General features: G+C 56.5%; 101 protein-coding genes, 5 tRNA genes, 1 rRNA gene, 1 other RNA gene, 2 pseudogenes and 1 other annotated feature (1 of these 111 running past the window's edge). Of the genes and pseudogenes, 56 read left to right on the top strand and 54 right to left on the bottom strand.

From position 1 onward, the window contains the following. From ACOTWU_RS07345 to rluD, 4 genes are all read right to left on the bottom strand, one after another. Nucleotides 1-93: ribosomal RNA gene (locus ACOTWU_RS07345) — 16S ribosomal RNA — on the bottom strand; the annotation flags it as partial. 426 nt (nucleotides 94-519) lie between these two features. Then, a complete protein-coding gene (gene clpB / locus ACOTWU_RS07340) occupies nucleotides 520-3,093 on the bottom strand; it encodes an ATP-dependent chaperone ClpB (protein ID WP_017692862.1) in 2,574 nt (857 codons plus the stop codon). Nucleotides 3,094-3,222: 129 nt separating this feature from the next. After that, a complete protein-coding gene (gene yfiH / locus ACOTWU_RS07335) occupies nucleotides 3,223-3,954 on the bottom strand; it encodes a purine nucleoside phosphorylase YfiH (RefSeq protein ID WP_126498831.1) in 732 nt (243 codons plus the stop codon). Further along, nucleotides 3,951-4,931, bottom strand: coding sequence for a 23S rRNA pseudouridine(1911/1915/1917) synthase RluD (gene rluD, locus ACOTWU_RS07330; protein ID WP_017383977.1), 981 nt, complete (start codon nucleotides 4,929-4,931; stop codon nucleotides 3,951-3,953). The genes yfiH and rluD overlap by 4 nt, the downstream gene beginning before the upstream one ends. A gap of 131 nt (nucleotides 4,932-5,062) precedes the next feature. Between rluD and bamD the strand changes: the two genes are divergently transcribed. The 4 genes from bamD to pheA all read left to right on the top strand — a co-directional run bounded on the left by bamD (nucleotide 5,063) and on the right by pheA (nucleotide 7,830). Next, nucleotides 5,063-5,800 (top strand): outer membrane protein assembly factor BamD, encoded by a 738-nt coding sequence (gene bamD, locus ACOTWU_RS07325; protein WP_003863164.1) that lies wholly within the window; start codon nucleotides 5,063-5,065, stop codon nucleotides 5,798-5,800. Nucleotides 5,801-6,067: 267 nt separating this feature from the next. After that, nucleotides 6,068-6,409 (top strand): ribosome-associated translation inhibitor RaiA, encoded by a 342-nt coding sequence (gene raiA, locus ACOTWU_RS07320; protein ID WP_003863162.1) that lies wholly within the window; start codon nucleotides 6,068-6,070, stop codon nucleotides 6,407-6,409. A 104-nt stretch (nucleotides 6,410-6,513) separates the two neighbouring features. Next, nucleotides 6,514-6,639, top strand: a sequence feature (Phe leader region). Beyond that, a complete protein-coding gene (gene pheL / locus ACOTWU_RS07315; protein WP_100229775.1) occupies nucleotides 6,515-6,562 on the top strand; it encodes a pheA operon leader peptide PheL in 48 nt (15 codons plus the stop codon). Its footprint overlaps the feature before it by 48 nt. 30 nt (nucleotides 6,640-6,669) lie before the next feature. Further along, complete coding sequence (gene pheA / locus ACOTWU_RS07310; RefSeq protein ID WP_015571567.1) at nucleotides 6,670-7,830, top strand: bifunctional chorismate mutase/prephenate dehydratase; 1,161 nt, start codon at nucleotides 6,670-6,672, stop codon at nucleotides 7,828-7,830. Here pheA and ACOTWU_RS07305 read toward each other — a convergent pair. Genes ACOTWU_RS07305 through aroF form a run of 3 tightly spaced genes read right to left on the bottom strand, consistent with a single transcriptional unit; the run spans nucleotide 7,827 to nucleotide 10,962 of the window. Beyond that, on the bottom strand, nucleotides 7,827-8,699 hold the full coding sequence (locus tag ACOTWU_RS07305) for an SMP-30/gluconolactonase/LRE family protein (protein ID WP_032669370.1): 873 nt from the start codon (nucleotides 8,697-8,699) through the stop codon (nucleotides 7,827-7,829). The two genes, pheA and ACOTWU_RS07305, sit on opposite strands and share 4 nt — an antisense overlap. A 60-nt stretch (nucleotides 8,700-8,759) precedes the next feature. Continuing rightward, on the bottom strand, nucleotides 8,760-9,881 hold the full coding sequence (tyrA, locus tag ACOTWU_RS07300) for a bifunctional chorismate mutase/prephenate dehydrogenase (protein ID WP_006811631.1): 1,122 nt from the start codon (nucleotides 9,879-9,881) through the stop codon (nucleotides 8,760-8,762). Between the two features lie 10 nt (nucleotides 9,882-9,891). Next, a complete protein-coding gene (aroF, locus tag ACOTWU_RS07295; protein ID WP_006811632.1) occupies nucleotides 9,892-10,962 on the bottom strand; it encodes a 3-deoxy-7-phosphoheptulonate synthase AroF in 1,071 nt (356 codons plus the stop codon). A gap of 212 nt (nucleotides 10,963-11,174) precedes the next feature. Between aroF and ACOTWU_RS07290 the strand changes: the two genes are divergently transcribed. The 4 genes from ACOTWU_RS07290 to ACOTWU_RS07275 all read left to right on the top strand — a co-directional run bounded on the left by ACOTWU_RS07290 (nucleotide 11,175) and on the right by ACOTWU_RS07275 (nucleotide 13,950). Further along, a complete protein-coding gene (locus ACOTWU_RS07290; protein WP_015571569.1) occupies nucleotides 11,175-11,549 on the top strand; it encodes a DUF2799 domain-containing protein in 375 nt (124 codons plus the stop codon). A 153-nt stretch (nucleotides 11,550-11,702) separates the two neighbouring features. After that, entirely contained in the window at nucleotides 11,703-12,239 is a 537-nt protein-coding gene (locus tag ACOTWU_RS07285; RefSeq protein ID WP_015571570.1) for a YfiR family protein, read from the top strand. Further along, nucleotides 12,232-13,452: a diguanylate cyclase DgcN gene (dgcN, locus tag ACOTWU_RS07280; protein WP_017692859.1), complete on the top strand. Its 1,221-nt coding sequence runs from the start codon at nucleotides 12,232-12,234 to the stop codon at nucleotides 13,450-13,452. Before ACOTWU_RS07285 ends, dgcN begins: the two co-directional genes overlap by 8 nt. 12 nt (nucleotides 13,453-13,464) lie before the next feature. Beyond that, the gene (locus tag ACOTWU_RS07275) at nucleotides 13,465-13,950 is read left to right on the top strand and encodes an OmpA family protein (RefSeq protein ID WP_252049359.1); all 486 of its coding nucleotides are present in this window, start codon (nucleotides 13,465-13,467) and stop codon (nucleotides 13,948-13,950) included. Nucleotides 13,951-13,952: 2 nt separating this feature from the next. Here the strand turns inward: ACOTWU_RS07275 and ACOTWU_RS07270 are convergent, their stop codons facing one another. The 7 genes from ACOTWU_RS07270 to ffh all read right to left on the bottom strand — a co-directional run bounded on the left by ACOTWU_RS07270 (nucleotide 13,953) and on the right by ffh (nucleotide 19,370). After that, on the bottom strand, nucleotides 13,953-15,323 hold the full coding sequence (locus ACOTWU_RS07270) for a PepSY-associated TM helix domain-containing protein (protein ID WP_126498830.1): 1,371 nt from the start codon (nucleotides 15,321-15,323) through the stop codon (nucleotides 13,953-13,955). A 38-nt stretch (nucleotides 15,324-15,361) separates the two neighbouring features. Next, on the bottom strand, nucleotides 15,362-15,766 hold the full coding sequence (locus tag ACOTWU_RS07265) for a DUF2946 domain-containing protein (protein WP_126498829.1): 405 nt from the start codon (nucleotides 15,764-15,766) through the stop codon (nucleotides 15,362-15,364). A 132-nt stretch (nucleotides 15,767-15,898) separates the two neighbouring features. After that, nucleotides 15,899-16,246 carry a 50S ribosomal protein L19 gene (rplS, locus tag ACOTWU_RS07260; RefSeq protein WP_002914145.1) on the bottom strand — a complete coding sequence of 116 codons (348 nt, stop codon included), beginning with the start codon at nucleotides 16,244-16,246 and terminating at the stop codon, nucleotides 15,899-15,901. A 43-nt stretch (nucleotides 16,247-16,289) separates the two neighbouring features. After that, complete coding sequence (gene trmD, locus ACOTWU_RS07255; protein WP_015571574.1) at nucleotides 16,290-17,057, bottom strand: tRNA (guanosine(37)-N1)-methyltransferase TrmD; 768 nt, start codon at nucleotides 17,055-17,057, stop codon at nucleotides 16,290-16,292. Nucleotides 17,058-17,088: 31 nt separating this feature from the next. Further along, nucleotides 17,089-17,628 carry a ribosome maturation factor RimM gene (gene rimM, locus ACOTWU_RS07250; RefSeq protein WP_032609925.1) on the bottom strand — a complete coding sequence of 180 codons (540 nt, stop codon included), beginning with the start codon at nucleotides 17,626-17,628 and terminating at the stop codon, nucleotides 17,089-17,091. 15 nt (nucleotides 17,629-17,643) lie between these two features. After that, on the bottom strand, nucleotides 17,644-17,892 hold the full coding sequence (gene rpsP, locus ACOTWU_RS07245; protein WP_003863133.1) for a 30S ribosomal protein S16: 249 nt from the start codon (nucleotides 17,890-17,892) through the stop codon (nucleotides 17,644-17,646). A gap of 116 nt (nucleotides 17,893-18,008) precedes the next feature. Further along, nucleotides 18,009-19,370 (bottom strand): signal recognition particle protein, encoded by a 1,362-nt coding sequence (gene ffh / locus ACOTWU_RS07240; protein ID WP_003863132.1) that lies wholly within the window; start codon nucleotides 19,368-19,370, stop codon nucleotides 18,009-18,011. 166 nt (nucleotides 19,371-19,536) lie between these two features. Here ffh and ACOTWU_RS07235 point away from each other — a divergent pair, with 166 nt between their 5' ends. Both ACOTWU_RS07235 and ACOTWU_RS07230 read left to right on the top strand, forming a co-directional pair. Further along, nucleotides 19,537-20,328: a cytochrome C assembly family protein gene (locus ACOTWU_RS07235; RefSeq protein ID WP_014832951.1), complete on the top strand. Its 792-nt coding sequence runs from the start codon at nucleotides 19,537-19,539 to the stop codon at nucleotides 20,326-20,328. Between the two features lie 19 nt (nucleotides 20,329-20,347). After that, complete coding sequence (locus tag ACOTWU_RS07230) at nucleotides 20,348-21,634, top strand: HlyC/CorC family transporter (RefSeq protein WP_026094274.1); 1,287 nt, start codon at nucleotides 20,348-20,350, stop codon at nucleotides 21,632-21,634. Nucleotides 21,635-21,685: 51 nt separating this feature from the next. On the opposite strand, the gene grpE is transcribed toward ACOTWU_RS07230, so the two are convergent. Continuing rightward, nucleotides 21,686-22,279 (bottom strand): nucleotide exchange factor GrpE, encoded by a 594-nt coding sequence (gene grpE / locus ACOTWU_RS07225; protein WP_003863126.1) that lies wholly within the window; start codon nucleotides 22,277-22,279, stop codon nucleotides 21,686-21,688. Nucleotides 22,280-22,401: 122 nt separating this feature from the next. Between grpE and nadK the strand changes: the two genes are divergently transcribed. From nadK to bamE, 3 genes are all read left to right on the top strand, one after another. Continuing rightward, entirely contained in the window at nucleotides 22,402-23,280 is an 879-nt protein-coding gene (nadK, locus tag ACOTWU_RS07220) for an NAD(+) kinase (RefSeq protein WP_017383004.1), read from the top strand. Between the two features lie 85 nt (nucleotides 23,281-23,365). Continuing rightward, nucleotides 23,366-25,027: a DNA repair protein RecN gene (gene recN / locus ACOTWU_RS07215; RefSeq protein ID WP_015571579.1), complete on the top strand. Its 1,662-nt coding sequence runs from the start codon at nucleotides 23,366-23,368 to the stop codon at nucleotides 25,025-25,027. Nucleotides 25,028-25,165: 138 nt separating this feature from the next. Beyond that, nucleotides 25,166-25,504 carry an outer membrane protein assembly factor BamE gene (gene bamE / locus ACOTWU_RS07210; protein ID WP_003863121.1) on the top strand — a complete coding sequence of 113 codons (339 nt, stop codon included), beginning with the start codon at nucleotides 25,166-25,168 and terminating at the stop codon, nucleotides 25,502-25,504. 108 nt (nucleotides 25,505-25,612) lie between these two features. Here bamE and ACOTWU_RS07205 read toward each other — a convergent pair whose 3' ends face one another. Both ACOTWU_RS07205 and ACOTWU_RS07200 read right to left on the bottom strand, forming a co-directional pair. Then, complete coding sequence (locus ACOTWU_RS07205; RefSeq protein ID WP_045340478.1) at nucleotides 25,613-25,900, bottom strand: RnfH family protein; 288 nt, start codon at nucleotides 25,898-25,900, stop codon at nucleotides 25,613-25,615. Next, on the bottom strand, nucleotides 25,890-26,327 hold the full coding sequence (locus tag ACOTWU_RS07200; RefSeq protein WP_201800301.1) for a type II toxin-antitoxin system RatA family toxin: 438 nt from the start codon (nucleotides 26,325-26,327) through the stop codon (nucleotides 25,890-25,892). The genes ACOTWU_RS07205 and ACOTWU_RS07200 overlap by 11 nt, the downstream gene beginning before the upstream one ends. Before the next feature lie 156 nt (nucleotides 26,328-26,483). Here ACOTWU_RS07200 and smpB point away from each other — a divergent pair, with 156 nt between their 5' ends. The 4 genes from smpB (at nucleotide 26,484) to ACOTWU_RS07180 (ending at nucleotide 29,462) form a co-directional block, all read left to right on the top strand. After that, nucleotides 26,484-26,966, top strand: coding sequence for an SsrA-binding protein SmpB (smpB, locus tag ACOTWU_RS07195; protein ID WP_003863115.1), 483 nt, complete (start codon nucleotides 26,484-26,486; stop codon nucleotides 26,964-26,966). An 89-nt stretch (nucleotides 26,967-27,055) separates the two neighbouring features. Further along, nucleotides 27,056-27,419: a transfer-messenger RNA gene (ssrA, locus tag ACOTWU_RS07190) on the top strand. A gap of 125 nt (nucleotides 27,420-27,544) precedes the next feature. Beyond that, complete coding sequence (locus tag ACOTWU_RS07185; protein ID WP_023304279.1) at nucleotides 27,545-28,279, top strand: type II toxin-antitoxin system death-on-curing family toxin; 735 nt, start codon at nucleotides 27,545-27,547, stop codon at nucleotides 28,277-28,279. 148 nt (nucleotides 28,280-28,427) lie between these two features. Further along, a complete protein-coding gene (locus ACOTWU_RS07180; protein WP_126498827.1) occupies nucleotides 28,428-29,462 on the top strand; it encodes a hypothetical protein in 1,035 nt (344 codons plus the stop codon). A 607-nt stretch (nucleotides 29,463-30,069) separates the two neighbouring features. On the opposite strand, the pseudogene ACOTWU_RS07175 reads toward ACOTWU_RS07180, so the two are convergent. Then, nucleotides 30,070-31,566: pseudogene (locus ACOTWU_RS07175) on the bottom strand (hypothetical protein); the annotation flags it as partial. Nucleotide 31,567: 1 nt separating this feature from the next. On the opposite strand from ACOTWU_RS07175, the pseudogene flhA reads away from it, so the two are divergent. Both flhA and ACOTWU_RS07165 read left to right on the top strand, forming a co-directional pair. Continuing rightward, nucleotides 31,568-33,388 (top strand): annotated as a pseudogene (gene flhA / locus ACOTWU_RS07170) (flagellar biosynthesis protein FlhA); the annotation flags it as partial. Continuing rightward, a complete protein-coding gene (locus tag ACOTWU_RS07165; RefSeq protein WP_023304283.1) occupies nucleotides 33,385-33,804 on the top strand; it encodes a flagellar protein FlhE in 420 nt (139 codons plus the stop codon). The pseudogene flhA and the gene ACOTWU_RS07165, both read left to right, overlap by 4 nt. Here ACOTWU_RS07165 and ACOTWU_RS07160 read toward each other — a convergent pair. The 5 genes from ACOTWU_RS07160 to ACOTWU_RS07140 all read right to left on the bottom strand — a co-directional run bounded on the left by ACOTWU_RS07160 (nucleotide 33,801) and on the right by ACOTWU_RS07140 (nucleotide 39,807). Beyond that, nucleotides 33,801-35,171 (bottom strand): amidase, encoded by a 1,371-nt coding sequence (locus ACOTWU_RS07160; RefSeq protein WP_126498826.1) that lies wholly within the window; start codon nucleotides 35,169-35,171, stop codon nucleotides 33,801-33,803. The two genes, ACOTWU_RS07165 and ACOTWU_RS07160, sit on opposite strands and share 4 nt — an antisense overlap. A 53-nt stretch (nucleotides 35,172-35,224) precedes the next feature. Then, on the bottom strand, nucleotides 35,225-36,520 hold the full coding sequence (gene hisD, locus ACOTWU_RS07155; RefSeq protein ID WP_062937990.1) for a histidinol dehydrogenase: 1,296 nt from the start codon (nucleotides 36,518-36,520) through the stop codon (nucleotides 35,225-35,227). Further along, the gene (locus ACOTWU_RS07150; RefSeq protein ID WP_033487538.1) at nucleotides 36,521-37,663 is read right to left on the bottom strand and encodes an ester cyclase; all 1,143 of its coding nucleotides are present in this window, start codon (nucleotides 37,661-37,663) and stop codon (nucleotides 36,521-36,523) included. Nucleotides 37,664-37,768: 105 nt separating this feature from the next. Continuing rightward, the gene (locus ACOTWU_RS07145) at nucleotides 37,769-38,740 is read right to left on the bottom strand and encodes a nuclear transport factor 2 family protein (RefSeq protein ID WP_015571630.1); all 972 of its coding nucleotides are present in this window, start codon (nucleotides 38,738-38,740) and stop codon (nucleotides 37,769-37,771) included. Beyond that, nucleotides 38,737-39,807 (bottom strand): LacI family DNA-binding transcriptional regulator, encoded by a 1,071-nt coding sequence (locus ACOTWU_RS07140; RefSeq protein ID WP_003862277.1) that lies wholly within the window; start codon nucleotides 39,805-39,807, stop codon nucleotides 38,737-38,739. The genes ACOTWU_RS07145 and ACOTWU_RS07140 overlap by 4 nt, the downstream gene beginning before the upstream one ends. Before the next feature lie 308 nt (nucleotides 39,808-40,115). Here ACOTWU_RS07140 and ACOTWU_RS07135 point away from each other — a divergent pair, with 308 nt between their 5' ends. The 12 genes from ACOTWU_RS07135 to ACOTWU_RS07080 all read left to right on the top strand — a co-directional run bounded on the left by ACOTWU_RS07135 (nucleotide 40,116) and on the right by ACOTWU_RS07080 (nucleotide 64,300). Beyond that, nucleotides 40,116-41,354 carry an MFS transporter gene (locus ACOTWU_RS07135; RefSeq protein WP_032669352.1) on the top strand — a complete coding sequence of 413 codons (1,239 nt, stop codon included), beginning with the start codon at nucleotides 40,116-40,118 and terminating at the stop codon, nucleotides 41,352-41,354. Between the two features lie 75 nt (nucleotides 41,355-41,429). Continuing rightward, complete coding sequence (gene hisD, locus ACOTWU_RS07130; protein ID WP_017692807.1) at nucleotides 41,430-42,752, top strand: histidinol dehydrogenase; 1,323 nt, start codon at nucleotides 41,430-41,432, stop codon at nucleotides 42,750-42,752. Between the two features lie 2 nt (nucleotides 42,753-42,754). Next, nucleotides 42,755-43,519 carry an SDR family NAD(P)-dependent oxidoreductase gene (locus tag ACOTWU_RS07125; protein WP_063150970.1) on the top strand — a complete coding sequence of 255 codons (765 nt, stop codon included), beginning with the start codon at nucleotides 42,755-42,757 and terminating at the stop codon, nucleotides 43,517-43,519. An 8-nt stretch (nucleotides 43,520-43,527) separates the two neighbouring features. After that, the gene (locus tag ACOTWU_RS07120; protein WP_032654705.1) at nucleotides 43,528-44,271 is read left to right on the top strand and encodes an alpha/beta fold hydrolase; all 744 of its coding nucleotides are present in this window, start codon (nucleotides 43,528-43,530) and stop codon (nucleotides 44,269-44,271) included. Further along, nucleotides 44,253-45,044, top strand: a complete 792-nt coding sequence (locus tag ACOTWU_RS07115) for an HpcH/HpaI aldolase family protein (protein WP_023295301.1) — start codon at nucleotides 44,253-44,255, stop codon at nucleotides 45,042-45,044. Before ACOTWU_RS07120 ends, ACOTWU_RS07115 begins: the two co-directional genes overlap by 19 nt. Nucleotides 45,045-45,055: 11 nt before the next feature. Further along, the gene (locus ACOTWU_RS07110) at nucleotides 45,056-46,231 is read left to right on the top strand and encodes a hypothetical protein (RefSeq protein ID WP_032654711.1); all 1,176 of its coding nucleotides are present in this window, start codon (nucleotides 45,056-45,058) and stop codon (nucleotides 46,229-46,231) included. 864 nt (nucleotides 46,232-47,095) lie between these two features. Then, nucleotides 47,096-58,519 (top strand): BapA/Bap/LapF family large adhesin, encoded by an 11,424-nt coding sequence (locus tag ACOTWU_RS07105; protein ID WP_252049358.1) that lies wholly within the window; start codon nucleotides 47,096-47,098, stop codon nucleotides 58,517-58,519. A gap of 82 nt (nucleotides 58,520-58,601) precedes the next feature. Then, entirely contained in the window at nucleotides 58,602-60,005 is a 1,404-nt protein-coding gene (locus tag ACOTWU_RS07100; protein ID WP_023295304.1) for a TolC family outer membrane protein, read from the top strand. After that, nucleotides 60,002-62,194, top strand: coding sequence for a type I secretion system permease/ATPase (locus ACOTWU_RS07095; protein WP_045328302.1), 2,193 nt, complete (start codon nucleotides 60,002-60,004; stop codon nucleotides 62,192-62,194). The genes ACOTWU_RS07100 and ACOTWU_RS07095 overlap by 4 nt, the downstream gene beginning before the upstream one ends. After that, complete coding sequence (locus ACOTWU_RS07090; protein ID WP_017382757.1) at nucleotides 62,175-63,374, top strand: HlyD family efflux transporter periplasmic adaptor subunit; 1,200 nt, start codon at nucleotides 62,175-62,177, stop codon at nucleotides 63,372-63,374. Before ACOTWU_RS07095 ends, ACOTWU_RS07090 begins: the two co-directional genes overlap by 20 nt. A 250-nt stretch (nucleotides 63,375-63,624) precedes the next feature. Continuing rightward, nucleotides 63,625-63,924: a type II toxin-antitoxin system RelE/ParE family toxin gene (locus tag ACOTWU_RS07085; RefSeq protein WP_015571638.1), complete on the top strand. Its 300-nt coding sequence runs from the start codon at nucleotides 63,625-63,627 to the stop codon at nucleotides 63,922-63,924. Nucleotides 63,925-63,934: 10 nt separating this feature from the next. Beyond that, nucleotides 63,935-64,300: a HigA family addiction module antitoxin gene (locus ACOTWU_RS07080; protein WP_015571639.1), complete on the top strand. Its 366-nt coding sequence runs from the start codon at nucleotides 63,935-63,937 to the stop codon at nucleotides 64,298-64,300. A 26-nt stretch (nucleotides 64,301-64,326) separates the two neighbouring features. On the opposite strand, the gene ACOTWU_RS07075 is transcribed toward ACOTWU_RS07080, so the two are convergent. Next, complete coding sequence (locus ACOTWU_RS07075) at nucleotides 64,327-65,508, bottom strand: PLP-dependent aminotransferase family protein (RefSeq protein WP_017382758.1); 1,182 nt, start codon at nucleotides 65,506-65,508, stop codon at nucleotides 64,327-64,329. A 20-nt stretch (nucleotides 65,509-65,528) separates the two neighbouring features. After that, nucleotides 65,529-66,416 (bottom strand): LysR family transcriptional regulator, encoded by an 888-nt coding sequence (locus ACOTWU_RS07070; RefSeq protein ID WP_015571641.1) that lies wholly within the window; start codon nucleotides 66,414-66,416, stop codon nucleotides 65,529-65,531. Nucleotides 66,417-66,513: 97 nt separating this feature from the next. On the opposite strand from ACOTWU_RS07070, the gene ACOTWU_RS07065 reads away from it, so the two are divergent. Then, the gene (locus ACOTWU_RS07065) at nucleotides 66,514-67,116 is read left to right on the top strand and encodes a short chain dehydrogenase (protein WP_017382759.1); all 603 of its coding nucleotides are present in this window, start codon (nucleotides 66,514-66,516) and stop codon (nucleotides 67,114-67,116) included. 110 nt (nucleotides 67,117-67,226) lie between these two features. On the opposite strand, the gene ACOTWU_RS07060 is transcribed toward ACOTWU_RS07065, so the two are convergent. The 6 genes from ACOTWU_RS07060 to ACOTWU_RS07035 form a co-directional block, all read right to left on the bottom strand. Next, nucleotides 67,227-68,606: an amidohydrolase family protein gene (locus ACOTWU_RS07060; protein ID WP_126498823.1), complete on the bottom strand. Its 1,380-nt coding sequence runs from the start codon at nucleotides 68,604-68,606 to the stop codon at nucleotides 67,227-67,229. Nucleotide 68,607: 1 nt separating this feature from the next. Continuing rightward, nucleotides 68,608-69,564, bottom strand: coding sequence for a carbamate kinase family protein (locus tag ACOTWU_RS07055; protein WP_045616224.1), 957 nt, complete (start codon nucleotides 69,562-69,564; stop codon nucleotides 68,608-68,610). Further along, complete coding sequence (locus ACOTWU_RS07050) at nucleotides 69,561-71,141, bottom strand: hypothetical protein (RefSeq protein ID WP_023295308.1); 1,581 nt, start codon at nucleotides 71,139-71,141, stop codon at nucleotides 69,561-69,563. Before ACOTWU_RS07050 ends, ACOTWU_RS07055 begins: the two co-directional genes overlap by 4 nt. 11 nt (nucleotides 71,142-71,152) lie before the next feature. Next, a complete protein-coding gene (locus ACOTWU_RS07045) occupies nucleotides 71,153-72,568 on the bottom strand; it encodes a DUF1116 domain-containing protein (protein WP_206513923.1) in 1,416 nt (471 codons plus the stop codon). Then, nucleotides 72,568-74,109 carry an acyl-CoA synthetase FdrA gene (fdrA, locus tag ACOTWU_RS07040; protein ID WP_045347895.1) on the bottom strand — a complete coding sequence of 514 codons (1,542 nt, stop codon included), beginning with the start codon at nucleotides 74,107-74,109 and terminating at the stop codon, nucleotides 72,568-72,570. Before fdrA ends, ACOTWU_RS07045 begins: the two co-directional genes overlap by 1 nt. 108 nt (nucleotides 74,110-74,217) lie before the next feature. Further along, nucleotides 74,218-74,823: an ankyrin repeat domain-containing protein gene (locus tag ACOTWU_RS07035; RefSeq protein WP_015571649.1), complete on the bottom strand. Its 606-nt coding sequence runs from the start codon at nucleotides 74,821-74,823 to the stop codon at nucleotides 74,218-74,220. Between the two features lie 320 nt (nucleotides 74,824-75,143). Here ACOTWU_RS07035 and ACOTWU_RS07030 point away from each other — a divergent pair, with 320 nt between their 5' ends. Beyond that, on the top strand, nucleotides 75,144-76,073 hold the full coding sequence (locus tag ACOTWU_RS07030; RefSeq protein ID WP_015571650.1) for a LysR substrate-binding domain-containing protein: 930 nt from the start codon (nucleotides 75,144-75,146) through the stop codon (nucleotides 76,071-76,073). Here ACOTWU_RS07030 and ACOTWU_RS07025 read toward each other — a convergent pair. Continuing rightward, nucleotides 76,070-76,228 carry a YqaE/Pmp3 family membrane protein gene (locus ACOTWU_RS07025; protein ID WP_003862203.1) on the bottom strand — a complete coding sequence of 53 codons (159 nt, stop codon included), beginning with the start codon at nucleotides 76,226-76,228 and terminating at the stop codon, nucleotides 76,070-76,072. The two genes, ACOTWU_RS07030 and ACOTWU_RS07025, sit on opposite strands and share 4 nt — an antisense overlap. A 342-nt stretch (nucleotides 76,229-76,570) precedes the next feature. Between ACOTWU_RS07025 and ACOTWU_RS07020 the strand changes: the two genes are divergently transcribed. Then, nucleotides 76,571-76,750, top strand: coding sequence for a hypothetical protein (locus tag ACOTWU_RS07020; protein ID WP_006811690.1), 180 nt, complete (start codon nucleotides 76,571-76,573; stop codon nucleotides 76,748-76,750). 37 nt (nucleotides 76,751-76,787) lie between these two features. On the opposite strand, the gene stpA is transcribed toward ACOTWU_RS07020, so the two are convergent. Then, on the bottom strand, nucleotides 76,788-77,192 hold the full coding sequence (gene stpA, locus ACOTWU_RS07015) for a DNA-binding protein StpA (RefSeq protein WP_126498821.1): 405 nt from the start codon (nucleotides 77,190-77,192) through the stop codon (nucleotides 76,788-76,790). Between the two features lie 496 nt (nucleotides 77,193-77,688). On the opposite strand from stpA, the gene alaE reads away from it, so the two are divergent. Next, nucleotides 77,689-78,138: an L-alanine exporter AlaE gene (gene alaE / locus ACOTWU_RS07010; RefSeq protein ID WP_045141881.1), complete on the top strand. Its 450-nt coding sequence runs from the start codon at nucleotides 77,689-77,691 to the stop codon at nucleotides 78,136-78,138. Nucleotides 78,139-78,170: 32 nt separating this feature from the next. On the opposite strand, the gene ACOTWU_RS07005 is transcribed toward alaE, so the two are convergent. Next, nucleotides 78,171-78,515, bottom strand: coding sequence for a DUF2002 family protein (locus ACOTWU_RS07005; RefSeq protein WP_006811693.1), 345 nt, complete (start codon nucleotides 78,513-78,515; stop codon nucleotides 78,171-78,173). Between the two features lie 158 nt (nucleotides 78,516-78,673). Here ACOTWU_RS07005 and ACOTWU_RS07000 point away from each other — a divergent pair, with 158 nt between their 5' ends. The 13 genes from ACOTWU_RS07000 (at nucleotide 78,674) to leuA (ending at nucleotide 93,517) form a co-directional block, all read left to right on the top strand. Further along, entirely contained in the window at nucleotides 78,674-79,000 is a 327-nt protein-coding gene (locus ACOTWU_RS07000; protein ID WP_017382769.1) for a DUF883 domain-containing protein, read from the top strand. Nucleotides 79,001-79,243: 243 nt separating this feature from the next. Beyond that, nucleotides 79,244-79,483: a glutaredoxin-like protein NrdH gene (gene nrdH / locus ACOTWU_RS06995; protein ID WP_017382770.1), complete on the top strand. Its 240-nt coding sequence runs from the start codon at nucleotides 79,244-79,246 to the stop codon at nucleotides 79,481-79,483. Beyond that, nucleotides 79,480-79,890: a class Ib ribonucleoside-diphosphate reductase assembly flavoprotein NrdI gene (gene nrdI / locus ACOTWU_RS06990; protein WP_015571656.1), complete on the top strand. Its 411-nt coding sequence runs from the start codon at nucleotides 79,480-79,482 to the stop codon at nucleotides 79,888-79,890. The genes nrdH and nrdI overlap by 4 nt, the downstream gene beginning before the upstream one ends. Beyond that, nucleotides 79,863-82,007, top strand: a complete 2,145-nt coding sequence (gene nrdE, locus ACOTWU_RS06985; RefSeq protein ID WP_032669334.1) for a class 1b ribonucleoside-diphosphate reductase subunit alpha — start codon at nucleotides 79,863-79,865, stop codon at nucleotides 82,005-82,007. The genes nrdI and nrdE overlap by 28 nt, the downstream gene beginning before the upstream one ends. Nucleotides 82,008-82,016: 9 nt before the next feature. Further along, nucleotides 82,017-82,976: a class 1b ribonucleoside-diphosphate reductase subunit beta gene (gene nrdF / locus ACOTWU_RS06980; RefSeq protein WP_017382773.1), complete on the top strand. Its 960-nt coding sequence runs from the start codon at nucleotides 82,017-82,019 to the stop codon at nucleotides 82,974-82,976. 333 nt (nucleotides 82,977-83,309) lie between these two features. Further along, nucleotides 83,310-84,512: a glycine betaine/L-proline ABC transporter ATP-binding protein ProV gene (proV, locus tag ACOTWU_RS06975; protein ID WP_023295312.1), complete on the top strand. Its 1,203-nt coding sequence runs from the start codon at nucleotides 83,310-83,312 to the stop codon at nucleotides 84,510-84,512. Continuing rightward, nucleotides 84,505-85,569, top strand: coding sequence for a glycine betaine/L-proline ABC transporter permease ProW (proW, locus tag ACOTWU_RS06970; protein ID WP_015571659.1), 1,065 nt, complete (start codon nucleotides 84,505-84,507; stop codon nucleotides 85,567-85,569). Before proV ends, proW begins: the two co-directional genes overlap by 8 nt. 9 nt (nucleotides 85,570-85,578) lie before the next feature. Then, nucleotides 85,579-86,574: a glycine betaine/L-proline ABC transporter substrate-binding protein ProX gene (proX, locus tag ACOTWU_RS06965; protein ID WP_017382774.1), complete on the top strand. Its 996-nt coding sequence runs from the start codon at nucleotides 85,579-85,581 to the stop codon at nucleotides 86,572-86,574. 205 nt (nucleotides 86,575-86,779) lie between these two features. Beyond that, nucleotides 86,780-87,964 carry an MFS transporter gene (locus ACOTWU_RS06960; protein WP_023304299.1) on the top strand — a complete coding sequence of 395 codons (1,185 nt, stop codon included), beginning with the start codon at nucleotides 86,780-86,782 and terminating at the stop codon, nucleotides 87,962-87,964. 314 nt (nucleotides 87,965-88,278) lie between these two features. Further along, nucleotides 88,279-88,809, top strand: coding sequence for a multidrug efflux transporter EmrAB transcriptional repressor EmrR (gene emrR / locus ACOTWU_RS06955; RefSeq protein ID WP_017694792.1), 531 nt, complete (start codon nucleotides 88,279-88,281; stop codon nucleotides 88,807-88,809). Between the two features lie 130 nt (nucleotides 88,810-88,939). After that, nucleotides 88,940-90,112, top strand: a complete 1,173-nt coding sequence (emrA, locus tag ACOTWU_RS06950) for a multidrug efflux MFS transporter periplasmic adaptor subunit EmrA (RefSeq protein ID WP_062938585.1) — start codon at nucleotides 88,940-88,942, stop codon at nucleotides 90,110-90,112. A gap of 16 nt (nucleotides 90,113-90,128) precedes the next feature. Then, nucleotides 90,129-91,676: a multidrug efflux MFS transporter permease subunit EmrB gene (emrB, locus tag ACOTWU_RS06945; RefSeq protein WP_006811709.1), complete on the top strand. Its 1,548-nt coding sequence runs from the start codon at nucleotides 90,129-90,131 to the stop codon at nucleotides 91,674-91,676. Nucleotides 91,677-91,861: 185 nt separating this feature from the next. Then, nucleotides 91,862-93,517, top strand: coding sequence for a 2-isopropylmalate synthase (leuA, locus tag ACOTWU_RS06940; RefSeq protein WP_126498820.1), 1,656 nt, complete (start codon nucleotides 91,862-91,864; stop codon nucleotides 93,515-93,517). Here leuA and ACOTWU_RS06935 read toward each other — a convergent pair. From ACOTWU_RS06935 to mltB, 19 genes are all read right to left on the bottom strand, one after another. After that, nucleotides 93,504-94,268, bottom strand: coding sequence for an AraC family transcriptional regulator (locus ACOTWU_RS06935; protein WP_003862181.1), 765 nt, complete (start codon nucleotides 94,266-94,268; stop codon nucleotides 93,504-93,506). The genes leuA and ACOTWU_RS06935 overlap by 14 nt on opposite strands. A gap of 53 nt (nucleotides 94,269-94,321) precedes the next feature. Then, nucleotides 94,322-94,837 carry an S-ribosylhomocysteine lyase gene (gene luxS / locus ACOTWU_RS06930; protein WP_017382778.1) on the bottom strand — a complete coding sequence of 172 codons (516 nt, stop codon included), beginning with the start codon at nucleotides 94,835-94,837 and terminating at the stop codon, nucleotides 94,322-94,324. Between the two features lie 152 nt (nucleotides 94,838-94,989). Then, nucleotides 94,990-96,534 carry a glutamate--cysteine ligase gene (gshA, locus tag ACOTWU_RS06925; protein WP_421625760.1) on the bottom strand — a complete coding sequence of 515 codons (1,545 nt, stop codon included), beginning with the start codon at nucleotides 96,532-96,534 and terminating at the stop codon, nucleotides 94,990-94,992. An 83-nt stretch (nucleotides 96,535-96,617) separates the two neighbouring features. Further along, nucleotides 96,618-97,046: a YqaA family protein gene (locus ACOTWU_RS06920; RefSeq protein WP_017692791.1), complete on the bottom strand. Its 429-nt coding sequence runs from the start codon at nucleotides 97,044-97,046 to the stop codon at nucleotides 96,618-96,620. Continuing rightward, complete coding sequence (yqaB, locus tag ACOTWU_RS06915) at nucleotides 97,043-97,609, bottom strand: fructose-1-phosphate/6-phosphogluconate phosphatase (RefSeq protein ID WP_015571665.1); 567 nt, start codon at nucleotides 97,607-97,609, stop codon at nucleotides 97,043-97,045. Before yqaB ends, ACOTWU_RS06920 begins: the two co-directional genes overlap by 4 nt. Nucleotides 97,610-97,735: 126 nt before the next feature. Continuing rightward, nucleotides 97,736-97,812: transfer RNA gene (locus ACOTWU_RS06910), tRNA-Arg, on the bottom strand. Nucleotides 97,813-97,841: 29 nt separating this feature from the next. Beyond that, nucleotides 97,842-97,918 (bottom strand) — tRNA-Arg (locus ACOTWU_RS06905). A gap of 64 nt (nucleotides 97,919-97,982) precedes the next feature. Then, nucleotides 97,983-98,059, bottom strand: a tRNA-Arg gene (locus ACOTWU_RS06900). Nucleotides 98,060-98,123: 64 nt separating this feature from the next. Continuing rightward, a tRNA-Arg gene (locus ACOTWU_RS06895) sits at nucleotides 98,124-98,200 on the bottom strand. Between the two features lie 4 nt (nucleotides 98,201-98,204). Next, nucleotides 98,205-98,297: transfer RNA gene (locus ACOTWU_RS06890), tRNA-Ser, on the bottom strand. A gap of 342 nt (nucleotides 98,298-98,639) precedes the next feature. After that, complete coding sequence (gene csrA / locus ACOTWU_RS06885; RefSeq protein ID WP_000906486.1) at nucleotides 98,640-98,825, bottom strand: carbon storage regulator CsrA; 186 nt, start codon at nucleotides 98,823-98,825, stop codon at nucleotides 98,640-98,642. A 241-nt stretch (nucleotides 98,826-99,066) separates the two neighbouring features. Beyond that, nucleotides 99,067-101,694 carry an alanine--tRNA ligase gene (gene alaS / locus ACOTWU_RS06880; protein WP_015571666.1) on the bottom strand — a complete coding sequence of 876 codons (2,628 nt, stop codon included), beginning with the start codon at nucleotides 101,692-101,694 and terminating at the stop codon, nucleotides 99,067-99,069. A 131-nt stretch (nucleotides 101,695-101,825) separates the two neighbouring features. Continuing rightward, on the bottom strand, nucleotides 101,826-102,326 hold the full coding sequence (gene recX, locus ACOTWU_RS06875; protein WP_047738424.1) for a recombination regulator RecX: 501 nt from the start codon (nucleotides 102,324-102,326) through the stop codon (nucleotides 101,826-101,828). Between the two features lie 68 nt (nucleotides 102,327-102,394). Beyond that, nucleotides 102,395-103,453 (bottom strand): recombinase RecA, encoded by a 1,059-nt coding sequence (gene recA / locus ACOTWU_RS06870; protein WP_015571667.1) that lies wholly within the window; start codon nucleotides 103,451-103,453, stop codon nucleotides 102,395-102,397. An 89-nt stretch (nucleotides 103,454-103,542) separates the two neighbouring features. Further along, the gene (gene pncC / locus ACOTWU_RS06865; RefSeq protein ID WP_003862172.1) at nucleotides 103,543-104,040 is read right to left on the bottom strand and encodes a nicotinamide-nucleotide amidase; all 498 of its coding nucleotides are present in this window, start codon (nucleotides 104,038-104,040) and stop codon (nucleotides 103,543-103,545) included. Between the two features lie 130 nt (nucleotides 104,041-104,170). Further along, entirely contained in the window at nucleotides 104,171-105,049 is an 879-nt protein-coding gene (locus tag ACOTWU_RS06860; protein WP_015571668.1) for a metal ABC transporter substrate-binding protein, read from the bottom strand. A gap of 14 nt (nucleotides 105,050-105,063) precedes the next feature. After that, complete coding sequence (locus ACOTWU_RS06855; protein ID WP_015571669.1) at nucleotides 105,064-105,924, bottom strand: metal ABC transporter permease; 861 nt, start codon at nucleotides 105,922-105,924, stop codon at nucleotides 105,064-105,066. Further along, the gene (locus tag ACOTWU_RS06850) at nucleotides 105,921-106,574 is read right to left on the bottom strand and encodes a metal ABC transporter ATP-binding protein (protein WP_017382783.1); all 654 of its coding nucleotides are present in this window, start codon (nucleotides 106,572-106,574) and stop codon (nucleotides 105,921-105,923) included. Before ACOTWU_RS06850 ends, ACOTWU_RS06855 begins: the two co-directional genes overlap by 4 nt. Before the next feature lie 312 nt (nucleotides 106,575-106,886). Next, a complete protein-coding gene (mltB, locus tag ACOTWU_RS06845; protein WP_015571672.1) occupies nucleotides 106,887-107,987 on the bottom strand; it encodes a lytic murein transglycosylase B in 1,101 nt (366 codons plus the stop codon). A 251-nt stretch (nucleotides 107,988-108,238) separates the two neighbouring features. On the opposite strand from mltB, the gene srlA reads away from it, so the two are divergent. The 7 genes from srlA to gutQ all read left to right on the top strand — a co-directional run bounded on the left by srlA (nucleotide 108,239) and on the right by gutQ (nucleotide 113,173). Beyond that, nucleotides 108,239-108,802, top strand: a complete 564-nt coding sequence (gene srlA / locus ACOTWU_RS06840) for a PTS glucitol/sorbitol transporter subunit IIC (protein WP_126498819.1) — start codon at nucleotides 108,239-108,241, stop codon at nucleotides 108,800-108,802. Next, nucleotides 108,799-109,758, top strand: a complete 960-nt coding sequence (srlE, locus tag ACOTWU_RS06835; RefSeq protein WP_045141877.1) for a PTS glucitol/sorbitol transporter subunit IIB — start codon at nucleotides 108,799-108,801, stop codon at nucleotides 109,756-109,758. The genes srlA and srlE overlap by 4 nt, the downstream gene beginning before the upstream one ends. A gap of 12 nt (nucleotides 109,759-109,770) precedes the next feature. Next, on the top strand, nucleotides 109,771-110,133 hold the full coding sequence (srlB, locus tag ACOTWU_RS06830) for a PTS glucitol/sorbitol transporter subunit IIA (protein ID WP_017692786.1): 363 nt from the start codon (nucleotides 109,771-109,773) through the stop codon (nucleotides 110,131-110,133). Nucleotides 110,134-110,147: 14 nt separating this feature from the next. Further along, on the top strand, nucleotides 110,148-110,927 hold the full coding sequence (gene srlD / locus ACOTWU_RS06825; RefSeq protein WP_017382786.1) for a sorbitol-6-phosphate dehydrogenase: 780 nt from the start codon (nucleotides 110,148-110,150) through the stop codon (nucleotides 110,925-110,927). A gap of 91 nt (nucleotides 110,928-111,018) precedes the next feature. Further along, entirely contained in the window at nucleotides 111,019-111,378 is a 360-nt protein-coding gene (gene gutM, locus ACOTWU_RS06820; protein ID WP_017692785.1) for a transcriptional regulator GutM, read from the top strand. A 63-nt stretch (nucleotides 111,379-111,441) separates the two neighbouring features. Then, the gene (gene srlR, locus ACOTWU_RS06815) at nucleotides 111,442-112,215 is read left to right on the top strand and encodes a glucitol operon DNA-binding transcriptional repressor SrlR (protein WP_126498818.1); all 774 of its coding nucleotides are present in this window, start codon (nucleotides 111,442-111,444) and stop codon (nucleotides 112,213-112,215) included. Beyond that, nucleotides 112,208-113,173, top strand: coding sequence for an arabinose-5-phosphate isomerase GutQ (gutQ, locus tag ACOTWU_RS06810; RefSeq protein ID WP_015571677.1), 966 nt, complete (start codon nucleotides 112,208-112,210; stop codon nucleotides 113,171-113,173). Before srlR ends, gutQ begins: the two co-directional genes overlap by 8 nt. On the opposite strand, the gene norR is transcribed toward gutQ, so the two are convergent. Beyond that, nucleotides 113,170-114,684, bottom strand: a complete 1,515-nt coding sequence (gene norR / locus ACOTWU_RS06805; RefSeq protein WP_126498817.1) for a nitric oxide reductase transcriptional regulator NorR — start codon at nucleotides 114,682-114,684, stop codon at nucleotides 113,170-113,172. The genes gutQ and norR overlap by 4 nt on opposite strands. Before the next feature lie 187 nt (nucleotides 114,685-114,871). Here norR and norV point away from each other — a divergent pair, with 187 nt between their 5' ends. Next, nucleotides 114,872-114,993 carry the beginning of an anaerobic nitric oxide reductase flavorubredoxin gene (norV, locus tag ACOTWU_RS06800; RefSeq protein WP_017692783.1) on the top strand. It continues 1,327 nt past the right edge of the window, so 122 of the gene's 1,449 nt are visible here — the first part of the coding sequence; the start codon lies at nucleotides 114,872-114,874; its stop codon lies off the right edge, out of view.

The raw sequence follows: 114,993 nt of genomic DNA, 5'->3' as shown, positions 1-114,993 counted from the left end.
GAAGCAGCAAGCTGCTTCCTGTTACCGTTCGACTTGCATGTGTTAGGCCTGCCGCCAGCGTTCAATCTGAGCCATGATCAAACTCTTCAATTTAAGTTTGATGCTCGTGAATTAAACTTCGTAATGAATTACGTATGTTCACTCAGAGACTTGGTATTCATTTATTGTCCGAAGACATTAAGAATCCATGTCACTTTGAGTGCCCACACAGATTGTCTGATAAATTGTTAAAGAGCAGTGCCGCTTCGTTTTCGCTGCGGCGCGGGGTGTGCATATTACGCTTTCCCGCTTCAGAGTCAAGCGTTTGTTTTGCTTTTCTCTGCTGACCCGGCGGCTTGCGTGCCGTTGTTCCGTGTCAGTGGAGGCGCATTATAGGGAGTAATTCCGAACCTGCAAGGATAAAGTGAAAATTATTTACTGACCGCTCATTTTCCAGGCAAATCACATCCCAGACCTCAATTTTCGCCTGGTTTTTAAACAAAAACGAGCCGCAAGCGGCCCGTTTTTGCGTTTTGTGACTTACTGCACTGCCACAATGCGATCGTCGTTGGCTTCCAGACGAATAACTTTGCCCGGAACCAGCTCCCCAGAGAGGATTTGCTGTGCCAGCGGGTTTTCGATCTGCTGCTGGATAGCACGTTTTAACGGACGCGCACCATAAACAGGATCGTAACCATTCTCGCTCAGCAGTTTCAGCGCATCGTCGGAAATGTGGATTTCATACCCACGCTCTTCCAGACGTTTGTACAGACGCTGCAACTGGATCTGCGCAATCGACGCGATGTGTTTCTCGCCCAGCGGATGGAACACGACCACTTCATCAATACGGTTGATGAACTCCGGACGGAAGTTTTGGCTGACCACACCCAGCACAAGATCTTTCATATGGCTGTAATCCAGCTCACCGAAGCGTTCCTGAATCAAATCGGAACCCAGGTTCGAGGTCATGATCACCACCGTGTTACGGAAGTCGACCGTTCTTCCCTGCCCGTCCGTCAGACGCCCATCATCCAGCACCTGCAACAGAATGTTAAACACGTCAGGATGAGCCTTTTCCACTTCATCCAGCAGGATGACGGAATAAGGACGACGACGAACCGCTTCCGTCAGGTAACCGCCCTCTTCATAACCGACATATCCCGGAGGCGCACCGACCAGACGCGAGACGGAGTGTTTCTCCATAAACTCGGACATATCGATACGCACCATCGCGTCATCGCTGTCGAACATAAAGTTAGCCAGCGCTTTACACAGCTCAGTTTTACCGACACCGGTTGGCCCCAGGAAAAGGAACGAGCCGATTGGACGATTCGGATCGGACAGCCCCGCACGGCTACGACGAATGGCGTTAGATACCGCTTCGACCGCTTCGTTCTGTCCAATGACGCGCTGATGCAGATCCTGCTCCATACGCAGCAGTTTCTCACGTTCGCTTTCCATCATGCGAGCCACAGGAATACCCGTCCAGCGCGCCAGCACTTCGGCAATCTCGGCATCCGTCACTTTATTACGCAACAGACGCATGGTTTTGCCTTCCGACTGCGTGGCGATCTCAAGCTGTTTTTCCAGCTCAGGGATCTTGCCGTACTGTAGCTCGGACATCCGCGCCAGATCTCCTACGCGACGGGCCTGCTCAATGGCAATTTTCGCCTGCTCCAGCTCCGCCTTGATTGTCTGGGTGCCAGAGAGTGAGGCTTTCTCAGCTTTCCACTCTTCTTCCAGCTCAGAATACTGACGCTCTTTCTCGTCCAGTTCTTCGTTAAGCATATCGAGGCGTTTCTTACTCGCTTCGTCAGACTCTTTGTTCAGCGCCTGCTGTTCCAGCTTGAGCTGGATAATGCGGCGATCGAGTCGGTCCAGCTCTTCCGGTTTCGAGTCAATCTGCATACGGATGCTGGACGCCGCTTCATCGATAAGGTCGATGGCTTTATCCGGCAACTGACGGTCGGCAATGTAACGATGCGAAAGCGTCGCCGCCGCAACGATGGCCGGGTCAGTGATCTGCACGTGATGGTGCAGCTCATAACGCTCTTTCAGTCCTCGCAAAATGGCGATGGTATCTTCTACGCTTGGTTCAGCGACAAACACCTTCTGGAAGCGACGCTCCAGCGCGGCATCTTTTTCAATGTACTGACGATACTCGTCCAGCGTAGTGGCGCCGACGCAGTGAAGTTCACCACGCGCCAGCGCAGGTTTCAGCATGTTCCCGGCATCCATTGCGCCGTCAGCTTTACCCGCCCCCACCATGGTGTGCAGTTCGTCGATAAACAGGATGACGTTACCTTCCTGTTTCGCCAGATCGTTCAGCACGCCTTTCAGACGCTCTTCAAATTCACCGCGGTATTTCGCCCCGGCCACCAGCGCGCCCATATCCAGCGCCAGTACGCGACGGCCTTTCAGCCCTTCGGGCACTTCGCCATTAACGATACGCTGCGCCAGCCCTTCAACGATGGCGGTTTTACCGACGCCAGGCTCACCAATCAGCACCGGGTTGTTTTTGGTACGACGTTGCAGTACCTGGATAGTCCGACGAATTTCTTCGTCACGGCCGATTACCGGGTCAAGTTTGCCCTGCTCGGCACGTTCGGTCAGGTCGACCGTAAATTTCTTCAAAGCCTGACGTTGGTCTTCGGCTCCCTGGTCGTTCACGCTTTCACCTCCGCGCATTTTCTCAATCGCCTGGGTCACATTAGCGGTGGTTGCACCGGCGGATTTCAGCAGGTCGGTTAAGGTACCGCGTGATTCAAGCGCCGCCAGAACAAACAGCTCTGACGAAATAAAGTTGTCCCCACGTTTTTGCGCCAGCTTGTCGCAAAGGTTCAGCACGCGCACCAGATCCTGCGACGGCTGCACGTCGCCGCCGGTACCTTCTACCTGCGGTAAACGGCTCAGCGCCTGATCGATGGCGGTGCGTAACTGGCCGGCATTAATGCCAGCGGACGTTAATAAAGGACGTACCGATCCCCCTTCCTGATTCAGCAAGGCGCTCATTAAATGAAGAGGTTCGATAAATTGGTTGTCGTGCCCCAGTGCGAGGGACTGGGCATCGGCGAGAGCAAGCTGGAATTTATTAGTAAGACGATCCAGACGCATAACTCCTCCCATAACAGGTCAAATTTGCTACTGGAGATTAAATGAGGTCATCCCTCAATTATTCAAGGTTAATAACCTGAATTATGTGAAAAGAAAACGGCGCGTACCGGATCGTCTTGATTCTTTAGGTTATATCAGCCAAATGAAACTTGCCATACGACCTGTCGTCTTGTCGCGGCGATAGGAGAAAAAATCACCCTTTTCGGTGAAGGTACAGCGATCTCCGCCGAAGATTTGGGTCACGCCGACGTTATTCAGGCGCTGGCGGGCAAGCTGATAAATATCGGCCAGATATTTATCTCCGGAAGCCACAAACGCTTCGACCGCTTGCGGATCTTTTTCCATAAAGGCATCGCGCACTTCGGGCCCGACCTCAAACGTCTGCGGGCCAATCGCCGGGCCAAGCCAGGCGATGAGATTTGCAGAATCGTCATGGAAGCAGGCAACGGTCTCTTCCAGCACGCCTTCGCACAGGCCTCGCCATCCGGCGTGGGCAGCAGCCACTTCAGTTCCTGCCTTATTGCAGAACAACACCGGCAGGCAATCAGCAGTCATCACCGCGCAAACCGTTCCCGGCGTATTGCTGTACGAAGCATCGGCGCGCTTAGACGCATAGGGCTCCCCCGTCAGCTTCAGCACCGCTTTACCGTGCACCTGCTCAAGCCAGACCGGTTTTGAAGGAAGGTTTCCCGCAGCAAAGAGGCGTTTACGGTTCTCTTCAACGTGCTCCAGGTTATCGCCACAGTGCGCACCGAGGTTCAGAGACTCCCACGCGCCCTGGCTCACGCCACCGATACGGGTTGAACTACAGGCGGCCACGCCTTCAGGAAGTGGCCACGCCGGGACAATCAGTTTGGTCATAACCAGTCCACGTGATCCTTATGTTCTTCGAAATCTGCGCGCATCGCGTCGATAAGTTCCACCATATCCTGTGGGATCGGCGCATGCCATTCCATCTGAATTCCAGTAATTGGGTGATAAAGACGCAGCATCGTCGCATGCAGCGCCTGGCGATCGAATTTACGCAGCACGGAGATGAATTCATCCGATGCGCCCTTTGGTGGACGCGGACGACCGCCGTAAACCGGGTCACCCACCAGCGGATGGGTAATATGCGCCATGTGCACGCGGATCTGATGAGTACGCCCGGTTTCCAGGCGCAGACGCAGGCGCGTATGAATACGGAAATGTTCCATGATGCGGTAGTGGGTTACCGCCGGTTTACCCATCGGGTGTACGGACATATGCGTACGCTTGGTTGGGTGACGGCTGATAGGCTCTTCCACCGTGCCGCCAGAGGTCATATGACCAATCGCCACCGCTTCATACTCACGGGTAATTTCGCGCAATTGCAAAGATTCCACCAGGCGAGTCTGAGCTGGGACCGTCTTCGCCACCACCATCAGACCCGTGGTGTCTTTATCCAGACGGTGAACGATACCGGCACGCGGTACGTCGGCAATCGGCGGATAATAATGAAGGAGAGCGTTAAGTACCGTACCGTCAGGATTGCCCGCGCCCGGATGAACAACAAAGTCGCGCGGCTTGTTGATGACCAGAATATCGTCATCTTCGTAGACGATATCCAGCGGGATATCCTGCGGCTCGAAGCGGACTTCCTCTTCGATTTCAGCATTGATGGCGACAGCTTCCCCACCAAACACTTTCTCTTTTGGTTTGTCCCAGATCTTGCCGTTTACCAGCACGCGCTGGTCAAGGATCCATTCTTTTATGCGTGAACGCGAATAATCAGGGAACAATTCGGCCAAAGCCTGATCTAAGCGTTGACCGAGCTGATTTTCGGAGACTGTTGCGGTGAGTTCTACTCGTTGTGCCATAAACTGCTTCTTCGTTTAACGTTGGGTTTTACGGCTTTGCCGTTTAATATAGTGTGCTATTGTAGCTGGTCTTAATCGGGAGCAGGAACTGAGTTTCTCCCGGACAAACATTTGAGGAAAGTCAAAACGTCATGACGCGCATGAAATATCTGGTGGCAGCGGCCACGTTGAGCCTGGCTTTGGTGGGCTGCTCCGGTTCGAATGAACAGGTCCCTGACAATCCGCCGAATGAAATCTATGCGACTGCACAACAAAAGTTGCAGGACGGTAACTGGAAACAGGCGATAACGCAACTGGAAGCGTTGGATAATCGCTATCCGTTTGGCCCGTATTCGCAGCAGGTACAGTTAGATCTTATCTACGCCTACTACAAAAATGCCGATCTGCCGCTGGCTCAGGCAACGATCGATCGTTTCATGCGTCTGAACCCTACCCATCCTAACATCGATTACGTGATGTACATGCGCGGCCTGACTAACATGGCGCTGGATGACAGTGCATTGCAGGGCTTCTTCGGGGTGGATCGTTCCGACCGTGACCCGCAACATGCGCGTGATGCTTTCAATGACTTCTCCAAGCTGGTGCGTAGCTACCCGAACAGCCAGTACATTACCGATGCCACTAAGCGTCTGGTGTTCCTGAAAGATCGTCTGGCGAAATATGAGTACTCCGTTGCGGAATACTACACCCGCCGTGGCGCATGGGTTGCCGTGGTTAACCGTGTAGAAGGCATGCTGCGTGATTATCCGGATACGCAGGCCACGCGTGATGGCCTGAAGCTGATGGAGAATGCGTATCGCCAGATGCAGATGACGGCTCAGGCTGACAAAGTGGCGAAAATCATCGCCGCGAACAGCAGCAACACCTGATACCGCTACAATGCATAACGGCAGCCCGCGGGCTGCCGTTTTTTTATTCTTTCAGACTTACGCTGAAGCGGTTTAGCTTCAACACATCCATTCAACTATGACCGCAATTGTTGGCTTCGACAAGGTAAATCTCACCTCTTCCTGCCCTGCCTCACAAAAAAGATTCCCTGACAAAAACCGACAAAATAACGTGATCCAAATCACACATTTTGACATTAGGTCGGGTATGCTGGAATCACCAAGACGGAAAGACAAGAGGTAAAATTTATGACAATGAACATTACCAGTAAACAAATGGAAATTACTCCGGCAATCCGCCAGCACGTCGCAGACCGTCTCGCCAAACTGGATAAATGGCAAACACATTTGATTAATCCACATATCATCCTGTCCAAGGAGCCGCAGGGTTTCATCGCTGATGCAACTATCAATACTCCAAACGGCCATCTGGTCGCCAGCGCAAAACACGAGGATATGTACACTGCAATTAACGATTTGATCAACAAGCTGGAACGGCAGCTCAATAAAGTGCAACACAAAGGTGAAGCACGTCGCGCCGCAACCTCGGTGAAAGACGCCAGCTTCGCGGAAGAAGTTGAAGAAGAGTAATCCTCTAAAATTGAGTGTACCGACAACGCGCCTTCGGGCGCGTTTTTTATTGACAGGATCAAAACAGTGCAGGTACTTTAACCCTATCAATTTCAGGATGACCTTATGAAACAGACGCCGTTTTTCTTCGCATTCTTTTTTACCTTCCCCTGACCGGGAGGCGTTTCGTCGTGTGATAAAGAATGCGAAGACGAACAACAAGGCCTCCCACACCGGGAGGCCTTTTTTATTGATAACGATAAAATGAGACAGACAACACTATGACACCGGAAAACCCGCTCCTGGATTTACGCGTAAAAATCAGTGCACTCGACGAAAAATTACTGGCCCTGCTGGCAGAACGCCGGGCGCTCGCCGTTGAAGTGGGCAAAGCCAAGCTCGAGTCCCATCGGCCGGTGCGCGATATCGATCGCGAACGTGATTTACTGGAACGGTTGATTCAACTCGGCAAAGCGCATCATCTGGATGCGCACTACATCACCCGCCTGTTCCAGCTCATCATCGAAGACTCCGTTCTGACGCAACAAGCCCTGCTCCAGCAGCATCTGAACAAAACCAACCCGCACTCTGCTCGTATCGCTTTCCTCGGCCCGAAAGGGTCCTATTCTCACCTGGCAGCTCGCCAGTACGCAGCCCGCCATTTCGAAGAGTTTATTGAGAGCGGCTGCGCGAAATTTGCAGACATCTTCAACCAGGTCGAAACCGGCCAGGCAGATTACGCCGTAGTGCCTATTGAGAACACCAGTTCCGGCGCCATCAACGATGTTTACGATCTGCTCCAGCACACCAGCCTGTCGTTAGTCGGCGAGTTGACTATCCCTATCGATCACTGCGTGCTGGTCTCTGGCTCAACCGATCTGAGTCAGATCGAAACGGTGTACAGCCACCCGCAGCCGTTCCAGCAGTGCAGCCAGTTCCTGAACCGTTATCCGCACTGGAAAATTGAATACACCGAAAGCACCTCGGCGGCGATGGAAAAAGTGGCGCAGGCAAACTCTTCTGCCGTCGCGGCTCTCGGTAGCGAAGCGGGCGGCGCGCTGTATGGCTTACAGGTGCTGGAACGCAATCTGGCCAACCAGACGCAGAATATCACCCGTTTCGTGGTTCTGGCCCGCAAGGCCATCAACGTGTCGGACCAGGTCCCGGCGAAAACCACCCTGCTGATGGCGACCGGCCAGCAGGCGGGTGCGCTGGTTGAAGCGCTGCTGGTGCTGCGTAATCACAACCTGATCATGACGAAGCTGGAATCCCGCCCAATACATGGCAACCCGTGGGAAGAAATGTTTTATCTCGACGTTCAGGCCAACCTGGAGTCTGCGTCCATGCAGAAAGCCCTGCGCGAACTGGGCGAGATCACACGCTCCATGAAAGTGCTGGGCTGCTATCCGAGCGAAAACGTGGTCCCGGTCGATCCGGCTTAACGTTCGATAAAGCGGCTTTTCTTCATCCCTGCCACATTTACAGGCAGGGTGAAGATGGCACCGGAAAGCGGATATTTCGCCAGCTCCTCCGCCTCCATATTTTCCCGCGTGGTGGTGATAAACAGCGTTTTCATATCGTCGCCGCCAAAGCAGACCATTGTCGGGCAGCGTACCGGCAGCCGATACTCTTCCAGCTGTTCGCCTTGCGGTGAAAACCGTGCGATACGCCAGCCGTCAAACAGTGCGCTCCAGTAGCAGCCTTCCTCATCCATTGCCGCTCCATCGGGTATACCTTCTCCCTCGCTAAACCGGCGAAACTCTTCGCGCTTACCGGGTTCCCCCTGCTCATCAAGCGGCGTACGGTAGATCACACCGTTCGGCGTATCAGAAGTAAACATCCATCGTTTGTCAGGACTAAACGCTAAACCGTTATGCCCGTGAATATCGCACTGGATCACTTTCGGCGTCAGGTCGTTGTCGATACGCATCAGCATGGCGCCGTTATAATCTCCCGGCCCCCAGAAGGTGCCCGCATAAAACCGTCCCTGATGATCGGTACCGCCATCGTTAAAGCGTGCAAGCTGCGGGTTGGATGGGTTATCGCAAACTTTACGCTGTAGCAGGCCGTGCTTATCGGTCAGCCAGATGGCGTTTCGCATCGCGACGATAAATCCGCCGCGTTCACGCAGGGCAAAACACCCAACTTCTTCATGGAATGAGAGCACCGAGAGCTCTGCGGTGGGCAGATGGTACCGATGGATCTCCCCTTCCAGGATATCCGCCCAGTAGAGCGCCTTCTCTTCTGCACTCCACGTCGGGCATTCGGGCAGATGCCCGGTATAGTTCAACAGCAGCTGCGGTTCAGCCATGACAGTTCCCCAAAATGAAAAAAGCCAGCAATGCTGGCTTTCAGTATATACATCATCGCATTACTGGCGACTGTCATTTGCCTGGCGCAACAGCGTGCGGCTTTCACTCTGGAATCGCGTGGCGTAATCACCGAACCAGTGCTCCACTTTACGGAAACTGTCGATAAAGGCTTGTTTATCGCCGTGTTCCAGCAAGGTGATCGCTTCGCCAAAACGCTGATAATAGCGCTTGATCAGCGCCAGATTATTTTCAGACGACATAATGATGTCGGCGTAAAGCTGCGGATCCTGGGCAAACAGTCGCCCGACCATCGCCAGCTCCAGACGATAGATTGGCGAGGAAAGCGCCAGCAATTGTTCAAGCTGAACGTTCTCTTCCGCCAGGTGCAGCCCATAGGCGAAGGTTGCAAAGTGGCGCAGCGCCTGAATAAACGCCATGTTCTGGTCATGCTCTACCGCGCTAATGCGGTGCAAACGTGCTCCCCAGACCTGGATCTGTTCCAGGAACCACTGGTAGGCTTCCGGCTGCCGTCCGTCACAGTAAACCACTACCTGCTTCGCCAGGCTTCCGCTGTCCGGGCCAAACATCGGGTGTAACCCAAGCACGGGGCCAGTGTGCGCCGCCAGCATTGCCTGTAGCGGACCATTTTTAACGGAGGCCAGGTCCACCAGTATGCAATCTTCCGGCAGCGGAGGAAGTTTCGCGATTATTTGCTCCGTCACATGGATCGGCACGCTGACGATAACCATTCCGGCGTCTTTCATCAGCTCCGGCGCGTGCGACCAGTCCTCTTTCTCCAGAATACGCACCTGATAGCCAGAAAGCGTCAGCATTTTCTCAAACAGACGCCCCATCTGCCCGCCACCACCGACGATAACCACCGGGCGCAGCGACGGACAGAGGGTTTTGAAGCCCTTGTCGTTTTCGCTGGAATAGGACTCCCGCATCACGCGACGCAGGACGTCCTCAATCAAATCAGGTGATACGCCCAGGGCCTGCGCCTCTTTACGGCGGGAGGCGAGCATAGAGGCCTCACGCTCCGGAACGTAAATCGGCAGTCCGTATTTACTTTTAACCTCGCCGACCTCAGCAACCAGTGCCATGCGGCGCGCCAGAAGATCCAGCAACGCCTTATCCACTTCATCAATTTGATCGCGTAATGCGGTCAATTCAGCAACCATAACTACCCTCTTATGCCAGACGCGTCGCCAGCTGGCCGTTCAAATCTTTGTGGATCTCACGCAGCAGCGCATCGGTGGTTTCCCAGCTAATGCAGGCATCGGTGACCGAGACGCCGGGCTTCATCGCGCTACGCGGCTGTTCCGATGACTGATTGCCTTCATGAATATTACTTTCAATCATCAGGCCGATAATTGAACGGTTGCCATCTTTAATCTGAGCAATCACAGATTCTGCAACCGCAGGCTGGCGACGGTAATCTTTATTCGAATTACCATGACTGCAATCTACCATCAGCGCCGGACGCAGTCCCGCCTGTTCCATCTCTTTTTCACACTGCGCGACATCCGCCGGGCTGTAGTTTGGCGCTTTACCACCGCGCAGGATCACATGCCCGTCCGGGTTGCCCTGCGTTTGCAGCAGGCATACCTGGCCCGCCTGGTTGATCCCGACAAAACGATGGGGCATGGCGGCGGCGCGCATGGCGTTAATCGCCGTGGCCAGGCTGCCGTCGGTACCGTTTTTAAAACCAACCGGCATAGACAGGCCAGACGCCATCTCGCGGTGGGTTTGTGACTCGGTGGTGCGCGCCCCAATCGCAGACCAGCTAAACAGATCGCCGAGGTACTGCGGGCTGTTCGGATCCAGCGCCTCGGTTGCCAGCGGCAGCCCCATGCTGACCAGCTCTACCAGCAGGCGACGCGCAATCTTCAGGCCGGCTTCCACATCAAACGAGCCATCCATGTGCGGATCGTTGATCAACCCTTTCCAGCCAACGGTCGTACGTGGCTTCTCAAAATAGACGCGCATCACCAGATAGAGGCTATCGCTGACCTCCTCCGCTAATGCTTTAAATCGACGAGCGTACTCAATGGCGGTTTCAGGATCGTGAATAGAGCAAGGACCACATACCACCAGCAGGCGCGGATCGCGGCCAGCGATAATGTCAGAAATGGTCTGGCGCGAGTGCTCAATCTGAGCTTCCTGCGCGACGCTCAGCGGGAATTCCGCCTTCAGTTGATCCGGGGTGATTAACACCTGTTCGTCAGTGATATGTACGTTGTTCAGCGCGTCTTTTTGCATGATTGCGATCCTGTCAAACTCGTTTGCGATAGTGGTTTTCCTCGAAGAGGTGACACAACGATATCACATTAAGTAAAGATTTCAATCCAAAATACGTACACATTACTTTACATCAACCCTTTAATTGCAAAAGTCATGGCCTAAAATCGTAAAGTTAAAATTACACACGCACGCCTGTAAGTCAGGCTATGCTCACAAAAAGGAGAATAGCCATGCGTTCAATTATTTTTATGTTGTTGTCGCTGATTTTGTCGGGTTGCCAGATCAATCCTTATACTTTTCAGCCTGACTGGACCAGCCCGGACTGGTTCACGGCCGGTAAAGAAGACGCTATGAATGGTGTTCCGGTTAAAGATAACCAGGCTCTGGCCGATAGTTTTAATGACCCTCAGGTTGATCGAGCGAAATATCTTCGTGGCTACGCTAACGGACAGAAAAAAATATGCGAAGAGGGCTTTATTCACGCCTGGGGATTAGCGGGCAAATCATTTCCTGCCAGCTGCGATGCAACTGAAAATGCAGTAAAACTGCATGAATCCTGGCAACAAGGATTGGATGAAAGTATGCGTTCCAGCAGGCTTAATTGAGCCTGCCTTAATTCCTCTGAATATAGCTCACTGTAAGATTTAGCTTAGGTCAAAACAGGGATATTTCTGACATAATGACGGCTTTGATAAACAATGGTATTCTGCCGACAATTCTTAAGGACATCTATTTCCGGGGCGGTTTGGCGGATTCTGATGAGAAATGCAATCTTGATCGCTTTGCTCCGACTCCCCCTGGTGCTAATACTGTTCATTTTAGTAGCCCCTGCAACGGCAGGCTCGTTCACGGAAACGGATAAATCAGTACGTTCGATTGTTTCTGGCATTGTGAGCTACACCCGATGGCCAGCACTGTCCGGCCAGCCTAAGCTCTGTATTTATGCCTCTTCCCATTACAGACAGGCGCTCAGCAGTGAAGATGAACACAACCCGTTGCCCTATAGTCCTGTCATTGTGCATAGCGATCGGGAAGCACTCGCAGCAAGGTGTGATGCCCTCTATTTCGGGAGCGAGTCGCCGGCAAAACAACAGGAAATAATAAATCAATATCAGGGCCAGGCGTTGCTATTAATGTCAGAACAAAATCCTGAATGCGTTATTGGCAGCGCATTTTGTCTGATAATAGAGCACAACCTCGTCAGGTTTTCCGTAAATCTGGATGCGCTGGCGCGCAGTGGCGTAAGAGTCAATCCGGATGTATTAATGCTCGCACGGAATAAGAAGCATGAATAAGGAAGTCGCACCAACACCGCGTCCGACGTTTAAAAGAACGTTGCGACGAATCAGCATGATAAGCGTCATTATAACGATGACGTTTATATGGTTGCTGCTGTGTTTCGCTTCCGTGGTGACATTAAAGCAATACGCGCAAAAAAACCTCGAACTTACCGGCGCCACCATGAGCCACAGCCTTGAAGCCTCTCTGGTGTTCAACGATGCCGTGGCGGCAAATGAAACGCTGGCGACCCTCGGCAAGCAGGGGCAGTTCGCCGTGGCGGAAGTGCTTAACGCACATCATAAACGGTTTGCCTGGTGGTCATGGAACCCGGCGGATAATACCGACACGCTGGGCGCGCTGGTCAACCGGTGGTTGTTCCCTGTTCCTGTCGCACAGCCCATCATACATAACGGCAATGTGATTGGCGAAATTCGTCTGACCGCGCGAGACAGCCTGATTAGCCACTTTATCTGGCTCTCATTTGCGGTCCTCACCGGCTGCATTCTTTTTGCCTCTGCCGTCGCATTGACCATCACTCGCTCGCTACATCATGGCATGGTTGTTGAAATGCAAAACATCACTGACGTTGTGCATGACGTTCGCACTAACCGCAACTTCTCTCGCCGGGTAACGGAAGGCCGCATTGAAGAGTTCCACCAGTTTGGTGAAGACTTCAACAGCCTGCTGGATGAAATGGAAGAGTGGCAGCTCAAGCTACAGGCGAAAAACGCTCAACTGTTGCGTACCGCCATGCACGATCCGCTCACGGGGCTTGCAAACCGCGCCGCGTTTCGCAACAACATTGCGGCATTAATGAACGACGCTTCAGCAAAAACCAATTCTGCCCTGCTCTTCCTGGACGGTGATAACTTCAAGGTTATCAATGACACCTGGGGTCATGCCGCGGGTGACTGCGTACTGATCGAAGCCGCCAAAAGGATGGTCGAGTTTGGCGAAAAACGTCATCAGTCTTACCGTCTTGGCGGCGATGAATTTGCCATGATCCTTTACGGCGTCCACACCGCACGTGAGGTCGAATTTATTTGCGCTGCGCTGTCGCAGCAATTTATCCGTCCGTTTGATCTGCATAACGGGCACACAGCATCAATGTCCCTCAGCATTGGCTTTGCTCTGGCGTGGGAAAATGCCTCCGTTGAAGCATTACTGGAGCAAGCCGATCGCAATATGTATCTGGTCAAAAACCAGCGTTCGAAAACAATATCCTGAAAGGAAGACGATATGTTAAAGCGATACTTTGCGCCGTTAATACTGGCATCACTGGTAATGTCCGGATGCCAGTCATCCCCTGAAGGAAAATTCACGCCAGAGCAAATTGCGGCCATGAAATCCTACGGCTTTAACGAACTGAATGGCGACTGGTCTCTGGGCCTGTCGGATAAGATCCTGTTTGATAAAAATGACGCCAGGCTGCGCCCGGAAAGTGAAACGCAGATCCAGACTATGGCCTCACGCCTGGCGGCAACCGATCTGAACCACGCCAGGATGGATGGCCATACGGATAACTATGGCGAAGAGAGCTACAACGAAGCGCTTTCGTTAAAACGTGCCAATGTTGTGGCGGATGCCTGGGCGAAGGGCGCGAACATCCCGCGCAGCAATCTCACTACGCGGGGCTTAGGCAAAAAATACCCTGTCAGCAGCAACCGCACTGCGCAGGGGCGCGCTGAAAACCGCCGGGTTGCGGTAGTCATCAGCACGCCTTAAGGCTATTTAACGGCTGTTCCGGCGAGCGACACGCCTGAACCTGCTCGCCAGCGCAGCCAGTCAATCACAATAAAGACCGCCAGACTGACGCCCATTACCGGCAACGCCAGCCCCAGCAGGAGGCTTATCAGGAACGTCATTCCCCTTCCCCACAGCGGCAATGCCAGCCAGCTTTGGCAGAGCGTCTGTACCGGATTCGCGGCTGACGTTGCAGGGCGACGCATCCACCACATCCGGTATCCCCAGATAATTAACACACACAGCGCAACGCCAAACGCGATGAGCAGCAGCTGATTTGCCAGACCAAACAGGATCCCCATATGGAAATCCACGCCCCAGCGGGTGAGTTTAGCCATCAGCGGGAAATCCCCGAAGCGAGTGCTGTCCAGCACCTTCAGTGAGTGGGGATCCACGGCAACGGCATCAACCTGCGTTGGCCAGCGGCGATCGATTTCCGTCACCGTCCAGGCCTGGTCGACCCTGCTTGCCGGACGGATCTCAACGTTGTTCGCATCAATCCCTGACTGGCGGGCGACCTGCAATACGTTGTCAAAAAGCGACAGTTTGACTGGCATTTCAGGCATCGTCATTTCCCCGTGATGACCACGATGTTCGGCGTGTTCATCCCTCATTTCCGGCGCACCGGAAAGGGTGGTGTTTACCTGCGGCGTCAGCCAGTTCATCTCTGCACGCAGCTTATCGACGTTGCCACCGGCCCATTGTGACCAGGTTAACCCGGTGACTGAGAACAGCAGCATTCCCGCCAGTAACGTCCAGCCTAAGATCACATGCAGGCGACGACGATTCTGGAAACGATTGTTAATACGGCGCTTCGGTCGGGTGTAGAACCACAGCGCGATCCCGCCCAGGGCAGCAACCCACATCCACGAGGCGGCTAACTCGCTATAGAGGCGCCCGATGTTGCCCAGCATCAGCGAGGTATGCAGATAATCGATAGTCTGACGCAGCGGTAAAATCCCGCTGGTGCCGTACACGGTCATATCCCCTCGAATCTCAAGGCTGGTGGGATCAATAAAAATAGCCCGATGCTCGGAGGGACCCAGCGCCGGGTCGGCAAACATCACGCGGGTCGTGTCGCCCTCTTCCAGCCCCGGACGAACAGCATGTAAACGCAGCGCTGAACCCACGACCTTTTCCGCCACGGCAATTTGTTCAGCAAGAGGCTGCGCCTCACCCACGGCCTCCGTGTGGAGTGCATGATGGTACAGCGCATGTTCAAGCTGCGGCGTGGCGACGTACAGCGTTCCGGTCAGCGCTGCGAAGAAGATAAACGGACCGACAAACAGCCCGATATAGAAATGGAGGCGACGCAGCAGGTTTCCCCATGCCGCGCGCGGAGTGCAGGTAGTCATACTTTTCCTTTTTAAGGCAAAAAGTGAGTGATTTTGTTTTAAAGGGAGAAAGCAGACCGACGCGGCGGCGCGCGGGTATCGGGGTAAAGCCAGGGGAAAAAGTGCCAGTGGCTGACCGCCTGACGAGGCGGCTTCACGCGCAGCCGCTGCAACACCACGCTGAGCAGAACGATAAGCGCCAGCATCACGCCCGGAACATGCGCTAACAGCACGCAGTAGCCGCACGCCTCCGCATGGTCAACTGGCATAGAATGCGGCATATCACCATGATGCTCGTCCATCAACATCATGCTCATGTCATGGTGCATACCCGGCATGGCGCTCATGGGATCTTTTTGCAGCGAGACGGAGATCAGCGGCGCCACGACGATCAGCAGGATCGCAAACAGCGCGGTCAATGCCGCTGCGCGTTTCCAGTTACGCTGATGCAGTACGTTATCCACTTACCCTCCACCCAAGAGGCGAACATTGTAAATGATTTATGACGGAAGGGTTAACGCGAGAGGTGCGATGGGATAAAAAAAGGGCCAGCCTTTCGGCCAGCCCTTTCTAACAGGATGTCGCTTAAGCGAATCTTAGTTCAGACGCTCTTTAATACGAGCAGACTTACCAGTACGCTCACGCAGGTAGTACAGTTTAGCTTTACGTACAGCACCACGACGTTTAACAGCAATGCTGTCAACTACCGGAGAGTGAGTCTGGAAGACACGCTCAACGCCTTCGCCGTTGGAAATTTTACGAACAGTGAATGCAGAGTGCAGACCGCGGTTACGAATAGCGATAACCACGCCCTCGAATGCCTGCAGACGTTTTTTGGAACCTTCAACAACCCATACTTTCACTTCCACGGTGTCACCTGGACGGAAGGAAGGTACGTCCTGCTTCATCTGCTCTTGTTCAAGTTGCTTAATAATGTTGCTCATAATTTAATCTCTTATCCTGGGTAAACTGATATTCGGGTGCGTATTACGCATTCCCATCATGTTCATGCTGCTGGTGCACGTGTTCAGTTTTGAACTCGGCCAGCAACTTTGCTTGCTCTTCAGTCAGAGCCAGGTTTTCCAGAAGTTCAGGTCTTCTAAGCCAGGTTCGGCCCAGCGACTGCTTCAAACGCCAGCGACGTATCTCGGCATGGTTTCCAGACAGTAATACTGCCGGGACTTCCATCCCTTCTAACACTTCAGGACGAGTATAGTGTGGACAGTCCAGCAATCCATCGGCAAACGAATCTTCTGTCGCCGAAGCTTCATGGCCCAGTACACCCGGAATGAACCGGGCAACGGAGTCAATCAGCGTCATTGCCGGTAACTCACCACCGCTGAGAACGTAATCGCCGATAGACCATTCTTCGTCAATCTCGGTTTGAATTACACGCTCATCTATCCCTTCGTAGCGACCACAGACCAGAATCAGCTTTTGATTCGTCGCCAGTTCGCTCACGCCCGCTTGATCAAGCTTGCGTCCCTGAGGTGACAGATAAATCACCTTCGCGCCTTCACCTGCCGCGGCTTTAGCTGTGTGAATGGCGTCCCGTAAGGGTTGCACCATCATCAACATCCCCGGTCCGCCGCCGTAAGGACGATCGTCCACGGTACGGTGCCGGTCGTGCGTGAAGTCACGAGGACTCCAGCTCTGGATGCTCAGCAGGCCATTCTTTACTGCCCGGCCAGTTACCCCGTAATCGGTAATCGCGCGGAACATTTCAGGAAACAGGCTAATTATGCCAATCCACATAGCGCCGTCTTTTACCGTTTATCCGGAGAATTTAAAAACCAGGATCCCAATCTACTTCAATGGTTTGAGTAGTGAGATCGACTTTCTTGATAACCTGTCCATCGAGGAACGGAACCAACCGCTCCTTGATGCCAAATGCATCTTTCAGGTTTGCCTTAATGACGAGAACGTCATTTGACCCGGTTTCCATCATGTCGATGACTTTCCCCAGGCTGTAGCCTTCAGTGGTCACTACCTGGCAACCCATAAGGTCTTTCCAGTAGTAGTCACCCTCTTCCAGCTGTGGCAACTGCGACGAATCCACGACAATTTCACAATTAGTCAGCGCATTCGCGGCATCACGATCGTCAATGCCTTTCAGCTTGATGATGATGTCCTGATTGTGGTGACGCCAGCTTTCCAGCTCGACCTCTTCCCACTTACCGCCTTTCTGGATAAACCAGGGCTGGTAATTAAAAATGCTATCAGCGTCTTCAGTGGAGGAAAACACTCTGAGCCAACCACGGATACCGTAGCAAGAACCCATTTTTCCCAATACGATCGGTTCAACAGGTGCTTTATTGCTCATCATGACCACCGTGACAGATTAAGCTGCTTTGTTTGCTGCTTTGATCAGCGTAGCAACGCGATCGGAAACAGTAGCGCCCTGGCCAACCCAGTGAGCGATACGATCCAGATCCAGACGGGTTTCTTCTTCTGCGCCAGCGGCCAGTGGGTTGAAGAAACCAACGCGCTCGATGAAGCGACCGTTGCGTGCATTACGGCTGTCAGTCACAACAACCTGGTAGAACGGACGCTTTTTAGCGCCGTGACGAGCTAAACGAATAGTTACCATAACATCCTCTTGTGTGAATAAAACAACCGGGCCCCATCGAGGAACGGAGCCCGGGTGTCATATTAAAAGCCCGAAAATTTTACTCATTTTCGGGCAAAAAGCAATCTCAAAAGCGATTAACGCCCAGGAAAACCGGGAGGCATCATGCCTTTCATGCCGCGCATCATCTTCGCCATGCCGCCTTTCTTCATTTTCTTCATCATGCGCTGCATGTCGTCGAACTGTTTCAGAAGGCGGTTAACGTCCTGCACCTGCATGCCGCAACCGGCTGCGATACGGCGTTTACGGGAACCTTTGATGATTTCTGGCTTCGCGCGCTCTTTCAGCGTCATCGAGTTGATGATGGCCTCCATACGCACCAGCACTTTGTCATCCATCTGGGATTTGACGTTGTCCGGGATCTGGCCCATGCCTGGCAGTTTGCCCATCAGGCTTGCCATGCCGCCCATGTTTTTCATCTGACGCAGCTGCTCAAGGAAGTCGGTCAGATCGAAACCGTCGCCCTTTTTCAGCTTGCTGGCGAGTTTTTCCGCCTGCGCGCGGTCAACCTTGCTTTCAATATCTTCGATCAGCGATAGCACGTCGCCCATGCCGAGGATACGGGAGGCAATACGATCCGGATGGAACGGCTCCAGCGCTTCGGTTTTCTCGCCCACGCCGAGGAACTTAATTGGCTTACCGGTGATATGACGAATAGACAGCGCCGCACCGCCGCGGGCATCGCCGTCGACTTTGGTCAGCACCACGCCGGTTAACGGCAGGGCTTCGTTAAACGCTTTCGCGGTGTTCGCCGCATCCTGACCGGTCATGGCGTCAACAACAAACAGGGTCTCTACCGGATTGATAGAGGCATGCACCTGCTTAATTTCGTCCATCATCGCTTCGTCAACGTGCAGACGACCGGCGGTATCCACCAGCAGCACGTCGTAGAATTTCAGCTTCGCTTCTTTCAGCGCCGCGTTAACGATGTCGACAGGCTTCTGCGCCACGTCGGACGGGAAGAAGTCTACGCCAACCTGCTCGGCCAACGTTTCCAGCTGTTTGATCGCCGCCGGGCGATACACGTCCGCCGACACCACCAGCACCTTTTTCTTGTGCTTTTCGCGCAGGAATTTCCCCAGCTTACCGACGCTGGTAGTTTTACCCGCACCTTGCAGACCCGCCATCAGCACGACGGCCGGCGGCTGAGCCGCCAGGTTTAGCACCTGGTTCTCTTCGCCCATCGCCGAAACCAGCTCGTTACGGACGATTTTGACGAACTCCTGACCCGGAGTCAGGCTCTTGTTCACTTCATGGCCAACCGCTTTCTCTTTCACGCGGTTGATAAAATCACGCACGACCGGCAACGCGACGTCTGCTTCCAGCAGCGCCATGCGCACTTCGCGCAGCGTTTCCTTGATGTTCTCTTCGGTGAGGCGTCCACGGCCGCTGATGTTGCGCAGCGTGCGCGACAAACGATCGGTTAAATTATCAAACATTGTCTCTCGCCTGGGGTAGAAACGTTAGGTCGCCTGGGCGACACATACACAGAATTTTGCCGGAGTATAACATGAAGGCGCCTTTGTTGTTATGCAACGGTTGGAGCAGGCGTCACGTAACGTTATACTGCTTCTCTTTCTTATTAAGACAACTGTCGACGCCTATATGCCTGTTTTCGCACTGATCGCCCTTGTTGCCTACTCTGTCAGCCTCGCGCTGATCATTCCTGGCCTGCTGCAAAAAAACAGCGGCTGGCGGCGCATGGCTATTCTTTCGGCAGTGATCGCACTGATTAGCCATGCGTTTGCGCTGGAATCACGCATCATTCCCGGCGACGGCAGCGTGCAAAATCTGAGCGTACTGAACGTCGGCTCGCTGGTCAGCCTGATGATCTGTACGGTCATGACCATTGTCGCGTCTAAAAACCGTGGCTGGCTGCTGCTGCCGATAGTCTACGCCTTTGCGCTGATCAACCTGGCGTTAGCCACGTTCATGCCCAATGAGTTTATTACTCACCTGGAAGCCACGCCGGGGATGCTGGTGCATATTGGCCTGTCGCTGTTCTCCTACGCGACGCTGATCATCGCCGCCCTTTACGCCATGCAACTCGCCTGGATTGACTACCAGCTGAAAAATAAAAAGCTGGCGTTTAACCACGAAATGCCGCCGCTGATGGTGATTGAGCGTAAGATGTTCCACATCACCCAGGTCGGTGTGGTTCTGCTGACGCTGACGCTGTGCACGGGCTTGTTTTATATGAAGAACCTGTTCAGCGTGGAGAATATCGATAAAGCGGTCCTCTCCATCATCGCGTGGTTTGTCTATATTGTCCTGTTATGGGGCCATTATCATGAAGGCTGGCGCGGTCGCCGCGTGGTCTGGTTCAACGTAGCGGGTGCGGGCATTCTCACGCTTGCCTATTTTGGTAGCCGCTTCATACAGCAATTTGCTGGCTAAGTAACAAAAGGAGTTCCCCCTGGAACACATCTCTACCACCACGCTGATCGTCATTCTGGTCATCATGGTGGTCATCTCCGCTTATTTCTCTGGCTCTGAAACCGGCATGATGACGCTGAACCGCTACCGGTTACGTCATCGCGCCAAGCAGGGTAACCGTGCCGCGCGTCGTGTCGAAAAGCTTCTGCGTAAGCCGGACCGGCTGATTAGCCTGGTGCTTATCGGTAACAACCTGGTCAATATTCTCGCTTCTGCGTTGGGCACCATCGTCGGGATGCGTCTGTACGGCAACGCAGGCGTGGCGATTGCCACAGGTGTGCTCACGTTTGTGGTGCTGGTGTTTGCGGAAGTGCTGCCCAAAACCATCGCCGCGCTTTACCCGGAAAAAGTCGCCTACCCGAGCAGCTTCCTGTTAGCACCGCTGCTTATTCTGATGATGCCGCTGGTCTGGCTGCTGAATATGGTGACACGGGTGCTGATGCGCATGGTGGGTATAAAGGCAGACGTCACCATTAGTAGCGCGCTCAGCAAAGACGAACTGCGTACCATCGTGAATGAATCCCGCTCGCAGATCTCCCGCCGCAATCAGGACATGCTCCTGTCGGTGCTGGATCTGGAAAAGGTCAGCGTTGACGACATCATGGTGCCGCGCAATGAAATCGTCGGGATTGATATCAACGACGACTGGAAGGCCATTGTCCGCCAGCTGACACACTCCCCGCACGGGCGTATCGTCCTCTATCGCGATTCCCTCGACGATGCCATCAGCATGCTGCGCGTGCGCGAGGCCTATCGTCTGATGACTGAGAAAAACGAGTTCACCAAAGAGGTAATGCTGCGCGCCGCCGACGAAATTTACTACGTGCCGGAAGGCACCCCACTCAGCACGCAGCTGGTGAAGTTCCAGCGAAACAAGAAGAAAGTCGGCCTGGTGGTGGATGAATACGGCGACATACAGGGGCTGGTGACGGTCGAAGATATTCTGGAAGAGATTGTCGGGGACTTTACCACGTCGATGTCGCCTTCCCTTGCGGAAGAGGTCACCCCGCAAAACGACGGGTCAGTGCTTATCGACGGCAGCGCCAACATTCGTGAAATCAATAAAGCGTTCAACTGGCATTTGCCGGAAGACGAAGCGCGGACGATGAACGGTATGATCCTGGAAGCGCTGGAAGAGATCCCGGCGGCAGGCACGCGCGTGCGCATTGAACAGTATGATATTGATATTCTGGACGTTCAGGACAACATGATTAAGCAGGTGAAGGTCCTGCCCGTTAAGCCTCTACGCGAAAGTATTGCCGAATAAAATGTAGGCCGGGTAAGGCGAACGCCGCCACCCGGCACTACAGGCAGCACGTTACGCTTTCGCTTTCGCCACGGTCACCATCGCAGCGCGAATAGTACGACCGTTCAGGGTATACCCTTTCTGCATCACGCCCAGCACGTTACCCGCGGCAACGTCTTCGGATTCCACCATCGCAATGGCCTGGTGAACGTTTGGATCCAGCGGTACATCCGTATCGGCAATCACTTCAACACCGAACTTACGCACCACATCCAGCATGGATTTCAGCGTCAGCTCAATGCCTTCAATCATCGCCGCGTTATCCGGGTTGGCTTTATCCGCCACTTCCAGCGCGCGATCCAGGCTGTCGATCACCGGAAGCAGTTCGTTGACGAATTTCTCCAGCGCAAATTTGTGCGCCTTTTCAACGTCCAGCTCGGTACGACGGCGCAGGTTTTCCATTTCCGCTTTGATACGCAGTACGCCATCGCGTTCGCGATTCTGCGCTTCTACCAACTGAGCTTCCAGGTTGGCAATTTTTTCATCGCGCGGGTCCACCTGCTCAGCAGACGTGTCTGGCTCTACTGCCTCAACTTCATCGTGCTGTTCCGTGATAATTTCTTCAGGGGCTTGCCCCTCAGGCGTTTTCTGTTCTTTACTACTCATGAATTTCTCCGCGTTTTTCTGCATTCATCTCGCTAACTTCGCTTATTATGGGGATCAGTTTCCTGGATTCAAGGGAACAAGGCAGATTGTCATCATTCATCAGGCACAAGGACCTCCAGAAAATGAATAATCATTTCAGGTGTATTGGGATCGTCGGCCATCCGCGTCACCCTACCGCATTGACGACACATGAAATGTTGTATCGCTGGCTGTGTGGTAAAGGCTATGAAGTGATGGTCGAGCAGCAGATCGCCCAGGAGTTGCAGCTTAAAAGCGTCAGAACCGGCACGCTGGCGGAAATTGGCCAGCAGGCGGATCTCGCCGTGGTGGTCGGTGGCGACGGCAATATGCTGGGCGCGGCGCGAACGCTGGCTCGCTATGATATTAAGGTTATTGGTATTAACCGTGGCAATCTCGGTTTCCTGACCGACCTCGACCCGGACAATGCGCAGCAGCAGCTGGCGGACGTGCTGGAAGGCCACTATATCAGTGAAAAACGGTTTTTACTGGAAGCCCAGGTGTGTCAGCAGGACTGCCAGAAGCGCATCAGCACCGCCATAAACGAGGTGGTTCTCCATCCCGGTAAAGTGGCGCACATGATCGAGTTCGAAGTCTATATCGACGAAATCTTCGCTTTCTCGCAGCGTTCTGACGGGCTGATTATTTCAACCCCGACGGGGTCAACCGCCTACTCACTTTCAGCCGGAGGCCCAATCCTGACGCCATCGCTGGATGCCATTACCCTGGTGCCGATGTTCCCGCATACGCTCTCGGCGCGTCCGCTGGTGATCAACGGCGACAGCACCATCCGCCTGCGTTTTTCCCATCGCCGTAACGACCTGGAGATCAGCTGCGACAGTCAGATTGCGCTCCCCATTCAGGAAGGTGAAGATGTCCTCATTCGCCGCTGCGATTACCATCTGAACCTGATTCACCCGAAAGATTACAGCTATTTCAACACATTAAGCTCCAAGCTCGGCTGGTCAAAAAAATTGTTCTGATTTTGCATCCAGCACTTTACTGTATATAAAACCAGTTTATACTGTATACAAACACAGTTATGGTTTTTCATACAGGAAAACAATTATGCTGGCACAACTGACCATCAGCAACTTTGCCATTGTTCGTGAGCTTGAGATCGACTTCCATAGCGGAATGACGGCGATTACCGGTGAAACCGGTGCAGGTAAATCCATTGCCATTGATGCCCTCGGCTTGTGCCTCGGCGGTCGTGCTGAGGGGGATATGGTGCGCACAGGCGCCGCCCGTGCCGATCTCTGCGCCCGCTTCTCGTTGAAAGACACACCTGCCGCCCTGCGCTGGCTGGAAGCGAACCAGCTCGAAGACGGACGTGAGTGTTTACTTCGCCGCGTCATCAGCAGCGATGGCCGCTCCCGCGGTTTTATCAATGGTACAGCGGTTCCCCTCTCCCAGCTTCGCGAGCTGGGCCAGTTGCTCATCCAGATCCATGGTCAGCATGCGCACCAGCAGTTAATCAAACCCGAACAACAGAAAGCCCTGCTTGATGGCTACGCAGGTGAGTATGCGCTTACTCAACTCATGGCGGAGCACTATCGTCAGTGGCATCAAAGCTGCCGCGAACTTGCGCAGCATCAGCAGCAAAGCCAGGAGCGTACCGCGCGCGCCGAGCTGCTGGAATATCAGTTGAAAGAGCTGAACGAATTTAACCCGCAGGCGGGTGAATTTGAGCAAATCGACGAAGAGTACAAGCGTCTGGCCAACAGCGGTCAGCTGCTCTCCACCAGCCAGACTGCCCTGAACATGCTGGCGGATGGCGAAGACGTGAATTTGCAGAGCCAGCTGTATAACGTGCGTCAGCTTGTGACCGAACTGACCGGCATGGACAATAAGCTTTCTGGCGTACTGGAAATGCTGGAAGAGGCCGCGATTCAGATTTCAGAAGCCGGGGATGAGCTGCGCCACTATTGTGAACGTCTGGATCTCGACCCGAACCGTCTGTTCGAACTTGAGCAACGCATCTCCCGTCAGATTTCACTGGCGCGTAAGCATCACGTAACCCCGGAAGAGCTGCCGAATTACTATCAGTCTCTGCTGGAGGAACAGCAGCAGCTGGACGATCAGGCCGATTCCCTTGAAACCTTGTCTCTGGCGGTCAATCTGCATCATCAGCAGGCGCTGGAAACGGCGAAACGGCTGCATGACGTGCGGCAACACTATGCGCTGGAGCTTAGCCAGCACATTACCGACAGCATGCATACGCTGGCGATGCCGCATGGGGTGTTCACCATAGATGTTCGCTTTGAAGAGAATCACCTGACGGCGGAAGGCGCAGACCGCGTAGAATTCCGCGTCACCACCAACCCGGGCCAGCCTTTGCAGGCGATTTCGAAAGTGGCTTCCGGCGGTGAACTGTCGCGTATCGCCCTGGCCATTCAGGTGATTACCGCCCGTAAAATGGAAACCCCGGCGTTGATTTTCGATGAAGTGGATGTGGGTATCAGCGGCCCGACCGCGGCCGTTGTCGGCAAACTGCTGCGTCAGTTAGGTGAATCGACGCAGGTCATGTGTGTGACTCACCTGCCGCAGGTCGCCGGTTGTGGTCATCACCACTTTATCGTCAGCAAGGAAACCGATGGCGAAATGACGGAAACGCACATGAAGCCGCTGGATAAACGCTCACGCTTGCAGGAGCTGGCACGCCTGCTCGGCGGCAGTGAAGTCACCCGCAATACGCTTGCGAATGCGAAAGAACTGCTGGCGGCATAAACTTTTTCGGGATCTCAGGGTCATACAGAACAACAAAAACGCCGCAAGACCGGTTTCAAAGTGGGGCAAGGTCTATTATCATCGGCATATTACATATGAGCCGCGTACTGCTCGGGCCCGAAAAGGAATCAAATCACTATGCGCTGTAAAACGCTGACCGCTGCCGCAGCGGTTCTTCTGATGTTGACCGCAGGCTGTTCCACTCTGGAGAAAGTGGTTTACCGTCCTGACATCAACCAGGGGAACTACCTTACCCCTAACGATGTGTCCAAAATCCGCGTGGGTATGACACAACAGCAGGTCGCTTATGCCCTGGGAACCCCGATGATGTCCGATCCGTTCGGCACAAACACCTGGTTCTATGTATTCCGCCAGCAGCCTGGTCATGAAGATGTGACCCAGCAAACCCTGACGCTGACCTTCAGCAGTGCCGGCGTGCTGACCAACATCGACAACAAGCCTGCCCTGACCAAATAATCAGGCGTCAGCAACGCAAAAAGGTGCTCATTGAGCACCTTTTTTGTATCTGAATTCTTACGCAGAATCGTAGTCCCGGTAAGCGAAGCGCCACCGGGGGAGAAAGCGTTACTTACCCGATTTCTCCGCTCGCTGACGGCGCAGCTCTTTCGGGTCAGCAATCAGCGGGCGATAAATCTCAACCCGATCGCCATCCTTCAGCGCATCAGCAAGCTTAACCGGACGGCTATAAATGCCGACTTTATTCTTCGCCAGGTCAATATCACGGCGAAGTTCAAGGATGCCGGAGGCCCGGATAGCCGCCTCAACGGTGGCGCCCTCTTCAAGCGTCACGCGCTGCAAATACTGCTTCTCCGGCAGCGCATACACCACCTCAACAGCAATCTTATGCGACACTGTAAACCTCTTTGGCGCGCGTAGTGAACGCCTGAACCATATTCGAGGCCAGCTCTTTAAAGATACGGCCAAACGCTAGTTCGATCAGCTTATTGGTAAATTCAAAATCCAGATGAAACTCAATGCGGCAGGCGTCAGCGCTCAGCGGCGTAAACTTCCACCCCCCCATCAGTTTTTTAAACGGACCATCCACCAGATGCATCAAAATACTCTGATTGCTCGTCAGGGTATTGCGCGTGGTGAACGTTTTGCTGATCCCCGCTTTGGAGACATCCACGGCCGCAGTCATCTGCGTCGGGCCGGATTCCAGCACCCGGCTACCGGTGCATCCCGGAATAAATTCCGGATAGGACTGAATGTCGTTCACTAACTGATACATTTGTTCCGCGCTGTAGGGAACAAGCGCGGTACGGCTAATCTGAGGCATAGCATTTTCCATGGTCACACAACAGACAAATAATAACATTTATCACCTGTTAAAAAAACGCTAAGCCTTATCTCGTGCTAAGATAGCGCGTTAGACCTCACAGGACGCAATGAGGTGACTTTTTAAAATCAGATTACCGACGGCTTTACGACACTTATGACGAAGAAAAAAGCACATAAACCTGGTTCGGCGACCATTGCGCTTAACAAGCGTGCTCGCCACGAGTATTTCATCGAAGAAGAATTCGAGGCCGGCCTTGCGTTGCAGGGCTGGGAAGTAAAATCGCTGCGTGCCGGGAAAGCCAATATCGGCGACAGCTACGTGATCCTGAAAGACGGTGAGGCCTTCCTGTTCGGCGCGAACTTTACGCCGCTGACCGTCGCCTCTTCACATTACGTCTGCGATCCTACCCGCACCCGTAAGCTGCTGCTGAACAAGCGCGAACTGGAATCCCTCTACGGACGCATCAACCGCGAAGGCTTCACCGTGGTGGCGCTCTCTTTGTACTGGAAAAATGCCTGGTGCAAAGTGAAAATCGGCGTGGCGAAAGGTAAGAAACAGCACGACAAACGCACTGACCTGAAAGCACGCGAGTGGCAGCTCGACAAAGCACGTATCATGAAAAACGCAGGACGTTGATTCTGCGCACTTATTGTACTATTCAATAAGTTAGCGTTTCGGGCTGGTGTCGAGGAAGTAAAATCTGGTATACTGAGTTCAACACTATTGGGGCTGATTCTGGATTCGACGGGATTTGCGAAACCCAAGGTGCATGCCGAGGGGCGGTTTGCCTCGTTAAAAGCCGCAAAAAAATAGTCGCAAACGACGAAAACTACGCTTTAGCAGCTTAATAACCTGCTAAGAGCCCTCTCTCCCTAGCTTCCGCTCTTAAGACGGGGATCAAAGAGAGGTCAAACCCAAAAGAGATCGCGTGGAAACCCTGCCTGGGGTTGAAGCGTTAAAACTAATCAGGCTAGTTCGTTAGTGGCGTGTTTGTCCGCAGCTGGCGTGCGAATGTAAAGACAAACTAAGCATGTAGTACCGAGGATGTAGAAATTTCGGACGCGGGTTCAACTCCCGCCAGCTCCACCAAATAAAACAAGGGGTTACGTGAAAGCGTAACCCCTTTTTTATGCGCAATGTCCACTTTGCGTCCAATTGAGTATTGTTTTCATTTCGTTAGGCATTACGTATCGTTGAATCACAAGGAAACCTTAATGATTGAGTATCATGAAGTTGTAAGTATTCACGAATATCTAACCAAACACTATGAATTCTCTGAAGACCCCATATCGCCTCCTGGAGTCAAAAGCGTTGAGCTACTCGAATCAGCAGTTGCAAGGCCATTTATGACCGTGAATGGCAAAGATGCATATCCGGAGGTGATGGATAAAGCTGCTGCTCTTTTTCATGGGATAATTTCTAATCACACATTTCATAACGGCAATAAGCGTGTAGCGCTTTTGGTTACAATGTGTTTCATGGATAAGGGTGGTTACTGGCTAGATAAGTGTTCTGACATAGATCTCTACGAGTTCACACGGAAAACGGCCGCGCATGAAATATGTAAAGACAGAAAAGATGAATTTAAAACAATTAAGGCCTTTCTTAAAACCAATTCACGTAAACGAAAATACGAAGAGCAGCAACTTAGCTTCCATAGCCTTTATCAGCATCTCACGAATGCCGGCTTCTCAATAGAAGATGACGGTGATTTCTACGCCATAATGAAAAATGGTAAGCGCATTACGAAGATTTTAAAAAAAGGGGCTTCTGGTAAAGAACCTTACGATCCTCCTTACATTCGTTCATTACGCCGAAAACTTCTTCTAACTCCAACAAATGGGTGGGATAGCATGAGGTTTTATCAGGTCTCCACTGGTTTAACTGAAAATATAGGTGAATTAGTAAAGTTACGTGGTAAGGTTTTAGATTGGTTAGCAAAAATTTAATAAAAAGCCCATTCATGAAAATGAATGGGTTTTTTGTTGTTTTTTATAGTTACCCTATATAATCAATAAGTTACATAGAGCTATTATTCCCTATGGCGACAAAACGGCGACAGAGATCAAAGGTTTTATTTAAAAGGACTAACAATCTATGAGTAACGCGACTACGCAAACCTTAGATGCACAGAAACTTTATGAAAATGCCATTGCTTCAATTCAGTTAGGACTTGAAGACTTCCAGCTTTCACAAAAACCCTCAGAAGAAGGTGGCAATCCCGCACGTACTCTTTCTTCAGTGCGGAATCTTTATGCAGGAATGCTTCTCCTTTTCAAATTCAGAATTGCCATATCGGTTGAGTCAGAAGATGATGCCTATCAACTTATTCACAATCCTCCAAAAAAAATCCTTCCGCATCCAGATGGTGCCGGAGGTGTCGAATGGAAGCCGGATGGAAAATTCAAGCCAACAACAATAGATGTTTCTGGAATTGCAGAGCGCTTTGAAAAATTCAATATTGCAGTGGACTGGGAAGCGATAGAAAAATTGCAGTTATGCCGGAACCAACTGGAACATCTTCATCCTCGTAATACATTTGGTGAATTAGCTGGCTTTGTCGCAGAACTATTCCCCGTCCTGAGCGATTTTATCACCAATGAACTTGATGAAGTTCCTCAAGAAACATTAGGCCATTCTTGGGAGATAATGCTTGCTCATCAGACCTTCTATAATCAAAAGGCTACTGAATGCAAAACATCCTGGGAGGAAGCTGGCATTCCCGGAGGTATGTTTGAGTTTTTAGTGGAGTGCGGATGTGGGGAATGTGGCTCTAAATTACTTAGGGCTTCCCAACGTAGCTTGGAAGATGGGTATAGTGTAGACCGTGATGAAGAAAATTTTAATTACCAATGTATATCATGTGGATATACTGACCTCATAGCTCCCATGCTACTGGAAGAATTTGATAAAAAATTCTTTTATTGGCCTCCTGATGGAGAAGAGCCAACATATGAGGAATGCTATAACTGTCGTCATGATACTTTTGTGATCGGTGAGCAAAGTTGCCGCTGGTGTGAACACACCCTCGGTTACACTGAGTGTAGCTTATGTGGCGTAGCCTTAATGCAAGATGACCAAGATAATGATGGGTTGTGCGGATATTGTAACTATAGGGTGCATAAAGATTAATGACCTTCTTCAGCGCTTATTAGCCCAAAGAAGAAACCGATTCATAAGGATTTTCAGTTTTGAAAATCCGCGCTAAACCTCCGTAATGTGCACCAGCGCAGGTTTTTTCAAAATTCACTAGGTCGCACACACGGTATACTGGATCCTCGAAAAGTCACGCAAAATTAAAAATACCCTTATTTATCTACTAGTTAGACTTCTCGCAAGATCCTTTCTTGATCCTCAAAACTGAAAAAAGCTGAAATCCTTTTCAATCTTTACAGTTTCCAATCTTCGCAAAGCCGCCAGCACTGGCGCGGTCTGGCGGTGTGTTTTGTAGAAAAATAAAACTGAAAATTTTTTATGATCCAAAAACCGCAGGCGGGTGCGGTGTAGTGCGATTTTGGTCTGCGAAAGATTTTTTTGGCCGTGCTGTGACGCGCCAGCGCCCCGCTGTGGACACGATCTGTTTTAAGGGTGGCTCTAGTGTGCGAAAAGGCTGAACGCGCCAGAGCGCCACTGACAGCGCGTAGCGATAGCCGCTTAAGAGGTAAGAAAAGAGATATCCCCGCCCGGGGATGAAGGGCATAAAAAAAACCCGCTTTCGCGGGTTATGTTCTGGTCAGGTTTACTTGCCAATCACCGGGGAGTATTTGCCGTTCAGCGTGTCCGCTTTCGTTCCGGTGTTCCGGATGGCTCCCGCGTTGGTCGGCGCTCCCGTATTACTGTGCGTGTGGCTTGCTGTTTGCTCTGCCAGCTCTTTCACCACGTCGAGCGTGTCGAGCATCAGCTGTGCCACATTGATAGTGCCAGAGCCAATCCATACCACCGGGGCAATAATCTGTTGTTGCACGGCTGCCACGCTTTTACGTATCTGGCCAATTTTCTCGATCAGGTCTTTACCCGTTGTGACTGTCTGGCTCCCGGCTATATCCGTTTCATCATTGCCGCCGATACTCGCCACGCGGTTATTCACAGCCTGGCTGTAATCCCCCGTGCACACCTGCTGAATGGCTCCGGCCAGCAATGTGGACGTACCCAGCACGGTAAGTTTATCCGTGGCCTTAACTGTTGTTTCCCGGCTGACCAGCTCCCGCTGTTCTGTATCGGCCTTAACCACGCGCGCCATAGAGGTTTCACTGATCGTCTGGTCTGTCTGCCTCACCCAGTCCCCCGCCTGGGTGACGCGCTGCGACACTTCCGCGCGCTGCTGTTGCAGCTGTTCGCCAGGCTGGATATCCGGGAGGCTGGTTCCGTCCGGCACGGTCTGCCGTACAAAAGGCTTATCCGGCCGTCCGCCAGTAAAAGCGATTTCGACCAGAGTCCCTTCAGGCGGAAACTGGAACATTCCCGAATCATTACCCGCCATGGGAACCGGCAGCGGAACGGCTGAATAAACAGGCGTGTCTTTTTCCGGGTTGCCGTCCGCGTCCAGCAGCTGCACGTCAACTGCATAGCGGGGACGGAACGGATCCGAGAAATTGCCGCTTTTCACTGCCTCAACAGGATTCATCACACGGCCAAACTTTGGCAAATGCATCCCGGATGCCAGCTCCGGATAATGGCTTTCAATCTGGCGCTGAACGGGCGTTTTTTGCAGTGGCTGACCCGTCGCACGGTTGCGGGGTGTCCAGGTGACAGCCATCGTGTCATTTTGCAGGTGGACTTTTGTCACCCTTTCCCCGTTCAGCTCCACGCCGGGGCGCAGACTTTGCACCAGGGGAAGCGTCATTGAGTTCCCCCCGGCCGCCCCCTGATTAAATTCATGCGGGATCTCAATCGGGCGACCAGCAAACAGGGCTTTTTCCGCGCCTCCAACATATACCGCGCCGTCCGGCAGCTGATACCAGATGTAATCCGTAATGCCGAAAGCCTTTCCGAGATTATCCAGCAGCTGATACCCCGTCCCGCTGTGGGTGAAATGTGGGATCGGACGGTCTGAATAATCTGCATCCGGCACGCTGAAGGTCAGGCCGCTGTGCTCTGTAAGCCAGCTGGCCACATCGCGCAGCGTGGGGTGCTGAAACGAACATGGCCAGAGGCGTTCAAATACGCCGACCAGCTCACGAACAAAGAGACGCTGAAAGCCGTTTTCCGCAGGTTGCGAGCGTTCCACGTACCCGGTAACGCGCGTTATCCTGATGCACGGCCATAACGGCGCTGACGCCGCGGGCCAGGTCATCGAAGCGTTCGGCCACTTCCTGGTAGGCGGCAACTTTGCCATCGGCATCGTCGTTTTTATCATATTGATAATTATAAACTTTATGGTCATCACCAAGGGGGCCGGGCGTATTGCAGAAGTGGGCGCTCGCTTTACCCTTGACGGTATGCCCGGTAAACAAATGGCAATCGATGCCGACCTGAACGCCGGTCTGATCGGCGAGGAGGAGGCCAAGCGCCGTCGAAAAGAGGTGACTCAGGAGGCAGATTTTTACGGCTCCATGGACGGTGCGAGCAAATTTGTTCGTGGCGATGCCATCGCAGGCCTGCTGATCATGGCAATAAACATTATCGGTGGCCTGATTATCGGCGTAATGCAGCATGATATGACCCTCAGCGCAGCGGGAGAAGCCTACACGCTGTTGACCATCGGTGACGGCCTGGTTGCGCAGATCCCTGGTCTTGTGATCTCCACCGCGGCAGGTGTCGTTGTAACGCGTGTGGTCAACGAGCAGGACGTAGGCGAGCAGATGGTCGGCCAGCTGTTTACCTCGCCTCGCGTGCTTGCCCTCTCTGCGGCCGTAATTGGTTTGCTGGGGCTAATCCCAGGCATGCCCAATCTGGTCTTTTTACTCTTTACCTCCTCACTTTTAGGCATTGCATGGTGGCTGCGGGGCCAGGAAGGTAAGGCGAAAAAAACGGGCGCCGCCCCCTCCGCCCCTACCCGAGCTGAAGCTGACGTGGCGCAGGTTAATGAAGCGACATGGTCTGACGTACAGATGGAAGATGTACTGGGGCTGGAGGTTGGCTATCGACTGATCCCTATGGTCGATCATGAACAGCAGGGCCAGCTGTTAACCCGCGTACGGGGTATTCGTAAGAAGTTCGCGCAGCAGATGGGCTTTCTGCCGCCAGCAGTTCATATTCGCGATAATCTCGACCTGCCGCCGACTCACTATCGTATTCTGCTAAAAGGGGTGACGATTGGTAAAGGCGAGGTCCAGCCCGATCGCTGGATGGCGATCGATCCAGGCTGTGCTGAGGGAGAAGTGCCCGGTACGCCCTGTAAAGAACCAACCTTTGGACTTCCCGCTCTATGGATCGATGAAGTCCATCGCGAGCTGGCGCAGACGCTGGGCTATACCGTAGTCGATCCGTGTTCCGTCGTCGCTACGCACCTGAACCACCTTATCAGCACCCACACGGACGAACTTTTCGGTCGCCAGGAGGCGCAGCAGCTGCTTGACCAGCTCACCAAACAGTCGCCGAAGCTGATAGAGGATTTGATCCCCGGGGTAATCAGCCTGACCACGCTGCACAAAGTACTGCAAAATCTGCTCTCCGAGCGCGTGCCGATCCGCGATATGCGGACCATCATCGACACGCTGGCTGAGTATGCCACTCCTCAGTCTGACGCTGACGAGCTGACGGCCCGCGTGCGCGCTCGCCTCTCCCGGGCGATTACGCAGCAGTGGTTCCCTGGCGACGACGATATCCAAATAATCGGCCTTGATATGTCACTTGAGCAGTTGCTGGTACAGGCAACCCAGAGCGGAAGCGCTATCGAGCCGGGAATTGCCGAGAATTTAATGAAACAGACCGAGCAGGCGTTGCAGCATCAGGAAGCGCTGGGTGCGCCGCCGGTTCTGCTGGTGAACCCGGCGCTGCGTTTGATGCTGTCCCGCTATCTTCGTCGCATCTTCCCTCAGCTTGCAGTGCTCTCCAGCCAGGAGATAAACACTCAGCGCAACGTGAGAATGACGTATCTCATTGGAGGTAAATCGTGATAAGAGCCGCCTTGCTTGTTCTGCTGCTTGCGCCACCGGCGTTTGCTGCGGACGGTTCATGGAGCAGCCATAGTTTTGGCGGCACGCTGTCGCGCGGCAAGCAGGTACTGAAAAGTCGTCCAGTTCAGCCCGCCGCGCCCCTTCCGAAAGGGGTTACGCCGACGCATCTGCTGTGGAAGATTACACCGGACGGCCCCACGCCGCCGGGCTTTCGCATTCGCGTCTGTAACAACCTGCGCTGTCTGATGCTCAGGGAACTGGCGGGCGAAATCCCGTTGCCAGCGGGTTTCCCGGCCGCGGGCCCCTTTCGCTTTGAGTATCAGTCGGTAGCGCGCGGCGAAATGACGCCGCCGCTGACAATACTGAAAAATGAAATCACAATAAGGTATCGCGGCAAGGGGCCATCGGCGCCTTAAGAGAGGTTCTGACAAACGGTACCGCTCTGGCGATATCCTGCCTTAAACCTCAGCACCTCATTTATCCCGCCCAGCGCCCCCTCACATGCCAGCGCCAGCGTCATCAGCATCGTCTCATCCTCCTGCGCCGATAACATCTCCATCCCTACCGGCAGCCCGATACGGCTTACGCCACAGGGCAACGTAATGGCAGGCAGGCCGCTGATGGCGGCCAGTTCCGGCGCGCAGCCTGGCGGCATCTTCGCCATACTTTCTGGTAATCGTTGTACGGTGGGATACACAAATCCGTCGATGCGCTGCACCTCCGCCACCTGGCAAAGGTTCTGCCGCAACAGGCGCTGAAAGCGACGCCCCGCCAGCCAGAGCGGGGTTTTCAGCGTGTTACTCGCCAGCATCTGACGTAGAAACGGCGCAAACTCTGGCAGGAAAGCGCCGGAGTCCACAATGCTTGTCAGTCCGGAGGGAGCGCCAGGCTGTTTGCTAAGCCAGTCGTCAATCGCCACGCGAAATTCATACAGACTGAGGCAGGTGGCCTGCCTCACCTCTTCAAGAAAGGGGAGTGAAACTTCCACCAGCGTCGCTCCGGCACGGCGCAACGTGTGCAGCGCCGACTGCCAGACCTCCAGCTGTACCTCATCCTCTCCCTGTAACGCGGTCATCACGCCAAAGCGAACGCCTTTCAGCGAACGCACAGGAAGCGCAACCGGCGGCAGGCCATGGATCACCGCATGCAGCAAGGCGGCATCCTCAACGCTATGTACCATTGGCCCAACGGTATCTTTGCTGGGCGAGAGCGGCGCCACGCCGTCCAGCTGTGAACGGCGAAAGGCAGGCCGTAGCCCCACCAGCCCGGTATAGCTACAGGGAATGCGGATAGAGCCGCCGGTATCGGTACCCAATGCGCCATCCGCCATTCCAGCCGCCACCGCCGCGGCGCATCCTCCGCTGGAACCTCCGGCGGTGAGTGTCGGGCAAAGTGGATTCGCCACATCACCCCCCAGCGAGCTACGCGAGCGCACATCGAACGCGAACTCGGACATATTGCCCCTGGCAAGAATAATCGCCCCCGCTCTGCGCAATCGCTGCACGACCCGAGCATCCGCTGTCGCGTTAAGTGAGGCCAGCGCACGGCAGCCAAGGGTGATCGGCATCGGCGCGCAGGCAATATTATCTTTGACGATCAGCGGCACGCCGTGCAGGGGGCCGATCGGCTCTCCACGCCGACGCTGCTGCTGATGCTGTTCCGCCTGAGACATGGCGTCAGGGTTAACCCCGAGGATCGCGTTGAGCGCCCGGTGCTGCTGTATGACGTCGAGACGGCGGGCAATTTCCTCCGGACAGTCGTCTGGCGGTATCAGGCGCTTCATAGTCTCAGGCTCCCCGTGCTGAAAACCGGGCAGAAGGCTGCCCGGGATACGTTTTAGTCCCGCATGCCGGTAGTAATGGCATCAATGTCCTGCGGACGCAGACGAATTTCCGCCGCCCGTCGGTGCCCCTGCATCCCCTCGGTACGGCTCTGGCGGATCGCCGGTTCTGCGATTGCCGGGATACCCTGCTCGTCAATCCACTGATGGGTACAGATTTTGACGTATGCCCCTACCCACAGACCGCCGGTATAGCGTGCCGCCGCCATCGTCGGTAACGTATGGTTGGTGCCGCAGCATTTATCGGAGAACACCACGCTGGCGTTCTGACCAATAAACAGCGAGCCATAGTTGCGGATCTTCGCTGCCGTCGCGTGCGGATCGCGGGTATGCACCTGCAAATGCTCCGTCGCCATATGGTCAGCAAACGCAATCAGCTGCGCTTCATCTTCGCAGAGCACAATTTCACCCTGCCGACGCCACGCCTCGCCCGCCGTGGCGGCCGTTGGCAGGCTGGCAAGCTGACGCTCAACCTCCGCCAGGGTACGCTCAGCGATATCCCGGTTGGTTGTCGCCAGCCCGACGCGGGTATGAATATCGTGCTCTGCCTGCGCCAGCATATCGGCGGCCAGAATGCGCGGATCGGCGCTGTCGTCGGCGATAGTAAAAATCTCGCTCGGCCCGGCGAGGGCATCAATGCCGACTCGACCAAACACCTGGCGTTTCGCTTCGTTAACGAAGGCGTTGCCTGGCCCAACGATTTTGTCCACCGACGGAATACTCTCCGTTCCCCAGGCCATAGCCGCAATGGCCTGCGCGCCGCCAACTTTGAAAATGCGGTGCGCGCCCGCCAGATGGCAAACGGCAATCATCGCCGGATGGGCGCCCGGGGGCAGACAGGCGATAATCTGTTCACAGCCCGCCACCGTCGCAGGAACAATCGACATCACGGGTGCGGAGAGAATCGGATACCGTCCGCCCGGCACGTAGCAGCCCACCGTCTGCACCGGGATGATCCGGTGACCGAGATGCACGCCAGGCAGCGTCTCTACCTCCAGCGGCAGTATGGTCGCCAGCTGCGCCTGCGCAAAACGACGCACCTGATTAATGGCAAACTCACTGTCGCGGCGCGTCTGGGCATCCATCCCCTCCAGTGCTTCGGCAATCTCCTGCTCGCTCACCTCAAACTGCGCCGGTACGACACGATCAAACTGCTGCGAAAAGGCTCTTAGCGCCGTATCGCCCTCGGTTTTCACGCGCTCGATAATGGCGCTGACCTTCTCCGTCAGGGAACGATCGGCCTGCGCATCCTGCCCCTGCGGACGCTTAATCCAGCTCACCTGATTTAACATTTACGCGTCCTCCATCTGGCCGAGTTTGATCTGCGCCAGCAGCGCCAGATGGTCATAAACCACCCACTCATCAACAATTTTTCCGTTGACGATGTGGTAGTGCGACATGCCCATCACGAACAGTCGTTCTCCGGTCGGCTTGCCGAGTTCGCCGTAACCCAGGTGATGTCCTTCGATAATCCAGCGTACGGCCACTTTGACGCCGCCTTCATCGCACGGGTTGGAACAAATATGCTGCGGCAGCCACGCGCCGTCAGGGATCATCCCCACCAGCGCCAGCGTCTGATGGGTTACCGCCGCGGTGCCGTACAGCTCTTTCATCAGCGGACCGTGCCACTGTACGTTAGGCGCATACACTTCTTTGATCTTGCCAAACATCCGGCGGTTGTAGATCTCATGCAGCCAGCGCAGGCACTGCTCCTCCGTATCGGTGTGCGCAATGGAAACATCGCACTCCATCTCCGGCGGATATTGCCCCAGCATGCGGCCGTTTTCGCCGATGTCCATCACGCGGAAGCCTTTATCGAACTGCTCCTTTGCCATATTAAATGCGATTTGATCGGTATTCAGGCCAAGCTGTTTCATCAGTGACATATTGTCGCTGACTACCCACTCCCGATAAATTTTATTCTCGTGGATCATGCAATCCGCCACGGTACGCGTCACAAACGTACGGTTCGTCGGTTTGCCTAAATGGCTGTACTGTGTATGCCGCCCGCTTCCCGTCACCAGGTGAGAGGTATAAAAACCGTCAACATCATTTCCGTTCCAGATAACCTGGGTTGCCATTCCGCGCCGTTCCGGGAAGGCAATTAAGCGTTGCAGCGTATCCTGCACCACCTGTTCGCGGTTATAGAGTGTCCCCAGCGCGTTATACAGCACGCAGTTATGGGTATAGTGAGAATAAATTAAGCCGACATCGCGCTCGTCCCATATTTTATGGGTGCAGCGAACGATATAATCGACAATATCGGTATAGCAGTCATCAAAGCCGCGTAATGATTGCACGCGCGGTCTTTTTTCCGGTACCAGATCGACAAAATCACGACGCTCCACCTGTAATACAGGTTCCTCTTTCAGCGATTTCACGCTGCTTTTTTCGGGTACGGCTGGTGCTTTATTTGTTGCTTCGGTGGAAGACATATAAACTCCTGCTCTGTTTTCAGACAATAAGAACCCGCACCCGTAAGTGAGGGTGAATTAAACACGGTTATTTTTTGCAGCCGGAATAAGGGGGCTACCGCCCCATTAATTAAATATTTGCGACCAAATCGCTAATTCATCGATCCCCAGATATTCACGGAAAATTAAACCATCACGTAATTCAAGCTGGCTGATACCGGTAATTGATATGGGTTTACGGGTCGGCGCACCAAATTTGCCGTAACCGTCATGCCAGGTTAACAACGACCAGCGCAATGAAAGTCGAATCGGCTCATTAGGATCTTTACGCACAATCAGGTGATGAAGCTGCGTTTCGCTGTCGGCAAATGAAGCGCGATAACCGGAAAGCTGTGCGCCAATTTCCTGTTCGCCGGTGCAGAGGCAGTGCCCCGGCGCGTACAGCGTCGCCGCCGGGTGATAGAGACCGGGCACCACGCCGCTGTTACCGCCCGCCCACATCGTTAAGTAGCGCTCAACGACCCCGGCCAGCGCCCCTTCCACGTCGTCGCCCTCAGGCCCACCCGCCCAGCGGGCGTCAAGCGTCTCAGCAGACACAGATTCCAGCCCAAGCTGCTGGCGCATGGTCGCCAGGTTAAAAGCAAAGTCGCGGACATCCAGCCCCAGTTGCGCCACAATCGCGGCACGATCCTGAAGCAGCCACTCCTGGCGTACGGCACCATCAACACAGATGCGATCGGCCCAGGTGCGGACCCAGACATTTTTCCCGGTCGGCGGGCCAAAAAATCCCTCCCCCTGGTGCTGAATGCGGGCTACGGTACGCTGCGCCGCATAGTACTCGTCCCCCGGGTTCTGGCTGCACAGAATATCCTCCGTCAGCACCGCTCGCTGCGGGAAGCTGTGCATCGCCTCAAGCGTCAGGCGCATAAACTGGGAAAGCTCATGCAGCTGTTTTTCGGGGGTAGTGAAAACCACCGGCGTGGCGTAAAAATCCGCCAGCTGGCCGATATCTTTCTGCTCCCACACCACGTGCGTCAGCGTCAAAATGAACTGCTGGATAGAGTCGAATTGAGGGCTGAAGCCCCGCAATCTGGTCATGTGCGCTCCTTAGACTGGAATAGCGTTAAACCATTGGTTTCGATAACGCCGCTGCGTGGGCGACGCGCCGAGTGGCGTATCACCAGCGTACCAGGCACCGTAATCTGTTCAGGCTCTATGGTTCCGCTGTCAATTTGCTTCATTAACAGTTCCACCGTGGCATCCACCATCGCGCCGACCGGCTGCGACGCCGAGGTCAACGCATAAGAGGGCCAGCCGGAAGGGCCGATGTCGTCATAGCCGACAACGGAGACCTCCTCCGGAATGCGCAAACCAAACTCATAGCGCGCCACATCCATTACCGTGACGGCCATATGATCGTTGGCGACAAAGACCGCATCCGGCGCTGGCGACGTCGAAAACAGGGTATAGGCTGCCCGGGTGGTTTGCTGAGCGTCGTAATTCCCGTGCACCACCCGGACATCGGTGATGCCATGTTCTTCCAGCGTGGAAATGAACCCGCGCTGGCGGGCGATATTGACCGGGGAATCGGCCACGCCGCCCACGTAGGCAAAACGCTTGTGCTCCCCCGCCAGCAGAAACTCGGCAATCTGCCGCGCGGCCGCTTCGTTATTACTGTTGACGCTGGAGGCCATGCCACTCTCTTCGCTGCGGTTAAACAGCACTACCGGGATCCCGGCGGCAAGGCACTCCTCGGATAACTCCAGCGACAGCGTCACCGAGGCCAGCACAATGCCATCCACCCGGTACTGCATAATCTGGTCAAAAATACGGTCTACGTTACCTTCCCGATCGCCAACGAACAGCAGCAGGTGATAGTTCAGCGTATCCAGCTTTTGCGCCAGCGCCTCCAGCACCTGCGAGTAAAAGGGGTTATCAAAGTAAGAAATGACGACACCGATAATGCGCGAACGAGCCGTGTTGAGCGAACGGGCGATCGCATTCGGGCGATAGCCCAGCTCGCGCGCTGCCTTCAGCACTTTTTCACGCGTTGCCGGTGAAATGCTGGCCCCCGGCGTGAACGTTCGCGACACCGCAGATTGCGATACCCCCGCCAGCTGAGCGACCTGTTGGGATGTGACTGCTGCAAAAGTCTTACGTTTCATTACCCCTGATTCCTTATCAACGTCCTGCCCATTTGCACGTGCTTCAAACGCCTCAGCAAGTGGGTGTTTTTTATACTTACACCACCTTTGCATGCGTATGCAACACAAAAAATTAAAATTCTCACAACAAGATCGAGATCACTTTACAAATGTGAAACCTTTTCGTAACTTCAAATCTTGAATACGTATGCAAAGAGTTTTCATACCGTCAATGGTACCGGAGAGAACAGGAGTCGCCCAAAGGATTGAACCGGTAAACGTCGTCCCTGACTGGTTATAACCCATTAATTCTTAAGAGGTTCAAAACCATGTTTCAAGCACTGTTACGCCGTCGGGAAGCCCGGCTCTTTTTCATCATCAGCATCCTGTTCTTTATCTGCATTCATAGCATTGATGCATTCCTGGCCCCCATGATGATCAACCAGGGCATTGAGCCACAGATCATGGGCATCATCATGGGCGCGTCCGGTCTGGCAACCCTTCTGATACGCTTCCCGTTAGGCATTATTTCCGACGTGGTTAAAAGCCGCAGGATCTTCATCCAGATTGGCCTGCTGCTGCCAATTATCGCCTGGCCGATTGCCTGGCTTGAACCCAACGCCATTACGCTGTATCTGGCGAAAGCGGCAGACGGTGTCACGGCGGCGACCTGGGTGCTGTACAACATCCTGTTCATGCGTTACTTCGGTCGCAACGAAGCGCCTGCCGCCGTCGCGCTGCTGGCGCTGGCAGGGCCCATCGGCGTGTTTCTCGGTAACTGTATTGGCGCGGTGCTGATTCACTATTTCGCCAATAACATCGCCTTTTTTGTCTCCTGCATCTCCGCCCTGGTGGCGTTATTCCTGACGACCCGCATTCAGGACGTGCACGACCCGGTTCAGGCCCCCACGCTTAAAGCCTGCATTACCGGCGCGCGCCAGCAACTGGCCGACCGTTCCGTCTGGCTGATTGGCATCCTGGCGACCGTCGTCATTCTGGTGCCCTTCGCCACCCGCGACACGCTGACGCCGGTCTATGCCGAGCAGCTTGGCGCCCGGGCGGGGATCCTCGCGCTGCTGGGTAATATTCACCTTCTTTTTTACGGGCTGGCCATCGCCCTGTGCAGCTCGGTGTTTTATCAGCGCCTTGGGCTGGTAAAAACCGCCGTGCTCGGCATCGTTTTACAGGTGATCTCCACTTTCGGCATTCCCTTTACCAGCAATATGTATGTGATTTACCTGTGGCAGGCGCTGGCGGGGTTCTCGTTCGGTATGGCCTTTGCCGCATTCATGTCGCTCAGCGTAGTGAATACCTCGTCTGATGAACAATCCACGCGAATGGGACTATTCCAGACCATTTATTCCTGCGGCATGTTTGTCGGGCCGGTAATGATGGGCGTAATGATGCAACATATTAACCTGTCGTCCGGTTATATATTGATTGCCGCCCTTTCCGTTGTGGCCGCTATTGCCACGCCGCTGTCCGCTCGATGGGTATATGCCCGTAAAACGCAAACCTCAGCCCAATTATTAAAAAACGGTGCGTACGCTGCCGCGCCGGATCAATAACCCTTTCTGAAGTAAACACCCTTTCCCGGCTCGCCGGGAGGACAACTGACATCTGAAAAAGGTAAGGAGAAGCGAGTGTCCTGGAAATTAAAAACCGGTAAATCTACCGAAGAGCGCCAGCAAGCCAACCAGCAAATAAGGGAAACGGTTGAACAAATACTTGCGGATATTGAAAAACGCGGAAATAAAGCCATTCGCGAATTATCCATTAAATTCGATCGTTATGACCGTCAGGACTATCGTCTGACGTCCGCGGAGATTGACCGCTGCATAAAACAGTTAAGCCGCCAGGATATTCAGGATATTGAATTTGCCCAACAGCAGGTGGCAAATTTTGCCCGCGCGCAGAAAGAATGTCTGCGGGACCTGGAAATTGAAACGCGTCCCGGGGTAATCCTCGGACATAAAAATATTCCGATTAACGCCGTAGGATGTTACGTGCCTGGCGGAAAATATCCCCTGCTCGCCTCCGCGCACATGTCGATCATCACTGCCAGCGTGGCGGGATGTTCAAGAATCATCAGCTGTGCCCCGCCGTTTAACGGTCAGCCCGCCCCGGCGATTGTCGCGGCGCAAAAAATGGCTGGCGCAACGGAAATCTATGCCCTTGGCGGCATTCAGGCGATAGGCGCCATGGCGCTGGGCACGGACTCGCTGGCACCGGTCGACATGCTGGTCGGGCCCGGTAACGCCTTCGTTGCGGAGGCCAAACGCCAGCTGTTCGGCCGGGTAGGTATCGATCTGTTTGCCGGTCCGACGGAAACGCTGGTGATTGCCGATGACACTGTTGACGCGGAAATGTGCGCCACGGACCTGCTGGGCCAGGCCGAACACGGCGTCACCACCCCTGCCATCCTGCTGACGAACTCGCTTCAACTTGCCAAAGAGACGCTCAGCGAAGTGGAACGGCTGCTGGAAAAGCTCCCTACCGCCGACATTGCCCGCCAGTCGTGGCAGGACTACGGGGAAATCATCGTCTGCGACAGCCACGAAGAGATGCTGCTGGAGGCAGATCGTATCGCTTCCGAACATGTTCAGGTGATGACCGACCGGGACGACTGGTTCCTGGCTAACCTGACCAATTACGGCGCGCTGTTCCTTGGACCGCGTACTAACGTGGCCTACGGCGATAAGGTGATCGGCACCAACCACACCCTGCCCACGCAGAAAGCCGCACGTTATACCGGCGGCCTGTGGGTGGGCAAGTTCATGAAAACCTGCACCTTCCAGAAAGTCCTCAGCGACGAAGCCACCGCCGAAATCGGCAGCTATTGTTCCCGTCTGTCGCTGCTGGAAGGGTTCGCCGGACATGCCGAGCAGGCCAATATTCGCGTGCGCCGTTATGGCCAGACGGAAGTTCCCTACGCCACACCGGCCCCGGTCAGGGAAAAGGTGTAGTCATGACGCTTTTGCAAACGCCCTCTTTCACCCTGCACGGCAAACGCGCGCTGGTGACCGGCGGGTCAAGAGGGATTGGCTTCGCCGCCGCCGTCGCCCTCGCACAGGCGGGAGCAGAGGTATGGATCGCCGCCCGGGGCCGCGAGGCGCTGGCGCATGCCACAGGTCTGGCAGCGGAACACAGTCTCGCATTTCACCCGCTGGAACTGGATATTACCGACACTCAGGAGGTGGCGCGTGTGCTGGCGACGTTGCCCACGCCCGACATTCTGGTGAACAGTGCCGGGCTGGCCCGCCACCAGCCGTTTCTTGAGGTGAAAGAGGATAATTTCGATGCGGTGATGGCGCTTAACCTGCGCGCCACCTTTTTTATCAGCCAGCATGTGGCGCGCAGAATGCGGGCGGGCGGTAAGGGGGGATCGATTATTCACATCTCATCGCAAATGGGACACGTTGGTGGCCCCGAGCGTAGCGTGTACTGTGCCTCCAAATTCGCGCTTGAAGGGTTAACCCGAACGATGGCGCTGGAGCTGGGCGATGCGGGGATCCGCGTCAATACGCTGTGCCCGACCTTCATTGAAACCGACCTGACGCGTTCGTCGCTCGCCGACCCGGCATTTCGCCGCTATGTGCTGGACAACATCAAACTGCGCCGGCCAGGCAGGCTGGAGGACATTATGGGGCCGGTAGTGTTCCTCGCCTCTGAGGCCGCCGGGCTGATAACCGGCAGCGCCCTGATGGTTGACGGCGGCTGGACGGCTACATGAGGGATGCAATGGAATATCCGCTTCTGGACAATACCGATCTGCCGCTGGTGCTGCTTGGCGGCACGCTCTGTAACGCCCGGCTCTGGCAGCCCGTCATTGAACGGCTGAACGTCTCAGCGGTGCTGTGCATCACGCTGACGGGCGCAGAGTCCGCGCCGCAGGCGTCACGGCGGTTGTTAAAGGTTCTGCCGCCGCGCTTTCTGCTGGCGGGCTTTTCGCTCGGCGCGATTGTCGCGCTGCAAATGGCCGCCGACGCGCCAGAAAGAGTGAACGGGCTGACGCTGATTTCCGTTAATCCGTTGCCCGTTGCGCCAGACACCCTTGCTTCACGCCGGGAAGCGGTACACACCGCACAGGCGCGGGGCCTGGCCGACTGGCTGGTCTCCTCGCTGTGGCAGAGCTATGTCGCCCCGTCACGTCTGTCCGATCGGATCCTGCAAGAGACTATTTGCCGAATGGCGCAAGAGTGCGGCATTGAGACCTTTGCGGAGCAAACGGAAATGGCCATTCACCGGCAGGACAACCGGGCTGCGTTTAACGCCCTCTCCTGCCCCACTTTACTTCTAAACGGCGCGCAGGACGTTATCTGCACGCCCCATCATCATCAGCTACTGGCAGCAGGCAACGCGAACGTGACCAGGCATACGGTGGAGACTGGCGGGCATTTTATTCCGCTGGAAACCCCGGATGAGATCGCGCCGCTGCTGCGTCAGTGGATAACGGAGTGCATACAGTGCGCAAAAACAGTTTAAAGACCGCATTTCTGGAAAATACCCCGATCGTTAACGGCTGGCTGGCGATCCCGTCCGGGTATAGCGCGGAAATTATGGGCCATCAGGGTTACGACGCCGTCACCGTCGATTTGCAGCACGGCATGATTGATTTTGCCAGCGCGTTGTCGATGCTACAGGCGCTATCGAGCACGCCTGCCGTGCCGCTGGTGAGGGTGGCAGATAACGATCCGGCGCAAATCATGCGCGTATTAGACGCCGGCGCGTATGGCGTAATCTGTCCGATGATCTCCAGCGCGGAACAGGCTCGCCGTTTTGTCGCTGCCTGTCGCTATCCACCGCTGGGTGTTCGCTCCTTTGGTCCGGCCAGAGGTCTACTCTACGGCGGCAGTGATTATCCACAGCACGCTAACGACGAGATCCTGACGCTGGCAATGATCGAAACCCGCGAAGGGCTGGCGGATCTTGACGCCATCCTTGATACCGAAGGACTGGACGGTGTGTTTATTGGCCCCAACGATCTCTCGCTGACGCTGACCGGCAGCGCCAGCGCCGAATCCCAACATCCCGAAATGCTTGCTGCTATTGAGCGGGTGATTCACTGCTGCCGCCAGCAGCAGAAGATTGCCGGTATTTTCTGCACTTCCGGCGCGGCCGCCGCAGCGCGTATTGCGCAGGGTTTCCAGTTTGTTACCCCAGCAAACGACGTTATGCAGCTGGGTCGCGCCTCACGTGAAGCAATTGCTCTCGCCCGCGGCAACGCCATCCCTACCACCGGTGCATCCGGTTATTAAAAGGAGAAATGATGAAAACTATCCATCTTAGCCAGAGCCAGGCACGAACACGGTTAATCGCCCCCGACGATATGGTTTCCTGCAATCTTGCCTTTATTGATTGCAAGCTGCCCGGTTCGCATCTCAAACAAAACTATTCCTTCATCGGCCCGGGTGTAACCCAGTCCAGCGAGCAGATTGTTAATATCCCCGAGCCGCACGGCTTTAACATTGGCGCGGCGGCTATGCCGAAAGGGGTAACCAATAACCTGCATCTGCATTTCACCGCAGAAGTGTTCCTCATCCATGAAGGGACATGGCGTTTTCGCTGGGGCGCCAACGGCGAGCATGAAGCTGAATTTAGCGCGCCCACCATCCTCTCAATACCGACCTGGATCTTCCGCGGTTTCACCAACGTCAGTAAAGAAGATACCTGCGGCATGGTATTTACCGTGCTCGGCGGGGACAACACGGGCGGCATCATCTGGCACCCGTCAGTGCTGGCGGCCGCCAGCGAGTACGGTATGTATCTCAGCAAGGATAATATGCTGATTGCGCAGGAGGCAGGTGAACCAATGCCCGATCCCGCCACGCTGCTGACGCCGCTGTCAGAGCAATATATTGCCGGTCTGCGTGACTACAGCGTTGAGGAGATGCGCCAGCGTGCGGTAACCGGCGATGATCGCTGCTGGTCAGCGCAGGGACTGCTGGACTCGGTGCTGCCGGGACACGGCGGCGAAATTGCGCCGGTTATCGGTTTCGGCATTTCACAGGATCGGGATTCCGCTCCCGCTATCCTGAGCCCGCACGGTTTTTCCGTCGAATGGCTGCGGCTTGCTGACGACCACATTGTCGGTCGCCATCTCTGCCCGGATATTCAGGTGATCATGGTCTTTAAAGGCCAGCTGGAGGTGACCTGGAACGAGGCGGGTAAGGAAGTCAGCATTATCGCCCCGGAACGTTCGGTGATCTCCATTCCGGCAAACAGCTGGCGCCGCTACCGCGCGGTTGATGGCAATGTGGAGTTTATTCTGACGACCCGGGGCGATCAGCGTAAGCGCCTGTACTGGGACGAAGCGATCCTGCACCAGGCGAGAGAACACAATCGCTGTCTCGATCCTGATGGCTACGTGGCGGATGCCGACATCCTGCCAGCCACGGCCCGTCGGGCCGGAGAAAAAGTAGAAAAAGTGCCAGCAGCTAACTGATTTTTACGGCAAAGTGGCGCAAAATAGGGGGGCAGGGATCGCCTGCACCATCATCAATAATGATGCACATAAAACGGATTGCATGATAAACATGGATGGAAAATCAAATGTACAGACCCATAGTCGTTATCCTCTTTATTCTTCTGACGCTCGCCGCACTGATTGAAATGGGGATTATCTCTTTCGGCTAAACCTCCCCCCTCAGAAAGGCCACATTTGCGGCCTTTTTATTTATGAAATATGTGAAGTCGACAGTTTATTTTTATGCGTAGCAGAATCCAAACCCAAACCGAAAATATATTTCATTAATGCAATTCTTTGAAATATATCATACAGCAGATGATTCACCCTAACTTAAATCATTATTAAGCAGTCATTAATATTCGCTGTAATTATAAATAAAGCCTATGTATTCAGTATTATCCCCCTCTCATTTCTTCCACTACCTAATCCCGACCGCCTGTACGCCAACGCCTCTGTGGCGCGGCCCGCATAGCCAACAAAATATATTCGCGCTATCAATTAATTTTCTCTGCAATCACAGTGCAGGGTTTACAGACACTTAATTTGCACATTCAGATATTTATAGCTATATCATTTTTACAGCAAAACAAATAATACCTGCACAAATAATAAGGTTTATAAATCACGAAAATATAAATAAATAACAGTTACTCATGTAAATAATTAGCTTCGCCCTGATGTTGCCACGTTGATTGCTGGCGGGTCTCGGTCGCTCTAAAGAAAGCAACGGTAAATACTGTTTTATTCACAGTATTTTCGCCGGGAGCGCCCTCATCCCTTCAGAAAATATGGCCACGTCTGACACGCCGTAAACAATAACTCTGCTGGAGTAATAACTGTATGAGCCAAATATCTGTTATATCGAAACTAACTGGCGTGGAAACGACCACGGAAGGGACACAGATAACACTCGATCACTCCTCAATCGTTAAACTTAACGTGGATCGCGCCGACATCTCAGGTTACTCCCGCAGCGGAAACGATCTGGTGATTACCCTCCACTCGGGCGAAGTGATTACCCTTAAGAATTTCTACGTCACCGACGCGCAGGGCGTGAGCCAGCTGGTGCTTGAGGAGAGCGACGGTGCGCTGTGGTGGATTGAAGATCCAACCGGTGCCGCCACCTATGAATCCATCGCCTCCACGGACGCCCTACTGGCGGCGTCAGGGAGTGATACCGGCGGCGCCGCAGCGTGGCCCTGGGTGCTGGGTGGCCTGGCCGTCGCAGGTGGGATTGCCATTGCGGCGGGAACCGGCGGTGGAGGTGGCGGGGATGACGATAACAACAGTCCGAATCCCGGCAATCCGGGAAATCCTTCCGAGCCAGATACCACGCCTCCTGATGCCCCCACCAATCTACAGGTCTCACCTGACGGCAAAACCGTTACCGGTACCGCTGAGCCGGGCAGCACGATTACCCTGAAAGATGCCGATGGCAACACCATCGGAACGGGCAAAGCGGGTAGCGACGGGAAATTTACGATTGATCTCGGTACGCCGCTCACCAACGGGGAACAGATCACCGCCACCGCCACCGATCCGTCCGGCAATACCAGCCAGGGCGGTCAGGTTACGGCACCGGATCTCACCGCGCCGGATGCCCCGGCCAATCTGGAGGTCTCTCCTGACGGCAAAACCGTCACCGGTACCGCTGAGCCGGGCAGCACCGTTACCCTGAAAGATGCCGATGGCAACACCATCGGAACGGGCAAAGCGGGCAGCGACGGGAAATTTACGATTGATCTCGGTACGCCGCTTACCAACGGAGAACAGATCACCGCTACCGCCACCGATCCGTCCGGCAATACCAGCCCGGGCGTTCAGGTCACGGCACCGGATTTAACCGCGCCGGATGCACCCGAGATTGTCACCGTCAATGATAACGTGGGCGCCGAAACAGGCCCGCTGAGCAACGGACAACGCACGGACGATGCCCGTCCGACGTTCAGCGGCATCAGTGAAGCCGGCACCGTCATTACCTTCTATGACAACGGGAAACCGATTGGCACCGCCACAGCCGATGCCACCGGGAAATGGAGCTTTACCCCGTCGACCAACCTGTCTGAAGGCAGCCACGCCATTACCACCACCGCGACCGATGCCGCAGGCAATACCAGCCCGGCGTCCACGGCGGTAACCTTCGTGGTCGATACCGTCGCGCCTGGCGCGCCAGCGATCGTCAGCCTCACCGATGATGTTGCGCCTGGCACCGGCACGCTCGGGAGTGGAAGCAGCACCAACGACCCACGGCCACAGCTCACCGGCACGGCGGAAGCGGGCTCGACGGTCACCATCTATGATAACGGCATTGCCATTGGCACAGCGGTTGTGGGCAGTAACGGAAGCTGGAGCTTTACGCCGTCGGTGAACCTGAGCGAAGGCAGCCACCAGCTTACCGTGCGCGCTACCGACGTCGCCGGTAACACTGGCCCGGCCTCGCCGGTCTTTACCGTCACGGTAGATGTCACCGCGCCGCAAACGCCTTCCGGATTTATCATTAACGACGACACGGGCGTACTGAAAGGGGCGATCGGTGCCGGGCAATTTACCGATGCCTCAGAGCCGCGCCTGACGGGCAGAGGCGAACCGGGCAGCACGATCACGGTTTACGATAACGGCGTTGTTATCGGCACCACCACCGTCCTGCCGAACGGTACCTGGAGCATCACGCCGACGAGTCCACTGGCAGAAGGCGCACACTCGATTACCCTGCGGGAAACCGATGCGGCAGGCAACCAGAGCGGTCTGTCTCAGCCGATCAACTTTACCGTCGATCTTACGCCGCCAGACATGCCGGTTGCGACGCTCAACTCCGCAGGCACCCAGATCACCGGTACCGCCGAGCCGGGCAGTAAAATCGTCATCACCAACAATGCCGGGCTGCAAATCGGGACCGCCACTGCCGACAGCAACGGCAACTATGTCGTCAACCTGAACCCTGCGCAGACCAACGGCGAGATTATCTCCGTGGTCGCCTCCGATGCCGCAGGCAACCAGAGTTCACCGGCGCTGGTTAACGCAGCGGATATCACTCCGCCTGCCGCACCGGGCAACCTGGTGGTGGCGGAAGACGGGGCCAGCGTCAGCGGAACCGCCGAGCCAAACAGCACGATTATCATTAAAGCGCCGGACGGTACGATCATCGGCCAGGCCACCGCCGGTCCGGACGGCACATTTACCATCCCGATTTCGCCAGCCCAGACCAACGGCGAAGCCCTTGAAGTGACGGCCACCGACGGCAGCGGTAACACCAGTCCGTCTGGCTTTGCCGACGCGCCAGACAGCACCCCACCGCTGGCGCCGGAAAACGTGGTGATCTCTGCCGACGGCACCACCGTAACCGGTACAGCCGAGCCGGGCAGTACCGTCACCATTCGTGAAAATGGCGTGAAGGTCGGGGAAGCGGTCGCCGACGATCAGGGGAATTTCAGCGTAGATCTGATCCCGCCGAAAGCCAACGGCGAAGCCCTGACCGCCGATGCCACTGATACCGCCGGAAACACCGGTCCGACCGCGCCGTTTGACGCGCCGGACATCACCGCGGCACAAACCCCGGTCATCACGGGCGTGGTGGATGATGCCCCCGGCGTCACCGGTCCTGTCAGCCAGAACGGTCTCACCAACGACAGCACGCCTACCATCAACGGAACGGGCGAGCCTGGCACCACCATCACCCTCTACAGCGGTACTACCGAAATTGGCACCGCAGTCGTGTCGGCGAACGGTCAGTGGTCCATCACGCTGGAAACCGCGCTACCGGACGGCGGGCACGTACTGACGGCGACGGCGGTTGACGCCAACAATAACCTCAGCGGGACATCGAATACCTGGAGCATCACGGTGGATACCGCCGCCCCGGGCGCGCCGGCCATTACGCAGGTCATTGATGACGTACCGGGCCGCACGGGTGCGCTCGACACCAATGAAACCACCAACGATACGCTCCCGACGCTGAACGGTACCGGTGAGCCGGGCTCCACCGTGACGATCCGCCTGGACGGACAGGATATTGGTACTGCCGTTGTTAACAGCGGTGGCGCATGGACCTTCACGCCCACCACCCCATTAGTGAACGGGCAGCATACGTTCACCGTCGTCGCGAGCGATGCGGCGGGCAACGCCAGCGCACCATCAGCCGGCTTTACCTTTACCGTCGATACGACTCCGCCACCGGCGGCCACCATTGACACCGTTTCCGATAACGTGGGGCCCGTGCAGCTTCCGCTTAACAGCGGGGACACCACCGACGACACGCTGCCGCAGTTGCAGGGAACCGCACCGGACGGCACCACCATCACGATCTATGACGGAACCACCCTGCTCGGCACGGCGGTGCTCGACGGCAGCGGCGGCTGGAGCTTCACGCCAACCACGCCGCTGACGGACGGCCCGCACTCGCTGACGGTCCACGCAACGGATGAGGCGGGTAACACCACCATTTCGCCGCCGTTTGAACTGGCGATCGACACCACCGCGCCTGCAACGCCGGATATTCCTGAGATCACCGTCAACCCGGACGGCGGCACGCCGGGGACGGCCCTGAATCCTGGGGAGACCACCCGGGATACCACGCCAACCCTGAGCGGCTCGGGCACGCCGGGCGATACCGTCAACATTTACGATGGTGCCACCAAAATTGGTGAAGCCGAGATCGATGGCGACGGTAACTGGAGCTGGACACCCACCACTCCGCTGCCTGACGGCACCTACGATCTCTCCCTGACGGTGACCAACCAGGACAGCGCCGGGAACGAAAGCGCCCCGTCCACGCCGGTGACCATTACCATTGATACCGACGCGCCTGCCCAGCCGGGAACCCCAACGGTGACAGACAGCGTAAGCCAGATCACCGGCCCCGTGCTGGATGGCGAATCCACCAACGATCCGCGTCCGGTCCTGAGCGGCACCGGTACGCCGAATGACGTCATTACCATCTATGACCAGGTGGGTACAGGCGAGCCGCAGGCCGTGGGCAGCGTTACGGTGGAGGGTAACGGTAACTGGAGCTGGCGTCCTGAGAACAACATTGGCGAAGGGACGCACGAATACACGGCGACCGCCACCGATGAAGCCGGGAACGAATCTGTGCCATCAGCCGGTATCACGATAACGGTCGATACCCTCGCCCCGGACACCCCTGTTATCAGCGACATCGCCGGCGCGCAGAACGGCGGGTCCACTAACGACACCACACCGACCCTGAGCGGAACCGGCACCACCGGCGAGACGGTGATCATCTACAACAACGGCGTGGAAGTGGATCGCGTTGAAGTCGTCAATGGCGGATGGTCCTATACCCTGCCGACGCAGACCGACGGCCCGCTGAATATCACCGTCGCCGCGGTGGACGATGCCGGTAACGTTAGCCCGGTAAGCCCGGTCTTTACGGTGGAGGTTGATACGCAGGCGCCAACCGTGCCGCAAATTGACGCCGTCTCTGACAGCCAGCTGACCAACAGCGTGCTTTACACCCGCGACGGTACGCCAACCCTCACCGGGATTGGCGAGCCGGGTTCGAGCGTCACCGTTTCTGTTGATGGTGTCGCCTCGCCGGTGGTCGTGGAGGTTCAGCCGAACGGGACATGGTCCTGGACCGCCGACCCTGCGCTTACCGAGGGGCCGCATACCTTCTCAGTGGCCGCGAGTGACGCGGCGGGGAATACCTCCGCCAGCTCCGGGGATCTCAGCGTGACGGTGGATACCCTGCCGCCTGCAACGCCAACTAATATCACCATTGCCGCGGAGGGCACCCCGCTGACCGGGACGGCAGATGACGGAACCACGGTGACGGTTCGTGACGCCAACGGCAATGTCATCGGGACCGGGGTCGCGACGGGAGGCACCTTCTCCATTGCCCTCTCCCCGGCCCAGTTGGATGCCGCGACGCTGACGCTCACCGCCACGGACCCCGCAGGCAATGCCAGCCCGTCAACCACCTTTGACGTGCCGGACTCTCCGCTCGAGCTGCCTGCGGTACCGGTGATTACGGCGATCAACGATGACGTCGATCCCGTCACGGGCGATGTGAAAGATAAAACCACCAATGACACCACGCCTACCCTTACCGGCACCGCCGATCCGGACAGCGTGATCGCCATTTATCAGGATGGATCGCTGCTTCCGGTGACCACTGTCGTTGCGGATACCAACGGCAACTGGAGCTACACGCCGCTGTTGCCGCTGACGGAAGGGCCACACACCTTTGCCGTGACCGCCACGAATACCACCACCGGCGCGACCAGCGGACAGTCGCCGATCGCGACCGTGACCGTCGACCTTACCGCCCCGACAGCGCCAGCCATCGGTGCGGTGACTGATGACGTAGGTCCGATCACCGGCCCAATCGCCGACGGGCAGAGCACCAACGACAACCGTCCTACCCTGACCGGGACAGGCACGGCCGGGGACACTATTACGGTGTACGATGACGGCGACCCGCTGGGCACCGTTGTTGTCGGTCCGACCGGCACCTGGAGCTACACGCCGCCTGCGCTGGACGACGGCAGCCACACCCTGACCGTGACCGCCACCGACCCGGCGGGCAATGAGAGCACCCCGTCGGCCGGGATCACCATTGTGGTCGACACCGTCTCCACCACGCCGGTGATTACCAGCGTGACGGATAACGCAGGCAATGCGGCAACGCCTGTCCCAAGCGGCGATCCAACCAACGACACCACGCCAACCCTGACCGGTACCGCCGAGCCGAACAGCGTCGTCGCCATTTTTGATGGCGCCACGCAGATTGGTACGGTGGCGGCAGACGGTACCGGCGCCTGGACATTTACCCCTGAAACCGCCCTCGGGGAAGGAACGCATGACTTTACGGTCAGAGCGACGGATCCGCAGGGCAACGTCAGCCAGCCGTCCGGCGTCTGGAGCATCAATATCGATCTGACGGCGCCACAGGTGCCGACGATCGATACGGTCAGCGACAACGCTCCGGGTGGCGTAACCGGCCCGCTTACCGCCGGGCAGGTCACCAATGACACCACACCAACCCTGAGCGGCACCGGCCAGGCGGGTACCACCATTCACGTTCTGAATAACGGCGTGGAGATTGGTACCACTACGGTCGACGGCAACGGTAACTGGACCTTTACGCCGGACCCGGTTCTGACGGACGGGACGTATAACCTGCGCGTCAACGCCAGCGATGATGTCGGAAACGTCTCCGCCAACTCGCCAGTGTTCGCCTTTACGGTGGATACCACCGGCCCTGCGGCCCCGGTGGTCACCACGGTGATAGACGATGTCAGCCCTGGAACGGGAATCATCGCCAGCAACGGTTCCACCAACGACACCCGTCCAACCTTCAACGGTACGGGGGAAGTGGGCGCAACGGTGCACGTTATTGTCGATGATGTGGAAATCGGCACGGCGGTCGTCAACGCCCAGGGTAACTGGACCTTCACGCCGACCACCGCGCTGGGTGAAGGGCCGCATACCATTACCTTCAACGCCACCGATGCCGCAGGCAATACCGGGGTCACCTCGCCACCGTTCAACCTGACGGTGGATACGTCGGTGCCCGACGCACCGGTCTTTACCCCTGCCACCGACAATGCCGGTCCCGTGCTGGGCCCGGTCGCCTCGGGACAAAGCACAGACGACACCACGCCAACGCTGAACGGCACCGCGGCAGCCAATGCGACCATCACCATCTATGAGAATGGTCAGCAGGTGGGCACCGCCGTGGCTGATGCCAACGGCGTATGGAGCTTCACCACCGGCACGCTGGCAAACGGCAGCCACACCTGGACCGCCACGGCAACCGATGCCGCGGGCAACGTCAGTCCTGCCTCACCAGGCTTTACGCTGGTTGTGGATACGACTGCGCCTGCCGCGCCGGTTATCACCCAGGCGATTGACGATGTTGGCACCATCACCGGGGCGATTGGCTCCGGCCAGACCACGAACGATCCTCTCCCGCGTCTGGTGGGGACCAGCGAGCCGCTGGCCACCGTGAATATCTACGAGGGCACGACGCTGGTGGGCACCGGTATTGCCGATGCTAACGGCAACTGGACCGTGGATATCACCGTGCCGCTGGGCACTGGGTCACACACCTTTACCGCAGAAGCAACGGATCAGGCGGGGAACACCGGCGCGCCGTCCGCCGACTTCAGCCTGACCATTGACACCACGCCGCCAGCGCTACCGGTGCTGACCAGCATCACCGACGACGTCGGTAATGCTGCGACGCCTGTCGCCAACGGCGGGTTAACCAACGATGCACGTCCAACGCTCACCGGTACGGCAGAAGCCGGCGCGACGGTAACCATCTATGACAATGGGGTACAGATTGGCACCGCGGTCGCCACCGGCGGCGCGTGGAGCTTTACGCCGTCCACCCCGCTGGCTGACGGGCCGCATAATCTGACCTTCTCCGCCACCGACGCCGTGGGCAACGCCAGCGCGCAGACCGGGGGTTACACCATCAATGTGGATGCCACCGCCCCTGTCGCACCGGCAATCACCTCGATTGTGGATGATGTGGGAACCGTCACCGGCCCTGTCACCGGCACCAACCCAACCAACGACACCCGTCCGACCTTAAACGGTACGGCGGAAGCCAATGCCACCGTACGTATTTACGACGGCACGACGCTGGTGGGAACCGTCACTGCCGATGCCAACGGCAACTGGACGCTGCCGCAAACCAGCACCACGCTGACCGAAGGCGCGCATAACTTCACCGCCACCGCCACCGATGCCGCGGGCAATACCAGCGCGCCATCGCCGATTATCACGATCAACGTTGACCTGACGCCGCCACCAGCCCCAACCGGGCTGGCGGTGATCACCAACGGGACGCAGGTTACCGGTACGGTGGAAGCGGGAAGTACCGTCACCATCACCAGCAGCACCGGAACCGTGCTTGGTACCGCCGTCGCGGACGGCAGCGGAAACTTCAGCGCCACCCTCACCCCTCCACAGACCGGCGGGGAGTCACTGATTGTCTTTGCTACCGATAAGGCCGGTAACGCAGGTATCACCACCTCCGTGATTGCCCCGATCACCACGATCCCGAACGCGCCGGTTATCGCTAACATCGACGATAACGTCGGCACGGTGACGGGCAACCTGACCAACGGGAAAACCACCGATGACACCACGCCAACCCTGAGCGGCACGGCGCAGCCAAACGCGACTATCACCCTCTATAACAACGGGGTGCTGATGGGCACGGTCACCGCGAACGCCAGCGGCAACTGGAGCTTCACCACACCGGTGCTGAGCGAAGGGCCGCATGCCTTCACCGCCACGGCGAGCAACGGCTCGGGCACCAGCCCGATTTCCACCTCGACCACCGTCATTGTCGATCTCACTGCGCCAACGGCCCCGACCGGGACCTTCAACGCAGACGGCAGCGTACTGACCGGTAGCGCCGAAGCGGGCAGTACCGTCACCATCCGTCTGGCGGATAACTCAACGGTCACCGCCACGGCAGACAGCAACGGCTCCTGGAGCTACACCTTCCTCAATAAACAGACGGAAGGCCAGACGCTGCAAATCACCGCCACCGACGCGGCAGGCAACGTCTCGCTGCCCGGCTCAGCCCTTGCGCCGGTGGTGCCGCTCTCAGCCAGCACCAACGTTGAAGAGCTGGCGCTGACAACCACCGCAACGGTGACCAACTCGCAGTACAGCGACTATGGTTTCCTGCTGGTGGGCGCCGTAGGTAACGTGCTGACGCTGCTCGGCAACGACACCGCGCAGGTAGGTTTCACCGTCGGCAGCGGCGGCAGTGCGGATATTGCCGTGAACGCCAACGCCACGGGGGCCGTACTCTCCCTGCTCAATACCCTTGAGCTGGTGGTACAGCGCTTTGACGCCGCCAACAACACCTGGACCACCGTGGTCGACACCGGACAGCCGCAGTTCGCTGACCTGCTGACCCTCGGCGCGACGGGGGTGTCGCTGAACCTGACCGGCCTGGCGGATGGTCAGTATCGCGTCCTGAGCTACAACACTAACCTGCTGGCAACCGGCTCTTACACCAGCCTCGATGTGGCGGTGAAAGAGACCAGCGCAGGCACCGTGTCCGGCGAGACCAGCGTTGTCGGGAACGTCATCACCGACGTGGATCCAACCGCAGGCAGCGACAACGCCCCGGCGGGCACCACCGTCACCGCGGTCACCAACGCCCAGGGCACCACCACCAGCGTCACGGCTGACGGCACGGTGATTCAGGGGCAGTACGGCACGCTGACCATCAACCTGGACGGCAGCTATACCTATAACCTGACCAACACCAGCGCCGCCGTCATTGGGCGCACGGAGAACTTTACCTACACCATCACCCACAACGGCACCAGCGCCTCGGCAAATCTGGTGCTGTCGCTGGGCGAAGGCACCAGCAGCAGCGGTATCGTGGCCGTGGACGATACCGCCTCGCTGACCTTCGATACCACCGTGGAGGCGATCAACAACGGCACCTCGTCGCAGGGCGGCTTTACCCTGGTGGGGATCAACCTTGGCAATACGCTGGGGCTGAACCTGCTGGACGATCTGGCCAACCCGATCATCTACTCCGTAGAAGAAGGCACCACCCGCACCATGACCGTTCAGGCGTCCGTGGGCGGCGTGGCGCTGGCCTCGGTGTTCGACCTCTACATCTATAAGTTCAACAATGCGACGCAGACCTTCGAGCAGATGCGCGTTGAACCCGGCTGGCTGCGCGCGCCGCTGCTGGGCGGCACCTCCTCGCAGCTGACGCTGAATCTGCCCGCCGGCGAGTACCTGTTCCTGCTCAATACGGCGGCGGGGATCACCGCGCTGACGGCCTACACGCTGAACGTCTTGCAGGATCATGTCTACAGCGTGGCAAGCGTGAGCGAGAGCACCACCGGGGATGTGCTGGCGGATGATATTGCGCCAGCGGGTACCGTGGTCTCCGACGTTAACGGCGTGGCAGTGAACAGCAGCGGTCTGACGGAGATCACCGGCGAGTACGGTACGCTGCGGATCAACGCGGCCGGGGAGTACACCTACACCCTGGACAGCGGGGTCGGCGCGGACCATATCAGCACGCCGGATACCTTCGTCTACACCATCACCGCGCCTGACGGCTCGAAAGACACGGCATCGCTGAACATCACCCCAACCGCGCGCCCAATGGATGCGGTAAACGATGTCAGCACCGCGATGGACGTCACGTCGGTTCACCATACGTCAACCTATACGGATACCTCCGTCGGCACCGCCAGCTGGACTACCGCCCTGTTGGGGTCAACGCAGGGCAGCGGAAGCGGAACCTTCGTGGTGGATGCAAACACCGCGCTGCATAACGCCTCGCTGCACTTTAACGTGGCCTCGCTGCTGTCGCTGGGCGGGCTGACGGTGAACTGGTCAATCACTGACGGGACGAATGTGATTCGCAGCGGCTCCTTCAGCGGAGGCTCACTGCTGGGCGGCAGCATCGACGTTCCGCTGACCGGGCTGGATCTCAACGCCGGGACCTATACGCTGAACTTTACCGGCAGCGTACCGGGGCTGAGCGTGGGGAACATCACCATTACCCCAAGCGTAAACGGCACGACCTACTCCCTGTCGCAGTACGACGCGACGGGCACCCACACCGTTGACGGCAATATCTTCGACGGCACCGGCTCCGCAGGGGCAATGGACCAGCTGCACTCGGTTGATACCCGCGTGAGCATCACCGGCTTCGACGGCGTGACCACCACGCTGGATCCGTACACCGGCAGCACGATGTCAAACATCACGGGCCACTACGGGACGCTGGCGATTGCCGCTGACGGCAGTTACACCTATACCCTTAACCCGGGGATCTCGCTCTCTACCATTACCAGCAAGGAGGTCTTTAACTACACCCTGACCGACGCCAGCGGCACCACGGATACCGCGTCGCTGACCATTGACATGGCGCCGAAGTTTGTCAGTTCGGAGCATAACGATGTGATTAGCGGCACGGCCTACGGCGACACGCTGATTTATCAGGTGTTGAACAATACGGCGGGTAACGCTACCGCAGGTAACAGCACGGGCGACCACTGGACGAACTTCTCCCTCACGCAGGGAGACAAGATCGACATTGGCGATCTGCTGGTGGGCTGGAACGGTAGTGCGTCGACGCTGGGGAACTATGTGTCTGTTTCACAAAGCGGTAACAATACTGTGATCTCCATCGACCGTGACGGCACGGGAGCCGCCTACACTAAATCTGCGCTCGTTACGCTGGACAACGTTCAGACCACCTACGACGAGCTTGTAAACCAGCAACACATCATTACCTGATAGCACCTGCAAGAAATGACCCGGGCGCGCACAGCGCCCGGGCATAAACAAAAAAGCAGTACTTTTTTATTAGGGACAAGACATGGGAAAGAAGATGCCTTACTGGTGGCTCTCGTGCTGCCTGATATCTGTGCCCGCTATCGCGGCAAACCCTGCGGCGATGATTAATACCGGACAATTAAGCGAAACGCAGGAACTCCCCTCTTTAAATGGTCGCGTGGCGCCCGTAGCCAGCAAAGCCGCCCCCGGCACGCTACAGCTGAATGAAGCGGTTAACCGCGCCGTGACCTGGCATCCGGCCATCAGTGAAGCCGTCGGCAAACTTTATCAGCAGAGCGAAAATGTGGACGTCGCCAAATCGAAATATTATCCGCAAATTAACGCCGGCATGGATAACGGCTATAGCCACGACGGTGACGATAATGGCTTTACCCCTTCGCTGGTGCTTTCTCTTTCGCAAATGCTTTACGACTTCGGCAAAGTCGCAAGCCAGGTACGCGCGGAAAACGCGGGCGTCGCCCAGCAGCAGGCCAACGTGCTGGTGAGCATCGACACCATCGCCCACGATACCGCCATCGCCATGGTGCAGGTGCAGACCTGGCAGCAGATGGTCGAGACCGCCAAAGAACAGCTGGATGCCCTGTCCTCCATCGGCACCCTGACGAAACAACGTAATGATGAAGGCGCAACGTCACTCTCTGACGTGGTGCAGACCGACGCCCGCATCGAAGGGGCGCGTGCGCAGCTGATGCAGTATCAGGCCAGCCTCGACAGCTCGCGCGCCACGCTGATGAGCCTGCTGGGCTGGGACAGCCTGAACGCGGTCAGCAATGACTTTCCGCAGAGCCTGGCCCGCAGCTGCGACATCGCCGAGCCGGACGATCGTCTGGTGCCCTCGGTATTAGCGGCCTGGGCGCAGGCCAACGTCGCGCAGGCTAATCTCGACTATGCCAACGCGCAAATGACCCCTACCGTTTCGCTGGAGCCGGAAGTTCGTCACTACCTGAACGACCGCTACGCCGGCAACGAAACGCGGGACCGCACCCAGTACTCCGCGTGGGTAAAAGTGCAGATGCCGCTCTATCAGGGCGGCGGCCTCACCGCCCGGCGTAACGCTGCCGGACACGCGGTGGAATCCGCCCAGTCCACCATCCAGCGCACCCGTCTTGAGGTGCGGCAAAAACTGCTGGAAGCGCGCAGCCAGGTGATGAGCCTGATGAGCACGCTTCAGATCCAGGGCCGTCAGGAAGCGCTCAGCGCCCGCACCCGCGAGCTGTATCAGCAGCAGTATCTCGATCTTGGTTCCCGCCCGCTGCTCGACGTGCTCAACGCCGAGCAGGAGGTGTATCAGGCGCGCTTTACCCAACAGCAAACCGCCGGACAGCTGCATCAGCTTCAGCTCAACTGTCTGTACAACACCGGGCGCCTGCGTCACGCGTTCGATCTTGAAAACCGCACCATCCAGACCGTGGAGATCCAGCCATGAAGCAACGCGATATTCCGCAGGGTGAAAATATGACGGATGAGGCGCTGGAGCAGTGGGCGCAGGCGTTTGGCTATGTGGCGACGCGCTATCGCGTTGCCTGCTCGCCAGGCTCGCTGATCGCCGGCGCGCCGTGGCTGAAAGGCAAACCGATGGTGCCCGCGCTGACGCAGCTCGCCCGTGAAGCCGGGCTGACATTCCAGCTGCTGACGGCCGATCAGCACGCTATCAACAGCTGGCGTCTGCCGGTGGTGGTGGAGCTGAACGACGGTAAAATCGGCGTGATCGACAATTTCGACGGCGAGGATACGCTTGAGGTCAGCTTTTTCGACGACAGCACGCACACCAACCGCCTGTCGATGAGCGCGATGCTGCCTGCCATCCGCCACGTCATCGCCCTGCGTCCGCTGGCGGCGCTGAAGGACAGCCGCGTGGATGCCTATATCTCAAAATACCGCCCGGACTGGCTCTACCGGCTGGTGATGCGCGACCTTCGCCCTTACAGCTGGGTGATGCTGGCTGCACTGTTCATTAACGTGCTCTCCCTCTCGGGCATCGTCTTTTCCATGCAGGTGTATGACCGGGTGATCCCCGCCCAGTCCTATCCGACGCTCTATGTGCTGACCATCGGGGTGCTGATCGCCACGCTGTTTGGCTTTGTGCTGCGCGTGGCGCGCGGACACATTATGGATCTGCTGGGTAAACGCTCGGATCTGCGCGTCTCGGATCGGGTGTTCGGCCACGCGCTGCGGCTGCGCCACAGCGCCATTCCGCGATCCACCGGCAGCTTTATCTCCCAGCTGCGCGAGCTGGAGCAGATCCGCGAGATGGTCACCTCCTCCACCATCTCCACCATCGTCGATCTGCCGTTTTTTATCCTGTTTGTGATTGTGCTGGCGATCATCGCCCCGCAGCTGGCGTGGATCGCCCCGGTGGCGGCGGTGATCATGGTCCTGCCCGGCCTGCTGCTGCAAAAGAAGCTGGCGGAGCTGGCGAAGCAGTCGGCGCATGAATCGACCCTGCGCAACGCGGTGCTGGTGGAGAGCGTGCAGGGGCTGGAGGACATCAAGCTGATGCAGGCGGAGAACCGCTTTTTGCAGCAGTGGAACAGCTATATCCAGATCACCGCCGAATCCGGCCTGCGCACCCGCGAGCTGACGCAGAACCTGATCAACTGGGGGATGACCATTCAGAGCCTGGTGTATGCCGGGGTGATCGTGGTGGGCGCGCCGATGGTGATCGACGGCACCTTAACCACCGGTTCAGTGGTGGCCGCCTCAATGCTCGCCTCACGGATGATCGCCCCGATGGCGACGCTGTGCGGCGTGCTGGCCCGCTGGCAGCAGGTGAAGGCGGCCAAAGAGGGGCTGGACAGCATTATGCAGCTGCCGACCGAGAATCAGCGCGAAGAGACGCCGATCCGTCAGGACGTGCTGCGCGGACATTACCTGTTCGAGCAGGCGCAGTTCCGCTATCACCCGGAAGATCCGCGCATGGCGCTGCGCATTAACCGTCTGGAGATCAAAGCGGGCGAGAAAGTGGCGATCCTCGGGCGCAACGGCGCGGGCAAATCAACCCTGTTGCAGGCGATGGCGGGCGGGATGGATCTGGCGGGCGGTGAACTGCGGCTCGACAACCTCAGCCTGCCGCATCTGGACGTGGCTGACGTGCGGCGAAACGTTGGCTTTATGACCCAGAACGCCCGGCTGTTTTACGGCACCCTGCGCGAGAACATCACGCTCGGCATGCCGCGCGCCACCGATAAAGAGATCTTCGAGGTGCTGGAGATGTGCGGCGCGGCCAGCTTTGTGCAGAAGCTGCCGAAGGGGCTGGATTACCCGATTATGGAGAACGGTGTCGGGCTGTCCGGCGGGCAGCGGCAGTCCATCCTGCTGGCACGGATGCTACTGCGCGATCCGAATATCGTGCTGATGGATGAACCGACCGCTTCCCTTGATGAGCATACCGAGCGGGAATTTATTCAGCGCCTCGGAGCGTGGCTTGGCAACCGCACGCTGATTGTCGCGACCCACCGCGTGCCGGTGCTGGAGCTGGTGGAGCGCGTGGTGGTACTCAAAGATGGCATGCTGGTGATGGACGCGCCAAAAGCCCAGGCGCTGAACAACAGCCGTATGCAGCAACAGCAGCAGGCAACCGGACGGGAGTGGAAAAATGAAAATCAGTCAGCGTGACGTTGCCGCAGTAGAAGATCTGGATAACGCGCTCGACTCAGAAAGCGGTTATACCGGTGCCCGGCGCATTGTTTTCTTCTCCCTGCTGATGTTTGTGGTGCTTGGCGTCTGGGCGTGGTTCGGGGTGCTGGACGAAGTCTCAACCGGCACCGGGAAAGTGATCCCCAGTTCACGCGAGCAGGTATTGCAGTCGCTGGATGGGGGCATCCTCACCGAGCTGAACGTGCACGAAGGGGATCAGGTGCAGGCCGGACAGGTGCTGGCGCGACTGGATCCTACCCGCTCGGAATCCAACGTCGGCGAAAGCGCGGCGCGTTACCGCGCGTCGCTGGCCTCCAGCGCGCGTCTGTATGCCGAGGTGAACGATCTGCCGCTTAAATTCCCGCCGTCCCTGGCGAAATGGACCGACCTGACCGCCGCTGAAACGCGGCTCTACAACTCGCGCCGCGCCCAGCTTGAGGATACCCAGCGGGAGTTGCGCGCCGCGTTAGATCTCGCGAACAAAGAGCTGGCGATCACCCAGCGGCTGGTGAAAACCGGGGCCGCCAGCCACGTGGAAGTGCTGCGCCTGCAACGGCAGAAAAGCGACCTGGAGCTGAAGCTCACCGACGTACGTTCCCAGTATTACGTGCAGGCCCGTGAAGCGCTGTCGAAGGCCAACGCCGAGGTGGATATGGTGTCAGCGATCCTGAAAGGCCGCGAGGATTCCGTTACCCGTCTGACGGTGAAGTCTCCGGTGCGCGGGATCGTGAAAAACATCAAAGTGACAACGATTGGCGGTGTGATCCCGCCCAACGGTGAGCTGATGGAAATTGTGCCGGTGGACGACCACCTGCTGATTGAAACCCGCCTCTCGCCGCGGGATATCGCCTTTATCCACCCTAATCAGGAGGCGCTGGTGAAAATCACCGCCTACGATTACGCGATTTACGGTGGGCTACACGGGGTGGTGGAGACCATTTCGCCGGACACTATTCAGGACGAAGCGAAGCCGGAGGTGTTCTATTACCGGGTGTTTATCCGTACCAGCCAGGATTATCTGGTGAATAAGGCGGGCAGACACTTCTCGATCGTGCCAGGGATGATAGCGACGGTGGATATCAAGACCGGGGAGAAAACGGTGCTGGATTATATGATCAAACCGTTTAACCGGGCGAAGGAGGCGCTGAGGGAGCGGTAGTCAAACGCCGGGTGGCGGCTGCGCCTTACCCGGCCTACATTCTCGCAGGCCCGCGCAAGCGCAGCGCCGCCGGGCATTAATCCGCACGCAAGACGTGGAATCCGCCTCGAAGAATTAACCTTTAGTCATGCATCACACTTCCCTTCAGCCATGACCAGGGTAATATTACTCGCAGACAAAACGCACTTGCGCACAGTGCGGGAGTGCATTACTATCCACTCAGCTTCAAGGACTGGAGCTTACCAGCATTATGATTAATCATTTTCGGGATCAATGGCTTGAGGATTTTTTTCTCTACGGGAGATCGAGCAATGTTATTCCTTTGAATCTGGAAACAGCGCTTGCAAGAAAGCTCGACATCATCAATGCGGCCATGTCGCACCTGGATTTACGATCGCCACCGGGCAATATGTATGAAGCATTGAGTCCTCCGTTGAAGGGATATTCCTCTATCCGGGTAAACAGACAATACAGGCTTGTATTTCGCTGGTCAGAGGGAAAAGCAGACGATCTCTATCTCTCTCCACACAAGTACACGCAACACAAGTGAGGCATCACCTATGACACTTCAACAGGCACTCCGCAAACCCACCACGCCGGGCGAGGTGTTGCAGTATGAGTATCTTGAACCGCTCAATCTGAAAATCAACGATCTGGCAGAGATGCTAAATGTACACCGCAATACCGTAAGCGCGTTGGTCAATAACAATCGCAAACTTACTGCCGATATGGCGATCAAACTGGCAAAAGCCTTTAATACCACTATTGAATTTTGGCTGAACTTACAGCTAAACGTTGATATCTGGGAAGCGCAATCTAACTCCCGCACGCAGGAGGAGTTAAGCCGGATAAAAACCGTTGCGGAAGTCATGGCGAAGCGAAAATCCGGCAAGCCAGACGTTACCCTGCACGGGAACAGCGCATAACGGCATCTGCCATTATGCGCATCCTGTTACAGGGAAATTTTGAGGCGTCGAACCGCTTCTTTAAGCTGCTCATCCGTTGGGGTAACGAAAGACATGCGCAGCGTGGTATGGTCCGGCTCGTTGCAGTAGAAGAACTCACCCGGCACAAACACGACGCCGTTGCTCAACGTTTTTTCCAGCCATTTCGTCGTATTGATGCCGTTGTTCATTTTCGCCCACAGGAACATGCCGCCCTTTGGCTTGTGGAACGACATCACATCGCCCAGCTCCGCTTCCAGTTCCGTTGCAAAGGTCTGGTATTTCTGGCGATAGGCTTCGCGGATCATTTTAATCTGATTCGCCAGACGACCGGTTTTCAGATACTCGTACGTCATCAGCTGCGACAGCGTGCTGGTGTGCAGATCGGTGGTTTGCTTGAGGTTCACCACCGCGCGCTTCAGCCACTCCGGCACCAGCACCCAGCCCACGCGGGTGCCCGGCGCGAGGATTTTAGAGAAGGTGGAGGTGTACACCACGTTATCCTCATTGCCGATATCTTTGGCATGAGCAATCAGCGGGCGGAACGCTTCGTCGGTGTAGTTGATCTCGCTGTACGGGTCGTCTTCGATAATCACGAAGTCATAGCGCTTCGATAATTCCACCAGCTGTTTACGACGCGCTTCGGAGAGCGTCACGCCGCCCGGGTTACCAAAGGTTGGCACGATATAAACCGCTTTGATGGTTTTGGTGGCTACCAGCGCTTCAAGTTCATCCACTTTCATGCCGTCGCCGTCGGTGCCAACGGATTCAAAATTCGCCTGCGCCAGGCCAAAGACCTGCAACGCGGCGAGGTAGGTAGGCCGCTCCACGACGACCGTATCGCCCGGGTTAATTAACGCCCGCGCCAGCACGTCAAGCGATTGTTGCGAGCCGGAAGTAATGACCACGTCATCGGCTTTACAGGCGATGCCGCGACCTTCACAGATGCGTTGGATCTCTTCGCGCAGCCCCGGGACGCCTTCCGTCAGGCCATACTGGAACGCTTCGCCAAAATGCTGAGACAGCACGGCATCAGCAGCGATTTTTAAACCCTCATGATCGAACAGGTCCGGATTTGGAATACCGCCACCCAGCGAAATCACGCCTGCCATTTTGCTATGTTTTAATAATTCACGGATGGCAGAGGATTGCAGGCCCTGCGCGCTGCTGGCGAGTTTGTTTGCAGACATTCTTTACTTACCTTCTTTTTTTATATTGTGCCCAATCTTAGCAGAATATGGGCAATAAATTCCGTTAGCTTAGGCAGCGGCCGCAAATCCTGACGCCACAGTAAATGCACCGGCCTCGGTGCGGGCGTAAACGCTTCCAGAACCCGAACCAGCCTGCCGCTCGCCAGCTCTTCCGCCACCAGCACTTCCGGTTGCAGCAGGAGTCCCGCCCCGGCTCGCGCCGCCATGCGTAAGCCGTAGCCGTCATTGCATCGTAAGACGGCATCACGCTTCCAGCGCACTTCGCCTTCCACTCCCGGCAGCCGCCACTCGTTACGCGCCGTCCAGACCGTGTGCGACAGGCACAGGTGATCCACCAGATCTGCTGGCGTTTGCGGCGTACCGTGACGCGCCAGATAATCCGGCGCGGCGCAGATCACCATGTTGTAGGGACACAGGTATTTCGCCACCAGATCCTCATTACGGATCTCACCGATACGAATGGCCAGATCGACCCCTTCCTCTACCAGATCCACCATTCGGTTGGTGAGATCCAGTTCGATGCGCACTTCCGGGTAACGCTGCAAAAACGTGGCCGTCAGAGGCGCGATAACGCAGCCGCCAAACGAGGTAGGCGCCGTCACGCGCAGGGTGCCGGCAGGTGTGGCTCGCAGACGCTCAACCGCGTTTTCAGCAATCGAGACCTGCTCCAGCACGCGCCTGGCCTCTTCGAAATAAACGCGTCCGGCATCCGTCAGGCTCTGGCGACGGGTGTTGCGCTCCAGCAGCCGCGTACCGAGCTGCGATTCCAGCTGCGCAATATACTTCCCGACCATTACCGCCGACATCTCCAGCCGGGCCGCCGCGCCGGTAAAGCTGCCGCTTTCCACCACCGCGATGAACGTCTCCATGCCGCGAAGCTTATCCATATTACGAACCTCTGGTTAGCAATCTTCTAACATCAGCCCAGTTTATCTGAATTTTTATTTATTAAAGAATGAAGGCTCACAACATAAGGAGTCTGCTATGAAAATCGTCATTATTGGTGCCAGCGGTACCGTCGGTCGTGCTGTGACAGAAGAGCTAAGCCGTCGCCACGAGGTGATCCGCGTGGGTCGCACGCAGGGCGATCATCAGGTGGATATCACCTCGCAGGCGAGCGTGCAGGCGCTGTTCAAAAAGATCGGTCCGGTGGATGCGATTGTCTCCGCCAGCGGAGGGTTGCACTTCGGCCCGCTCTCAACCATGACCGACGGCGAGTTCAACCAGGGTTTGCAGGATAAGCTGCTGGGGCAGGTTCGTCTGGCGCTGACCGGCCAGCACTACCTGAACGAAGGTGGCTCGATTACGCTGATAAGCGGGATTGTGGCGCACGAGCCGATTGCCCAGGGCGTGAATGCCACCACGGTTAACGCCGCGCTGGAAGGGTTTGTGCGCGCCGCGGCCTGTGAACTGCCGCGCGGTATTCGCATTAATCTGATCAGCCCGACGGTGCTGACCGAATCCGCCGAAGCGTACGACGGCTTCTTCCCGGGTTTTGAAAGCGTTCCCGCCGCGACCGTTGCGCAGGCTTACCGCCGCAGCGTGGAAGGGGTGCAGAGCGGGCGGGTGTATAAGGTCGGTTATTGAACCTTACGGGCGGCGAGTATATGGCATTGCCGGGTGGCGGCTTCGCCTTACCCGGCCTACAAAAACCTCAAATCGTAGGCCGGGTAAGCGCAGCGCCACCCGGCACCACATTAACCCACAGAGCCCCAGACCAGATTCCCCTTATGGAACGTCGCGGTACGCGGAGAGATGCGTGCCACGGCCTCGGCAGAACAGGAGGCATCTACCAGCACAAAGCTGGCGTCATCCTGCGCTTTCGGCCACGCGCGCTCGCCTTTGTCGTTCAGCGGCAGTACGTCGCCGGTGGCGATGCCCAGCGCACGCGAAAGCGTCTGCTCATTCGGGCGAATATAGAGCTGTGCATAGAGGTTGGCTTTCTCCAGCATGTCCCCCAGACCGTACGGCGACCAGTGGTCGATCACGCTGTCGGTACCGGTCATGACAAACACGCCTTTATCACGCAGCTGCTTCAGCGGCATGTGCAGAGTGCCAATCGGCACGGTGGAGGCGATGGTCACCTGTTGTGCCGCCATGCGGCTGGCGATCTCATCCACCTCTTGCTCGTTAAGCGTCGCCAGGGCGAAGGCGTGGCTGATGGTCAGCTTCCCCTTCAGCGCCGGCGTTTTCTCCACGGTTTGTACCATATAGTTCACCGCCGCCACGCCCGCCGGGCTGGTTTCATGCAGATGGATATCCACCCCTTTGTCATAATCCAGCGCAATCTGGAACATGGTGTCGAGGGATTTCTCCATCGCGCCGTCGACGTTGGTCGGGTCCAGCCCGCCCACGTAATGCGCTCCCGCCTGCATCGCCTCGCGCATCAGCTTTTCAGAATGAGACAGCAGCAGGCCGTGCTGCGGGAAGGCAACGATTTCGCAGTCAAAGCCTGCGCCCCGGCGCGCCAGTACCGCCTGCAAATTTTCCAGGTTTTTCAGGCCGGAAACCGGCTCTATGTTGCAGTGGCTGCGGGCGATGGTGGATCCTTTCGACTGGATCAGGTCGATCAGCTTTTCGGCGCGTTCTTGCGTGTAGGGCTGTAACTCCGGCAGCAGCTTCTGCTCCAGGCGGATCATGTCCTGAATGGTGGTGCCCGCCGGACGGTTCAGGGAGCGCCACGGGCCGCCGTAGAAGGTTTTATCCAGATGGATGTGCATGTCGCGCATCGCCGGGAGCATCAGCTTTTTGCCCGCGTCGAAGTGCGGCAGGGTCGCGTCCGCGTGGCTGTTGTTGTCGCGCAGGGCGACGATTTTCCCGTCTTTGATTTCCAGCGTTTTCAGCTCGGTGCGGGTACTTGTCGCCACGCTGCCGTCGAAGTTAAACCCGGCTTCCAGCAGCACGTTGTCGAGATAGTAATGTTTTGCGGTGATGTTCATCGGTTTACCCGTCTCGCAGGTTGCCTTTGCAGAATCGGCAGCATACGCGACGGAACCCGTGGCGCCAAACAGCGCGCAGGCGGTAACCATTTTGCCGCTCTGGCTGATAAACTCGCGGCGGCTTTTATTCTCACTCATCTTATCTTCCTTCATTAATAATGTGGGTACCCGTTTCACCGCGCAGCGCCGCGGGCAGGCAGTCCGGCGAGGTAATGATCACCCGCCTGCCGCCATGGCGTAAAAATTCCAGCGAGGCGACGATTTTCGGCAACATGCTGCCCGCCGGAAAATGCCCTTCATCCATGTAGCGCGTCATCTGCGCCACGTTCACCGTGCTCAGCGCCTGTTGATTCGGCTTGCCGAAGTGGATGCACACTTTCTCCACGCCGGTGGTGATCACCAGCACGTCGGCGCGGATCTCGCGCGCCAGCAGCGCGGTGGAGAGATCTTTATCTATCACCGCGTCCACGCTCTGGTAATCGCCCTGTTCACTGCGCACCACAGGAATGCCTCCGCCGCCCGCGCCGATCACCACAAATCCTTTCTGCGTCAGCGCCTTGATGGCATCCGACTCAACGATGCGCCGCGGCTGCGGTGAAGCCACCACGCGGCGATAGCCCCGGCCTGAATCCTCAACAAAATGCCAGTCCGGGTGCGCAAGTTGCAGTTCGTCGCGCTGCGCCTCGCTGAAGAACGCGCCGATGGGTTTCGTCGGGTGCGTAAAGCCAGGATCGTTTTTATCCACCTCCACCTGGGTGACGACCGTGACCGCTTTTTGTTCCCCGCGCGCCGCCAGGCGGTTGTTGAGCGCTTGCTGGATCAGGTAGCCGATCCCGCCCTGGGTATCCGCCACGCAGTTTGCCAGCGGGGTCAGCGGCAGCCCTTCCCGCTCGTGGGCGATTTCGGCGCGGCGCAGATCCAGCCCCACCTGGGGGCCATTGCCGTGGGTGAGCACGATGTCATAGTCCGAGGCCAGCATTTCGAGCACCGACTCAGCCACCGCTTTGACCGCCTGCGCCTGATGCTCAATCGACTGGCTGGCGTTGTCTTTGATAATGCTGTTGCCGCCGATGGCGACGACCATAAGCTCTTTCATTTTGTTTCCTTTAGAAGGTGCGTTCTGGTGCCCTCATCCCGGCCCTCTCCCACAGGGAGAGGGGGATTAACAGAGGTATCCAGCACATGCTTCACCACAAACATCCCGCCCATCATCAGGTAGGCCGTGACGAACATCAGGGAACTGCCCTCGGCAAAGCCCACCACCGGCGCGTGGATCACCCCAAACAGCGCCAGCAGCGCTCCACCGGCCGCCGCGACGGCCCCACGCAGCGGTTTGTTGATAATGGCGAAGATGGCGATACAGCCCCAGAGCATGCTGGCGAGCGGCGCGCCGTTGCCGAGATGCATCAGGCCTTCGTAGTAGATCCCCTTGCTGTGCAGCACGTCGGTGCCGATTTTCGCCGCGCTGGTCCCCGCCGCGCTCATCACGCTGTTCATCATGGTCAGCGCCCAGTTGGCGATCCACGGGAACAGGCAGATGAAGATCACGGGCACCTCCACTTTCGGGGTCTCCCTCACCACCTGGTTGGCGGTGACGACGCCGATAAACACCAGAATCGGCACGATGGCGGTCATCGGTATGATGGCGAGCATAAAGGCCCCCAGCCCGAACAGCGGCACGATGAACATGGTCACGCCGGACGCCAGGGTGTAGCCGATGCTGGCGCCCATCGCTTTCCAGCCAGGATGGCCGACGTAGACCGTGACCGGGAACGGATTGCCCATCAGGCAGCCGAGCATCGAGGCCAGACCGTTCGCCAGCATTACCTTGCGGGTCGGGTATTCATCCCCCGCCGCGTGGGCGCTTTCGATGTTCTCCAGGTCAAAGATGTAGTTCGCCAGCCCCAGCGGTACGGCGGACGCCAGATACGGCAGCGCGTGCGGCAGTCCCTGCATGAAGCTGTCCACGTGCACTTCTGGCGGGTTAAAGCCGAATGATGACATGGACGCTTTAATGGCATCCGGGCTTTGCAGGCCGGAGATCCACGCAAGCAGAGTACCGGCAATTAACAGCAGCAGGCCGGTCGGGATTTTGGCAAAAATCGGCTTTTTACCGAACCAGTTAATGAAGATCAGCAGCAGGACGATAAACGACACGGTCGGCGCTTCGAACGCCTGCAACATCGGGTTCATCGCCAGCAGCAGCAGGCCAAGACCGGACAGGCACGACAGCAGCACGGTACGCGGGATCATCTTGCGGATGGTTTCCCCCAGGAAGGAACCGCCCGCGAGGATCATCGCTTCCACAAAGCACCACACCAGGCCAATCTGAATCGCGAAATCAGCATCGCCGGTTTGCTGGTAAACCGGCATTAAGACCAGGAAGGTCACGGTAAAAATCGACGGCGCGCTTGGGCCGGACGGCAGCGCGGTGACGTCCGTTCGTCCGGTGGCGCGCGCCATTTGCAGGCCAAACCACGTATAGCAAAGACTCGCCACCAGCACCGCCAGCCCGAAGGCTGGCGCGATGCGTCCATAAACAATCTCCTTCGGGATGCCGACGACAAAAATGAGCAGCCCCATCATGGTCAGCAAATTGGTCAGGTTGTTGGTCATCAACCCGAAATAAGCTGCCCAGTCACCTCTTTTCCACTCCAGTTTCATGTTTTTCATGGATGCATACCTTATAGAACGTAGCGATCGCGGAAGGTTAACAGCGCCTTTTCAAAACAGCTAAACGGCGGGTGAACAATGCCCGCCCCAATCATGCCGATCCCGGCGTCCTTGTGGGCAATGGCGGTATTAATGACCGGCAGAATGCCGCTGCCCGCGACCTTCATGATGTCGATGGCGGTCGGGATGCCCATAAACGACAGCAGCGGAATGGTGACGTTCGGGTTTTCGCCGAGGGTGATTTCGCGCATCTGGCGAGAAAAATCGATGGCTTCCTCCACCGTGCCGCCCACCAGCGCAACGATGGCCGGGGCCGTCGCCATTGCAAAGCCGCCGATGCCGTAGGTTTCGGTAATCGCGCTGTCGCCGATATCCAGCCCGGAGTCTTCCGGCTTATAGCCCGCGAACATCGGGCCGATCACCTGCTGCGCCGGGCCGGTGAACCACTGCCCCGGCAGGCCGGAAACGCGCAGGCCGAACTCGTAGCCGTTGCGCGCCATGGTGGTGACGACGGTGCTGTACTCAATGCCGTGGGCGGCATCCAGCGCGGCCTTACACATCGCCATCCACGTCGGACCGGAGAAGTAGTCGCTGCTGGCGACAAACTCGAACACTTCACGCTGCTGCGCCACCGGATAGCCCGCCTGGATCAGCCCCGGCGTCAGCGCCTGAATAAGCAGCGTGGTGCCCGCGTTGTTGCGGTTGTGGCACTCGTCGCCCATGTGCAGAGCCTGGGCCAGCATCAGGCGCAGGTCGATTTCGCCGATAATCTTCATCGCGTCGCGCAGCATCGGGCCGAGCACGTCGCGCATCCAGTTCAGGCGCGCGATCACGCTCTGGTCGTTAGCCCCCATGCGCAGGATCTTCGCCATCTGCTCGCTGAGGTTGGTGAAGGCGCGGTTGCCGTAGGTTTTGTTCTCAACGATGTGCATAAACATCGACGCGGAGGTGACGCCCGCCATCGAGCCCACGCAGTCATGCTCGTGGCAAGGCGAGAACGTAATATCTCCGGAGGCGGCGATCCTTGCCGCATCGTCCAGATCCGTCGCCAGCCCTTCAAACACCAGCGCGCCGGTAACCGCGCCTTTCATCGCCCCGCACATGTTTTCCCAGGTAACAGGCGGACCGGCGTGCAGAATGGTCGTGCGGGTCATGCCCGGCACTACGTTGATGGCCTGGTCATAGCCCACCAGCACCGGATGGGACTGAATAATCCGCTCAAGGGCAATTTTGTTCGCGGCGGCAATTTTCTCCGCCAGCGGTTTTTCCGCCAGCCGATCCAGCGCGTCCACCACCTGCATATTGCCCTGCCCCGGCGGCGTCCAGTCGAGCTGGGTCACGGGAACGTGCTGTTTTTTGAGGTCGTCGCTGAACATCGCAATCCCGACGTTAATCACGTTCAGCGGCTGGTTGAATAAGGTCGTCATTATGCTCTCTCCCCTTTGCAGACAAATTCGCGTGCCAGTAATCCGGTATTGGTGCTGCTGCTGGCCCAGATGACGCCTGCGTCAGTCAGCAGCTGGCACTGCTGCGCCAACGACTGCGGATCCTGATCGGTGCCGAGCACGTAGCCGAGAATTTCCAGCGGACGGTTGTCGGCTTTCGCGATCGCCTGTGCCTCTTTGATCGCCTCGATCATCACCCCAACCGGATCGTCATGCGCGCCAAAGCCAAGCACGAAATCCATCACGATCACCCCCACCTGCGGATCGCGCGCCTCCTGTAGCAGGCGGCTGATGCGGTTGGTCGGGTCGATCATCGGGTGTGGCTTGCCGTTGGTGAAGTCGTCGTCACCGAAATCAAGGAAGGTGTGGGCCTGGCTGACGCTGATGTCTTTCAGACGCCTGGCCGGATCCGGCTGGATGTTGCTGTAAACATCGTCAAATTTCTCCAGCGCGGCAAACATCGCTTCGTCGCACAGGGTGCCGCCGCAGAACAGGCCGCGAATGTACTTCTGTTGCGGCGTCAGGCGGGCGCGTACCTCTTCGATCAGCGGCCAGTTGAGCGGATGTAAATCCAGGTCGTCTTTTTTAATGCCGGTAAGCAGCACCGCTTTCAGGGCCGCCTCTTTGGTGCCACGAGCAAACTGCAAACCGTCTTCATCGGCTGGCGGTTCGTTGCGGCCCAGGAAGCACACAACCACAGGCTTGCGGCAGGCGCGTGCCCGGGCCAGTACTTTCTCAGCCACCGCGGGTGCAGGCGGTTTGGAGATGAGCGCTATCACCCGGGTCGCGTCGTCGGCCTCCAGCATGTCGATGGCATCGAGCATCATCAGGCCGCCGATCTTCTCGCTGAGATCGCGTCCGCCGGTGCCAATCAGCTGCGACACGCCGCCGCCGAACTCGTGAATGCGCACGCTCAGCTCCTGGCTGCCGGTGCCGGAGGCACCAACGATGCCAATCTGCCCGCGACGCACCGCGTTGGCGAAGCACAGCCCCGCGCCGTTGATAATGGCGGTGCCGCAGTCTGGCCCCATCATCAGCAGACCCTTTTCATGCGCCAGCTGCTTCAGCGCCAGCTCGTCGTCGAGCGATACGTTATCGGAGAACAGCATCACGTTAAGATCGTTTTCCAGCGCCTGGCGCGCTTCCCGTTCGGCGAAGGTGCCGTTGACGGAAATCACCGCAAGGTTGCTGTCCGGACGATGGGTTTTGGCGCTGGCAATCGTCGCGTAGCGTGCATCATGGGAGCCAGTGCGCTCTTTACGCGTGAACAGCGCTTCAATGGCGGCCAGGGTTTCCTCATTCGCCGCGTCGCCTTTAATAACGATCATCAGGTCGCCGTTTTTCGCGTCCGCTAATTCCGGCGTTAATAGCCCGAGGTTTTTTAATACCCCTTTGTTCATTTCCGTCGCCATCGCCACAAACGCCTGCTCGACGCCCGGCAATTTATTGGCTTTGGTGGAAACCGACATTAAGGAAACCGAATCGAAATACGTATTCTTTTTTATGACGATTTTGGTTGGCATTATTTTCACCTGTTTAAGATAAAAGGGGGCCGCCGTCGTGCTAAATGCACGTCGGTAACAATGCGTTTATTGATTAACGGCCAGCCAGGGGAAGGCTGACCGAATGCACTATGCGCCTGCCGCCAGCAGCAGGTCTGCGATCGCGTTGAAGCCTTTTTCCCGCGCCAGCTCGAGCGGGGTTTTGCCGTATTTATCGGTCATGTGCGGGTTCGCGCCGTGATCGAGCAGCAGCTTCACAATTTCCTGCTGCTTTGCGCCGCCGTCGTTTAATACGATGGCCTCCAGCAGCGGCGTCCAGCCGACAAAATTGGTGTGGTTGACGTTGATGTCGGTTTTTTCCAGCAGCTCACGCACGATTTCAACGTGCCCTTTTTCACTGGCAGGGGTAATGCCCACGCCGCCAAAGCGCGTCAGACGATCGAGATCCGGATTTGCCGGAAGGACAATGCGCAGAAGGGTTAAATCATTGGTCAGGCAGCCGATCAGGAAGGGGTTAAAACAGGTCTGGTCCTGTTTATCAATATCCGCCCCGGCGGCAATTAAAAACTCCACACAGGCGTAATGCTTTTTCAGGCTGGCAATAATAATGGCGGTTCTTTTCTGGCGGTTGGTCGCGTTAATATCCACGCCTTTCTCCAGGCAGGCTTTTAGCGCGTCGATATTGCCCTCTTCTGCCGCCAGCAGAAATTCTGTAACCAGTGCAGTTGCAGACATATTCAGACTCCCTATGTTTCACTTCTGATGACCTGAGAATAGCAACAGCCTGGTCATAAAAGAATCCGCTTAAAAATGATTCATCGACACGCAATTCATTGTTGAGTTAAATTCAACAGTCCGGGAGAAATGTGCGTCTGTGCAACCTTTTTCTTATGTTTTACCGCTTTTACGCGCTTCAGGCTGCATTATCCTTATGGCTGAAAAAGCCTTACACAGCGCGGCTCTACGTAAAAATCCAGAACTGTGATCGACATCAACTATGATGTAACGCCGCCGTTAAAATATGTTCAAAACTGATGGTCACCAGGAGCCATAATATGAATTCCATCTTTACCGAAGAGAATTTGCTGGCCTTCACCACCGCGGCACGTTTTGGCAGTTTTAGCAAAGCGGCTGCCGAACTGGGCGTGACCACCTCCGCCATCAGTTACACCATCAAACGCATGGAGACCGGACTGGACGTGGTGCTGTTTGTACGCAACACGCGCAGCATTGAGCTGACCGAATCCGGTTTTTATTTTTATCGTAAAGCGACCGACCTGCTGAATGACTTTCATGCCATCAAGCGCGGGATTGATACCATTTCTCAGGGCATTGAGACGCGGGTGCGCATCTGCATAAATCAGCTTTTGTATACGCCACGCCATACCGCGCGTTTGCTCCAGGTGCTGAAAAAACAGTTTCCCACCTGCCAGATCACGGTGACGACCGAGGTGTATAACGGCGTCTGGGATTCCATCATTAATAATCAGGCCAATATCGCCATTGGCGCGCCGGATACGCTGCTGGACGGCGGCGGCATTGATTACACCGAGATAGGGGCGATCCGCTGGGTATTTGCCATCGCGCCCACGCATCCGCTGGCGTTCGCCCCGGAGCCCATTTCCGAAAGTCAGCTGCGTCTGTATCCCAATATCATGGTCGAGGACACCGCGCATACCATCAACAAGAAGGTGGGCTGGCTGCTTCACGGTCAGGAGGCGATTCTGGTGCCGGACTTCAACACGAAATGCCAGTGTCAGATCCTGGGGGAAGGTATTGGCTTTTTACCGGAATATATGACGCGTGAGGCGGTGGAGGACGGGCTGCTGGTAACGCGGCGGATCAATAATCCACGTCAGGATTCGCGCATGCTGCTCGCCACGCAGCATGCGGCGACCGGTCAGGTCACGCGCTGGATCAAACAGCAGTTTGGCCCAGAAGGCGTGCTGACCCGGATCTACAGTGACTTACTGTGGCGTACCTAGCTCTTCGTCTGAACCCAAAACGCGTGGATAAGACCGGGGAAGTAGCCCAGGATAGTCAGAAGGATATTCAGAATAAACGCCCAGCCCAGCCCCTTGCCAAGCAGCACGCCCAGCGGCGGGAGAATAATCGTAAAAACAACGCGCCAAAAACCCATAAAACACTCCGTGCAAGCTAACCAATTGAAAATTATAAAAGACACTTCTCTAAGCGTAGCCAGTTTACGGTTAACTGCCATTCGTCTCTCGCGCTTTTACCTGCCTTTACCCTCTTTACACTGGCTTAAACCCCCGCCTTAAATGCTCTACTGTTCTGAAATTGACCGTAAGGAAACGCAATGTCTCTTCCTCTTATTTCGCCGCAGCAGGCAAACGCGCTGATTGCTGAAAGTGATGCCGTGGAACCGACGTACCTGATAAGGAGTATCTGAAAGATTAGGCTGTACCCCGCCCCCGGACGTGGGCTATGGTGAAGATCATGACAATGATGAGGAGGTGCTATGTTTTCTGTCGGTGATTATGTCCAACCGCGTCAGGGCGGTCCGAAACTGAAAGTGCTCGAAGTGAATGGTGAAAACATTGTGGCTGTGCAGGCCAGCAATGAGCAGGGCGAGAAATATCACCTGAAAGCGGCGGACGTGGTTCTGTACTCCGAAGAAGGTGACTTTGGCGTCTGCTAAGTCAATAAACGGGCGGAATACACCGCCCGAATAATCATCAGATCAGGAAATCGTCCAGCGATTTACCGTTTGCCAGTGCGGTTGCAATTGGCTTTGGCGTACGCCCCTGGCCGGTCCAGGTTTTTTCTTCACCGTTCGCGTCAGTAAAACGATATTTCGCCGCACGCGCTTTACGTTTTTTCGTCGGCTGACCCGCCTGCGCCAGATCACTGCCTAACAGATCGCTCGGAGAAATACCGTCAGCTTTCATCAGTTCCAGCAGAGCATTAATTTTATCCTGCTGTTCAGCGCGTTGACGCTCTAATTCAGCCTGCTCGCTGCGTTTTTCTTCAGTGACAATCCGGAATTTTTCCAGCACTTCTTCCAGAACATCCATGGATAATTCACGTGCCAGCGTCCGGAGGGTACGAATATTATTAAGATTCTGTAACGTTAAAGCCATAATAATGAAAAACCTTTCTTCGTGTGTATAACATAAATCAGGCAACAGAATAATTGATTTTTGTTCTGATATCTACCCACCCTGACGTTTTGACATTATTGTAAATGTTTTAGAATATCCCGTTAATATAACCCCGAAATATATGTCTGTTTTAATGCGTAATATACCGCCCTTCCCCAGGCCAAAAACCCCTGTTTAAAACAGTTCAAAAAACCGCCTCCACTCTCCCACACAACAGAGGTTTTACACGCGCACTGATAAACTAATCCATTGATTTATTATAATAAAATATGGACAAGGAGAGAAAATAACGAAGCGCGCAAAAAACGCACAACTTTAGAGAATTTTATGGGTAAAGCGCCAGTAAATAAAAATTAATCACTACTTGTTAGTTAAAAGCCAGAGAGATACGCTATACACTCATAACAAACCAACCTAAAGCACTAAAGGCCGCAGGTAAAACGCCACTTTTTTGTCCTGTTCGAGGAGTTCAGACATGTTCTCACCGCAGTCTCGCCTGCGCCATGCGGTAGCGGATACGTTCGCGATGGTCGTTTACTGTTCCGTCGTGAATATGCTGATTGAAATTTTCCTGTCGGGAATGTCCTTTGAGCAATCCCTCTCGTCGCGCCTGGTGGCCATTCCGGTGAATATCATGATTGCCTGGCCGTACGGCCTGTATCGCGATGCAGTGATGCGTTTAGCCCGGCGTATTAGCCCGGTGGGTTGGGTAAAAAACCTGGCGGACGTGCTGGCTTACGTAACGTTCCAGTCCCCGGTGTACGTGGTTATTTTGCTGACGGTGGGCGCAGACTGGCATCAAATCGCCGCTGCGGTAAGTTCAAATATCGTGGTATCCATGCTGATGGGTGCGGTGTACGGTTACTTTCTTGACTACTGCCGCCGCCTGTTTAAAGTCAGCCCTTATAGCCAGGCAAAAGCGTAAGGTAAGGCGACTGGCTCAGGCCAGTCGCAGAGTTATTGTACGTCGCCAAACAGCCCTTTCAGGAACCGCTCCAGCGCCATACGCGAGCTGAAACCGTGCGGAATACCATAATGTTCATGCGTCTCGCCGCCTAAATAGAGCGGAAATTGCTGATAATGATCGCAGGTTTTAATATCCGAGGCGGGCTCAGCAAATGACAGGCTTCTGTCTTTGAGTGTCGGGTGAATAATGAGAGCAGTACGCCCCATTCTTGCTTCACGGTTGACGTAAACATAATTCTCACCACGGCGATATCCGTACGCTTTTGATGTTACCTCATCCATGGTGAACCCTTCTTTTTCAAGAACGCGCGCCACCTCATCGGGTCGTAAATACATATCTTTTCCTCATTATCATTCCTGCCCGGCAACCTTACAGTATTCAGCATTAGCAGGGCTTTCAGAATATTCCATAAACTGCCCGATAAGCCGTGACTCGCTTCAGATATTACATTTCTGGACTAAACTAAACGGGAACACAAATTATGGAGGATCGTATGTTTAACAGACCGAACCGAAACGATATTAATGACGACACACAGGATATTCGTAACGATGTCAGCCAATTAGCGGACACGCTGGAAGCCGTATTGAAATCCTGGGGCTCTGACGCGAAGGACGAAGCAGATGCCGCGAAACGTAAGGCTCAGTCTCTGCTGCGTGAAACGCGGGCAAGGATGAATGGCCGCTCACGTACCACTCAGGCGGCCTGCGACATGGCCAGCTGCGCCACCACCTTCGTACGTGAAAAACCACTTTGTACGCTGGGAACGGTCGCGGCGGTCGGGATTTTTGTCGGCGCCCTGCTTAGCCTGCGTAAGTAAGCGCGCGTTCTCAGCCCCGGTCGCCTCAGGCGCCGGGGCTTTTCTTTGCCTGACAGCCTGAAAAACCCGCACAGCCCGCCCTGCCCCGCCAGGCTCATCATTGGGGCCTTATTAATCTGTATTTCCCATATCTTGTGTGGTTGAAACTTATCGCAACTACATCTAGTATTCCCTTTAGCAAGACACACACAACATGACGCGTTTACTCGCGCCGTTCTCTCATTCTAAATGGAAATACGAATCATGAGCATTATTATTTACACTCGTAACGATTGTGTTCAGTGCCACGCCACGAAACGGGCGATGGAGAGCCGCGGCGTGGCATTTGAGATGGTCAATATTGATCAGGTGCCCGACGCGGCAGACACCCTGCGGGCGCAGGGGTTTCGTCAGCTTCCGGTTGTCGTTGCCGGCGACACCAGCTGGTCTGGCTTCCGTCCGGACATGATCAACCGCCTTGCCGCTCAGGGCGTCAGTGCATGAGCACGCTGGTCTACTTTTCCAGCAGCTCGGAAAACACGCTTCGGTTTATGGAGCGTCTCGGGCTGCCCGCGATACGCATTCCGCTGAACGAGCGGGAGCGTATTCAGGTAGACGAACCCTACATTCTGGTGGTGCCCAGCTATGGCGGTGGCGGCACCGCAGGGGCTGTGCCTCGTCAGGTGATCCGCTTTCTGAACGATCCCCATAACCGGCAGCTGATTCGCGGCGTGATCGCCGCAGGCAATCGCAACTTCGGCGAGGCCTTTGCCCGCGCCGGGGATGTCATCTCTCAAAAATGCGGCGTGCCGTATCTCTATCGTTTTGAACTGATGGGGACACAGCAGGACGTAGAGAACGTGCGTAAAGGAGTGAACGAATTTTGGCAACGACAACCGCAGAACGCGTGATTCAGGCGACGCCGGATTACCACGCATTAAACGCCATGCTAAACCTCTATGACCGCGAGGGGCGCATTCAGTTTGGCAAAGATCATGAGGCGGTGGACGCCTTTTTTGCCGCTCATGTACGCCCGAACAGCGTCGTCTTTGGCAGCCAGCAGGAACGTCTCGACTGGCTGGTAAAAGAGGGTTATTACGAAGAGCGTGTCCTCACCCGCTACGACCGCGCCTTCGTGGTGGCATTGTTCGAACGGGCGCACGCCAGCGGTTTTCGCTTCCAGACGTTTCTCGGCGCGTGGAAGTATTACACCAGCTACACCCTGAAAACCTTTGACGGCAAACGCTATTTAGAAAGCTTTGAAGATCGGGTGGTGATGGTGGCGCTGACGCTGGCGCAGGGCGATGAAGCGCTAGCCGAAAGACTCACGGAGGAGATCCTCTCCGGTCGCTTCCAGCCCGCCACGCCAACGTTCCTTAACTGCGGGAAAGCCCAGCGCGGCGAGCTGGTATCCTGCTTCCTGCTGCGTATTGAAGACAATATGGAGTCGATTGGCCGTGCGGTGAATTCGGCGCTACAGCTTTCGAAACGCGGCGGCGGCGTGGCGTTTCTGCTTTCGAACCTGCGGGAAGCGGGCGCGCCGATTAAGCGCATCGAAAACCAGTCTTCCGGCGTCATCCCGGTGATGAAGATGCTGGAAGATGCCTTCTCATACGCCAACCAGCTTGGCGCACGTCAGGGCGCGGGGGCGGTTTATCTGCACGCGCACCACCCGGACATTCTACGTTTTCTGGATACCAAACGTGAAAACGCCGACGAAAAGATCCGCATCAAAACCCTGTCGCTTGGCGTGGTGATCCCGGATATCACGTTTAAGCTGGCTAAAGAGAATGCCGACATGGCGCTCTTCTCACCGTATGACGTTGAGCGGATTTACGGCAAAGCCTTTGGCGACGTGGCGATAAGCGAGCTGTACGACGAGCTGGTGGCCGACGATCGCATTCGCAAAAAAACCATCAACGCCCGCGATTTCTTCCAGACGCTGGCTGAAATTCAGTTTGAGTCCGGCTATCCGTACATCATGTACGAGGACACGGTGAACCGCGCTAACCCGATTGCCGGGCGCATCAACATGAGCAATCTGTGCTCGGAGATTTTGCAGGTCAACAGCGCGTCCAGCTACGACGAAAACCTCGACTACGCGGACGTGGGCAAGGATATCTCCTGTAACCTCGGGTCGCTGAATATTGCCCATACCATGGATTCACCCGATTTTGGCCGCACGGTAGAGACCGCCATTCGCGGGCTGACGGCGGTATCGGACATGAGCCACATCCGCAGCGTACCGTCCATTGAGGCGGGCAACGCCGCGTCGCATGCCATCGGCCTTGGGCAGATGAACCTGCACGGCTATCTGGCGCGGGAGGGCATCGCCTACGGCAGCCCGGAAGGGCTGGATTTCACCAACCTTTATTTCTACACCATCACCTGGCATGCGCTGCATACCTCGATGATGCTGGCGCGCGAACGCCACCAGCGGTTCGCAGGCTTTGAGCAGTCCCGCTACGCCAGCGGAGAGTATTTCAGCCAGTATCTGGAAGGCGACTGGCAGCCGAAAACCGAAAAAGTACGCGCGCTGTTTGCCCGCGCTGGCATCACCCTGCCGACGCGTGAGATGTGGCAACAGCTGCGTGAAGAGGTGATGCGCTACGGCATTTATAACCAGAACCTTCAGGCGGTGCCGCCAACCGGCTCCATTTCCTATATCAATCACGCCACGTCGAGCATCCACCCCATCGTGTCGAAGATTGAAATCCGTAAGGAAGGCAAAACCGGGCGTGTCTACTACCCTGCCCCGTTTATGACCAACGAGAATCTGGCGCTGTACCAGGACGCCTATGAGATTGGCCCGGAAAAGATCATTGATACCTACGCCGAGGCGACTAAACATGTGGATCAGGGGCTGTCGCTGACGCTCTTCTTCCCGGACACCGCCACCACGCGGGATATCAACAAAGCGCAGATCTACGCGTGGAAGAAAGGCATCAAAACGCTGTACTACATTCGCCTGCGCCAGCTCGCGCTGGAAGGCACCGAAATTGAAGGCTGCGTGTCCTGCGCGCTGTAAGGAGAAAGGATGAAACTGTCACGCGTAAGTGCCGTTAACTGGAACAAAATTCAGGATGATAAAGACCTGGAGGTCTGGAACCGCCTGACCAGCAACTTCTGGCTGCCGGAAAAGGTCCCGCTCTCCAACGATATTCCGGCCTGGCAAACCCTGAGCCATGCCGAGCAGCAGCTGACAATCCGCGTCTTTACCGGCCTGACGCTGCTGGACACCATTCAGAATACCGTGGGTGCGCCCGCGCTGATGAGTGATGCGCTGACCCCGCACGAAGAGGCGGTAATGTCGAACATCAGCTTTATGGAGGCGGTGCATGCCCGCTCCTACAGCTCGATTTTCTCCACCCTGTGCCAGACCAGAGACGTGGACGCGGCCTACGCCTGGAGTGAAGAGAGCGCGTCATTGCAGCGCAAGGCAGATCTGGTGCTGGAATATTACCGGGCCGACGAGCCGCTGAAGAAGAAGATCGCCAGCGTGTTCCTGGAATCTTTCCTCTTCTATTCCGGCTTCTGGCTGCCTATGTACTGGTCGAGCCGGGGCAAGCTCACCAACACCGCCGATTTGATTCGCCTCATCATCCGCGATGAAGCGGTACACGGGTATTACATCGGCTATAAGTATCAGAAAGGGCTGGAGAAAGTCAGCGCGGAAAAACGCGAGGAACTCAAAGGTTTTGCCCTCGATTTACTGATGGATCTGTATGACAACGAGCTGAGCTATACCGAAGAGCTGTACGCCGGAACGGGCTGGGAAGAGGACGTAAAAGCCTTCCTCTGCTATAACGCCAACAAGGCGCTGATGAACCTGGGCTACGAAGCGTTATTCCCACCAGAAATGGCGGAGGTGAACCCGGCGATCCTCGCGGCGCTGTCGCCCAACGCCGATGAAAACCACGACTTCTTTTCCGGGTCCGGCTCGTCGTACGTGATGGGTAAAGCGGTGGAAACGCAAGACGAGGACTGGGATTTTTAATGAATGAATTAACGTTCATTAATTAACTCTGCATTTCATTATTTCCAGCCGAATATTCCACTACGTACTACACTGTAATTTCCCCGTCATATTCGCCTGAATCACACCGATTCAGGCGAAATTTCCCGATGCAGCAGCAAAAAATTGAGAAAAATTCAAACCGCCCTCAGCCCTTTATTCATGGGAAATTCAGCCGTTTCGCTTGCGGCAAAATTCCGGCCTCAGGCCGGCCCAGGGTTGTCTCAGATTCTGAGTATGTTAGGGTAATGCCAGTTAACTATTTACCATGGTAATCATATCGACATAAACAAATAACAGGACACTCTCTATTGCATGGCAATTAAATTAGAAGTGAAAAATCTTTATAAAGTATTTGGCGAGCACCCGCAGCGTGCTTTCAAATATATTGAGAAAGGCCTTTCGAAAGAGCAAATTCTGGAAAAAACCGGGCTATCGCTTGGCGTTAAAGACGCCAGTCTGGCCATTGAAGAAGGCGAGATTTTTGTCATCATGGGATTATCCGGTTCGGGTAAATCCACTATGGTTCGCCTTCTCAATCGCCTGATTGAACCCACCCGCGGACAGGTGCTGATAGACGGCGTGGATATCGCCAGAATATCAGACGCAGATCTCCGTGAGGTGCGCAGAAAGAAAATTGCGATGGTGTTTCAGTCATTTGCACTGATGCCGCACATGACGGTACTCGATAATACCGCCTTTGGCATGGAGTTAGCCGGCACGCCCGCTCAGGAACGTCAGGAAAAAGCCCTTGATGCACTGCGTCAGGTCGGGCTGGAAAATTATGCTCATGCGTATCCGGATGAACTCTCCGGCGGTATGCGTCAGCGTGTGGGATTAGCGCGTGCATTAGCGATTAATCCGGACATTTTATTAATGGACGAAGCCTTCTCGGCGCTCGATCCCTTAATTCGCACCGAGATGCAGGATGAGCTGGTAAAATTACAGGCCAAACATCAGCGCACCATTGTTTTTATTTCTCACGATCTGGATGAAGCCATGCGTATTGGCGACCGTATCGCCATTATGCAAAATGGTGAAGTGGTGCAGGTCGGCACACCGGATGAAATTCTCAATAATCCGGCGAATGATTATGTGCGCACCTTCTTCCGCGGCGTGGATATTAGCCACGTATTCAGTGCGAAAGATATTGCCCGTCGAACACCAAACGGCATTATTCGTAAAACGCCAGGTTTTGGCCCGCGCTCCGCGCTGAAGCTGTTGCAGGACGAAGACCGTGAATACGGTTATCTGGTTGAACGCGGCAATAAATTTGTCGGCGTGGTCTCCATCGACTCTCTGAAAACCGCCCTGAGCGAAAACCAGGGAATCGATGCGGCGTTGATTGACGCTCCGCTTGCCGTGGACGCCGAAACGCCGCTCAGCGAGTTGCTCTCTCACGTGGGTCAGGCGCCGTGCGCCGTGCCGGTCGTCGGTGAAGAACAACAGTACGTTGGCATCATCTCAAAACGGATGCTGCTACAGGCTTTAGATCGCGAGGGGACAAACAATGGCTGATCAATCAAACCCATGGGGCACCACTGAAGCAGCGGACAGCGCGGCGCAATCTGCCGATGCGTGGGGGTCGACGCCTGCGCCTGCCGATGGCGGCGGCGCGGCAGACTGGCTCAACAGCGCACCAGCGCCTGCCCCAGAGCATTTCAATATTATGGATCCGTTCCACAAGACGCTGATCCCGCTGGATAGCTGGGTAACGGAGGGGATCGACTGGGTCGTTACCCACTTCCGTCCGGTGTTCCAGGGGATCCGCATCCCGGTGGATTACATCCTGAACGGCTTCCAGCAGCTGATGCTGGGCATGCCCGCGCCGGTGGCGATTATCCTGTTCTCGCTGATCGCATGGCAGTTCGGCAGCGCGGGTATGGGGATCGCCACGCTCATCTCCCTGATTGCCATCGGCGCGATTGGCGCGTGGTCTCAGGCGATGATCACCCTGGCGCTGGTGCTGACCGCCCTGCTGTTCTGCGTGGTGATCGGCCTGCCGATGGGGATCTGGCTGGCGCGCAGCCCCCGGGCCGCGAAGATTATCCGCCCGCTGCTGGATGCGATGCAGACCACGCCAGCGTTCGTTTACCTGGTGCCTATCGTGATGCTGTTCGGCATCGGTAACGTACCGGGGGTGGTCGTGACCATTATCTTCGCCCTGCCACCGATTATTCGCCTGACCATTCTGGGCATTAACCAGGTGCCTGCGGATCTGATAGAGGCATCGCGCTCGTTCGGCGCCAGCCCGCGTCAGATGCTGTTTAAGGTTCAGCTTCCGCTGGCGATGCCGACCATTATGGCAGGTGTTAACCAGACGCTGATGCTGGCGCTGTCGATGGTGGTGATCGCCTCGATGATTGCCGTTGGCGGGTTAGGTCAGATGGTACTGCGCGGCATTGGCCGTCTCGATATGGGGCTGGCGACCGTCGGCGGCGTCGGGATTGTGATCCTCGCCATCATTCTTGACCGCCTGACCCAGGCTGTCGGTCGTGATTCACGTAGTCGCGGCAACCGTCGCTGGTACACCACCGGCCCTGTCGGGTTACTCACCCGCCCATTTACAAAATAAGGAACAACGATGCGACATAACGTACTTTTTGCCACAGCGTTTGCGACCCTTGTCTCCACCAGCGCAGTTGCCGCTGACCTGCCGGGCAAAGGCATTACCGTGCAGCCGGTGCAGAGCACCATTTCGGAAGAGTCCTTCCAGACCCAGATTGTCAGCCGTGCGCTGGAGAAACTGGGCTATACGGTGAATACCGCCAGCGAAGTGGATTACAACGTGGGCTATACCTCCATTGCCTCCGGTGACGCCACCTTTACCGCCGTGAACTGGCAGCCGCTGCACGACGACATGTATGCCGCCGCAGGCGGTGACAAGAAATTCTACCGCGAAGGCACCTTTGTGACCGGCGCTGCGCAGGGATATCTGATCGACAAGAAAACCGCCGATAAATATCACATCACCAATATTGAACAGCTGAAAGATCCGAAGATCGCAAAACTGTTTGATACCAACGGTGACGGTAAAGCCGACATGATGGGCTGTTCGCCGGGCTGGGGCTGTGAAGCGGTGATTAACCACCAGAACAAAGCCTTCGATCTGGCGAAGACCGTCGACGTGAGCCACGGCAATTACTCTGCGATGATGGCCGACACCATCGCCCGCTTTAAAGAAGGCAAGCCGGTGATCTACTACACCTGGACGCCGTACTGGGTGAGCGACGTGCTGAAGCCGGGCAAAGACGTGGTGTGGTTGCAGGTGCCCTTCTCCTCCCTGCCAGGCGAGCAGAAAGATATCGACACCAAACTGCCAAACGGCATGAACTATGGCTTCCCGGTGAACACCATGCATATTGTGGCGAACAAAGCCTGGGCCGAGAAAAACCCGGCGGCGGCGAAGCTGTTCTCGGTGATGAAACTGCCGCTGGCAGACATTAACGCCCAGAACGCGATGATGCACGCGGGTAAATCATCCGAAGCTGATATCAAAGGCCACGTGGATGGCTGGATCAAAGCCCACCAGCAGCAGTTCGATGGCTGGGTGAAAGAGGCGCTTGAGGCACAGAAGTAAAACATTTTCCCTCACCCTAACCCTCTCCCAGGGGAAGAGGGAACGATGACCACCCTCTCCCCCTGGGAGAGGGTCGGGGTGAGGGGATCAAACCGCCCCCAACCTTAACCGCACAATCCACCACGTAACAATTCCCCAACATTCACCATCATTGGTTATTATGTTTCCGGAAAAATAATCACTTAACTCACGATTCCTGAAACTAATGACAAAAACAACTCAAGGGCTTAGCCCCGCACTCATCCTTTTAATGTCCGTGGCAACGGGTCTGGCCGTCGCCAGCAACTATTACGCACAACCACTGCTCGACACCATCGCACGCGCCTTCGATCTTTCAGCCAGCTCCGCCGGGTTTATTGTCACCGCCGCACAGCTCGGCTATGCGGCCGGGCTGCTGTTCCTGGTGCCATTAGGCGATATGTTTGAGCGCCGGATGCTTATCGTCTCCATGACGCTGCTGGCGGCGGGCGGGATGTTGATCACCGCCAGCAGCCAGTCGTTAACGATGATGATTATCGGCACCGCGCTGACGGGGCTGTTCTCGGTGGTGGCGCAAATTCTGGTTCCCCTCGCCGCGACGCTGGCTTCCCCGGAAAAACGCGGCAAAGTGGTCGGCACTATCATGAGCGGCCTGCTGCTGGGCATCCTGCTGGCGCGAACCGTTGCCGGGCTGCTGGCGAGCCTCGGCGGCTGGCGCACCGTTTACTGGGTGGCGAGCGTGCTGATGGTTATCATGGCGCTGGCCCTGTGGCGCGGCCTGCCAAGGGTGAAGCAGGAAAATCACCTGAACTATCCGCAGCTCCTCGCCTCCGTTTTCAGCCTCTTTACCCGGGATAAACTCCTGCGCACGCGCGCCATTCTGGGGTGTCTCACCTTCGCTAACTTCAGCATCTTATGGACGTCGATGGCGTTTCTGCTCGCCGCACCGCCGTTTAACTACTCAGAAGGCGTGATTGGCCTTTTCGGGCTGGCAGGCGCGGCTGGCGCACTGGGCGCGCGCCCGGCGGGTGGGCTGGCCGACAAAGGCAAATCTCATATGACCACCTCCGCAGGGCTGGTTTTACTCCTGCTCTCCTGGGCGGCCATCTGGTACGGACACGTCTCCGTGCTGGCGCTGATTGTCGGTATTCTGGTGCTCGACCTCACCGTGCAGGGTGTACATATCACCAACCAGACCGTGATTTACCGCGTGAAGCCGGATGCCCGTAACCGTCTGACGGCCGGGTACATGACCAGCTACTTTATCGGCGGCGCGGCGGGCTCGCTAATCTCAGCCTCCGCCTGGCAGCACGCGGGCTGGACGGGCGTATGCGCCATCGGCGCCATCGTCGCGGCGATAAATCTGCTGGTATGGTGGCGCGGCTATCACCGTCAGGAAGCAATTCACTAAGTTTTACATTGCTTTGGGCCCCCTGGGGTGTAAAGGGGGCCTGCATCTGTTAAGGTAACGGTAATCATTTATCCCAGAAATTTTACTGTGGGTGACATATTTACTACCGGCATGAATAGTTCAGACCCCTGTCCTCACATCCCCTCTTTCGCGGGTACACACCCCACGCTCTCTGTGCTCACCGGGTCACGGATTTACCCGGCGCTTTCTGATGGTGACATACGTTTGGCGGATATAACCGCACAAATAATTCATTTACATTATTTGTCACTGTCGTTACTATATCGGCTGTAATTAATGAGGTTATGCCCAAAATGGATAGTTCGTTTACGCCCATTGAACAAATGCTTAAGTTCCGCGCCAGTCGTCATGAGGACTTCCCGTATCAGGAAATCCTGCTGACCCGCCTGTGCATGCACATGCAGGGTAAGCTGCTGGAAAATCGTAACAAGATGCTGAAAGCGCAGGGGATTAACGAGACGTTGTTTATGGCGTTGATTACGCTGGAGTCTCAGGAAAATCACAGCATTCAGCCGTCGGAACTGAGCTGTGCGCTGGGGTCATCCCGTACCAATGCGACCCGTATCGCGGATGAACTGGAAAAGCGCGGCTGGATTGAACGCCGTGAAAGCGATAACGATCGCCGCTGCCTGCATCTGCAACTGACCGAGAAAGGTCACGAATTCTTGCGCGAAGTGCTGCCACCGCAGCACAACTGCCTGCACCAGCTCTGGTCTGCCCTCAGCACCGCCGAGCGCGACCAGCTTGAGCACATTACTCGCAAGCTGCTTACCCGTCTGGACCAGATGGATGAAGACGGCGTCATCCTTGAGGCGCTGCGCTAACGCGACGATCCGCTCAACATTCCAGATTGCTAAAAAGAAAAACTGACAGGCCAGCACGTGAAACTGCTGGCCTTTCTGACAACAGGTCGGCTCAGCCGATGTGAAAATAAAAAGATCGTGGAGAACAACAATGAGCGCAAATGCGGAGAACACCCTCCCGCAGCAACCGGCCAACAAAAAGGGCAAACGTAAGAGCGCCCTTATTCTGCTGACCTTGCTCTTTATTATTATTGCCGTGGCATATGGGATCTATTGGTTTTTAGTCTTGCGTCATGTTGAAGAGACAGACGATGCATACGTGGCAGGGAATCAGGTTCAAATCATGGCCCAGGTGTCAGGCAGCGTGACGAAAGTCTGGGCTGATAACACCGACTTTGTGAAAAAAGGCGATGTGCTGGTCACGCTCGACCCGACCGACGCCCAACAGGCGTTTGAAAAAGCACAGACGGCGCTGGCCTCCAGCGTTCGCCAGACCCGCCAGCTGATGATCAACAGCAAGCAGCTTCAGGCCAATATCGACGTGCAGAAAACGGCCCTGGCTCAGGCGCAGAGCGACCTCAATCGTCGTGTTCCTCTCGGCACCGCCAACCTGATTGGCCGTGAAGAGTTGCAGCACGCCCGCGATGCGGTGGCCAGCGCACAGGCGCAGCTGGACGTGGCGATCCAACAGTACAACGCTAATCAGGCGATGGTGCTGGGTACCTCTCTGGAAAACCAGCCAGCGGTGAAACAGGCGGCGACCGAAGTGCGTAACGCATGGCTTGCCCTGCAACGTACCAAAATCGTCAGCCCGATGACCGGCTACGTTTCCCGTCGTTCCGTACAGCCTGGGGCGCAGATTAGCACCACCACGCCGCTAATGGCGGTCGTTCCGGCGAACAATCTGTGGGTCGATGCGAACTTCAAAGAGACTCAGCTGGCGCATATGCGTATCGGCCAGACCGCGACCGTGGTCAGCGATATTTACGGCGATGACATCAAGTACACCGGAAAAGTGGTCGGTCTGGACATGGGGACCGGCAGCGCGTTCAGCCTGCTGCCTGCACAGAACGCCACCGGCAACTGGATCAAAGTGGTACAGCGCTTGCCTGTGCGTATCGAGCTGGATCCTAAGCAGCTGGCAGACCATCCGCTGCGAATTGGCCTTTCCACGCTGGTGACGGTCGATACCGCCAACCGCGACGGTCAGATCCTCGCAAGCCAGGTGCGCAGTACGCCAGCTTATGAAAGTAACGCCCGTGAAATTAGCCTCGATCCGGTCAATAAGCTGATCGATGACATCGTGAAGGCAAACGCCGGTTAAGCCGAAGGTGAGCGTTATGCAACAGCAAAAGCCGCAAAAACCGCTGGAGGGGGCGCAGCTGGTCATTATGACCATTGCGCTGTCGCTGGCGACATTCATGCAGGTGCTGGACTCCACCATCGCAAACGTGGCGATCCCTACGATCGCCGGGAACCTTGGCTCATCGCTGAGCCAGGGGACCTGGGTCATTACCTCGTTCGGGGTGGCGAACGCCATCTCCATTCCCATCACCGGCTGGCTGGCGAAGCGCGTCGGTGAAGTGAAGCTGTTCCTCTGGTCGACGATCCTGTTCGTGCTGGCCTCCTGGGCCTGCGGCATGTCCAGCAGCCTGACGATGCTGATTTTCTTCCGCGTCATCCAGGGGATTGTCGCCGGGCCGTTGATTCCGCTGTCGCAGAGTTTGCTGCTGAACAACTATCCGCCCGCCAAGCGCTCCATCGCGCTCGCGCTGTGGTCGATGACGGTGATCGTCGCCCCAATTTGCGGGCCAATCCTCGGCGGCTATATCAGCGATAACTATCACTGGGGCTGGATCTTCTTCATCAACGTGCCCATCGGTGCGCTGGTGGTGCTGATGACGCTACAGTCTCTGCGTGGTCGCGAAACGCGGACCGAACAGCGGCGGATCGACGGCATCGGGCTGGCACTGCTGGTTGTCGGCATCGGCAGCCTGCAAATCATGCTCGACCGCGGCAAAGAGCTGGACTGGTTTGCCTCTACGGAAATCATTGTGCTGACGGTGGTCGCCGTGGTGGCCATCAGCTTCCTGATTGTCTGGGAGCTGACGGACGATAATCCGATAGTCGACCTCTCGCTGTTTAAATCGCGAAACTTCACCATCGGCTGCCTCTGTATCAGTCTCGCCTATATGCTCTACTTCGGCGCGATTGTTCTGCTGCCGCAGCTGTTGCAGGAGGTGTACGGCTATACCGCAACCTGGGCGGGGCTGGCCTCCGCGCCGGTGGGGTTAATTCCGGTTCTGCTGTCGCCGATTATTGGCCGTTTCGCCCATAAGCTCGACATGCGCAGGCTGGTGACGTTCAGCTTCATCATGTACGCCGTGTGCTTCTACTGGCGCGCGTATACGTTTGAACCGGGAATGGACTTTGGCGCCTCCGCGTGGCCGCAGTTTATTCAGGGCTTCGCCGTAGCGTGCTTCTTTATGCCGCTGACCACCATTACGCTTTCCGGCTTACCGCCTGAGCGGATGGCGGCGGCATCGAGCCTGTCGAACTTCACCCGTACGCTGGCGGGCTCCATCGGGACTTCGATCACCACCACGCTGTGGACCAACCGGGAATCGATGCACCATGCTCAACTCACCGAAGCGGTGAACCCGTTCAACCCTAACGCTCAGCAGATGTATAGCCAGCTTGAGGGGATGGGGATGACGGAGCAGCAGGCGTCCGGCTGGCTTGCCCAGCAGATCACCAACCAGGGGCTGATTATCTCGGCAAACGAGATTTTCTGGATATCGGCGGGGATCTTCATCGTCCTGCTGGGGCTGGTGTGGTTTGCCAAACCACCGTTTGGGGCCGGTAGCGGGGGCGGTGGGGCGCACTAGCCCTGTGCACGGGTTGCCGGGTGGCGGCTACGCCTTACCCGGCCTACGATCGTAGGCCCGGTAAGCGCAGCGCCACCGGGCAACAATCGCCCCCCTTGTCCAAAACGCGACAGCGATTGTCAGTTCCGATAAAGCAGCGCGCCTGAAATCGATTCACGATAGTGAAAAGACGACAGGAGCGCACCATGCTGAACACACCCGCCGACAAATACCAGCCTTACCCCACCCTTTCGTTGCCCGACCGCCGCTGGCCGGAGCAGATTATTACCCGCGCCCCGCGCTGGCTCTCGACCGACTTACGCGACGGTAACCAGGCGCTGGCCGAGCCGATGGACAGCGCGCGCAAGCTGCAATTCTGGGATCTGCTGCTGAGCTGCGGGTTTAAAGAAATCGAAGTCGCCTTCCCGTCCGCCTCGCAGACGGACTTCAATTTTGTGCGTCAGCTGATTGAGGAGAACCGCATCCCGGATGACGTCACCATTCAGGTGTTAACGCAGGCGCGGGACGATCTTATCCGCCGCACTTTCGACTCCCTGCGCGGCGCGAAGCAGGCCACCGTTCACCTGTATAACGCCACCGCCCCGCTGTTCCGCCGTCTGGTATTCGGCATGGAGAAAGCGCAAATCGTCGAGCTGGCGACGCGCGCGACGCGCCTGATTCGTCAGCTGTGTGAAGAGAACCCTGACACCCGCTGGCAGTACGAGTACTCCCCGGAAACCTTCTGCTTTACCGAACCGGAGTTTGCGCTGGAGATTTGTGAAGCCGTGGCGGAGATCTGGCAGCCGTGCGCGGCGCGTCCGATGATCCTCAACCTCCCCGCTACCGTCGAAGTGAGCACGCCGAACGTCTATGCCGACCAGATCGAGTATTTCTGCCGCCACTTCAGCCGCCGCAGTGACGTCTGTATCAGCGTGCACCCGCATAACGATCGCGGTACCGGCGTCGCCAGCGCAGAGCTGGCCGTCATGGCCGGGGCTGACCGCGTGGAGGGCTGCCTGTTTGGTAACGGTGAGCGCACGGGCAACGTCTGCCTGGTGACGCTGGCGATGAACCTCTACAGCCAGGGCATTAGCCCGAATCTGGATTTCAGTGATATGAATCGGGTGGTTGAAACGGTAGAAACCTGCAACCAGCTGCCCGTCCATCCGCGCCATCCGTGGGCGGGTCGTCTGGCTTACACCGCCTTCTCCGGCTCGCACCAGGATGCCATCAAGAAAGGTTTCGATGCCCGTAAGCCTGGCGAACGCTGGGAGATGCCCTATCTGCCCGTCGACCCGCAGGATATTGGCTGTACCTATGAAGCGGTGATCCGCGTGAACAGCCAGTCAGGAAAAAGCGGAAGCGCCTGGCTTATTGAGCAAAACCACGGCCTGAAATTGCCTCGCGCCCTGCAACAGGATTTTAGCCAGCACGTGCAGCAGGAAACGGATAACCATGGAAAAGAGATGACGCAGAATGCGCTCTGGCAGCTGTTCCGCGCCCGCTACGGCCTGGTGGCGAGCCCGCCATTAGCGCTGCAATCGTACCGCAGCGACAGCCAGCAGGACGGCCAGCTGCGGCTGACGGCAAGCGTCGCCACGCAAGGGGGCACCCGCCAGCTGGAAGGCCAGGGAAACGGTTTGCTCTCCGCCGCCGCTCACGGCTTAAGCCGCTGGATCAACGCACCGTTTGTGATCAAGGATTATCACGAACATACGTTAGGCGAACGCAGCGACAGCCGCTCGGTGGCCTATATCCGCTGCCTGTTCCAGGATGGGACCAGCCGCTGGGGCGTGGGCATCGACAGCGACGTGGCACGCGCGTCGATTCAGGCGCTTTTTAACGCGGTCAGTCGTTCCTGAAGTAATCGCTGGGTGAGAGACCCATTACCCGGCGAAACATTGCCGTAAAGGCGCTGTGGCTGCCATACCCCAGATCCAGCGCCACGCGTAATACCGGCTGGCCCTGCGCCAGCCGCACTAAGGCTTCCAGCAGTCGCGCCCTTCTCACCCACTCGCCGTAGCTCAGGCCTGTCTGCTGCTGAAAATGGCGGTTCAGCGTGCGTTCGCTCATCCCCACAATACCTGCGGCCTGGGCGCTGCTCCAGCTTTCTCCCGGGGCCATTCGAATCTGCTGGCAGAGGTGGCGCAGCGCTTCGCTTTCCGGCTCGGGCAGGTGAAACGGCAGTACCGGCATGAGGCGAATTTCATCGAGGATCAGTTCATAAACACGTTCATCGCGGCTTCCGGGTGCGTAAGATTCAGGAAGCGTAAGGGAGGTCAGGATCAGCTCGCGCAGCAGGGGCGAGATCTGCACGATCTGGCAGGTCGCCGGAAGATCGGCGCGCGCCAGCGGGTCGATAAACAGCGTGCGGGCAGCAACGTTGCCGGTGATGCGCAAGGCGTGCTGCGTACCCGCAGGTAGCCAGACGCCGCGACCGGGCGGCACCACCCAGCAGCCGGATGCGGTATCGACCCGCACGACGCCGGTGAGGCTGTGCAGGAGCTGCGCGCAGTCGTGCTGATGCCACGGCTCGCTGTCGCCATGAGCATAATCATGCGAAAACGGCACAAGCGGGCGATGGGTAAAGGAGAAGGTGGTGGTTGTCGTCATCAGAATTGTAGGCCCGGTCAGCGAAGCGCCACCGGGCATCCACAGGCACGATACTAAATGTGCAGTTCCTGAAGTTTTTCTTTTGGCAGGGCCAGCTCGTCATTGCTGTTTACACGAACATCACGTTCGATGATATGACGGGCAATCTCCTGAGCTTCTTCCAGAGAGTGCATCTGGTAAGTGCCGCACTGGTAAACGTTCAGCTCAGGGATCTGGTTCTGCTCTTTCACCTTCAGTACGTCTTCCATCGCCGCTTTCCACGCATCCGCGACGCGTTTCTCATCAGGCTGACCAATCAGGCTCATGTAGAAACCGGTGCGGCAGCCCATCGGAGAGATATCGATGATCTCCACGCCGTTGCCGTTCAGGTGGTCGCGCATGAATCCGGCGAACAGGTGTTCCAGCGTGTGAATGCCTTTCTCTGGCATCACTTCTTTATTGGGCACGCAGAAGCGCAGGTCGAAAACGGTGATCGTGTCGCCGTGCGGCGTGTTCATGGTCTTCGCCACGCGGACTGCTGGTGCTTCCATACGGGTATGGTCGACAGTAAAGCTATCTAATAACGGCATACGTCACCTCCGATAGTGATTTTTTTAAAATAAACTGAACTCTTCTACAGAATGCGCGTCTGAGTATATGAAAGACGCGCATTTGTTATCATCATCCCTGAATTCAGAGATGTATATTTTGGCCACAGCGATGTGGCCTTTTTCTTTTTGGTTCAGGCCTGCTTCGCCAGAAACGCCTCAAACGACTTCGTATCCGCCGCTTCGACCTCTTTCTGACGCACAACGGACGCATCACGCTCTGTCACAAAATCCGCTTCGCTCAGGATCTCTAACGGCTCCTGCATCAGCATCTCACGGTACTCCGCTGAGAGTGAACGCCCTGTGCCACCAATTCCCTGCTCAATCATAGAACGCAGAATACGTGCTGAGAATGTCAGTTCCGGGTTATCAAAGCTTTCAACCAGTTCGTCGCAGACCTTCTGGTAAGCTTCGCCGCCGTACACGCTGTCCAGCGTCTGGGCTACGCGCTTCAGGTCATGGAACAGATCCTTCCCTACCTTAGACAGTGGGAACTGAGCCGTTTCACAGCCAATACCTAACGTCAGACCCGGCTTGCGCCCTTCCAGAATCACGCGATTCCAGTTGGCACGGGTACACAGCAGTTCGTCGGAACTCATTTCCGGCGCATCCGCCAGTACGCACCAGACCATAAACAGGTCAAGGAAGCGAACCTGCTGTTCGTCAACGCCAATCGGTGAGAACGGGTTGATATCCAGCGAGCGCACTTCAATGTATTCGATCCCGCCGCGCTGTAGCGCATCCGACGGTGTTTCACCGCTGCGCGTCACGCGCTTCGGACGAATCGGCGCATACAGTTCATTTTCAATCTGCAACACGTTGGTGTTAATTTGCAGGCGCTTACCGTCTTTTTCGAGGCCGATTTTTTCGTACTCTTCCGACGGGGTTTTTATCGCCCGCTTCAAGCCTGCCACATATTCGTGCAGATCGTTAAACGTAATTCCGAGATTGCTTTGCGATTTATTGGTATAGCCAAGGTCGCTCAGGCGCAGGGAGGTCGCATACGGCAGGTAATACATGCCACATTCGGTCTTCTCGAACGGCAGCGTGGTCGGTTTCCCTTGCAGGAACGAAGAACAGACGGCCGGTGAAGCGCCGAACAGATACGGAATAACCCAGCCAAAACGGTAGTAGTTGCGGATCAGGCGGAAATAGCCCGCGGAGATCGCTTCTTTATCCGTTTCACCGCACTTCGCCTGCCAGAACGCCATCGGCAGAGAGAAATTGTAGTGCACGCCAGAGATCGTCTGCATCAGTGCGCCGTAGCGATTTTTCAGTCCTTCGCGATACAGCGTTTTCAGCCGACCAATATTCGAGGTGCCGTACTGCGCCAGCTCGATATCCTGCCCCTGCTCGATATAGCACGGCATGCTGAGAGGCCACATACGCTCGTCGCCGAGGTTGCGGGCGGTGAAGCGATGCACGTCGCGCATGATCGTCAGCATATGATCAATATCACCGTCTACTGGCGTGATGAACTCCAGCAGCGCTTCGGCGAAATCGGTTGTGATCCATTTATGTGTCAGCGCCGAGCCTAACGCCTTCGGGTGTCCCGTAGTCGCTAAGCTACCATCCGCATTTACGCGCAGCGTTTCGCGCTCAAGCCCACGCTGAATACCCTTCAGTGCCTGAGGGTGATTTTCCAGCCAGGCCAGCGCCTGTGATACGTCCGGGATCAATTTGACCTCCCGCCTGTCAAAAAATTGTCACTCAGCATAATTGTAATGGTTGACGATTGAAGGTCGCGAATTCATTCCACCAATTAGTGCCACCACGTCATACCCTGTAGTGTTACCCATGCCAGTAAAACATAGCGTAACGCCTTGCCAAGGCACAAAAAAAAGAGCACCGGTCCCCAGGAAATGCGCATCCATCCCGCCAGCAGACACAGTAAATCGCCTATTACAGGCATCCAGCTTAATAACAGCGTGGCAGCGCCATAGCGTTTTAGCCAGCCCACTGCCTTTTCCTGCCAGCGAGATTTTTCGCGTAGCGGAAAGAAACGTCCAAGAATAACGTTAGTCAGCCCTCCAAGGCTATTACCCATTGTTGCTATTAAGACCAGCAACCAGGGCTGACTTACGCCGGACAACAGCATCGCCACCAGCACCACTTCCGAATTCCCCGGTAAGAGGGTGGAGCTTAAAAAACTGCTGGCGAATAATGAAGCGAGTGACAGCGCGTCACTCACAGTAAGCGAACGTCCACCGCCGCCATTCCGGCATCACGCGCGGCCTGAATGCCAAAATCAGCATCTTCAAACACCACGCATTTTGCAGGTGGAACACCCATTAATTCTGCACAGAGCAGGAAGGTATCCGGTGCGGGTTTGTGATGTTTAACATGATCGGCGGCAACGACGGCAGAAAAATAGTGGCGCAGGCCAAGGTGGTTGAGTAGCGCTTCAGCAATCGCGCTCTCGCTGCCCGTACCGACAGACATAGGACGACGCCCGTGCCACTCCTTGACGACGTCAATGAGTGGTAAAGGCTGCACGGTGTCTAACAGTATGGCTTTTACCGCGTCGGTTTTTTCACGCGCGAGCTGATGCGGGTCGAGATCGGCCTGATTCAGCTCAATCACGGCCTGTGCGATACGCCAGGTGGGCGATCCATTGAGGGCAATCATCGCCTGTAAATCGAAACGCATACCGTAACGGCCCAGGACTTCGGTCCAGGCCTGACGATGCGTGGGTTCGGTATCCAGGAGGGTGCCGTCCATGTCGAAGATCAAACCGTCATACTGTGCGTACATCGTGCTCTCGCTAAACGATTAACAAAGCATTACTTTATCGTAAAAGGGGATTTTTGTCGCTGATTGCGAAGTGATAACAATGAGAGTGATTAAGAACTAAACATCGAAGGGGATCACAAGAAGAGATGGTGCATCCGGGAGGATTCGAACCTCCGACCGCTCGGTTCGTAGCCGAGTACTCTATCCAGCTGAGCTACGGATGCATCGGGGAAATGCTTTTATAAACAGTAAATGGTGCATCCGGGAGGATTCGAACCTCCGACCGCTCGGTTCGTAGCCGAGTACTCTATCCAGCTGAGCTACGGATGCATCGGGATTTACTACTGTACTGCTCGATCTTCATATCACTTCGAAAGCAATATGAAGTAATAGATGGTGCATCCGGGAGGATTCGAACCTCCGACCGCTCGGTTCGTAGCCGAGTACTCTATCCAGCTGAGCTACGGATGCATCGGGATTTACTACTGTACTGCTCGATATTCATATCACTTCGAAAGCAATATGAAGTAATAGATGGTGCATCCGGGAGGATTCGAACCTCCGACCGCTCGGTTCGTAGCCGAGTACTCTATCCAGCTGAGCTACGGATGCAAAATGGCGGTGAGGCGGGGATTCGAACCCCGGATGCAGCTTTTGACCGCATACTCCCTTAGCAGGGGAGCGCCTTCAGCCTCTCGGCCACCTCACCACACAACGCCTCTTTCGAGTGCTTCGAGCAACTCGTTAAGAGCTTCTCGTCGCTGCGTGGCGCATATATTACTTTCTGGGACTTATAAGTCAAACAATTTTCCACATGCTTTTTTCGTTTGCACAATTCGCACCCAATTCGCATGTAAAAGCCGCAAAGAGAGTGTTTTATAAGCGGATTTTGCAGGCATCTTCACAGAATTGTGTTGAGAGAAGCGCGTCTTTTGGATGAGATAAGATTATGAGAGTGGTCAAAAACGAAGCGTTTGAAATAGAACGGTAACTTTATGCAGGAAAAATAGCAGGAGGGTTGCGTCTCGCCCGACAGCGAGACGCGACAATATCAGTAACTGGACTGCTGGGATTTTTCAGCCTGGATACGCTGGTAGATCTCTTCACGGTGGACAGATACTTCTTTAGGAGCGTTAACACCAATACGTACCTGGTTACCCTTTACCCCTAAAACTGTCACGGTGACCTCATCCCCAATCATGAGGGTCTCACCAACTCGACGAGTCAGAATCAGCATTCTTTGCTCCTTGAAAGATTAAAAGAGTCGGGTCTCTTGTATCCCGGCATTATCCATCATATAACGCCAAAAAGTAAGCGATGACAAACACGTAAAGTGTAAGCAGTCACGGCATCACATTCTGTTAAACGTAAGTTTAGCCGATATACACAAACTCAACCTGACTTTATCGTTATCGATAGCGCAGTGAGCAAGACGCCATAACGTTACCGCTATGGCGTCTGCTTGTGCTTTGTAGTTATTACAGTTTCGCGCTTACCCAGCTTTCAACGCTGGCTAATGCCGCGGGAAGTGCCGCCGCATCCGTACCACCGGCTTGCGCCATGTCCGGACGACCGCCACCTTTGCCACCCACCTGCTGGGCGACCATGCCAATCAGTTCCCCTGCTTTAACACGATCCGTCACATCCTTAGAGACGCCCGCAATCAGAGAAACCTTACCCTCTGCGACCGTTGCCAGCACGATAACCGTCGAACCAAGCTGGTTCTTCAGATCGTCGACCATGGTACGCAGCATCTTAGGCTCAACGCCCGCCAGATCGCTGACCAGCAGTTTGACGCCCTTAATGTCTACCGCTTTGCTGGAGAGGTTTGCGCTCTCCTGCGCCGCAGCCTGTTCTTTCAGCTGCTGGAGTTCTTTTTCCAGCTGACGGGTACGATCCAGCGCGACACGCACTTTTTCGCCCAGGTTTTGACTATCGCCTTTCAGCAGCTGCGCGATCTCGTGCAGCTGGTCGCTCTGCGCATGCAGGCTGGCAATTGCGCCTTCCCCGGTCACCGCCTCAATACGACGCACGCCTGCCGCCGTCCCCGACTCGGAAACGATGCGGAACAAGCCGATGTCACCGGTGCGGGATGCGTGAGTACCGCCACACAGTTCGGTAGAGAAGTCGCCCATGCTCAGCACGCGAACGCGGTCGTCATATTTCTCGCCAAACAGCGCCATCGCACCTTTCTTCTTCGCTGCCTCGAGATCCATGATGTGGGTTTCGATTGGCAGGTTACGACGGATCTGGGCATTCACCAGGTCTTCCACCGCACGAATTTCAGACGGCTTCATCGCTTCAAAATGCGAGAAGTCGAAACGCAGCACTTTGTCATTAACCAGAGAACCTTTCTGTGCAACGTGCGTACCCAGCACTTCGCGCAGGGCTGCGTGCATCAGGTGGGTTGCCGAGTGGTTCAGACGAATGCGCGCGCGGCGAGCTTCGTCAACGTTGGCCTGAACGCCCTCGCCCACTTTCAGAGAGCCGGAAACCAGTTTGCCCTGGTGACCAATTGCCTGACCGTATTTCTGGGTATCGCTTACGCTGAAGCTGAAGCCATTGCCTTTCAGTTCGCCTTTATCGCCAACCTGGCCGCCCGATTCCGCATAGAACGGCGTTTTATCCAGGATAACAACCGCTTCCTGGCCCGCGCTAATGCTGTCTACGGCTTTACCGTCAACAAACAGCGCGGTTACGTTGCTGGTCAGGGCCAGCTCTTCGTAGCCTTTAAATTCAGACGCGCTATCAACGCGGATCATCGCGTTGTAGTCCGCGCCAAAACCGCTGGATTCACGCGCACGACGACGCTGCTCTTCCATTGCGGCTTCAAAGCCTGCTTCGTCAACTTTGATGTTGCGCTCGCGGCAAACGTCCGCGGTCAGGTCAACCGGGAAGCCGTAGGTGTCGTACAGGCGGAAAGCGGTTTCGCCATCCAGCGTGTCGCCCTTGAGTTTCGCCAGCTCGTCGTCCAGCAGCGCCAGACCGCGCTCCAGCGTACGGGCAAACTGCTCTTCTTCGGTTTTCAGAACCTGTTCAACCTGCGCCTGCTGGCGTTTCAGCTCGTCACCGGCAGAGCCCATCACGCCAATCAGTGGCCCAACGAGTTTATAGAAGAAGGTGTCCTTCGCGCCCAGCATGTTGCCATGGCGGATCGCACGACGAATGATACGACGCAGCACATAGCCACGGTTTTCATTCGACGGGATAACGCCGTCAGCAATCAGGAACGCACAGGAACGAATATGGTCTGCGATAACGCGCAGTGATTTGTTGCTCAGATCGGTTGCGCCCGTTACCTCAGCAACGGCTTTGATCAGGGTGCTGAACAGGTCAATCTCATAGTTGGAGTTAACGTGTTGCAGAACGGCCGCGATACGCTCAAGGCCCATACCGGTATCTACGGACGGTTTTGGCAGCGGCTCCATGGTGCCGTCGGCCTGACGGTTGAACTGCATGAAGACGATGTTCCAGATCTCAATGTAGCGATCGCCATCTTCTTCCGCGCTTCCCGGAGGGCCACCCCAGATGTGGTCGCCATGATCGTAGAAGATCTCGGTGCACGGACCGCAAGGGCCGGTGTCGCCCATCTGCCAGAAGTTATCAGACGCGTAAGGCGCGCCTTTGTTGTCACCGATACGGATGATACGTTCGCGCGGGATACCCACTTCTTTTTCCCAGATGTCGAACGCTTCGTCATCGGTCTCATACACGGTCACCCACAGACGCTCTTTCGGCAGATTGAACCAGTTTTCACCGGTCAGCAGTTCCCACGCGTATTGAATGGCATCGTGTTTGAAATAGTCGCCGAAGCTGAAGTTACCCAGCATTTCGAAGAAGGTGTGGTGGCGCGCGGTGTAACCGACGTTTTCCAGATCGTTGTGTTTACCGCCCGCACGCACGCAACGCTGTGAGGTTGTGGCGCGGGAATAATTACGCTTGTCGAGACCAAGGAACACATCCTTGAACTGGTTCATCCCGGCGTTGGTAAACAGCAGAGTCGGGTCATTGTTCGGTACCAGGGAGCTGCTGGCAACAACCTGGTGTCCCTTACTATGGAAAAAATCGAGAAACGCCTGACGGATCTCAGCGGTGCTCTTGCTCATAATTATCCTGAAATCAAGCTAACGAAATGTCGCAGCAGATCTGTATCTGTAAACAGTTGGACGGACCAGCTACTGGAAAAAGTGGGAATAAGATAAGTTTTCTTTAGTGGGAAGTAAAATCCCGCATGCGTTCAATCGGTAAAATTACGCCAGATATCCTGAATATCTTCCATCAGGAAGCCGCGGTAGAGCAAAAAGCGCTGGATTTTAACTTTTTCTGAAAATTCACGCGGCAGCGGCTCACCGTACTTTCGTACCGCCTGCTCACGCGCCAGTTCGCACCAGTCAATTTCACTTTCGCGCATGGCTTTTTCAATCGATTCACGGGCTACGCCTTTCTGGTTCAGCTCCTGGCGGATACGCGCTGGCCCATAGCCTTTACGACCACGGCTGGCAAGAAAGCGAGCGGCAAAACGGCCGTCATCCAGATAGTGATGCTCGTAGCACCAGGCAACCACGCGGTCATAATCTTCCGCGCTGGCATCAATGTCTTCCGGACCGTTTTTGCTCATGACGGGCGCTGACAGTTTCCGCCGCAGCTCCTGTTCGCTATGGTCACGCACGGCAAGAATACGCACGGCCCGATCCAGCAAGCGTGAGTAGGCTGGTCGGCGTGATGTCGGTTCACTCATAAAAAACCTGTCGATTCAGAAATGCAAAAAGGGCCGCATCAGCAGCCCTTCATTTTTATCCGAGAGGATTAAAAGTCTTCGTTGGTTTCTTCAGCATCCGCGCCGTCGACCACGAAATCAGGTTTAGAGTCCTGGTTGTTCAGCAGGAGTTCACGCACCTTCTTCTCAATCTCTTTCGCCGCCGCCGGGTTCTCTTTCAGCCAGGAGATAGCATTCGCTTTACCCTGACCAATCTTGTCACCGTTGTAGCTGTACCATGCGCCCGCTTTTTCAATCAGCTTCTCTTTCACGCCCAGGTCAACCAGCTCGCCGAGGAAGTTGATACCTTCGCCGTAGAGGATCTGGAACTCAGCCTGTTTGAACGGTGCTGCGATTTTGTTCTTCACAACCTTCACGCGGGTTTCGCTACCGACTACGTTATCCCCTTCTTTCACCGCACCGATACGGCGGATATCCAGACGGACAGAAGCGTAGAATTTCAGAGCGTTACCGCCGGTGGTGGTTTCCGGGTTACCGAACATTACACCAATTTTCATACGGATCTGGTTGATGAAGATCAGCAGCGTATTGGACTGCTTCAGGTTACCCGCCAGCTTACGCATCGCCTGGCTCATCATACGTGCCGCGAGGCCCATGTGAGAGTCACCGATTTCACCTTCAATTTCCGCTTTTGGCGTCAGCGCCGCAACGGAGTCGACGATGATCACGTCAACCGCGCCTGAGCGCGCCAGCGCGTCACAAATTTCCAGTGCCTGCTCGCCGGTGTCCGGCTGGGAGCACAGCAGGTTGTCGATATCAACGCCCAGTTTACGGGCATAGACCGGGTCCAGCGCGTGCTCGGCATCGATAAACGCACAGGTTTTACCTTCGCGCTGTGCCGCCGCAACAACCTGCAACGTCAGGGTAGTTTTACCCGAGGATTCCGGACCGTAGATTTCTACGATACGGCCCATCGGCAAACCGCCAGCGCCCAGTGCGATATCAAGAGAAAGCGAACCAGTGGAGATAGTTTCCACATCCATGGAACGGTCTTCACCCAGGCGCATGATGGAGCCTTTACCGAATTGCTTTTCGATCTGGCCCAGTGCTGCCGCCAACGCTTTCTGTTTGTTTTCGTCGATAGCCATTATTACTCCTGTCATGCCGGGAGAAGCAACTGCGCTTCACCATGGACTTCTGTTCTGTTGAGGCAATTATACTGTATAGTCATACAGTATCAAGTATTTTGTAGAAATTGTTGCCAGAGCGTTTTTAACGCGTATTCCGTTGCCTGACGACGCACGCTTTCGCGGTCGCCGCTGAAGCATTCCCGGCGGGTAATCCCTTCACCTTTTGAGGTGGCAAAGCCAAACCAGACGGTGCCGACAGGCTTCACGTCGCTGCCGCCGTCCGGCCCCGCGATACCGCTGATGGAGATAGCGTAATCTGCGCGCGCCTCTTTCAGCGCGCCAATCGCCATCTCGATCACCACCGGCTCGCTGACCGCGCCATGCTGCTCAAGCGTGGCTTCACGCACGCCGATCATCTGCGCTTTCGCCTCGTTACTGTAGGTCACAAAGCCGCGTTCAAACCAGGCGGAACTGCCAGCAATATCGGTAATTGCTTTCGCCACCCAGCCGCCGGTGCAGGATTCTGCGGTCGTGAGAGTCGCGCCGCGCTGTTTCAGCGCCAGCCCCACCACTTCGCTTAGCTGCATCAATTCATGGTCAGTCATTCTCGCTCCAGGCCTTAGAAAAACATGCAGCACAAGATAGCACTTTCTCATCAAATATGGGGATGCGCGTCGGGTTTTACGAGGGGGCTTCAGAAAAAAGCCGATGCGGACGCATCGGCCAGAGAGACGCTTATTTCATGCTGTTAGCGAGGGTGTCCACATTGTGGCGAAACGCCTTGACGTAGGTGTCCGCCACGCCGCCCTTCGCAGACAGCGCTTCCGGGTAAAGTTCACCACCCGGCTGGGCGCCCGTGGCGGTCGCAATCTGCTTCACCAGGCGTGGGTCAAGCTGGTTTTCCATAAACCAGGTTTTCACGCCGTCAGCTTTAATCTGATTGATGATCTCCGCTACCTGCGCCGCGCTGGCTTCACTCTCAGACGACAGCCCCTGCGGCGCCATAAACGTCACGCCGTAGGCGCGGCTGAAATAGCCGAAGGCGTCGTGGCTGGTCAGCACTTTGCGCTTCGCCTGTGGGATGTCGCTGAAACGCTTTTTAGCCCAACCGTCCAGCTGAGAGAGCTGCGCAATATAGGGTTTACCGGTAGATTCAAGCGCCGCCGTATCTTCAGGATCGGCCTTCACCAGCCCTGAGAGAATATTTTGCGCATACAGCGCGCCGTTCGCCGCGCTGTTCCACGCGTGCGGATCGGTCACGGTTTTACCGTCCTCTTCCAGCGTGTGCGTTTTCACGCCGTCCGAAGCAACCACCAGTTGGCCTTTGAATCCGGAGGCTTTCACCAGACGGTCGAGCCAGCCCTCCAGCCCCAGCCCATTGACCACCACCACGTCAGCTTTACTCAGCGCCGCGCTGTCTTTGGGCGAGGGTTCGAAAGTATGGGGATCACCGTCCGGCCCCACCAGCGTCGTCACCTTCACACGATCGCCGCCAACCTGCTGCGTGATGTCTCCCAGGATGGAAAAGCTGGTCACCACATTAAGCGTTTTCGCCATTACGCCGTGCGTCATCATGCCGAGCGCGAGCGCCACGGCTAATCCTGTACGTTTCATCGTTTCCCCTTGCGTTAAAAAAGCGCCCGCAGGCTATCCGCCAGCCTGCTGCGCGTGCCAAATAAAACTGAAATAAAGAACAATGCGCTGGCGGTCAGCACAATGGAGGGCCCGGCGGGCAGACTCACTGCCCAGGAAAGGCTTAAGCCCAGCCACGCGCAAAAAATACCGCTGATACCCGCCATCAAAAGTAACCCTGGCAATGTGCGCACCCAGCAGCGTGCCGCCACGGCGGGTAACATCATCAGCCCGACGGCCATCAGCGTGCCGAGCACCTGAAAACCGGCTACCAGGTTGAGCACCAGCAGCGCCAGAAACAGACCGTGTAACATCCCGGGCAGCCAGCGCGCGTTCACCTGCAACCACGCGGTATCAAACGCTTCGCTGACCAGCCCCCGATAAAAAATCGCCAGCGTGAGGAGCGTGAACATGCAAACGCCCGTCACGAACAGGGCTGACGCGCTATCCACGGCGAGAATGGAGCCAAACAGAAGATGAAGCAGATCGACATTTGAACCGCGCAGCGACACCAGCGTGACGCCCAGCGCCAGCGAGCCCAGGTAAAACCCCGCGAAGCTGGCATCCTCTTTAAGCGGCGTGCGGCGGCTGACCAGCCCGGCCACCAGCGCAACGGCGATCCCGGCAATAAACCCGCCGACAGTCATTGCCAGCAGCGACATTCCGCTGAGCAGATAGCCCACCGCGACACCCGGCAAAATGGCGTGAGAAAGGGCGTCCCCCATCAGGCTCATCCGACGCAGCTGAAGAAATACGCCCAGCGCAGTGGTGCTGACGGAGAGCGCCAGGCAAACCACCAGCGCGCGCCGCATAAAGCCGTACTCAATAAACGGCTGGAAGAAGAGATGCCAGATCATGCCACCCTCACCCGCTCGGTTTTCCAGTGCGGCGTATCAGCATCCAGCCGCAGCGTTTGTGGGAAGTGGCGCGAGACGCGTTCGCTGTCGTGCAGTACCGCCAGCAGGGTCTGCCCCTGCATATACATCTCCAGCATCAGATCCATCAGCACGTTGCAGGTCGCTTCATCGACGCCGGTGAAAGGCTCATCCAGCATTACCAGCGGCGCCTGCTGCACCAAAACGCGGGCAAACAGCATGCGCTGAAACTGGCCGCCGGAAAGTTCATCTATGGTAGAGAACGCCATGGACTCCAGCCCCACGCGCTCCAGCGCGCCGGCAATGCGCATGCGGGTATCCCGACGAAAACCGGCAAACAGTGAGATTGCTGGCCAGCAGCCCATACTCACCACGTCCTGCACGGTCAGAGGAAATTGCGCCTCCAGCGCGTGACGCTGCGCCAGCCAGCCCACCACCGGACGTCTCCCCTGCCAGCGAAACGTACCGCTGACGGGCGGAATAAAGCCGGCGAGCGTTTTCAGCAGCGTGGATTTGCCGCAGCCGTTGGCCCCGACGATAGCGGTCATGCTCCCGCGTTCAATCACGCCGGACAGCGCGCGCGTAACGGGCTGGCGATCGTAACCCGCCACCAGGTCGTTCATCACGATCATGGCAACGCCACCGCCCAGCGCACGGCCAGGCCGAGAAACAGAATGAGCACCAGCGCCAGCAGCAGCCGAACCGGGGATGAGAGAGAAAACAGGGACATGGAAATCTCAATTCAAAAATAATGTTATAACATAACAATAATGAAAGACGATTAAGATGTAAACGGTGGGAGTGAAATGGGAGTGTGGCGAAATGTTACTGCAAAATTCCCCTCTCCCGTGGGAGAGGGTCAGGGTGAGGGCATCAGGCCGCACCGTGCATGCAGCCATGCCGGGTGGCGGCGTTGCCTTACCCGGCCTACCCGTCGGGGTAACTTACTGACTAAACGGTGACGCTGCCGGCACACGCGCCTGAGACACCGCCAGCCCCAGCTGCCACACCGCCATCGCATAGTGCGTGCTGTGGTTGTAGCGGGTAATGGTGTAGAAGTTCGGCAGCCCGAACCAGTACTGATAACCGGTTCCGACATCCAGGCGCAGCAGGCTCACCTGGTCAACATTGCCCAGCGGCTGCGACGGCGTTAAGCCTGCCGCTGCCAGCTGCGCCACGCTGTATTTGGTTTTAAATCCGTTTTCCAGACCAAACGCCTCGCCGTTCGCCTGCACCGCCACCTGGCCGCCCGGCGTCCAGCCATGCGCTTTGAAGTAGTTGGCCACGCTGCCAATGGCGTCTTCGGGATCCCACAGGTTGATGTGACCATCCCCGTTAAAATCTACCGCGTACTGCTTATAGGAGGACGGCATAAACTGGCCGTAGCCCATTGCCCCGGCGAACGACCCTTTCAGATCGAGCGGATCGTCCTGTTCGTCTCGCGCCATCAGCAGGAAGGTTTCCAGCTCGGAAGAGAAATACTCGGCGCGGCGCGGGTAGTTGAAGGAGAGCGTCGCCAGCGCATCAAGGATGCGGGTTTTACCCATAATGCGTCCCCAGCGGGTCTCGACCCCAATAATACCGACGATGATCTCCGGCGGCACGCCATAGACCTGCCACGCACGGTTCAGGGCGTCTTCATACTGATTCCAGAACACCACGCCATTCTGCACGTTGTCCGGGGTAATAAACTGTTTGCGATAGCGCAGCCACGCGCCGTTTGGCCCGGTCGGCACCTGGGCTGTCGGCGCCTGCCTGTCCATCAGGCGCAGCACATAGTCCAGACGCTTCGCCTGAGACAAAATGGCATGCAGCTGCTGGCGGTCAAAACCGTGCTTGCTCACCATTTTATCGATGAACTGTTCGGCCGCAGGGTTATTCGCGAAGTCGCCGCCCATCTGCATCATATTGTGCTGCGGCTCCAGCAGGAATCCTCCGGAAGGCGCGCCCGCCGTTGGCTGAGCGGCTTCGGTCTTGGGTTTGCTACTACAGGCGGACAGGAGAATAAGCGCAGGCAACAGCGCTGCATAACGACGCTTGAACATGTGGCATCCATTTAACGAGTTCGGTAAGAACCCAGTATGGTAAAGCATCCCCAACTCCTCAAGGAAGCGGTACACACCTCCCCGACGCAAATCCGCGCTTTTTTCCACCAAAAATTATTCACCTCACCAATAAACTTTCAAAATAATACATTTTTCTTTCATTGTGAGATCTGATTAACACTTTAAAACCTTTCAAAGTGATTATTATTAGCCGCAGATAGACAAAAACAAACGCCCTACAGGAGAGAAGAATGATAGAAACCATCACCCACGGCGCCGAGTGGTTCATCGGGCTGTTTCAGAAAGGCGGCGAGGTATTCACCGGCATGGTGACCGGGATCCTGCCCCTGCTGATCAGCCTGCTGGTGATCATGAACGCCCTGATTAACTTTATCGGCCAGCAGCGTATTGAACGCTTCGCCCAGCGCTGTGCCGGCAATCCGCTGTCCCGCTACCTGATCCTGCCCTTCATCGGCACCTTTGTGTTCTGCAACCCGATGACCTTAAGCCTCGGCCGCTTTATGCCAGAGAAGTACAAGCCGAGTTATTACGCCGCCGCCTCCTACAGCTGCCATTCAATGAACGGCCTGTTCCCGCACATTAACCCCGGCGAGCTGTTTGCTTACCTCGGGATTGCCAGCGGTCTCACTACGCTGGGACTGCCGCTCGGCCCGCTGGCGGTGAGCTATCTGCTGGTCGGCCTGGTGACCAACTTCTTCCGCGGCTGGGTAACGGACCTCACTACCGCCATTTTTGAGAAAAAAATGGGCATTCAGCTTGATGAGAAAGTCCAGCTTTCGGGAGCCACAGTATGAACCGGATCCGCATAGAGAAAGGCACGGGCGGCTGGGGCGGCCCGCTGGAGTTCGACGCCACCGAAGGCAAAAAGATCGTCTACATCACCGCGGGCACGCGCCCGGCGATCGTCGACACGCTGCGCGAGCTGACCGGCTGGGAAGCAGTCGACGGCTTCAAAGAGGGCGAGCCGCCGGAAGCGGAAATCGGCGTGGCGGTAATCGACTGCGGCGGCACCCTGCGCTGCGGCATCTACCCGAAGCGCCGCATTCCGACGGTGAATATTCACTCCACGGGCAAATCAGGCCCGCTGGCGCAGTACATCCTTGAGGACATTTATGTCTCGGGCGTGAAGGAGGACAACATCACGCTGGTAAATGGCACACCCGCGCCGCAAAAAGCAGCCCCGCGCGACTACGACACCAGCAAAAAAATCACCGAGCAGAGCGACGGCCTGCTGGCGAAGGTCGGGATGGGGATGGGGTCCGCCGTGGCGGTTCTGTTTCAGTCCGGGCGCGACACCATCGACACGGTGCTGAAAACCATTCTGCCGTTTATGGCGTTCGTCTCGGCGCTGATCGGCATCATCATGGCCTCCGGCCTCGGCGACTGGATTGCCCACGGCCTCGCCCCGCTCGCCAGCCACCCGCTCGGCCTGGTGACGCTGGCGCTGATCTGCTCCTTCCCGCTGCTGTCGCCGTTTCTCGGCCCGGGCGCGGTGATTGCCCAGGTCATCGGCGTGCTGATTGGCGTGCAGATTGGTCTGGGGAATATTCCCCCGCACCTCGCCCTGCCCGCCCTGTTTGCCATTAACGCTCAGGCGGCGTGCGACTTCATCCCCGTCGGGCTGTCGCTGGCGGAAGCGCGCCAGGAGACCGTGCGCGTGGGCGTCCCCTCCGTGCTGGTGAGCCGCTTCCTGACGGGCGCGCCAACGGTGCTAATTGCCTGGTTTGTCTCCGGCTTTATTTATCAATAAGAGGTTCCTGCCATGACCGTGATTTACCAGACCACCATTACCCGCATCGGCCAGAGCGCGGCCGATGCGCTGAGCGACCAGATGCTGATCACCTTCCGCGAAGGCGCCCCGGCAGATATCGAAGAGTTTTGCTTTATCCACTGCCACGGCGAGTTAAACGGCGAGCTGAAGGCCGGTGGCCAGCTGGAGCTGGGCAAGGCGCGCTATGCCGTAACCGCCGTCGGTGACGTCGCCGAGCAAAACCTGCGCGAGCTGGGGCACATCACCTTGCGTTTCGACGGCCAGCCGCGGGCGGAGTATCCCGGCACGGTTCACGTTGAGGGGCCGGTTCCGCAGGCTGTCACCCCAGGCTGCACGTTAAAATTTATTTCGTAATAAAGGAGAGACACATGAGTCAGGTTGCCGTTGTCATTGGTGGGGGACAAACCTTAGGCGAGTTCCTCTGCCATGGGCTTGCCGCAGAGGGCTACCGCGTGGCGGTCGTGGATATTCAGAGTGAGAAAGCCGCCCGCGTAGCGGACGCCATCAACACCGAATTTGGCGAAGGGATGGCGTATGGATTTGGCGCCGACGCCACCAGCGAGCAGAGCGTGATGGCGCTGGCCCGCGGCGTGGATGAGATTTTTGGTCGCACCGATCTGCTGGTCTACAGCGCAGGGATTGCGAAAGCGGCCTTTATCAGCGATTTCGAACTGGGGGATTTTGACCGCTCGTTGCAGGTGAATCTGGTGGGCTATTTCCTCTGCGCCCGCGAATTTTCCCGCCTGATGATCCGCGACGGTATTCAGGGTCGCATCATTCAGATCAACTCAAAATCGGGGAAAGTGGGCAGCAAGCACAACTCCGGCTACAGCGCGGCGAAGTTTGGCGGCGTCGGGCTGACGCAGTCTCTGGCGCTGGATCTGGCCGAATACGGCATAACCGTGCACGCGCTGATGCTGGGCAACCTGCTGAAATCGCCGATGTTCCAGTCCCTGCTGCCGCAGTATGCCGCCAAACTTGGCATCAAAGCAGAGGACGTCGAACAGTACTACATCGACAAAGTGCCGCTGAAGCGCGGGTGCGATTATCAGGACGTGCTGAACATGCTGCTGTTTTACGCCAGCCCGAAAGCCTCGTACTGCACCGGGCAGTCGATTAACGTCACCGGTGGGCAGGTGATGTTCTGAGTTCATTCCCCGGTGGCGCTGCGCTTACCTGGGCTACAATCCCCGTAGGCCGGGTAAGGCGCAGCCGCCACCCGGCAGTTAAGGAGCCGATATGGTCACCGCACTCATCACCGTCGCCGCCCTCGCCTGGCTTTGCCAGATGGCGTTTGGCGGCTGGCAAATCCATCAGTTTAACCGCGCCTTTGATGCCCTGTGCCAGAAAGGCCGCGTGGGCGTCGGGCGTTCCGGCGGCCGCTTTAAACCGCGGGTTGTCGTCGCTGTTGCGCTGGATGAAAACAATATGGTTTGCGATTCCCTCATCATGCGCGGCGTAACGGTGTTTGCCCGTCCGACCAAAATTCAGGCGATCGACGGCATTTCGCTGCATGAATTACAACCTGATGTGATCTTCCCCCATGATTCACTCTGTCAGAATGCACTATCATTAGCGCTTAATCTGAAACATGGATAATTTCGTTGTGAAAGTTATAAACTTGCGGAATTATCATTTCGCAACGTAAGGAACGAAGCGCCTATGAAACCACGTCAGCGGCAGGCGGCCATACTTGAGCATCTGCAAAAGCAGGGAAAGTGCTCGGTAGAGGATCTGGCCCACTACTTTGACACCACCGGCACGACAATACGCAAGGACCTGGTGTTGCTGGAAAACTCCGGCGCCGTCATTCGTACCTACGGCGGCGTGGTGCTCAATAAAGACGAAGCCGACCCGCCTATCGACCACAAAACGCTGATCAATACCCACCAGAAAGCGCTGATTGCCGAAGCCGCCATCAAATTTATCCAGGACGGCGATTCCATCATCCTCGACGCAGGCAGTACCGTCCTACAGATGATCCCGCTGCTCAGCCGCTTTAATAACATCACGGTGATGACCAACAGCCTGCACATCGTCAATGCCCTGTCAGAGTTCGACAGCGAGCAGACCATCCTGATGCCCGGTGGCACCTTCCGTAAAAAATCCGCGTCGTTTCACGGGCAGCTGGCGGAGAATGCCTTCGACCACTTCAGCTTCGATAAGCTGTTTATGGGCACGGACGGCATCGACCTCAACGCGGGCGTGACCACCTTCAACGAGGTGTTCAGCGTCAGCAAAGCGATGTGCAACGCCACGCGGGAAGTGATTTTGATGGCGGACTCGTCGAAGTTTGGCCGTAAAAGCCCCAACATTGTCTGTAGCCTTGAAAGCGTCGATAAGCTGATTACCGACGCAGGTATCGATCCGGCATTTAAAAAAGCGCTGGAAGCGAAGGGCATCGACGTGATCGTAACCGGAGAGAAAAATGAGTGATTTTCTGTTAAACGCAGGCCGTCAGACCCTGCTGCTGGAGCTACAGGAAGCCAGCCGCCTGCCGGAGCGTCTGGGTGAAGATTTTGTTCGTGCAGCCAACACCATTATCCACTGCGAGGGCAAAGTGATCGTGGCGGGTATCGGTAAATCCGGTCATATCGGCAAGAAGATTGCCGCGACGCTTGCCAGCACCGGCACCCCGGCGTTCTTCGTGCATCCTGCCGAAGCGCTGCACGGCGATCTGGGGATGATCGAAAGCCGCGACGTGATGCTGTTTATCTCCTACTCCGGTTCAGCCAAAGAGCTGGATCTCATCATCCCTCGCCTGCAAGAAAAATCGGTGGCCCTGTTAGCGATGACCGGCAAATCCCGTTCGCCGCTGGCGCTGGCCGCGAAAGCAACGCTGGATATTTCCGTTGAGCGCGAAGCCTGTCCGATGCACCTGGCACCGACCTCCAGCACCGTCAACACGCTGATGATGGGCGACGCCCTGGCGATGGCGGTGATGCAGGCGCGCGGTTTTAATGAGGAAGATTTCGCCCGCTCCCATCCTGCGGGCGCGCTTGGGGCTCGTCTGCTCAACAAAGTTCACCACCTGATGCGCACGGACGATGCCATTCCTCAGGTCAAACTCGACACCAGCGTGATGGACGCCATGCTGGAGCTGAGCCGCACCGGGCTGGGGCTGGTTGCGGTATGCGACAATGACCGCCAGGTGAAGGGCGTCTTCACCGACGGCGACCTGCGCCGCTGGCTGGTGGGCGGCGGCAAGCTGGAGGCGCGGGTATCCGAAGCAATGACCCAGGGCGGGCTGACGCTGAATGCCGACAGCCGCGCGATTGAAGCCAAAGAGGTGCTGATGAAGCGCAAAATCACCGCCGCGCCGGTGGTGGACGAGCACGGCAGGCTGTGCGGCGCGATCAACCTGCAAGACTTCTACCAGGCGGGGATTATTTAACCCTTCAGCCCCAGACGTTTCGCCAGCCTGTGAAGGTTGGCGACGTCCATCTCCAGCGCCCGCGCGCACGCCGCCCAGCTGCGGTTATTCTGCTCCAGCGCGCGGGCGATCATCTGACGCTGGAACGCATCCGTCGCCTCGCGCAGGTTTTCGTTCACGCTCTCAGGTATCACCGGCTTCACGGGCGGCATCGTTTCCTCATGCAGCGCGAAATGGCGCGCATGAATAACCACTTCATCCCCCGAACGCGTTGCCCGCGCCAGCACCACCGCGCGGTGGATCGCATGTTCCAGCTCACGCACGTTACCCGGCCAGCCGTAGCTCAGCAGGTGCGTCCTCGCGCCGGGACTTAGCACCACGCGGGAAAGCCCCATTTTGAGCCGACACTGTTCGCAGAAAAAGCCCGCCAGCAGAACCACATCCTCGCCCCGCTCGCGCAGCGGCGGCACCGTGAGCGGGAACACGCTCAGACGGTGGAACAGATCGGCGCGGAAATTCCCCGCCAGCACCTCTTCGCGCAGATCGCGGTTCGTCGCCGCCAGCACGCGCACATCCACGCGTAAGCTGCGATCGTCTCCCACGCGTTGAATATCGCCATACTGCAACACCCGCAGCAGTTTGGCCTGAAGCGAAAGGGAGAGTTCGCCAATTTCATCGAGGAACAGCGTGCCGTTATCAGCCATTTCGAACTTGCCGCTGCGGTTGCTGATCGCCCCGGTAAAGGCCCCTTTGACGTGTCCGAACAGCTCGCTTTCCGCCACGCTTTCCGGCAACGCCGCGCAGTTGAGATAGACCAGCGGATTCACCGCACGGGGCGAGGCTTCGTGGATCGCTTTTGCCACCAGCTCTTTACCGGTGCCGGTCTCCCCGAAGATCAGCACGTTCAAATCAGACGCGGCGACAATCTCAATCTCTTTTTTGAGCTGCCCCATGCCCGGCGAAAGGCCGATCATTTCGGTGTGCGCCACCTGCTCAAACACCGTCGGGCTACCCGGAAGAATATTCTGGCTCTCCAGCTGTTCTATCAGCAGGGCGTTGTTCAGCGCCCCGGCCGCCAGCGCGGCAATCAGCCGTAGCTCTTCGTCGCTGAAGGTATCGAACTGATCAGGCGACATGCCGTCGAGGGTTAACGCGCCAATCAGGTTCTGCCCGGCAAACAGAGGCAGGCCGATACAGGCGTGCACCTTCAGGCTCTCCTGTCCGGGGATCAGGCCGTCGTAAGGATCGGGCAGATCGCTGTCTGCCGGGAAACGCACCACGTCACCCGCGCGGGCGATGGTTTCCAGACGCGGGTGGCCCTCCAGGGTAAAGCGCCGCCCGAGTACGTCCTTCGCCAGACCGTCGATAGCCAGCGGAATAAACTGCCGCCCTTCGTAACGCAGCAGCGCCGACGCATCGCAATCCAGCACGTGGCGCAACGTGGAGATCAGCCGCTGAAAGCGGTCCTGATGACCAATACCGGTTTGCAGTTCTATGGCGATCTTCGCCAGCACATCTACGGAAAAGCTCATCTCTGCCTCACTGTCATTTTGACAATACATAGTGTCATATTGACAATTTTTAAGATAGTCAAAATGACTACCCACTAAGGAGCATCGAAACGAAAACACACTATTTTCAACAAGTTAAAAAGTTGGCACGCAACTTGATATATGACAGTCATCTTATTTGAAAACGCCGTATTAAGTTGAGGTTGCTATGTCTATTCTGGTTAAAAATAACATTCATTGGGTGGGTCAACGTGACTGGGAAGTACGTGATTTTCACGGGACGGAATACAAAACGCTGCGCGGCAGCAGCTACAACAGCTATCTCATTCG

Origin of the sequence: Enterobacter cloacae complex sp. GYL001, assembly GCF_049237125.1 — a bacterium.
GTDB lineage: Bacteria > Pseudomonadota > Gammaproteobacteria > Enterobacterales > Enterobacteriaceae > Enterobacter > Enterobacter hormaechei_C.
Note: the sequence above shows the minus strand (reverse complement) of the source record. Positions and strands in the feature narration are given on the sequence as shown.

What these genes read in the sequence shown, in the direction of transcription:
- clpB (WP_017692862.1), bottom strand. Translation starts at nt 3,093, where the DNA reads ATGCGTCTGGATCGTCTTACTAATAAATTCCAGCTTGCTCTCGCCGAT.
- yfiH (WP_126498831.1), bottom strand. Translation starts at nt 3,954, where the DNA reads ATGACCAAACTGATTGTCCCGGCGTGGCCACTTCCTGAAGGCGTGGCC.
- rluD (WP_017383977.1), bottom strand. Translation starts at nt 4,931, where the DNA reads ATGGCACAACGAGTAGAACTCACCGCAACAGTCTCCGAAAATCAGCTC.
- bamD (WP_003863164.1), top strand. Translation starts at nt 5,063, where the DNA reads ATGACGCGCATGAAATATCTGGTGGCAGCGGCCACGTTGAGCCTGGCT.
- raiA (WP_003863162.1), top strand. Translation starts at nt 6,068, where the DNA reads ATGACAATGAACATTACCAGTAAACAAATGGAAATTACTCCGGCAATC.
- pheA (WP_015571567.1), top strand. Translation starts at nt 6,670, where the DNA reads ATGACACCGGAAAACCCGCTCCTGGATTTACGCGTAAAAATCAGTGCA.
- ACOTWU_RS07305 (WP_032669370.1), bottom strand. Translation starts at nt 8,699, where the DNA reads ATGGCTGAACCGCAGCTGCTGTTGAACTATACCGGGCATCTGCCCGAA.
- tyrA (WP_006811631.1), bottom strand. Translation starts at nt 9,881, where the DNA reads ATGGTTGCTGAATTGACCGCATTACGCGATCAAATTGATGAAGTGGAT.
- aroF (WP_006811632.1), bottom strand. Translation starts at nt 10,962, where the DNA reads ATGCAAAAAGACGCGCTGAACAACGTACATATCACTGACGAACAGGTG.
- ACOTWU_RS07290 (WP_015571569.1), top strand. Translation starts at nt 11,175, where the DNA reads ATGCGTTCAATTATTTTTATGTTGTTGTCGCTGATTTTGTCGGGTTGC.
- ACOTWU_RS07285 (WP_015571570.1), top strand. Translation starts at nt 11,703, where the DNA reads ATGAGAAATGCAATCTTGATCGCTTTGCTCCGACTCCCCCTGGTGCTA.
- dgcN (WP_017692859.1), top strand. Translation starts at nt 12,232, where the DNA reads ATGAATAAGGAAGTCGCACCAACACCGCGTCCGACGTTTAAAAGAACG.
- ACOTWU_RS07275 (WP_252049359.1), top strand. Translation starts at nt 13,465, where the DNA reads ATGTTAAAGCGATACTTTGCGCCGTTAATACTGGCATCACTGGTAATG.
- ACOTWU_RS07270 (WP_126498830.1), bottom strand. Translation starts at nt 15,323, where the DNA reads ATGACTACCTGCACTCCGCGCGCGGCATGGGGAAACCTGCTGCGTCGC.
- rplS (WP_002914145.1), bottom strand. Translation starts at nt 16,246, where the DNA reads ATGAGCAACATTATTAAGCAACTTGAACAAGAGCAGATGAAGCAGGAC.
- trmD (WP_015571574.1), bottom strand. Translation starts at nt 17,057, where the DNA reads ATGTGGATTGGCATAATTAGCCTGTTTCCTGAAATGTTCCGCGCGATT.
- rimM (WP_032609925.1), bottom strand. Translation starts at nt 17,628, where the DNA reads ATGATGAGCAATAAAGCACCTGTTGAACCGATCGTATTGGGAAAAATG.
- rpsP (WP_003863133.1), bottom strand. Translation starts at nt 17,892, where the DNA reads ATGGTAACTATTCGTTTAGCTCGTCACGGCGCTAAAAAGCGTCCGTTC.
- ffh (WP_003863132.1), bottom strand. Translation starts at nt 19,370, where the DNA reads ATGTTTGATAATTTAACCGATCGTTTGTCGCGCACGCTGCGCAACATC.
- ACOTWU_RS07235 (WP_014832951.1), top strand. Translation starts at nt 19,537, where the DNA reads ATGCCTGTTTTCGCACTGATCGCCCTTGTTGCCTACTCTGTCAGCCTC.
- grpE (WP_003863126.1), bottom strand. Translation starts at nt 22,279, where the DNA reads ATGAGTAGTAAAGAACAGAAAACGCCTGAGGGGCAAGCCCCTGAAGAA.
- nadK (WP_017383004.1), top strand. Translation starts at nt 22,402, where the DNA reads ATGAATAATCATTTCAGGTGTATTGGGATCGTCGGCCATCCGCGTCAC.
- recN (WP_015571579.1), top strand. Translation starts at nt 23,366, where the DNA reads ATGCTGGCACAACTGACCATCAGCAACTTTGCCATTGTTCGTGAGCTT.
- bamE (WP_003863121.1), top strand. Translation starts at nt 25,166, where the DNA reads ATGCGCTGTAAAACGCTGACCGCTGCCGCAGCGGTTCTTCTGATGTTG.
- ACOTWU_RS07200 (WP_201800301.1), bottom strand. Translation starts at nt 26,327, where the DNA reads ATGCCTCAGATTAGCCGTACCGCGCTTGTTCCCTACAGCGCGGAACAA.
- smpB (WP_003863115.1), top strand. Translation starts at nt 26,484, where the DNA reads ATGACGAAGAAAAAAGCACATAAACCTGGTTCGGCGACCATTGCGCTT.
- ACOTWU_RS07185 (WP_023304279.1), top strand. Translation starts at nt 27,545, where the DNA reads ATGATTGAGTATCATGAAGTTGTAAGTATTCACGAATATCTAACCAAA.
- ACOTWU_RS07180 (WP_126498827.1), top strand. Translation starts at nt 28,428, where the DNA reads ATGAGTAACGCGACTACGCAAACCTTAGATGCACAGAAACTTTATGAA.
- ACOTWU_RS07160 (WP_126498826.1), bottom strand. Translation starts at nt 35,171, where the DNA reads ATGAAGCGCCTGATACCGCCAGACGACTGTCCGGAGGAAATTGCCCGC.
- hisD (WP_062937990.1), bottom strand. Translation starts at nt 36,520, where the DNA reads ATGTTAAATCAGGTGAGCTGGATTAAGCGTCCGCAGGGGCAGGATGCG.
- ACOTWU_RS07150 (WP_033487538.1), bottom strand. Translation starts at nt 37,663, where the DNA reads ATGTCTTCCACCGAAGCAACAAATAAAGCACCAGCCGTACCCGAAAAA.
- ACOTWU_RS07145 (WP_015571630.1), bottom strand. Translation starts at nt 38,740, where the DNA reads ATGACCAGATTGCGGGGCTTCAGCCCTCAATTCGACTCTATCCAGCAG.
- ACOTWU_RS07140 (WP_003862277.1), bottom strand. Translation starts at nt 39,807, where the DNA reads ATGAAACGTAAGACTTTTGCAGCAGTCACATCCCAACAGGTCGCTCAG.
- ACOTWU_RS07135 (WP_032669352.1), top strand. Translation starts at nt 40,116, where the DNA reads ATGTTTCAAGCACTGTTACGCCGTCGGGAAGCCCGGCTCTTTTTCATC.
- ACOTWU_RS07125 (WP_063150970.1), top strand. Translation starts at nt 42,755, where the DNA reads ATGACGCTTTTGCAAACGCCCTCTTTCACCCTGCACGGCAAACGCGCG.
- ACOTWU_RS07120 (WP_032654705.1), top strand. Translation starts at nt 43,528, where the DNA reads ATGGAATATCCGCTTCTGGACAATACCGATCTGCCGCTGGTGCTGCTT.
- ACOTWU_RS07110 (WP_032654711.1), top strand. Translation starts at nt 45,056, where the DNA reads ATGAAAACTATCCATCTTAGCCAGAGCCAGGCACGAACACGGTTAATC.
- ACOTWU_RS07105 (WP_252049358.1), top strand. Translation starts at nt 47,096, where the DNA reads ATGAGCCAAATATCTGTTATATCGAAACTAACTGGCGTGGAAACGACC.
- ACOTWU_RS07100 (WP_023295304.1), top strand. Translation starts at nt 58,602, where the DNA reads ATGGGAAAGAAGATGCCTTACTGGTGGCTCTCGTGCTGCCTGATATCT.
- ACOTWU_RS07095 (WP_045328302.1), top strand. Translation starts at nt 60,002, where the DNA reads ATGAAGCAACGCGATATTCCGCAGGGTGAAAATATGACGGATGAGGCG.
- ACOTWU_RS07090 (WP_017382757.1), top strand. Translation starts at nt 62,175, where the DNA reads ATGAAAATCAGTCAGCGTGACGTTGCCGCAGTAGAAGATCTGGATAAC.
- ACOTWU_RS07085 (WP_015571638.1), top strand. Translation starts at nt 63,625, where the DNA reads ATGATTAATCATTTTCGGGATCAATGGCTTGAGGATTTTTTTCTCTAC.
- ACOTWU_RS07080 (WP_015571639.1), top strand. Translation starts at nt 63,935, where the DNA reads ATGACACTTCAACAGGCACTCCGCAAACCCACCACGCCGGGCGAGGTG.
- ACOTWU_RS07075 (WP_017382758.1), bottom strand. Translation starts at nt 65,508, where the DNA reads ATGTCTGCAAACAAACTCGCCAGCAGCGCGCAGGGCCTGCAATCCTCT.
- ACOTWU_RS07070 (WP_015571641.1), bottom strand. Translation starts at nt 66,416, where the DNA reads ATGGATAAGCTTCGCGGCATGGAGACGTTCATCGCGGTGGTGGAAAGC.
- ACOTWU_RS07065 (WP_017382759.1), top strand. Translation starts at nt 66,514, where the DNA reads ATGAAAATCGTCATTATTGGTGCCAGCGGTACCGTCGGTCGTGCTGTG.
- ACOTWU_RS07060 (WP_126498823.1), bottom strand. Translation starts at nt 68,606, where the DNA reads ATGAGTGAGAATAAAAGCCGCCGCGAGTTTATCAGCCAGAGCGGCAAA.
- ACOTWU_RS07055 (WP_045616224.1), bottom strand. Translation starts at nt 69,564, where the DNA reads ATGAAAGAGCTTATGGTCGTCGCCATCGGCGGCAACAGCATTATCAAA.
- ACOTWU_RS07050 (WP_023295308.1), bottom strand. Translation starts at nt 71,141, where the DNA reads ATGAAAAACATGAAACTGGAGTGGAAAAGAGGTGACTGGGCAGCTTAT.
- ACOTWU_RS07045 (WP_206513923.1), bottom strand. Translation starts at nt 72,568, where the DNA reads ATGACGACCTTATTCAACCAGCCGCTGAACGTGATTAACGTCGGGATT.
- fdrA (WP_045347895.1), bottom strand. Translation starts at nt 74,109, where the DNA reads ATGCCAACCAAAATCGTCATAAAAAAGAATACGTATTTCGATTCGGTT.
- ACOTWU_RS07035 (WP_015571649.1), bottom strand. Translation starts at nt 74,823, where the DNA reads ATGTCTGCAACTGCACTGGTTACAGAATTTCTGCTGGCGGCAGAAGAG.
- ACOTWU_RS07030 (WP_015571650.1), top strand. Translation starts at nt 75,144, where the DNA reads ATGAATTCCATCTTTACCGAAGAGAATTTGCTGGCCTTCACCACCGCG.
- ACOTWU_RS07025 (WP_003862203.1), bottom strand. Translation starts at nt 76,228, where the DNA reads ATGGGTTTTTGGCGCGTTGTTTTTACGATTATTCTCCCGCCGCTGGGC.
- ACOTWU_RS07020 (WP_006811690.1), top strand. Translation starts at nt 76,571, where the DNA reads ATGTTTTCTGTCGGTGATTATGTCCAACCGCGTCAGGGCGGTCCGAAA.
- stpA (WP_126498821.1), bottom strand. Translation starts at nt 77,192, where the DNA reads ATGGCTTTAACGTTACAGAATCTTAATAATATTCGTACCCTCCGGACG.
- alaE (WP_045141881.1), top strand. Translation starts at nt 77,689, where the DNA reads ATGTTCTCACCGCAGTCTCGCCTGCGCCATGCGGTAGCGGATACGTTC.
- ACOTWU_RS07005 (WP_006811693.1), bottom strand. Translation starts at nt 78,515, where the DNA reads ATGTATTTACGACCCGATGAGGTGGCGCGCGTTCTTGAAAAAGAAGGG.
- ACOTWU_RS07000 (WP_017382769.1), top strand. Translation starts at nt 78,674, where the DNA reads ATGTTTAACAGACCGAACCGAAACGATATTAATGACGACACACAGGAT.
- nrdH (WP_017382770.1), top strand. Translation starts at nt 79,244, where the DNA reads ATGAGCATTATTATTTACACTCGTAACGATTGTGTTCAGTGCCACGCC.
- nrdI (WP_015571656.1), top strand. Translation starts at nt 79,480, where the DNA reads ATGAGCACGCTGGTCTACTTTTCCAGCAGCTCGGAAAACACGCTTCGG.
- nrdF (WP_017382773.1), top strand. Translation starts at nt 82,017, where the DNA reads ATGAAACTGTCACGCGTAAGTGCCGTTAACTGGAACAAAATTCAGGAT.
- proV (WP_023295312.1), top strand. Translation starts at nt 83,310, where the DNA reads ATGGCAATTAAATTAGAAGTGAAAAATCTTTATAAAGTATTTGGCGAG.
- proW (WP_015571659.1), top strand. Translation starts at nt 84,505, where the DNA reads ATGGCTGATCAATCAAACCCATGGGGCACCACTGAAGCAGCGGACAGC.
- proX (WP_017382774.1), top strand. Translation starts at nt 85,579, where the DNA reads ATGCGACATAACGTACTTTTTGCCACAGCGTTTGCGACCCTTGTCTCC.
- ACOTWU_RS06960 (WP_023304299.1), top strand. Translation starts at nt 86,780, where the DNA reads ATGACAAAAACAACTCAAGGGCTTAGCCCCGCACTCATCCTTTTAATG.
- emrR (WP_017694792.1), top strand. Translation starts at nt 88,279, where the DNA reads ATGGATAGTTCGTTTACGCCCATTGAACAAATGCTTAAGTTCCGCGCC.
- emrA (WP_062938585.1), top strand. Translation starts at nt 88,940, where the DNA reads ATGAGCGCAAATGCGGAGAACACCCTCCCGCAGCAACCGGCCAACAAA.
- emrB (WP_006811709.1), top strand. Translation starts at nt 90,129, where the DNA reads ATGCAACAGCAAAAGCCGCAAAAACCGCTGGAGGGGGCGCAGCTGGTC.
- leuA (WP_126498820.1), top strand. Translation starts at nt 91,862, where the DNA reads ATGCTGAACACACCCGCCGACAAATACCAGCCTTACCCCACCCTTTCG.
- ACOTWU_RS06935 (WP_003862181.1), bottom strand. Translation starts at nt 94,268, where the DNA reads ATGACGACAACCACCACCTTCTCCTTTACCCATCGCCCGCTTGTGCCG.
- luxS (WP_017382778.1), bottom strand. Translation starts at nt 94,837, where the DNA reads ATGCCGTTATTAGATAGCTTTACTGTCGACCATACCCGTATGGAAGCA.
- yqaB (WP_015571665.1), bottom strand. Translation starts at nt 97,609, where the DNA reads ATGTACGCACAGTATGACGGTTTGATCTTCGACATGGACGGCACCCTC.
- csrA (WP_000906486.1), bottom strand. Translation starts at nt 98,825, where the DNA reads ATGCTGATTCTGACTCGTCGAGTTGGTGAGACCCTCATGATTGGGGAT.
- alaS (WP_015571666.1), bottom strand. Translation starts at nt 101,694, where the DNA reads ATGAGCAAGAGCACCGCTGAGATCCGTCAGGCGTTTCTCGATTTTTTC.
- recX (WP_047738424.1), bottom strand. Translation starts at nt 102,326, where the DNA reads ATGAGTGAACCGACATCACGCCGACCAGCCTACTCACGCTTGCTGGAT.
- recA (WP_015571667.1), bottom strand. Translation starts at nt 103,453, where the DNA reads ATGGCTATCGACGAAAACAAACAGAAAGCGTTGGCGGCAGCACTGGGC.
- pncC (WP_003862172.1), bottom strand. Translation starts at nt 104,040, where the DNA reads ATGACTGACCATGAATTGATGCAGCTAAGCGAAGTGGTGGGGCTGGCG.
- ACOTWU_RS06860 (WP_015571668.1), bottom strand. Translation starts at nt 105,049, where the DNA reads ATGAAACGTACAGGATTAGCCGTGGCGCTCGCGCTCGGCATGATGACG.
- ACOTWU_RS06855 (WP_015571669.1), bottom strand. Translation starts at nt 105,924, where the DNA reads ATGATCTGGCATCTCTTCTTCCAGCCGTTTATTGAGTACGGCTTTATG.
- ACOTWU_RS06850 (WP_017382783.1), bottom strand. Translation starts at nt 106,574, where the DNA reads ATGATCGTGATGAACGACCTGGTGGCGGGTTACGATCGCCAGCCCGTT.
- mltB (WP_015571672.1), bottom strand. Translation starts at nt 107,987, where the DNA reads ATGTTCAAGCGTCGTTATGCAGCGCTGTTGCCTGCGCTTATTCTCCTG.
- srlA (WP_126498819.1), top strand. Translation starts at nt 108,239, where the DNA reads ATGATAGAAACCATCACCCACGGCGCCGAGTGGTTCATCGGGCTGTTT.
- srlE (WP_045141877.1), top strand. Translation starts at nt 108,799, where the DNA reads ATGAACCGGATCCGCATAGAGAAAGGCACGGGCGGCTGGGGCGGCCCG.
- srlB (WP_017692786.1), top strand. Translation starts at nt 109,771, where the DNA reads ATGACCGTGATTTACCAGACCACCATTACCCGCATCGGCCAGAGCGCG.
- srlD (WP_017382786.1), top strand. Translation starts at nt 110,148, where the DNA reads ATGAGTCAGGTTGCCGTTGTCATTGGTGGGGGACAAACCTTAGGCGAG.
- gutM (WP_017692785.1), top strand. Translation starts at nt 111,019, where the DNA reads ATGGTCACCGCACTCATCACCGTCGCCGCCCTCGCCTGGCTTTGCCAG.
- srlR (WP_126498818.1), top strand. Translation starts at nt 111,442, where the DNA reads ATGAAACCACGTCAGCGGCAGGCGGCCATACTTGAGCATCTGCAAAAG.
- gutQ (WP_015571677.1), top strand. Translation starts at nt 112,208, where the DNA reads ATGAGTGATTTTCTGTTAAACGCAGGCCGTCAGACCCTGCTGCTGGAG.
- norR (WP_126498817.1), bottom strand. Translation starts at nt 114,684, where the DNA reads ATGAGCTTTTCCGTAGATGTGCTGGCGAAGATCGCCATAGAACTGCAA.